The organism is Aquincola tertiaricarbonis (genome assembly GCF_000969605.1).
Taxonomy (GTDB): domain Bacteria; phylum Pseudomonadota; class Gammaproteobacteria; order Burkholderiales; family Burkholderiaceae_C; genus Aquincola; species Aquincola tertiaricarbonis.
The window spans coordinates 168,709-281,612 of record NZ_JZUE01000003.1 but is presented as its reverse complement, the minus strand read 5'-3'; the positions used below and the strand labels follow the sequence as shown (position 1 = coordinate 281,612).

At 69.5% G+C, this 112,904-nt stretch carries 100 protein-coding genes, 5 tRNA genes and 1 pseudogene (1 of these 106 running past the window's edge); 46 read left to right on the top strand and 60 right to left on the bottom strand.

Annotated features, from left to right (window positions below; translation table 11 throughout):
* A protein-coding gene (locus VO99_RS05425; protein WP_232315268.1) for a DUF4394 domain-containing protein crosses the window boundary here: on the top strand, window positions 1-360 show its 3' portion. It extends 489 nt beyond the left edge of the window; only the last 360 of its 849 coding nucleotides appear in the window; the start codon falls outside the window, past its left edge; the stop codon is at window positions 358-360.
* An 88-nt stretch (window positions 361-448) separates the two neighbouring features.
* On the opposite strand, the gene VO99_RS05420 is transcribed toward VO99_RS05425, so the two are convergent.
* From VO99_RS05420 to cysS, 6 genes and pseudogenes are all read right to left on the bottom strand, one after another.
* Window positions 449-539: transfer RNA gene (locus VO99_RS05420), tRNA-Ser, on the bottom strand.
* 26 nt (window positions 540-565) lie between these two features.
* A complete protein-coding gene (locus VO99_RS05415; protein WP_046111774.1) occupies window positions 566-1,840 on the bottom strand; it encodes an aspartate kinase in 1,275 nt (424 codons plus the stop codon).
* Window positions 1,841-1,938: 98 nt separating this feature from the next.
* Window positions 1,939-3,240, bottom strand: coding sequence for a tRNA lysidine(34) synthetase TilS (gene tilS, locus VO99_RS05410; protein ID WP_046111773.1), 1,302 nt, complete (start codon window positions 3,238-3,240; stop codon window positions 1,939-1,941).
* 21 nt (window positions 3,241-3,261) lie between these two features.
* Window positions 3,262-4,233: an acetyl-CoA carboxylase carboxyltransferase subunit alpha gene (locus VO99_RS05405; RefSeq protein ID WP_046111772.1), complete on the bottom strand. Its 972-nt coding sequence runs from the start codon at window positions 4,231-4,233 to the stop codon at window positions 3,262-3,264.
* 19 nt (window positions 4,234-4,252) lie between these two features.
* Window positions 4,253-5,287, bottom strand: coding sequence for a DNA-3-methyladenine glycosylase family protein (locus VO99_RS32100; RefSeq protein WP_502528726.1), 1,035 nt, complete (start codon window positions 5,285-5,287; stop codon window positions 4,253-4,255).
* Window positions 5,179-6,309 (bottom strand): annotated as a pseudogene (gene cysS, locus VO99_RS05395) (cysteine--tRNA ligase); the annotation flags it as partial. The gene VO99_RS32100 and the pseudogene cysS, both read right to left, overlap by 109 nt.
* A gap of 115 nt (window positions 6,310-6,424) precedes the next feature.
* On the opposite strand from cysS, the gene VO99_RS05390 reads away from it, so the two are divergent.
* From VO99_RS05390 to VO99_RS05375, 4 genes are read left to right on the top strand one after another with little or no spacing between them, the layout of a single operon-like run.
* Window positions 6,425-6,982, top strand: coding sequence for a peptidylprolyl isomerase (locus VO99_RS05390; RefSeq protein ID WP_310733647.1), 558 nt, complete (start codon window positions 6,425-6,427; stop codon window positions 6,980-6,982).
* A 1-nt stretch (window position 6,983) separates the two neighbouring features.
* On the top strand, window positions 6,984-7,484 hold the full coding sequence (locus VO99_RS05385; protein WP_046111768.1) for a peptidylprolyl isomerase: 501 nt from the start codon (window positions 6,984-6,986) through the stop codon (window positions 7,482-7,484).
* 13 nt (window positions 7,485-7,497) lie between these two features.
* Window positions 7,498-8,277, top strand: coding sequence for a UDP-2,3-diacylglucosamine diphosphatase (locus VO99_RS05380; protein WP_046111767.1), 780 nt, complete (start codon window positions 7,498-7,500; stop codon window positions 8,275-8,277).
* The gene (locus VO99_RS05375; protein ID WP_046111766.1) at window positions 8,274-9,047 is read left to right on the top strand and encodes a M90 family metallopeptidase; all 774 of its coding nucleotides are present in this window, start codon (window positions 8,274-8,276) and stop codon (window positions 9,045-9,047) included. Before VO99_RS05380 ends, VO99_RS05375 begins: the two co-directional genes overlap by 4 nt.
* Window positions 9,048-9,077: 30 nt before the next feature.
* On the opposite strand, the gene clpA is transcribed toward VO99_RS05375, so the two are convergent.
* Together clpA and clpS are read right to left on the bottom strand one after the other, a co-directional pair.
* Entirely contained in the window at window positions 9,078-11,381 is a 2,304-nt protein-coding gene (gene clpA / locus VO99_RS05370; RefSeq protein WP_046111765.1) for an ATP-dependent Clp protease ATP-binding subunit ClpA, read from the bottom strand.
* The gene (gene clpS / locus VO99_RS05365; protein WP_046111764.1) at window positions 11,378-11,734 is read right to left on the bottom strand and encodes an ATP-dependent Clp protease adapter ClpS; all 357 of its coding nucleotides are present in this window, start codon (window positions 11,732-11,734) and stop codon (window positions 11,378-11,380) included. Before clpS ends, clpA begins: the two co-directional genes overlap by 4 nt.
* A gap of 236 nt (window positions 11,735-11,970) precedes the next feature.
* Here clpS and VO99_RS05360 point away from each other — a divergent pair, with 236 nt between their 5' ends.
* Window positions 11,971-12,234 (top strand): cold-shock protein, encoded by a 264-nt coding sequence (locus VO99_RS05360; RefSeq protein ID WP_046111763.1) that lies wholly within the window; start codon window positions 11,971-11,973, stop codon window positions 12,232-12,234.
* Window positions 12,235-12,302: 68 nt separating this feature from the next.
* Here the strand turns inward: VO99_RS05360 and VO99_RS05355 are convergent, their stop codons facing one another.
* Window positions 12,303-13,235 (bottom strand): LysR family transcriptional regulator, encoded by a 933-nt coding sequence (locus tag VO99_RS05355; RefSeq protein WP_046111762.1) that lies wholly within the window; start codon window positions 13,233-13,235, stop codon window positions 12,303-12,305.
* A gap of 104 nt (window positions 13,236-13,339) precedes the next feature.
* On the opposite strand from VO99_RS05355, the gene VO99_RS05350 reads away from it, so the two are divergent.
* The 3 genes from VO99_RS05350 to VO99_RS05340 all read left to right on the top strand — a co-directional run bounded on the left by VO99_RS05350 (window position 13,340) and on the right by VO99_RS05340 (window position 21,165).
* Window positions 13,340-14,227, top strand: coding sequence for an MBL fold metallo-hydrolase (locus tag VO99_RS05350; RefSeq protein ID WP_052736100.1), 888 nt, complete (start codon window positions 13,340-13,342; stop codon window positions 14,225-14,227).
* A 4-nt stretch (window positions 14,228-14,231) separates the two neighbouring features.
* Window positions 14,232-14,936 carry a DsbA family protein gene (locus tag VO99_RS05345; RefSeq protein ID WP_046111761.1) on the top strand — a complete coding sequence of 235 codons (705 nt, stop codon included), beginning with the start codon at window positions 14,232-14,234 and terminating at the stop codon, window positions 14,934-14,936.
* Window positions 14,937-15,078: 142 nt separating this feature from the next.
* The gene (locus VO99_RS05340) at window positions 15,079-21,165 is read left to right on the top strand and encodes a trifunctional serine/threonine-protein kinase/ATP-binding protein/hybrid sensor histidine kinase/response regulator (protein ID WP_046111760.1); all 6,087 of its coding nucleotides are present in this window, start codon (window positions 15,079-15,081) and stop codon (window positions 21,163-21,165) included.
* On the opposite strand, the gene VO99_RS05335 is transcribed toward VO99_RS05340, so the two are convergent.
* From VO99_RS05335 to icd, 4 genes are all read right to left on the bottom strand, one after another.
* The gene (locus VO99_RS05335) at window positions 21,153-21,824 is read right to left on the bottom strand and encodes an OmpW/AlkL family protein (protein ID WP_083440372.1); all 672 of its coding nucleotides are present in this window, start codon (window positions 21,822-21,824) and stop codon (window positions 21,153-21,155) included. The genes VO99_RS05340 and VO99_RS05335 overlap by 13 nt on opposite strands.
* A 42-nt stretch (window positions 21,825-21,866) precedes the next feature.
* A complete protein-coding gene (locus VO99_RS05330) occupies window positions 21,867-23,045 on the bottom strand; it encodes a methyl-accepting chemotaxis protein (protein WP_052736098.1) in 1,179 nt (392 codons plus the stop codon).
* A 53-nt stretch (window positions 23,046-23,098) separates the two neighbouring features.
* A complete protein-coding gene (locus VO99_RS05325) occupies window positions 23,099-25,195 on the bottom strand; it encodes an EAL domain-containing protein (protein ID WP_198156874.1) in 2,097 nt (698 codons plus the stop codon).
* A gap of 270 nt (window positions 25,196-25,465) precedes the next feature.
* Window positions 25,466-26,719 carry an NADP-dependent isocitrate dehydrogenase gene (gene icd / locus VO99_RS05320; protein ID WP_046111758.1) on the bottom strand — a complete coding sequence of 418 codons (1,254 nt, stop codon included), beginning with the start codon at window positions 26,717-26,719 and terminating at the stop codon, window positions 25,466-25,468.
* 142 nt (window positions 26,720-26,861) lie between these two features.
* On the opposite strand from icd, the gene VO99_RS05315 reads away from it, so the two are divergent.
* On the top strand, window positions 26,862-27,317 hold the full coding sequence (locus tag VO99_RS05315; protein WP_046111757.1) for a DUF192 domain-containing protein: 456 nt from the start codon (window positions 26,862-26,864) through the stop codon (window positions 27,315-27,317).
* Between the two features lie 63 nt (window positions 27,318-27,380).
* On the opposite strand, the gene VO99_RS29370 is transcribed toward VO99_RS05315, so the two are convergent.
* The 3 genes from VO99_RS29370 to VO99_RS05305 form a co-directional block, all read right to left on the bottom strand.
* Complete coding sequence (locus VO99_RS29370) at window positions 27,381-27,590, bottom strand: hypothetical protein (protein WP_083440370.1); 210 nt, start codon at window positions 27,588-27,590, stop codon at window positions 27,381-27,383.
* A 133-nt stretch (window positions 27,591-27,723) separates the two neighbouring features.
* On the bottom strand, window positions 27,724-28,230 hold the full coding sequence (locus VO99_RS05310; protein ID WP_052736097.1) for a hypothetical protein: 507 nt from the start codon (window positions 28,228-28,230) through the stop codon (window positions 27,724-27,726).
* A 3-nt stretch (window positions 28,231-28,233) separates the two neighbouring features.
* Window positions 28,234-29,400: a JmjC domain-containing protein gene (locus VO99_RS05305; protein WP_046111756.1), complete on the bottom strand. Its 1,167-nt coding sequence runs from the start codon at window positions 29,398-29,400 to the stop codon at window positions 28,234-28,236.
* Between the two features lie 58 nt (window positions 29,401-29,458).
* On the opposite strand from VO99_RS05305, the gene VO99_RS05300 reads away from it, so the two are divergent.
* On the top strand, window positions 29,459-29,983 hold the full coding sequence (locus VO99_RS05300) for an FKBP-type peptidyl-prolyl cis-trans isomerase (RefSeq protein ID WP_046111755.1): 525 nt from the start codon (window positions 29,459-29,461) through the stop codon (window positions 29,981-29,983).
* A 15-nt stretch (window positions 29,984-29,998) separates the two neighbouring features.
* Here the strand turns inward: VO99_RS05300 and dut are convergent, their stop codons facing one another.
* Window positions 29,999-30,448, bottom strand: coding sequence for a dUTP diphosphatase (dut, locus tag VO99_RS05295; protein WP_046111754.1), 450 nt, complete (start codon window positions 30,446-30,448; stop codon window positions 29,999-30,001).
* The gene (gene coaBC, locus VO99_RS05290) at window positions 30,445-31,671 is read right to left on the bottom strand and encodes a bifunctional phosphopantothenoylcysteine decarboxylase/phosphopantothenate--cysteine ligase CoaBC (protein ID WP_046111873.1); all 1,227 of its coding nucleotides are present in this window, start codon (window positions 31,669-31,671) and stop codon (window positions 30,445-30,447) included. The genes dut and coaBC overlap by 4 nt, the downstream gene beginning before the upstream one ends.
* A gap of 143 nt (window positions 31,672-31,814) precedes the next feature.
* Between coaBC and VO99_RS05285 the strand changes: the two genes are divergently transcribed.
* The 7 genes from VO99_RS05285 to VO99_RS05260 are packed head-to-tail and all read left to right on the top strand — an operon-like array spanning window position 31,815 to window position 39,497.
* On the top strand, window positions 31,815-32,390 hold the full coding sequence (locus VO99_RS05285; protein ID WP_046111872.1) for a GbsR/MarR family transcriptional regulator: 576 nt from the start codon (window positions 31,815-31,817) through the stop codon (window positions 32,388-32,390).
* A gap of 6 nt (window positions 32,391-32,396) precedes the next feature.
* Window positions 32,397-34,073 carry a thiol reductant ABC exporter subunit CydD gene (gene cydD, locus VO99_RS05280; RefSeq protein WP_046111753.1) on the top strand — a complete coding sequence of 559 codons (1,677 nt, stop codon included), beginning with the start codon at window positions 32,397-32,399 and terminating at the stop codon, window positions 34,071-34,073.
* Window positions 34,070-35,770 carry an amino acid ABC transporter ATP-binding/permease protein gene (locus VO99_RS05275; RefSeq protein ID WP_046111752.1) on the top strand — a complete coding sequence of 567 codons (1,701 nt, stop codon included), beginning with the start codon at window positions 34,070-34,072 and terminating at the stop codon, window positions 35,768-35,770. Before cydD ends, VO99_RS05275 begins: the two co-directional genes overlap by 4 nt.
* Window positions 35,771-35,796: 26 nt before the next feature.
* Window positions 35,797-37,398 (top strand): cytochrome ubiquinol oxidase subunit I, encoded by a 1,602-nt coding sequence (locus VO99_RS05270; protein ID WP_046111751.1) that lies wholly within the window; start codon window positions 35,797-35,799, stop codon window positions 37,396-37,398.
* Window positions 37,395-38,552: a cytochrome d ubiquinol oxidase subunit II gene (gene cydB / locus VO99_RS05265; protein ID WP_046111750.1), complete on the top strand. Its 1,158-nt coding sequence runs from the start codon at window positions 37,395-37,397 to the stop codon at window positions 38,550-38,552. Before VO99_RS05270 ends, cydB begins: the two co-directional genes overlap by 4 nt.
* 29 nt (window positions 38,553-38,581) lie before the next feature.
* Window positions 38,582-38,707, top strand: a complete 126-nt coding sequence (gene cydX / locus VO99_RS28605; RefSeq protein ID WP_052736096.1) for a cytochrome bd-I oxidase subunit CydX — start codon at window positions 38,582-38,584, stop codon at window positions 38,705-38,707.
* 7 nt (window positions 38,708-38,714) lie between these two features.
* Window positions 38,715-39,497, top strand: coding sequence for an alpha/beta fold hydrolase (locus tag VO99_RS05260; protein WP_052736095.1), 783 nt, complete (start codon window positions 38,715-38,717; stop codon window positions 39,495-39,497).
* A 24-nt stretch (window positions 39,498-39,521) separates the two neighbouring features.
* Here VO99_RS05260 and alaS read toward each other — a convergent pair whose 3' ends face one another.
* Window positions 39,522-42,170 carry an alanine--tRNA ligase gene (gene alaS, locus VO99_RS05255; protein ID WP_046111749.1) on the bottom strand — a complete coding sequence of 883 codons (2,649 nt, stop codon included), beginning with the start codon at window positions 42,168-42,170 and terminating at the stop codon, window positions 39,522-39,524.
* An 18-nt stretch (window positions 42,171-42,188) separates the two neighbouring features.
* Window positions 42,189-43,610 carry an aminotransferase-like domain-containing protein gene (locus VO99_RS05250; protein ID WP_046111748.1) on the bottom strand — a complete coding sequence of 474 codons (1,422 nt, stop codon included), beginning with the start codon at window positions 43,608-43,610 and terminating at the stop codon, window positions 42,189-42,191.
* A 135-nt stretch (window positions 43,611-43,745) separates the two neighbouring features.
* Here VO99_RS05250 and gabT point away from each other — a divergent pair, with 135 nt between their 5' ends.
* From gabT to VO99_RS05215, 7 genes are read left to right on the top strand one after another with little or no spacing between them, the layout of a single operon-like run.
* Complete coding sequence (gabT, locus tag VO99_RS05245; protein ID WP_046111747.1) at window positions 43,746-45,065, top strand: 4-aminobutyrate--2-oxoglutarate transaminase; 1,320 nt, start codon at window positions 43,746-43,748, stop codon at window positions 45,063-45,065.
* Window positions 45,066-45,075: 10 nt separating this feature from the next.
* A complete protein-coding gene (locus VO99_RS05240; RefSeq protein WP_083440367.1) occupies window positions 45,076-46,230 on the top strand; it encodes an ABC transporter ATP-binding protein in 1,155 nt (384 codons plus the stop codon).
* A 52-nt stretch (window positions 46,231-46,282) separates the two neighbouring features.
* Window positions 46,283-47,308: an ABC transporter substrate-binding protein gene (locus VO99_RS05235; protein ID WP_046111869.1), complete on the top strand. Its 1,026-nt coding sequence runs from the start codon at window positions 46,283-46,285 to the stop codon at window positions 47,306-47,308.
* Between the two features lie 21 nt (window positions 47,309-47,329).
* Complete coding sequence (locus VO99_RS05230; protein ID WP_046111746.1) at window positions 47,330-48,580, top strand: ABC transporter permease; 1,251 nt, start codon at window positions 47,330-47,332, stop codon at window positions 48,578-48,580.
* Between the two features lie 4 nt (window positions 48,581-48,584).
* The gene (locus VO99_RS05225) at window positions 48,585-49,403 is read left to right on the top strand and encodes an ABC transporter permease (RefSeq protein WP_046111745.1); all 819 of its coding nucleotides are present in this window, start codon (window positions 48,585-48,587) and stop codon (window positions 49,401-49,403) included.
* 18 nt (window positions 49,404-49,421) lie between these two features.
* Complete coding sequence (locus VO99_RS05220; protein WP_046111744.1) at window positions 49,422-50,894, top strand: NAD-dependent succinate-semialdehyde dehydrogenase; 1,473 nt, start codon at window positions 49,422-49,424, stop codon at window positions 50,892-50,894.
* 33 nt (window positions 50,895-50,927) lie between these two features.
* Window positions 50,928-51,827 (top strand): aspartyl/asparaginyl beta-hydroxylase domain-containing protein, encoded by a 900-nt coding sequence (locus tag VO99_RS05215; RefSeq protein WP_046111743.1) that lies wholly within the window; start codon window positions 50,928-50,930, stop codon window positions 51,825-51,827.
* A 39-nt stretch (window positions 51,828-51,866) separates the two neighbouring features.
* Here VO99_RS05215 and VO99_RS05210 read toward each other — a convergent pair whose 3' ends face one another.
* A complete protein-coding gene (locus VO99_RS05210; RefSeq protein WP_083440366.1) occupies window positions 51,867-52,784 on the bottom strand; it encodes a GGDEF domain-containing protein in 918 nt (305 codons plus the stop codon).
* 50 nt (window positions 52,785-52,834) lie between these two features.
* Window positions 52,835-52,908: transfer RNA gene (locus tag VO99_RS05205), tRNA-Gly, on the bottom strand.
* Window positions 52,909-52,930: 22 nt separating this feature from the next.
* On the opposite strand from VO99_RS05205, the gene VO99_RS05200 reads away from it, so the two are divergent.
* From VO99_RS05200 to VO99_RS05185, 4 genes are all read left to right on the top strand, one after another.
* The gene (locus VO99_RS05200) at window positions 52,931-53,854 is read left to right on the top strand and encodes a LysR family transcriptional regulator (protein ID WP_046111742.1); all 924 of its coding nucleotides are present in this window, start codon (window positions 52,931-52,933) and stop codon (window positions 53,852-53,854) included.
* Window positions 53,855-53,945: 91 nt separating this feature from the next.
* A complete protein-coding gene (locus VO99_RS05195) occupies window positions 53,946-54,968 on the top strand; it encodes an ABC transporter substrate-binding protein (protein WP_046111741.1) in 1,023 nt (340 codons plus the stop codon).
* A gap of 4 nt (window positions 54,969-54,972) precedes the next feature.
* Window positions 54,973-55,458 (top strand): nucleoside deaminase, encoded by a 486-nt coding sequence (locus VO99_RS05190; RefSeq protein ID WP_046111740.1) that lies wholly within the window; start codon window positions 54,973-54,975, stop codon window positions 55,456-55,458.
* 12 nt (window positions 55,459-55,470) lie between these two features.
* A complete protein-coding gene (locus tag VO99_RS05185) occupies window positions 55,471-56,460 on the top strand; it encodes an isopenicillin N synthase family dioxygenase (protein ID WP_046111739.1) in 990 nt (329 codons plus the stop codon).
* A gap of 10 nt (window positions 56,461-56,470) precedes the next feature.
* On the opposite strand, the gene VO99_RS05180 is transcribed toward VO99_RS05185, so the two are convergent.
* Window positions 56,471-57,112: an NAD(P)-dependent oxidoreductase gene (locus VO99_RS05180; RefSeq protein WP_046111738.1), complete on the bottom strand. Its 642-nt coding sequence runs from the start codon at window positions 57,110-57,112 to the stop codon at window positions 56,471-56,473.
* A 94-nt stretch (window positions 57,113-57,206) separates the two neighbouring features.
* Entirely contained in the window at window positions 57,207-58,091 is an 885-nt protein-coding gene (locus VO99_RS05175) for a universal stress protein (protein ID WP_046111737.1), read from the bottom strand.
* 121 nt (window positions 58,092-58,212) lie between these two features.
* Here VO99_RS05175 and trmB point away from each other — a divergent pair, with 121 nt between their 5' ends.
* A complete protein-coding gene (trmB, locus tag VO99_RS05170) occupies window positions 58,213-58,905 on the top strand; it encodes a tRNA (guanosine(46)-N7)-methyltransferase TrmB (protein WP_046111736.1) in 693 nt (230 codons plus the stop codon).
* A 13-nt stretch (window positions 58,906-58,918) separates the two neighbouring features.
* On the opposite strand, the gene VO99_RS05165 is transcribed toward trmB, so the two are convergent.
* The 3 genes from VO99_RS05165 to VO99_RS05155 form a co-directional block, all read right to left on the bottom strand.
* Complete coding sequence (locus tag VO99_RS05165; RefSeq protein ID WP_046111735.1) at window positions 58,919-59,611, bottom strand: glutathione S-transferase family protein; 693 nt, start codon at window positions 59,609-59,611, stop codon at window positions 58,919-58,921.
* 111 nt (window positions 59,612-59,722) lie between these two features.
* Complete coding sequence (locus VO99_RS05160) at window positions 59,723-60,580, bottom strand: undecaprenyl-diphosphate phosphatase (RefSeq protein ID WP_046111734.1); 858 nt, start codon at window positions 60,578-60,580, stop codon at window positions 59,723-59,725.
* Between the two features lie 102 nt (window positions 60,581-60,682).
* Complete coding sequence (locus VO99_RS05155) at window positions 60,683-61,255, bottom strand: DUF1439 domain-containing protein (protein ID WP_083440364.1); 573 nt, start codon at window positions 61,253-61,255, stop codon at window positions 60,683-60,685.
* A gap of 94 nt (window positions 61,256-61,349) precedes the next feature.
* On the opposite strand from VO99_RS05155, the gene VO99_RS05150 reads away from it, so the two are divergent.
* The 5 genes from VO99_RS05150 (at window position 61,350) to VO99_RS05130 (ending at window position 67,117) form a co-directional block, all read left to right on the top strand.
* Window positions 61,350-62,015, top strand: a complete 666-nt coding sequence (locus tag VO99_RS05150) for a TetR/AcrR family transcriptional regulator (RefSeq protein WP_046111732.1) — start codon at window positions 61,350-61,352, stop codon at window positions 62,013-62,015.
* 61 nt (window positions 62,016-62,076) lie between these two features.
* Window positions 62,077-62,730: a protein-L-isoaspartate O-methyltransferase family protein gene (locus tag VO99_RS05145; protein WP_046111731.1), complete on the top strand. Its 654-nt coding sequence runs from the start codon at window positions 62,077-62,079 to the stop codon at window positions 62,728-62,730.
* 146 nt (window positions 62,731-62,876) lie between these two features.
* Window positions 62,877-64,208 (top strand): TolC family outer membrane protein, encoded by a 1,332-nt coding sequence (locus tag VO99_RS05140; RefSeq protein WP_046111730.1) that lies wholly within the window; start codon window positions 62,877-62,879, stop codon window positions 64,206-64,208.
* Window positions 64,209-64,271: 63 nt separating this feature from the next.
* Window positions 64,272-64,754 (top strand): (2Fe-2S)-binding protein, encoded by a 483-nt coding sequence (locus VO99_RS05135; protein WP_046111729.1) that lies wholly within the window; start codon window positions 64,272-64,274, stop codon window positions 64,752-64,754.
* Window positions 64,751-67,117: a xanthine dehydrogenase family protein molybdopterin-binding subunit gene (locus VO99_RS05130; protein ID WP_046111728.1), complete on the top strand. Its 2,367-nt coding sequence runs from the start codon at window positions 64,751-64,753 to the stop codon at window positions 67,115-67,117. Before VO99_RS05135 ends, VO99_RS05130 begins: the two co-directional genes overlap by 4 nt.
* Here VO99_RS05130 and VO99_RS05125 read toward each other — a convergent pair whose 3' ends face one another.
* Window positions 67,118-68,431, bottom strand: a complete 1,314-nt coding sequence (locus tag VO99_RS05125; RefSeq protein ID WP_046111727.1) for a 3-deoxy-D-manno-octulosonic acid transferase — start codon at window positions 68,429-68,431, stop codon at window positions 67,118-67,120.
* Between the two features lie 27 nt (window positions 68,432-68,458).
* On the bottom strand, window positions 68,459-69,847 hold the full coding sequence (locus tag VO99_RS05120) for a phosphomannomutase/phosphoglucomutase (RefSeq protein ID WP_046111726.1): 1,389 nt from the start codon (window positions 69,845-69,847) through the stop codon (window positions 68,459-68,461).
* Window positions 69,848-69,980: 133 nt separating this feature from the next.
* Here VO99_RS05120 and VO99_RS05115 point away from each other — a divergent pair, with 133 nt between their 5' ends.
* From VO99_RS05115 to VO99_RS05105, 3 genes are read left to right on the top strand one after another with little or no spacing between them, the layout of a single operon-like run.
* Window positions 69,981-71,525, top strand: coding sequence for an Ada metal-binding domain-containing protein (locus tag VO99_RS05115; RefSeq protein WP_046111867.1), 1,545 nt, complete (start codon window positions 69,981-69,983; stop codon window positions 71,523-71,525).
* The gene (locus tag VO99_RS05110; protein WP_046111725.1) at window positions 71,522-72,034 is read left to right on the top strand and encodes a methylated-DNA--[protein]-cysteine S-methyltransferase; all 513 of its coding nucleotides are present in this window, start codon (window positions 71,522-71,524) and stop codon (window positions 72,032-72,034) included. Before VO99_RS05115 ends, VO99_RS05110 begins: the two co-directional genes overlap by 4 nt.
* A complete protein-coding gene (locus VO99_RS05105) occupies window positions 72,031-72,939 on the top strand; it encodes a DMT family transporter (RefSeq protein WP_046111724.1) in 909 nt (302 codons plus the stop codon). Before VO99_RS05110 ends, VO99_RS05105 begins: the two co-directional genes overlap by 4 nt.
* A 514-nt stretch (window positions 72,940-73,453) precedes the next feature.
* On the opposite strand, the gene VO99_RS05100 is transcribed toward VO99_RS05105, so the two are convergent.
* From VO99_RS05100 to VO99_RS04970, 28 genes are all read right to left on the bottom strand, one after another.
* Window positions 73,454-73,530 (bottom strand) — tRNA-Asp (locus VO99_RS05100).
* 37 nt (window positions 73,531-73,567) lie between these two features.
* Window positions 73,568-73,643 (bottom strand) — tRNA-Glu (locus tag VO99_RS05095).
* A gap of 31 nt (window positions 73,644-73,674) precedes the next feature.
* Window positions 73,675-73,750 (bottom strand) — tRNA-Ala (locus tag VO99_RS05090).
* A 78-nt stretch (window positions 73,751-73,828) separates the two neighbouring features.
* A complete protein-coding gene (gltX, locus tag VO99_RS05085; RefSeq protein ID WP_046111723.1) occupies window positions 73,829-75,223 on the bottom strand; it encodes a glutamate--tRNA ligase in 1,395 nt (464 codons plus the stop codon).
* Window positions 75,224-75,234: 11 nt separating this feature from the next.
* Window positions 75,235-76,758, bottom strand: a complete 1,524-nt coding sequence (gene purF / locus VO99_RS05080) for an amidophosphoribosyltransferase (RefSeq protein ID WP_046111722.1) — start codon at window positions 76,756-76,758, stop codon at window positions 75,235-75,237.
* 10 nt (window positions 76,759-76,768) lie between these two features.
* Complete coding sequence (locus VO99_RS05075) at window positions 76,769-77,284, bottom strand: CvpA family protein (protein ID WP_052736094.1); 516 nt, start codon at window positions 77,282-77,284, stop codon at window positions 76,769-76,771.
* Between the two features lie 10 nt (window positions 77,285-77,294).
* The gene (locus VO99_RS05070; protein ID WP_046111721.1) at window positions 77,295-78,071 is read right to left on the bottom strand and encodes an SPOR domain-containing protein; all 777 of its coding nucleotides are present in this window, start codon (window positions 78,069-78,071) and stop codon (window positions 77,295-77,297) included.
* 108 nt (window positions 78,072-78,179) lie between these two features.
* Window positions 78,180-79,478, bottom strand: coding sequence for a bifunctional tetrahydrofolate synthase/dihydrofolate synthase (gene folC, locus VO99_RS05065; RefSeq protein ID WP_157039456.1), 1,299 nt, complete (start codon window positions 79,476-79,478; stop codon window positions 78,180-78,182).
* Between the two features lie 48 nt (window positions 79,479-79,526).
* Entirely contained in the window at window positions 79,527-80,399 is an 873-nt protein-coding gene (gene accD / locus VO99_RS05060; protein WP_046111719.1) for an acetyl-CoA carboxylase, carboxyltransferase subunit beta, read from the bottom strand.
* Window positions 80,396-81,205: a tryptophan synthase subunit alpha gene (gene trpA / locus VO99_RS05055; RefSeq protein ID WP_046111718.1), complete on the bottom strand. Its 810-nt coding sequence runs from the start codon at window positions 81,203-81,205 to the stop codon at window positions 80,396-80,398. Before trpA ends, accD begins: the two co-directional genes overlap by 4 nt.
* Window positions 81,202-82,431 (bottom strand): tryptophan synthase subunit beta, encoded by a 1,230-nt coding sequence (gene trpB / locus VO99_RS05050; RefSeq protein ID WP_046111717.1) that lies wholly within the window; start codon window positions 82,429-82,431, stop codon window positions 81,202-81,204. Before trpB ends, trpA begins: the two co-directional genes overlap by 4 nt.
* A gap of 5 nt (window positions 82,432-82,436) precedes the next feature.
* Window positions 82,437-83,105, bottom strand: coding sequence for a phosphoribosylanthranilate isomerase (locus tag VO99_RS05045; RefSeq protein WP_046111716.1), 669 nt, complete (start codon window positions 83,103-83,105; stop codon window positions 82,437-82,439).
* Window positions 83,106-83,912 (bottom strand): tRNA pseudouridine(38-40) synthase TruA, encoded by an 807-nt coding sequence (gene truA, locus VO99_RS05040; protein WP_232315266.1) that lies wholly within the window; start codon window positions 83,910-83,912, stop codon window positions 83,106-83,108.
* A complete protein-coding gene (locus tag VO99_RS05035; protein ID WP_083440363.1) occupies window positions 83,905-86,607 on the bottom strand; it encodes a motility hub landmark protein FimV in 2,703 nt (900 codons plus the stop codon). The genes truA and VO99_RS05035 overlap by 8 nt, the downstream gene beginning before the upstream one ends.
* A gap of 182 nt (window positions 86,608-86,789) precedes the next feature.
* A complete protein-coding gene (asd, locus tag VO99_RS05030) occupies window positions 86,790-87,917 on the bottom strand; it encodes an aspartate-semialdehyde dehydrogenase (protein ID WP_046111714.1) in 1,128 nt (375 codons plus the stop codon).
* Window positions 87,918-88,004: 87 nt separating this feature from the next.
* Window positions 88,005-89,102, bottom strand: a complete 1,098-nt coding sequence (gene leuB, locus VO99_RS05025; RefSeq protein ID WP_046111713.1) for a 3-isopropylmalate dehydrogenase — start codon at window positions 89,100-89,102, stop codon at window positions 88,005-88,007.
* Between the two features lie 22 nt (window positions 89,103-89,124).
* On the bottom strand, window positions 89,125-89,769 hold the full coding sequence (gene leuD, locus VO99_RS05020) for a 3-isopropylmalate dehydratase small subunit (RefSeq protein ID WP_046111712.1): 645 nt from the start codon (window positions 89,767-89,769) through the stop codon (window positions 89,125-89,127).
* A gap of 3 nt (window positions 89,770-89,772) precedes the next feature.
* Complete coding sequence (locus VO99_RS29365; protein ID WP_083440362.1) at window positions 89,773-89,901, bottom strand: entericidin A/B family lipoprotein; 129 nt, start codon at window positions 89,899-89,901, stop codon at window positions 89,773-89,775.
* A gap of 14 nt (window positions 89,902-89,915) precedes the next feature.
* Complete coding sequence (gene leuC, locus VO99_RS05015; RefSeq protein ID WP_046111711.1) at window positions 89,916-91,331, bottom strand: 3-isopropylmalate dehydratase large subunit; 1,416 nt, start codon at window positions 91,329-91,331, stop codon at window positions 89,916-89,918.
* 5 nt (window positions 91,332-91,336) lie between these two features.
* Window positions 91,337-92,266, bottom strand: a complete 930-nt coding sequence (locus tag VO99_RS05010; RefSeq protein WP_046111710.1) for a LysR substrate-binding domain-containing protein — start codon at window positions 92,264-92,266, stop codon at window positions 91,337-91,339.
* Between the two features lie 33 nt (window positions 92,267-92,299).
* A complete protein-coding gene (locus VO99_RS05005) occupies window positions 92,300-93,289 on the bottom strand; it encodes a Bug family tripartite tricarboxylate transporter substrate binding protein (RefSeq protein WP_046111709.1) in 990 nt (329 codons plus the stop codon).
* 182 nt (window positions 93,290-93,471) lie between these two features.
* Window positions 93,472-94,782, bottom strand: coding sequence for a citrate synthase (gene gltA, locus VO99_RS05000; protein WP_046111708.1), 1,311 nt, complete (start codon window positions 94,780-94,782; stop codon window positions 93,472-93,474).
* A 1-nt stretch (window position 94,783) separates the two neighbouring features.
* Window positions 94,784-95,071 carry an FAD assembly factor SdhE gene (locus tag VO99_RS04995; protein ID WP_046111864.1) on the bottom strand — a complete coding sequence of 96 codons (288 nt, stop codon included), beginning with the start codon at window positions 95,069-95,071 and terminating at the stop codon, window positions 94,784-94,786.
* A 41-nt stretch (window positions 95,072-95,112) separates the two neighbouring features.
* Window positions 95,113-95,817, bottom strand: a complete 705-nt coding sequence (locus tag VO99_RS04990) for a succinate dehydrogenase iron-sulfur subunit (protein ID WP_046111707.1) — start codon at window positions 95,815-95,817, stop codon at window positions 95,113-95,115.
* Between the two features lie 26 nt (window positions 95,818-95,843).
* Entirely contained in the window at window positions 95,844-97,652 is a 1,809-nt protein-coding gene (sdhA, locus tag VO99_RS04985; RefSeq protein ID WP_046111706.1) for a succinate dehydrogenase flavoprotein subunit, read from the bottom strand.
* 2 nt (window positions 97,653-97,654) lie between these two features.
* Entirely contained in the window at window positions 97,655-98,017 is a 363-nt protein-coding gene (gene sdhD, locus VO99_RS04980) for a succinate dehydrogenase, hydrophobic membrane anchor protein (protein ID WP_046111705.1), read from the bottom strand.
* A 32-nt stretch (window positions 98,018-98,049) separates the two neighbouring features.
* Window positions 98,050-98,478 (bottom strand): succinate dehydrogenase, cytochrome b556 subunit, encoded by a 429-nt coding sequence (gene sdhC, locus VO99_RS04975; RefSeq protein WP_046111704.1) that lies wholly within the window; start codon window positions 98,476-98,478, stop codon window positions 98,050-98,052.
* A 108-nt stretch (window positions 98,479-98,586) separates the two neighbouring features.
* On the bottom strand, window positions 98,587-99,354 hold the full coding sequence (locus VO99_RS04970) for a GntR family transcriptional regulator (protein ID WP_046111703.1): 768 nt from the start codon (window positions 99,352-99,354) through the stop codon (window positions 98,587-98,589).
* Window positions 99,355-99,503: 149 nt separating this feature from the next.
* Between VO99_RS04970 and VO99_RS04965 the strand changes: the two genes are divergently transcribed.
* The 7 genes from VO99_RS04965 to acnB all read left to right on the top strand — a co-directional run bounded on the left by VO99_RS04965 (window position 99,504) and on the right by acnB (window position 106,286).
* On the top strand, window positions 99,504-100,490 hold the full coding sequence (locus tag VO99_RS04965; protein WP_046111702.1) for a malate dehydrogenase: 987 nt from the start codon (window positions 99,504-99,506) through the stop codon (window positions 100,488-100,490).
* Window positions 100,491-100,546: 56 nt separating this feature from the next.
* Window positions 100,547-101,551: an HpcH/HpaI aldolase/citrate lyase family protein gene (locus VO99_RS04960; RefSeq protein ID WP_046111701.1), complete on the top strand. Its 1,005-nt coding sequence runs from the start codon at window positions 100,547-100,549 to the stop codon at window positions 101,549-101,551.
* Window positions 101,552-101,568: 17 nt separating this feature from the next.
* Window positions 101,569-102,150 carry a GNAT family N-acetyltransferase gene (locus VO99_RS04955; RefSeq protein WP_046111700.1) on the top strand — a complete coding sequence of 194 codons (582 nt, stop codon included), beginning with the start codon at window positions 101,569-101,571 and terminating at the stop codon, window positions 102,148-102,150.
* 69 nt (window positions 102,151-102,219) lie between these two features.
* Window positions 102,220-102,897, top strand: a complete 678-nt coding sequence (locus tag VO99_RS04950) for a hypothetical protein (RefSeq protein ID WP_046111699.1) — start codon at window positions 102,220-102,222, stop codon at window positions 102,895-102,897.
* A 102-nt stretch (window positions 102,898-102,999) separates the two neighbouring features.
* Entirely contained in the window at window positions 103,000-103,248 is a 249-nt protein-coding gene (locus VO99_RS04945) for an AbrB/MazE/SpoVT family DNA-binding domain-containing protein (RefSeq protein ID WP_046111698.1), read from the top strand.
* Window positions 103,245-103,649 (top strand): type II toxin-antitoxin system VapC family toxin, encoded by a 405-nt coding sequence (locus VO99_RS04940; RefSeq protein WP_046111697.1) that lies wholly within the window; start codon window positions 103,245-103,247, stop codon window positions 103,647-103,649. The genes VO99_RS04945 and VO99_RS04940 overlap by 4 nt, the downstream gene beginning before the upstream one ends.
* Before the next feature lie 45 nt (window positions 103,650-103,694).
* Window positions 103,695-106,286, top strand: a complete 2,592-nt coding sequence (gene acnB / locus VO99_RS04935; protein WP_046111696.1) for a bifunctional aconitate hydratase 2/2-methylisocitrate dehydratase — start codon at window positions 103,695-103,697, stop codon at window positions 106,284-106,286.
* A gap of 63 nt (window positions 106,287-106,349) precedes the next feature.
* Here acnB and sbcB read toward each other — a convergent pair whose 3' ends face one another.
* The 3 genes from sbcB to VO99_RS04920 are packed head-to-tail and all read right to left on the bottom strand — an operon-like array spanning window position 106,350 to window position 110,028.
* Entirely contained in the window at window positions 106,350-107,789 is a 1,440-nt protein-coding gene (sbcB, locus tag VO99_RS04930; RefSeq protein WP_046111695.1) for an exodeoxyribonuclease I, read from the bottom strand.
* Entirely contained in the window at window positions 107,786-109,150 is a 1,365-nt protein-coding gene (locus tag VO99_RS04925; RefSeq protein ID WP_046111694.1) for an amidase, read from the bottom strand. The genes sbcB and VO99_RS04925 overlap by 4 nt, the downstream gene beginning before the upstream one ends.
* 20 nt (window positions 109,151-109,170) lie before the next feature.
* Complete coding sequence (locus VO99_RS04920) at window positions 109,171-110,028, bottom strand: DNA ligase (RefSeq protein WP_052736092.1); 858 nt, start codon at window positions 110,026-110,028, stop codon at window positions 109,171-109,173.
* A gap of 129 nt (window positions 110,029-110,157) precedes the next feature.
* Here VO99_RS04920 and acnA point away from each other — a divergent pair, with 129 nt between their 5' ends.
* Complete coding sequence (gene acnA, locus VO99_RS04915) at window positions 110,158-112,893, top strand: aconitate hydratase AcnA (protein ID WP_046111862.1); 2,736 nt, start codon at window positions 110,158-110,160, stop codon at window positions 112,891-112,893.
* Window positions 112,894-112,904: the final 11 nt, after the last annotated feature.

Genomic DNA, 112,904 nt, shown 5'->3' with positions numbered 1-112,904 from the left:
CAGCCCGGCGTGCAGGCCGCCGGCTACACCTACAACAAGGACAACGAGAAGATCACCACCAACTACGCCATCGATGCGGTGGCCGGCACGTTGGTGCGCCAGGGCAGCCTGGAAGGCACGCAGCCGGTGGTCTCGCCCAACACGGGCAGACTGTTCACCGTCGGGCCGCTCAACGCCGGCCCGATCGCGCAGGTGCACTTCGACATCAGCGACCTGAACAACGCCGCCTATGCAGCCATCCAGGCGCCTGGCCATGCCGCCACGGTGCTGTATCGCGTGGATCTGAAGACGGGCGCGGCCAGCCGCATTGGCACCGTGCAGGGCGGCGAAAATCTGGTGGGCATCGCCATCGAGCCATGAGCTCAGGCCCTTGCGGCCAGACGCAAAAAAGCCCCGACTGGCGGGGCTTTCTTGCGGCGAATTCAACTTGCGTTGTCATCGCCTGCGTTGGCGGAGTCGGAGGGATTCGAACCCTCGATGCGCTTTTGGCACATACTCCCTTAGCAGGGGAGCACCTTCGGCCACTCGGTCACGACTCCAACATTCGAAGAAGCGGGATTCTAGCCTATGCCGAGGCGATTTCCTGCTCGAGATCGAAAGCTTTGTGCAGTGCACGCACAGCCAGCTCCATGTACTTCTCGTCGATGACGACGCTGGTCTTGATCTCGCTGGTGCTGATCATCTGGATGTTGATGCCCTCTTCGCTCAGCGTGCGGAACATCTTGGCCGCAATGCCCACGTGGCTCTTCATGCCGATGCCCACGATGCTCACCTTGCAGATCTTCGGGTCGCCCACCACCTCGGCCGCGCCCGTGGCCGGCACCACCTTCGACTTCAGCAGGTCCAGCGCGCGGCTGTAGTCCACGCCCTGCACGGTGAACGAGAAGTCCGTCTTGCCGTCGTGCGACACGTTCTGGATGATCACGTCCACGTCGATGTTGGCATCGGCCACGGCACCGAGGATCTGGTAGGCCAGGCCCGGCTTGTCGGGCACGCCCATCACGGTGATCTTGGCTTCGTCGCGATTGAACGCGATGCCCGAGACAACGGCTTGTTCCATGTTTTCGTCTTCCTCGAAGGTGATCAGGGTGCCCGACTTGGCTTCCTCGTCGATGTCGATGTCCCAGGGCGTGAAGCTCGACAGCACACGCAGCGGCACCCGGTACTTGCCGGCGAATTCCACCGAGCGGATCTGCAGCACCTTGCTGCCCAGGCTGGCCATCTCCAGCATCTCTTCGAAGCTGATGGTGTGCAGCCGGCGCGCCTCGGGAACGATGCGCGGGTCGGTGGTGTAGACGCCGTCCACGTCGGTGTAGATCAGGCACTCCGCGGCCTTCATCGCGGCCGCCACGGCCACGGCCGAGGTGTCGCTGCCGCCGCGGCCCAGCGTGGTGATGTGGCCCTCCGGGTCCACGCCCTGGAACCCGGTGATCACCACCACCTTGCCAGCGGCCAGGTCGGCGCGCACGCGGGCGTCGTCGATGGCCTGGATGCGGGCCTTGGTGAAGGACGAATCGGTCTGGATGGGCACCTGCCAGCCGGCGTAGCTCACGCATTCGAGGCCTTCAGCCTGCAGCGCAATGGACAGCAGGCCCACCGAGACCTGCTCGCCGGTGGAGGCGATCATGTCCAGTTCGCGCATCACGCTGCCGGTGATGCGTTCAGGCTGCAGTTCCTTGGCCAGCCCGAGCAGGCGATTGGTCTCGCCGCTCATTGCCGAAGGAACCACCACCATCTGGTGCCCGGCGCGGGCCCACTTGGCGACGCGCTTGGCGACATTGCGGATGCGCTCCGTGGAGCCCATCGACGTGCCGCCGTACTTGTGAACGATCAGTGCCATGAGGGGTGACGGCGAGCGCCGCGGCCCGCACGTTCTGCTTGAAAAAATCGGCCCGGGCGAGTCCGGGGAAGCCCGCGATTCTAGCGACCGTCGGCCGCTCACCCGTCGTTTGCAGAATCTGCGGCAAGAGGCAGCCACTCCAGGGTCACCCGCGGTCCGGCCTCCGCGGGGTTCACACTGCGTGCATCCAGGCCGAGTCCCGGCACGAACATCAGGCCGTGCGCGCTCCAGAGCAGCGGCGCCCCGCGCGCCCATGCCGGCACCGCTTGCTGCTGGAACATCTTCTTGAGGCTGCGCGGCGGGCGGTTGGCCGCGGACTGGAACTGCTCACCACCGCACCGGGGTCGCAATTCGCACGCGAGCAGCCACGCCAGCGGCACGCCGCTGTCCGAAAGCTTCACCCGCAACACGCCCTGCCATGCCGGCACCGCGACGTCGCCCGGCGCATCGATCTGCAAAGCCAAGGCCGCGGGCCAGCCGGCCGCCTGCTCGCCCGGCACGGCCTGCATCACAAGGCGGCCGCGGTAGTGGCGCAGCATGCGGCCGGGCCCCGCGGGCCACGAGGCGGACACGGCATCGGGCCACTCCTTCAGCAGGCGGTCGAGCAGGCGCTGCGGCGCACCTTGCCCCAGCTGCAGCGCCAGCCAGTGGCGCAGCACGATGGCCTGCTGCGCGGGCGTCAAGGCCTGCCAGGGCTCACGCAGCAGGGCGTGCCCGGCACTGCACCGTGCCAGCGCCTGGGTGGCCCAGTCCCGCAGGGCCTCATCGGCCTCGGCCATGCGGCGCGCGGAAGCGGCGAGCGCACTTTCCGCGTCGGCGAACGCGCTGCTCAGGCCAGGCATCACCTGCAGCCGCAAGCGGTTGCGGGCAAAGCGGGAATCCGCGTTGCTTGGGTCTTCGACGGCGGCGATGCGGTGGTGCGCCACATAGGCGTCGATGGCCTCGCGCGGCTGGTCCAGCCAGGGCCGGGCCCAGGTGATGCCGTCACGCACGATGCAGGAAGGCATGGCGGCCAGGCCGGCCGGGCCTGCCCCGCGCAGGGCCTGCAGCAGGAAGGTCTCGGCCTGGTCACGCCGGTGATGGGCCAGCAGCACCAGTTGCACATCGGCCTGCAGCGCCATGTCGGTCAAGGCCGCATAACGCTCACGCCGGGCCCAGGCCTCGATGCTGTCGCCGCGCGCGGGGCGGCAGCTCAGGCGGCGCAGTTGCAAGGGCACACCGCAGGCCTCGCACAGGCGGGCCACCTGCGCCTGCCAACCGTCGGCTTCGGGCATCAGGCCGTGGTGCACATGGAAGGCATGCACCTCGATGCCCAGTGGCCGTGCTGCCGCAACAGTGGCATGCAGCAGGGCCGCGGAATCACGGCCGCCGCTGACGGCCACCGCCAGGCGATGTGCCATCACGCGGCTGCCTGTGCAGGCTCAGCGGTCCTTGGTGTCGCTGAAGCGGCCGTAGGCCTGGAGGCGCTCGTAGCGGCGCTGCAGCAGCTCCTTCGGCTTCAGGTCGATGACCTGGCGAAGCGCATCGTTCAGCCCGCGCTTGAGCGACGCGGACATGGCCTTGGGATCGCGGTGCGCACCGCCCACCGGCTCGTTGATGATCTTGTCGACCAGGCCCAGCGCCTTCAGCCGATGGGCGGTGATGCCCAGCGCTTCGGCCGCATCGGCGGCGCGTTCGGCCGTCTTCCACAGGATGGAGGCGCAGCCTTCCGGCGAGATGACCGAGTACACCGAGAACTGCAGCATCAGCATCTGGTCGCCCACGCTGATGGCCAGCGCACCGCCCGAGCCGCCTTCGCCAATGATGGTGGCGATGATGGGCACCTCCAGCTGCGCCATCTCGAAGATGTTGCGGCCGATGGCTTCCGATTGGCCGCGCTCCTCGGCGCCGATGCCGGGATAGGCACCCGGCGTGTCCACGAAGGTGAACACCGGCAGGCCGAACTTCTCGGCCAGCTTCATCAGCCGCAGCGCCTTGCGGTAGCCCTCGGGCCGCGCCATGCCGAAGTTGCGAGCGGCACGCTCCTTGGTGTCGCGGCCCTTCTGGTGGCCCAGCACCATGCAGGCCATGCCGTTGAATCGCGCCAGACCGCCGACGATGGACTGGTCGTCGGCAAAGGCGCGGTCGCCGTGCAGCTCCTGGAAGTCGGTGAAGATGTCGTTGACGTAGTCCAGCGTGTAGGGCCGCTGCGGATGCCGCGCGATCTGCGTGACCTGCCAGGGCGTGAGCTGGGTGTAGATGTCCTTGGTGAGCTGCAGGCTCTTCTTGTCCAGCCGCTCGATCTCCTCGGAGATGTCGACCGCGGATTCGCTTTGAACGAAGCGCAGTTCTTCGATCTTGGCTTCGAGCTCGGCGATGGGGGCTTCGAAGTCCAGGAAGTGCTTCTTGCTCATGCGGAGGTTCCTCTTGTTCTCAGTACTCGACGGGCAGCGGATCAAGGCTGCGCCAAAGGTACCAGGTGGCGACCGACCGGTAAGGTGCCCAGGCATCGCCCACTTCGCGCGCCTCAGCCCGTGACACCGGCTCGCCGCTGAAGTAGTTGAGGCTGATGCCCTTGATCAGGCCCAGGTCGTCGAGCGGCAGCACGTTGGGCCGCATCAGGTGGAAGATGAGGAACATCTCGGCCGTCCACCGACCGATGCCGCGGATGGCGACCAGTTCCTCGATGATGGCCTCGTCGTCCATGTCCTGCCATTGCTGCACATGGACGGCACCGCTGTCGAAGTGCTGCGCCAGGTCGCGCAGGTACTCCACCTTGCGCGCGGAGAGGCCGGCCGCACGCATGGTGTCCACTTCCAGCGCCATGACGGAATCAGGCTTCAGGCGCGTGCTGGGGTCGGGCAGCAGGGCGGCGAACTTGTCCCACACCGACTGCGCGGCCTTCACCGAGATCTGCTGGCCGACGATGGAGCGGGCCAGCGTGGTGAAGGCGTCGCCCCGGCTCTGCAGCCGGCCTTCGCCGAACTTGGGGATGAGCTTCTTCATCACCCGGTCGCGCTTGCTGAGGTGGCGGCACGCGTCGTCCCAGTAGGACGGCGTGACGATCACGTTCGCCGCAGGCGTTACAACAGCACGCGGCACGATCAGGCTCTCACCCAGGTGGTGCCTTGCGCCGAGTCCTTCAGCACCACGCCCTGCTCCAGCAACTGTGCGCGGATGCGGTCGGCCTCGGCAAAGTTGCGGGCCTGCTTGGCCGCGGCACGGGCCTCGATGGCCGCCTGCAGCGCGGCCTCGTCCAGGCCTTGCCGGCCGCCCTGCAGGAAAGCCGTGGGCGGCTGCTGCAGCACGCCCAGCGTGGCGCCCAGCGCCTTCAGCAGGCCGGCCTGCGTGGCCGAGCCGCTGCGGTTGACTTCGCTGGCCAGCTCGAACAGCACGGCAATGGCGGCGGGCGTGTTCAGGTCGTCGTCCATGGCATCGCGGAAAGCGGCCGCGGCGGGTTGCTGCCAGTCGATGGGCGACGCCTGGGCGGGCACCTTCTCGAGCGCGGTGTAGAGCCGACGCAAGGCCGCACGCGCGTCGTCGATGTGGGCGTCGCTGAAGTTGAACGGGCTGCGGTAGTGCGTGCGCAGCAGGAAGAAGCGCAGCGTCTCGCCGTCGTAGCGCTGCAGCACTTCGCGGATGGTGAAGAAGTTGCCCAGCGACTTCGACATCTTCACGTCGTCGACGTTGAGGAAGCCGGTGTGCATCCAGTGACGTGCGAACAGCGCGCCGGTGGCGCCTTCCGTCTGCGCGATCTCGTTCTCATGGTGCGGGAACTGCAGGTCCATGCCGCCGCCATGCAGGTCGATCGGCTGGCCCAGCATGCTGCAGGCCATGGCCGAGCACTCGATGTGCCATCCGGGCCGGCCAGGACCATAGCGGCCGTCGAACTTGGCCTCCGGCGGCTCGTCGGCCTTGGCGGCCTTCCACAGCACGAAGTCCAGCGGATCGCCCTTGCCGCCTTCGCCTGCCTGCACGGCCACGCGCTCGCCGGCACGCAGGTCGTCCAGGCTCTTTCCGGACAACTTGCCGTAGCGAGGGAAACGACGCACCGCGAAGTTCACGTCGCCATCGTCGGCGCGGTAGGCCAGGCCCCTGGCTTCCAGCTGCCCGATCACGTCCAGCATCTGCGGCACGTAGTCGGTCGCGCGGGGCTCATGCGTCGGCGGCAGCAGCCCGATGGCCGCGAAGTCCTGCTGCATGCCCTGCGTGGTCTGCGAGGTCAGCTCACCGATGGTGATGCCCCGCTCCACCGCACGACGGATGATCTTGTCGTCAATGTCGGTGATGTTGCGGACGTAGGTGACCTCGTAACCCGACGTGACCAGCCAGCGGTACACCACGTCGAACGCCGTCATCGTGCGTGCATGGCCCATGTGGCACAGGTCGTACACGGTGATGCCGCACACATACATCCGCACCTTGCCGGCTTCCACGGGCGTGAAGTCTTCCAGGGTACGGGTGAGGGTGTTGTGCAGGCGAAGGGTCATCGCGAAGGCCGCAAAGACAGCGGCCTCATCGTGGGAGGCCGCTCGTTAGAATCAGTCGGTCAGTATAGCGGCGCCCTGCCCGTACCTCACCCCACGCAACCCCGGCTACATGAAGATGAAACAAGGCTTGGCATTGGCGCTTTCGCTCTCGATGTTCGTGGGCGCTCCGGCGCTTGCGCAGAAGGTGCGGCTCGATACCTCGATGGGTCCCATCGTGCTGGAACTGGATGCCGAGAAGGCACCGAAGAGCGTTGCGAACTTCGTCGACTACGTGAAGGCGGGCCACTACAACGGGACCGTGTTCCATCGCGTGATCGACGGCTTCATGATCCAAGGCGGCGGCATGGACGCGTCCATGAAGGAGAAGCCCACCCGCGCCCCCATTCCGCTGGAAAGCAGGAATGGGCTGGTCAACGCCCGCGGCACCGTGGCCATGGCCCGCACCATGGACCCCAACTCGGCCACGTCGCAGTTCTTCATCAACCTGAAGGACAACAGCTTCCTCGACCAGGCCAACTCGCGCGACGGCAACGGCTATGCGGTGTTCGGCAAGGTGGTGTCGGGCATGGACGTCGTCGACAAGATCAAGGCGGTGCCCACCGGCAACAACGGCCCGCATCAGAACGTACCGCTGCAACCCGTGGTGATCAAGCAAGCCACTCTGGAGAAATGACATGACCAAGACCGTAGAAATCACCACCAGCGCCGGCGTCATCCGCGCCGAACTCGACGACGCCAAGGCACCGGCCAGCGTCGAGAACTTCCTGTCGTATGCACGCAAGGGCCACTACGACAACACCGTGTTCCACCGCGTCATCAAGGGCTTCATGATCCAGGGCGGCGGCTTCGAGCCCGGCATGAAGCAGAAGAACACGGACGCGCCCATCGCCAACGAAGCCAACAACGGCCTGAAGAACGCGCACTACACGCTGGCCATGGCCCGCACGTCGGCGCCGCACTCGGCCACTGCGCAGTTCTTCATCAACACCGCGGACAACGGCTTCCTCGACTTCAAGTCGGAGTCGCCGCAGGGCTGGGGCTACGCCGTGTTCGGCAAGGTGGTGTCGGGCCAGGACGTGATCGACAGCATCGAGAAGGTGCGCACCGGCCGCAAGGGCATGCATGACGACGTGCCGGTGGACGACGTGGTGATCCAGAAGATCACCGAAGTCTGAGCACCGCCCCACGATGACGCTGCCCGCCTTCTCAGAGGTGCACGCACCTCCGGGCTGGCGGTGCATCGAGTTCATCTCCGACCTGCACCTGGGGCCCGACACGCCCCGCACCTTCGAGGCCTGGGCCCATCACCTCAACACCACCCGCGCCGATGCGGTCTACCTGCTCGGCGACGTGTTCGAGGTGTGGGTGGGCGACGATGCCGCGGCCGAGCCCGGCAGCTTCGAACGGCGCTGCGTGCAGGTGCTCCGGCAGGCCGCCCGCCAACGCCGCATCGGCTTCATGGCCGGCAATCGGGACTTCCTGCTGGGCCATGACCTGCTGGCCGGCCTGGGCATCGAAGCCCTGGCCGATCCGACCGTGCTCACCGCCTTCGGCCAGCGCCTGCTCATCACGCACGGCGATCTGCTGTGCACCGCCGACACCGGCTACCAGGCCTTCCGCCGCCAGGTGCGCAGCACCGACTGGCAAGCCGCCTTTCTCGCCCAGCCGCTGGCCGTCCGCCGGCAGCAGGCGCGGCAGATGCGTGATGCCAGTCAGGCCGCGCAGCGCCAGTTGTCGCCCGACCAGTGGAGCGACGTCGATGACGACGAGGCAGCCCAGTGGCTGCAGCAAGTCAGCGCCCCTGCCATGGTGCATGGCCACACGCACAAGCCGGCTTCCCATGCGCTGGCCATCGGCACGCGCCATGTGCTGGGCGACTGGGACCTGGAGGCGCCGATGCTGCGCGGCGACGTGCTGCGCTGGACGGCCGACGGCCTGACCCGCCACGCCATCTCGCCCGCGCCGTGATCGGCTCCCTGCTCAGGGCCTGGCGCCGCAGCCGCGACGAGCGTGCGCTCGCCCGCCGCAGCATCCCGGACGGCCTGTGGAAGCACACGATGGCGCGTTATCCCTTCCTGCAGCGCCTGCCTTCCGAAGATGAGGCCGAGCTGCGCCGCATGGCCAGCCTGTTCCTCGACAAGAAGGAATTCACCGGCTCGGGCGGCCTGTCGGTCACCGACGAGATGGCCGTGGCGGTGGCCGCACAGGCCTGCCTGCCGGTGCTGCGGCTGGGCATCGAGCAGTACGACGACTTCGTCGGCATCGTGATGCATCCGGATGAAGTGGTCGCACGCCGCGAGGTCACCGACGAGCACGGGGTGGTGCACCAGTATGACGAGCTGCTGTCCGGCGAGGCCATGGTCGGCGGCCCGGTGATGCTGAGCTGGCAGGACGCCGGCGAGCGTGCAGCCGACGCCCAAGGCGCCGCCTACAACGTGGTGATCCACGAGTTCGCGCATGTGCTCGACATGCGCGACGGCCTCGCCGACGGTGTGCCGCTGCTGCCCAGCGCCCAGGCGCAGGCCGAGTGGCACGACACCTTGATGGCCGAGTACGACCGCTTCAGCGAGCGCGTGGTGTGCGGCTACGAGTCGATCGTCGACCCGTACGGCGCCGAGGCGCCGGAGGAATTTTTCGCTGTTGCCAGCGAAGCATTCTTCGTCACACCCGAGGCCTTGAAAGAAGAACAGCCGGTGATGTACCGGCTGCTCGCTTCGTTCTACCGCCAGACGCCCTGAGCTTCAGGGCGCGGGCGCTCGGGGCACGGATCAGGCCGTGGCCGGCTCCGCCTTCGGCTTGTCGCTCTTGCGCGGCGGCTGGATGTCCAGCACCGCGTTGCCGTCCGCATCGATGTCCACCGTCAGGCGGCCACCGTCCACCAGGCGGCCGAACAGCAGTTCGTCGGCCAGCGCGCGGCGGATCACGTCCTGGATCAGGCGCTGCATCGGGCGGGCACCCATCAGCGGATCGAAACCCTTGGCGCCCAGGTGCTTGCGCAGCCCGTCGGTGAACGTGACCTCCACCTTCTTCTCGGCCAGCTGGCTTTCGAGCTGCAGCAGGAACTTGTCCACCACCCGCAGGATGATCTCCTGGTCCAGCGCACGGAAGCTAACGGTCGCATCCAGCCGGTTGCGGAACTCCGGCGTGAACAGGCGCTTGATGTCGGCCATCTCGTCGCCGCTTTCGCGGGAGTTGGTGAAGCCGATCGTCGACTTGCTCATGGTCTCGGCACCCGCGTTCGTCGTCATGATGATGATGACGTTGCGGAAGTCGGCCTTGCGCCCGTTGTTGTCGGTCAGCGTGCCGTGGTCCATCACCTGCAGCAGCACGTTGAAGACGTCCGGATGCGCCTTCTCGATTTCGTCGAGCAGCAGGACCGCATGCGGCTTCTTGGTGATCGCCTCGGTCAGCAGGCCACCCTGGTCGAAACCGACATAGCCCGGAGGCGCACCGATCAGGCGGCTCACCGCGTGACGCTCCATGTACTCCGACATGTCGAAGCGGATCAGCTCGATGCCCAGGATGTAGGCGAGCTGCTTGGCCACTTCGGTCTTGCCGACGCCCGTGGGGCCGCTGAACAGGAACGAGCCGATCGGCTTGTCCGGCTTGCCCAGGCCAGAACGCGCCATCTTGATGGCGGCCGACAGCGCGTCGATGGCCGGGTCCTGGCCGAACACCACGCTCTTCAGATCGCGGTCCAGCGTCTTCAGCTTGCTGCGGTCGTCGTTGGACACCGAGGCCGGCGGGATGCGGGCGATCTTCGAGACGATCTCTTCCACCTCGGCACGCGTGATGGTCTTCTTCTGCTTGTTCTTCGGCAGGATGCGCTGGGCGGCACCAGCCTCGTCGATCACGTCGATCGCCTTGTCGGGCAGATGGCGGTCGTTGATGAACTTGGCGGACAGCTCCGCCGCGGCCTGCAGCGCACCCAGCGCGTACTTCACGCTGTGGTGCTCTTCGAAGCGCGACTTCAGGCCCTTGAGGATCTCGATGGTCTGCTCGACCGAGGGCTCGACCACGTCCACCTTTTGGAAGCGCCGCGACAGCGCCGCGTCCTTCTCGAAGATGCCGCGGTACTCGCTGAACGTGGTGGCGCCCAGGCACTTCATTGCGCCCGAGCTCAACGCCGGCTTCAGCAGGTTGCTTGCGTCCAGGGTGCCGCCCGAGGCCGCGCCCGCACCGATCAGCGTGTGGATCTCATCGATGAACAGGATGGCGTTCGGCTGTTCCTTCAGCTGCTTCAGCACGCCCTTCAGGCGCTGCTCGAAATCGCCGCGGTACTTGGTGCCGGCCAGCAGCGCGCCCATGTCGAGCGCATAGACGGTCGACTCGGCCAGCACCTCGGGCACGTCGCCTTCGGTGATGCGCCAGGCCAGGCCCTCGGCAATCGCGGTCTTGCCCACGCCCGCTTCACCCACCAGCAGCGGGTTGTTCTTGCGGCGGCGGCACAGCACCTGGATCACGCGCTCGACCTCATGCTCGCGGCCGATCAGCGGATCGATCTTGCCGTCGCGGGCACTCTGGTTGAGGTTCTGCGTGAACTGGTCGAGCGGCGAGCCCTTGCCTTCAGCGGCATCTTCCTTCTCGCCCTCGGAGCCGGGGTTGTCGTTGGACTTCGACGGCTCGGGCGGATCGGACTTCTTGATGCCGTGGGCAATGAAGTTCACGACGTCCAGCCGTGTGACGCCCTGCTGGTGCAGGTAGTAGACGGCGTGCGAGTCCTTCTCGCCGAAGATGGCCACCAGCACGTTGGCTCCGGTCACCTCCTTCTTGCCGCTGCCCGTGCTTTGCACGTGCATGATGGCCCGCTGGATCACACGCTGGAAGCCCAGGGTAGGCTGCGTGTCGACCTCGTCGGTGCCTCCGACGGTCGGCGTGTTCTCCTTGATGAAGCTGGACAGGCTCTTCCGCAAGTCGTCGATGTTGGCGGCGCAGGCGCGCAGCACTTCGGCGGCGGAAGGGTTGTCCAGCAGCGCCATCAGGAGGTGCTCGACGGTGATGAATTCGTGGCGCTGCTGGCGTGCTTCCACGAACGCCATGTGCAGACTGACTTCAAGTTCTTGCGCGATCATGCGGCCTCCAAAATGCACTGCAGCGGGTGCCCTGCGCGACGTGCAGCAGCAAGCACCAGTTCAACCTTGGTCGCGGCGACGTCCTTCGTGTAGACGCCGCAGACGCCGCGACCCTCGTGATGGATCTTCAGCATGATCTGCGTCGCGGTGTCGAGATCACGCAGGAAGTATTCCTGCAACACCAACACCACGAACTCCATGGGGGTGTAGTCGTCATTGAGCAGCACCACCTGGTACATGCGCGGCGGCTCGGTTCGCTGCGCCTGGCGTTCGGCGACGACGGCGCCTTGACCGTCATCGACGCGCGGCGCTTCTGGCGGGTTCGGGGGCAGCGAGGGGGGATCCGCGGGCATGAAACGATTCTATAGACAGTGAATACCGGGGTGCGTCAATGCATATTGCATCGGCGCCCGCCGTCTCAAGGGGCGATGTGAGGCAAAAAGACAGCCCACACCTCCGCCAGTGTGCTACCTCAGCTTGCACCCTGGTGAAAAATGATGGTAATGAAACTCTATTGACATTAACGATACATGTGCCGGAGAATTCGCTTCCCTACGCAGGGCGCTGTTGCCCGTTTGTGGAGAGATTCATGGCAAATGGAACCGTCAAGTGGTTTAGTGACACCAAAGGGTTCGGCTTCATCGAACCTGAGGGTGGTGGGGCCGATGTGTTTGCGCACTTTTCCGCAATCCAGATGGAGGGCTTCCGCACTCTGAAGCCGGGCGCCCGCGTCACCTACGACCTGGTGCAAGGCCCGAAGGGCGATCTGGCACACAACATCCAGACCTCCGACAGCACCGGCGCACCGCGTCAGGCGCTGGCCGCGGGCAGCTTCGCAGCCGCCGCCGAGTGAGCGACCGAGGCACCCGTCCTCGGCACGCCAACCCGCCCCGGGAAAAGCCCGCCTCCGGCGGGCTTTTTTCATGCCTCGGTGGTGGCTGGATGCGACAGCGCCCGGTCCCATGGCGCGATGTCGTCCGCGAAGCGGCCAGCCAAAAAGTCGAGCATCGCCCGCAGCAACTGGGGCTGGTACTGGCGCGAAAGATAGGTGGCATGGATCTGCAACTGCTCGGGCTCATGGTCGGGCAGCAGACGCACCAGGTCCCCGCGAAGGATGGCGGCGCTGGCCAGATAGGTGGGCAGCAGCGCGATGCCGGCGCCTTCCATCGCCGCACGCATCAGCACCATGGGTTCATTGCTCTGCAGCGGGCCTTGCACCGGCACGCGCACCGGTCGAGTGCCCTGGTACAGCGTGTATTCGTTGCGACCGACATAGGCGTGAGTCAGGCAACGGTGGCCACGCAGGGCTTCGGGACCGTCGGGCGCGCCATGACGCTCGACATAGGCAGGAGAGGCACAAAGCACCGAGCGGCAGGTACCCAGACGGCGCGCCACCAGCGACTCGTCGAGCTTGTTGCTGATGCGCACGGCCAGGTCGATGCGGTCCTCCACCAGGTTCACCGCCCGCTCCATGACCACCAGTTCCACCTGTGTCTGCGGATGCAGCGCGAGGAATTCGGCGACGGCCTGCGCCAGATGCGCCTGCGCGAACGACGGGCTGGCAGTCATGCGCAGGCGGCCGCTGGGCGCGCTGCTGCGTGCGCCAGCCAGCGACTTCACGTCGGACGTCAGTTCCAGCACCTTGCGGCAGCGGTCCAGCGCCTCGCGGCCGGCGTCGGTCAGGCTCACGCGGCGGGTCGTCCGGTGGAGCAGCCGCACGCCCAGCCATTCCTCCAGGCTGGCCAGGTAGCGCGACACCATCGCACGCGACATGTCGAGCGCATCCGCGGTCTCCGTCAGGCTGCCCCGGTCGGCAATTTCAGCGAACACCTGCATCGCCGTGAATCTGTCCATGTGATTAGGCCGTTTGAGTAGACAAACATTCAACAGACCCGCAGTTTATTGCATCGTTTCTAGCAAATAAAGTTGCTGCACTTCTTCCACCCTTCGGACCCTCCATGAACAAGCTCCTGACACGCCTCCTTTCTTCCTTCGGCCTCACCCTGGGCGTCGTCGCCCAGGCCGCTGCCCAGGCCGCAGCGCCCGCGCCGCTCAGCCTGCAGGTCTACAACGCCGATGCCGGCAGCTTCCATGTCAATGCGGTCCTGGTGTCGGGCAAGACGGATGCTGTGCTGCTGGACACCGGCTTCACCAAGGCGGATGCGCATCGCATCGCGGCCATGGTGCTGGACAGCAAGAAGACGCTGAAGACCATCTACATCAGCCAGGCCGACCCCGACTACTACTTTGGCGCCGAGGTGCTCAAGCAGCTGTTCCCTGACGCCAAGCTGGTGACCACCGCCCCCACGCTGAAGAAGATCCAGGCCACGCTCGCCACCAAGCTGTCGGTGTGGAGCCCCCGCATGGGCGCCAACGCGCCAAAGAATGTGCCGCTGCCCGAGGTGCTGCAAGGCAACACCATCGCCCTGGAAGACCAGGTGCTCGAGGTGCGTGGCCTGGATGACTCGCTGCCGCACCGCAGTTACGTGTGGATTCCGTCGATCCAGGCGATTGCCGGCGGCGTGAACGTGTACGCCGGCCTGCATCTGTGGACCGCCGATGCGCAGACGGCGCAGGAGCGCGCCGACTGGGCCAAGAAGCTGGGTGTGATGGCCGCCCTGAAGCCGGCGGTGGTGATCCCCGGCCACTCGGCCCCCGGCACGCCGCGCGACGCCAGCCAGCTGGCCTGGAGCCAGGCCTACCTGGCGCGCTTCGAGTCCGAGCTGCCGAAGGCCGCCAACTCCGCCGCGCTGATCGAGGCGATGAAGAAGGCGTACCCAGAAGCAGGCCTGGGCATCGCGCTGGAGATCGGCGCCAAGGTCAACAAGGGCGAGATGAAGTGGTGATGGCATGACGTCGCACCAGCTTCACTACATCTACGACCCCTTGTGCGGCTGGTGCTACGGCGCCGCTCCGCTGGTGGCGGCGGCGCGCCAGGTGCTGCCGGTGCGGCTGCACGGCGGTGGCCTGATGGCCGGCGCCCAGCGACAGGTGGTGAGTGCCCGGCTGCGGGAGTACGTGATGCCGCACGACCGCCGGATTGCGCAACTCACCGGCCAGCCCTTCGGCGACGCCTACTTCGACGGCCTGCTGCACGACGGCGGCGCGGTGCTGGACTCCGAGCCGCCGATCACCGCGGTGCTGGCGGCCGAACAGCTGGCCGGCCGCGGCGCCGACTTGCTGGCCCGGGTGCAGGCGGCGCACTACCAGCAAGGCCGGCGCATCGCCGAGCCGGCGGTGCTGCGCGCGCTGGCCGCCGACATCGGGCTCGACAAAGCAGCCTTTTCCCAGGCCTTCGACGCCCTGTCCGGCGAAGCGACGCGGGCCCACATCGCCGACAGCCGGCAGCAGCTGGCCCAGGCCGGCGGCGGCGGCTTCCCGACGATGTTGCTGGAGGCGGACGGACGGCTGGAGCGCGTCGACGTCAGCGCCTGGCTGGGACGGCCCGAGGCGCTGGCCGCCTGGTTGATGAGCCGGGTGCCGGCGCCGACGACGCCGGTGGCGCAGGCGCCCCATGACCGCTTCGGCTGCGGTCCGCAAGCCTGCACGATCTGACCGTCGCCCCAGAAATATGGCTTTTTTGCAGAATTAGTCGTATCTTGCGTCTGACGCCTTGCCAATTCCGCCACATTGGCGGTCTTGTGCTTCGAGGCGTCGGGCAGTCGGCGCCGCAGCCGACGTCAAGTGAGATCGACCGATGACGCCTGTGCGACTGGAAGGCACCCTGCTCGGGGCGCGCCGGGTGGCCGAGCGGGGCGCCATCGCGGTGTTCGCCGGGCATTGGCGCAGCAGCTCCGAGCCCTGCCTGCTGAAGGCGGTACGCCAGGGCACGGGCGGAGCAGCACCGCTCGACCAGCTGCGGGCGGAAGCGGAAGTGCTGCGACGCCTGGCGGCGGTCAACGGCGTGCCGCATCTCATCGACTTCAACGCCAGCGAACGCACGCTGGCGTTTTCCTGCCCTCAGGGCGTTCCGCTGGCTTCACTGCCACCGCCGGCGCGGCCCGACCTCGCCGCCGTGCTGCGGCTGGCGCTGGACCTGCTGCAGGTGCTGCAGGAAGTGCATGCGGCCGGCGTGGTGCATGCCAACCTGAACCCCGACACCGTGCTGCTGGATGCGGACAGCGGTGCCGTCAGCCTGATCGACTTTTCCGAAGCGCAGGCGCGGCGGCGTTCCGACATCGCCACCGCCAACCTGGCAGCCACCGCGGCCAGCCGCCTGCACCCCTTCACCGCGCCGGAGCAGACCGGGCGACTGGCCTGCCCGGTCGACTACCGCACCGACTACTACGGCTTTGGCGCCACCCTCTACTGGCTCGTCACCGGGCAGCCGCCCTTCGCCCGCGTGGACATGCTGACCCAGCTGCATGCGGTGCTGGCGCACCAGCCGGAGCCAGCGGGTCGGCTCAATCCGCAGGTGCCGCAGGCGCTGTCGGCGCTGATCGCCCGACTGCTGGCCAAGCGGCCCGACGCCCGCTACCAGTCGGCGCAGGCGCTGCGCGACGACCTGCGCTGGTGCCTGGCGGTGCTGCAGGGCAGCGAGGCCGACGAGCCGCGGCGCATCGGCCGCAGCGACCAGCGCACCGTGCCCGCCCTGCCGTCACGCCTGGCGGGGCCGGACCTGGCGGCCCTCGGCCTGCTGCCGCTGCTGGATGCCCCGGCGGGGCCCCGGCGCGTGGTGTTCGTCACCGGCCGGGCGGGCATGGGCAAGTCGGCGCTGGTGCAGGCGCTGCAGGAGCCGCTGCAGGAGCGCAAGGGGCTGCTGGTGTCCGGCCGCTACGAGGCCAGCCGCGGCAGCCGGCCCTACGCCGGCCTGGCGGAAGCGCTGGGGCAACTGGCGGAGCACTGGCTGTCAGAGGCGCCCGCCAGCCTGGCGCGCCGGCGCGGCGAGCTGCAGGCGGCACTGGGCCGACAAGCACAGCTGCTGCTGGACATGGTGCCGGCCTTCGCGCCGCTGCTCCAGCCGGCCCCGCAGGAAACACCGCCAGCTCCAGCCGATGGGCTGCGCGGGGTGCTCAACCGCATCGCCCAGAGCGTGTCGGCGGTGCTGCGCCTGGCACGCCAGCAGGAAGGCCCCCTGCTGCTGTTCGTGGACGACCTGCAATGGGCGGACGCCGACTCGGTGGAGCTGCTGGGCCACATCGCGCGCGCGTTGAGCGACGGCAAGCTGCTGCTGGTCTGCGCCTGGCGGCCCGAGGACCTGCCGCATGACCATGCGCTGCATGCCCTGGCCAGCGAGCTGGCGAGGCCGGACAGCGGCGTGCAAGCGGTGCCGCTGGCGCTGGACGGCCTGCCACCCGCCGCGGTCGGCGAGATGCTGGCCGACGTGCTTGACGCGCCGGCCGACCAGGTCGCCGGACTGGCCGCGGTGCTGCACCAGCGCACCGGTGGCAACCCGTTCCAGGTGCTCCAGCAGGTGCAGCGGCTGTTCGACGACGGCGGGCTGCGCCGCAGCGGAGGTCGCTGGCAGTGGGACGTCGCCGCGCTGCAGGCGGCGCCCGGCACCGATCACCAGGTGGACTGGCTGCGGCGCCACTGGGCCACGCTGCCGGCGCCCTCCCGCGAGGCGGCCGAGGTATGTGCCTGCATGGGCAGCGAGATCGACGCCGACCTGCTGCCCGAGGTGCTGAACGAGCCGCCCGATCGGGTCGACGACCGACTGCAGCCGCTGCTGCAGTGCGACATGCTGCGCCTGGCGCCCCGCCCGGGCGACCCGAGCAGCCGGGTGTTGCGCTTCTGCCATCCGCGGGTGCAGGAAGATGCGCTGCGCACGCTGCCGGCGGCGGTGCGACAGGGCTGGCATCTTCGCCTGGCCCGCGCCATGGCTGCGCGTGCGCAGCACAGCGCCGCTGCGTTGTTCGCGTTGGCCGACCAGTACCTGGCCGCCGGCTCCCACCTGTCGGCCGAGGACGATGGGCACAGCGCGATCCAGGTGCTGCTGGATGCCGCCGATGCCGCCACCGCCAGCGCTGCGTTCGCCCATGCCCGACGCTTCGCACAGGCGGCCTTGGCGTTGGCCCCGCCGACCGCTGCCGCCCTGCCCTGGCGGCTGCGTGCGATGACGGTCCTGCATGCGGCCCTGTGCACGCTGGCCCGGTACGAGGAAGCCGATGCGGTCTATGCGCGGCTGCGCGCCGAGGGTGAACACCTGCCGCTGCAGACGAGCCGGGCCGCGACGCAGCAGGCCATGTCGCTCACCTTGCGCGGCGACGCGGCGCAGGGCCTGGCGCTGGCGCTGGCGCAGCTCGACCGGCTGGGCATTGCGGTGCCGGCGCCGGACCACTGGGATGCGGCCGTCGAGGCGGAGCTGTCCGCCCTCTACCAGCTGGAGGAAGTCCAGGCGCCGCAGCGGCTGGACGACCTGCCGGCAGCGCGCGACCCGCGCACCGAGGCCGCCATGCAGTTGCTGGTGCAGATGTCCATCACCACCGTGCTCAGCCAGACGGAGTTCTTCCATTGGTCGATGCCGCGCAGCCTGCGCATGGCCTGCCAGGCGGGCCGCACCCGCGAACTGCCCTTCGTGCTGTCGTCCATCCAGCCGGTGCTCACGGCGCGGCGTGGCGACTTCCGCACCGGTCGCGGCCTGTGCGACGCCGCCCTGCGCCTGCTGGCCCGCCAGCCCGACCCCTGGCAGCAGGCGCGCGTCGACCTGGGTGGGGCCTGCGGCACGCTGCCATGGCACCTGCCCATAGAGCACAGCGTGGACTGGGTGCGTCGCGGCTGTGCCCAGGCGCTGGAAAACGGCGACCCGGAATTTGCCGCCCTGGGTTACCTCGTGAGCCTGCCGCCGCTGCTGGACTGCGCCACCCACCTGGACGAAGTGCGCGCAGAGCTCGCCATCGCCTTCGAGCAGGCGGACAAGGCCCGCAGCCTGATTGCGCTGCAGATCTACGAGGTGTACCGGCAGTTCGTGCGCTGCATGGAAGGCCGCACGCTGGCGCCCGGCAGCCTGGCCGACGCCAGCTGGGACGACGAAGAGCAACTGGCGCTGCACGCCCGCAACGCCTGGGCGACGGTGTTCCTGCATGTCTACCGGCCGCTGGCAGCAGCGATGGCAGGCGACTGGTCCACCGTGCTGGCGCAATGCCGGGCCGGCGTGGCCACGATGCGGCCCGTCACCGGCTTCTATGTCGTCAGCGTGCACCGGTTCCTGCATGCCGTGGCCCTGGCCCAGGCGATGCGGCGCACGGACGCCGGCCAGCCGGCGCTGCGCGTCGCGCTGGCGGAAGAACTGCAGCCGCTGGTGGACTGGATGGCCGAGCGCGCCGAGGACGCGCCGCAGAACTTCGGCCACCTGCTGAAGCTGCTGCAGGCGATGCAGGCCTGGGCCGCGAACCGATGGCATGCCGCAGCCACCGCCTTCGAGGCGGCGATGGAAGGCGCACGCCGGCACTGCCGGCCGTGGCACCACGCGCTGGCCTGCGAGCTGGCCGCCGACTGCCACGCCGACGCCGGCCTGCCGCAAGCCGCCGAGCATTACCGCCTGCTGGCCGCCGACAGCTACCGCCTCTGGGGTCGGCGCCTGCCCGCCGCACCCACCCTGCAGCCAGAGCCGGCCGACGCCAGCGCCGAGCCCGGGCCGGCGCCGCCCGAGCGCCCGCTGGAGCTGGACGTGATCCTGATGGCCGGCCAGGCCCTGGCCCGTGGCCGCGACCCCGACGACGTGCTGCGCAGCCTGTTCGGGCTGCTGCGCAAGTACGCCGCCGCCGAGCAGGGCCTGGTGCTGTGGCGCCGCGATGGCGACTGGGCGCTGCAGGCCTGCTTCGACAGCACCCATCCCTGGCTGCCGCCCGAGCAGGCCGGTGCGCTGCACCGACCGCCCGACCCGGTGCTGCGCTATCTGAACGCCACCGGCAAGCCGCTGCATGTGTCGGACGTGCCGCGTCACGTGAGCTATGGCCGCCTGGATGACCTGCGCATGCGCGGCGTCAAGAGCCTGCTGGCCCTGCCCATCCACAACCGCGGCGAGCACTGCGGCGTGGTGTACCTGGAGAACTGCCAGGCCCCCACCTGCCTTACCGGCATGCAGCTGGACACGCTGAACCTGGTCGGCCAGCAGTTCGCCACCGCCTTCGAGAACGCGCACATCAACCGCCACCTGGAGCAGCTGGTCGACGAGCGCACCGAGGCGCTCCGCCGCGAGATCGTGGTGCGCCGGCAGGCCGAGGAGATGGCGGCCGCCGCCAACCAGGCCAAGTCCGACTTCCTGGCCACCATGAGCCACGAGATCCGCACGCCGATGAATGCGGTGATCGGCATGTCGGCACTGGCGCTGCAAAGCGGGCTGGAGCCCAGGCAGCGCAACTACGTCGAGACCATCCACCGCAGCGCCACGCTGCTGCTGGGCCTCATCGACGACGTGCTGGACTTCTCGAAGATCGAGGCCGGCAAGCTGGAGATCGAGTCGGTGGCCTTCGACCTGGGCGAGGTGCTGGACGACGTGGCCAGCACGCTGGGCCTGCGCGCCGAGCAGAAGGGCCTGGAGCTGCTGTTCGATGTGCCGGCCGAGCTGCCGCTGCGCCTGGTGGGCGACCCGCTGCGCATCAGCCAGGTGCTGCTGAACCTGTGCAACAACGCCATCAAGTTCACCGCGTCCGGCGAGGTGGTGGTGCGCCTGCGTGGCGAGGCGGCGGACGGCGGCAGCCTGCGGCTGCTCGTCAGCGTGCGCGACACCGGCCCCGGCATCGACCCGCAACAGCAGCAGCGGCTGTTCAAGCCCTTCATGCAGACCGACGCATCGGTGAGCCGCCTGCACGGCGGCAGCGGGCTGGGCCTGTCGATCTGCCTGCGGCTGGTCACCTTGATGGGCGGCCACATCGGCGTGGAAAGCCAGCCCGGGCTGGGCAGCCGCTTCCATTTCGAGCTGACGCTGCCGGTGCAGCCTGCGCTACCCGCGCCTGCGCCCTCAGCCGCACGCAGCGCTCGCGCCCTGGTGGTGGACGACAACACCAGCGCCCGCGAGCTGATGGCGCGCGATGCAGCCAGCCTTGGCCTGCAGCCCGACATGGCTGACGGCCCGGACGCCGCGCTGCGGCTGCTCGCCGCCGGCCAGGCGGAAGGGCGGCCCTATGACATCGTGTTCATCGACTGGAAGATGCCTGCCGGCGATGGCTGCGCGCTGCTGCAGGCCCTGCAGGGCGGCACGGCCAGCGAACCGCGCGTGGTGATGGTGTGTGCGGCCATCGTGCGCTCGGAACTGATCGAGCAGCTGGAAGCGCTGCAGCTGCAGGCCGACGCGCTGCTGGGCAAGCCCTACACGCCCAACAGCTTCCGCCAGGCCTGTGCCCAGGCCTGGCACCGCGCGACGGTCGGCCCGCCGCAGTCGCCCATACCCGCGATGGCGCCTGCGCCCAGCCTGCCGCCAGCGGACAACCTGCGCGGCGCCAAGGTGCTGGTGGTGGAAGACAACGAGATCAACCGCGAGCTGGCGCAGGAGCTGCTGAGGCCGCTGGCCCTGGACCTCACCTTCGCCGACAACGGTTGCAGCGCGCTGGCCATCCTCAGGCAGGAGAGCTTCGACGGCGTGTTGATGGACTGCCTGATGCCGCAGATGGATGGCTACGAGGCCACCCGCCGCCTGCGCAGCCAGCCCTCGCTGGCCGACCTGCCGGTGATCGCCATGACCGCCGGCGCGCATTCGGGCGACGAGGCCCGCGCGCTGGCCGCGGGCATGAACGACTACGTCAGCAAGCCCATCCGCATGGCCCATCTGCAGGCAGTGCTGGCGCGCTGGGTGGCACCGCGCCGGGCCGCCCGCCGGGCGGCCGCGCAGGCTCAGAACTTGTAGCCCACGCCCAGGTGCACCAGCAGCGGATCCAGCTTCAGGCTGGCGCGGGCCGGTGCGCCGCCCAGGGCGCCCACCACGCCGGTGGCGGTGGTCTTCACCCAGACCTTGCGCACGTCGACGAAGAAGGACCAACGCTCGCCCACCGGCACGTCGAAGCCGGCCTGCAGCACCGAGCCCCAGGCGCTCTTGGCCTCGAGCTGGTTCAGGTCGCCGTCGGGCGATTCCAGCACCACGGTGTAGTTGACGCCGGCACCGACGTAGGGCCGCACGGGGCCGCTGTCCAGCAGCCGGTAGGTGGCGCTCAGCACCGCCGGGCCGTATTTCACCTTGCCCAGCGTGCCGGTCAGCGGCGGCGCCAGCGCCGTGAGCGAGCCCGCGCCCTTGACCGTGGCCGTGGGCGGCACGCCCAGCGCCAGCCGTGCGGTCCAGCGGTCGGTCAGCGCGTAGCCGATCTCCACGCCCAGCGTGGTGTTGTTGGCCACCTTGGCCTTCGCACCCGGCACCGGCGCGCCGGCCACGCTTACCTTCAGGTCGGGCGAAAAGCCCACCACGGCCGGGCCGACCCGCAGGGACCAGGGCGATTCCTGCGCCTGCGCCGCAGCACCAAGGCCGCACAGGATTACACACAGGGACACGGGCATCAGACGGAGTTGTGGCATCAGGTTTCTCCAGGATGACGGATGGACGGAAGGTCGCGGTGTTCACACCGCGGCAGGGAGCCGGAAGACGGACACGGCACGGACCAGGCTTTCGGATTCATGGCTCAGCTCGGAGGCCGAGGCGCTGGCTTGTTCCACCAGGGCGGCATTGCGTTGGGTGGCGGTGTCCAGCTCGCTGACCGACTGGCTCACCGAGCTGATGCCCGCGGACTGGTCGTTCACCGCATGGCTGATCTCGTCCACATGGCGGGTGACGCTGGCCACGCTCTGCACCACGCGCTCCATCTCCTTGCCGGCCCGCTCGACCGACTCGGCGGTGGCACCGGCATCCGCGATGGCGCGGTTGATCAGCGCGCTGATTTCCTTGGCGGAAGCCGCCGAGCGCTGCGCCAGGGCGCGCACCTCGGAAGCCACCACGTTGAAGCCGCGGCCGTGCTCGCCGGCGCGGGCCGACTCCACCGCCGCGTTCAGCGCCAGGATGTTGGTCTGGAACGCGATGGCCTCGATGGTGCTGGTGATCTCGGCCATCTTGCGGGAGCTGGCCGTGAGCGCACCGATGGTGGCCACGCCCCGGGCGATCGCGTTGCCGCCGTCAGTGGCCACGCGGGCCGCGTCCGAGGCCAGGCCCGACACGGTGCGGGCGGAGCTGGCCGACTGCTGCGCCATGGCATGGATCTCTTCCATGGCGCTGGCCGTCTGCTGCAGGTGCGCGGCCGACAGCTCGGTGCGCTGGCTCAGGTCGAGGTTGCCGCTGGCCAGCTCGGACGAGGTGCGCGAGACCTTGTTGGCGCTGGCGAGGATCTCCGTCACCACGCGCACCACCGACTGCCGCATCGCCTCCAGCGAGCGCGTCATGCGGCCCACCTCGTCGTCCCATCGGATGTCCAGCGGCTTGCTCAGGTCGCCGTCGGCCATGGCCTGGGTGTTGATGCGCAACTCGTCGATCGGACCGACGATGGAGATCGTGATGCTCACGATCAGCAGCAGGCCGGCCATCGCCGTCAGCGCGACACCCCAGAACACCGTGCCCTGGAGCCCTGACACCGCCATGGCCAGCGCCGCACCGGTCGCCGCGCCCGACAAGGCCTGTGCCTGCAGGTCGGCGGCGCGCGATGCGAACACCGCCAGTCCGATGATCAGCGGCGTCAGCGTGATGCTGAAACCGACCAGCAGCCGCATGACCACCGGCATGCGCCGCCACAGATTCGACAGATCCGACATCCAAGCACTCCTTCAGAGCTTTAAATCCCTCTTGCTGGGGTGTTTTCGCCACTTCAAAGCTCGACTTGAACGGTTTGTGCGGGATTCAAGTGATGAACCGCGACATCCTGGGGCCGCACCAGGAAGCGGCGGCCCTCGGACAGCAGGGCCGAGAATTCAGGCGGTGGCAGGGCCTTGGAATACAGCCAGCCCTGGACCGTCAGGCGCTCCTGCAGCGGCAGCTGGCGCAGCTGCCAGGCCTGCTCCACGCCTTCCACCACCACCTCCAGCCGCAGCGTCTCGGCCAGCGAGCACACGCCACGGAACACCTGGCAGCCCAACTCGGAGCCCAGCGTGTCGGTGAAGCTCTTGTCGATCTTCACGCCGTCCACCGGGAAGCGATGCAGGTAGCTCAGCGACGAATAACCGGTGCCGAAGTCATCGATGTGGATGCTGGCGCCGGTGGCGCGGATGCGCTGGAAGGCCGCGGCCACGCCGGCCTCGTCGCCCAGGAAGGTGTGCTCGGTGATCTCCAGCACCAGCCGCTGCCGCAGCCGCGACGCGATGGCCACGATGCGCTCCAGCGCCCGTGGCTCGCTCAGGGTGCAGGGGCTGATGTTCACCGCCACGCGAAAGCCCACCGGCATCTGCGCCCGCCACTGCACCACCTGCTCGGCCACCCGGCTGAGCACCCACACGTCCACCTCCACCATGCGGCTGGCCTTCTCCAGCGCACCGAGGAACTCGCCAGGCAGCACCGTGCCGCCGTGGGCGTCCTGCATGCGCATCAGCGCCTCGCAGCCCACCAGCACGCCGCTCACCGGCTCCACCTGCGGCTGGAAATGCACCGCGAACTGCTGGCCTTCGAACAGTGCCAACCGGCGCATCAGCACCAGCCGGTCGATGTGCATGTCGCTGTAGCGTCCGATGGGGTCGGCCAGCCGCAGCGCGGTGTCCTCCAGCCGCTCGCTGAACAGCGTGCCCAGCGCCTGCGCATCGTCGGTGTCGGTCGGCTGCATGGCACGCTCCCAGCGGCGCAGGAAGGGCGCGTACACCGCGGCGCCCAGCAACAAGCCGCCCACCTGCATCAGCAAGGCCGCCGCCTGGCCGCCGCTGGCCAGCATCGCGTTGACGAACAGCGGGCTGTTGAACGGCAGGTCGGCTGTGAGCACCGGTACCAGCCCCAGGCGCGTGGCGGCATAGGCCAGCAGCAGGTTGGCCACCGGCACCAGCACGAAGGGCGGGGCCAGCCAGCGGTTGAAGATCAGCGGCAGGCCGAACAGCAGCAGCTCGTTCACGTTGATCAGTGCCGGCGCCACGCTGGCCAGCGCCAGGATGCGGTGGCGTCGCACGCGGGTGAAGAACACCAGCGCGATCACCAGCGACAGCGTCGCGCCGCTGCCGCCCATGAACACGAACAGGCCCATGAAGCTCTGGTTGACCACGCTGTCGACACCGGCAGTGGCCGCCGGGATCTGCTCCAGCAGCGGCAGCAGCGTGTAATAACCGTGCACGCCCAGCAGCCACAGCAGCGAGTTGCCCACCGCATACACCAAGCCGGACAGCAGCGGCATGTCCAGTGCCGCGGCCCGGGCCTGCAACCAGTCCGGGGCGGCGGGCAGGTCCAGCCGCACCGCCCCCAGCAGGGCCAGCAGCATCGCCACGCCGCCGACCGTGGCGGCCACGCCCAGCAGGCTGGGCACGATGAGATTGATCGACTCGCCGACGTTCTCGCCGGCGGCGGTGTCGGGGTCGGACAGGCGGGTCCAGCGCCAGGTGCTCAGCCACTTCAGCAGCGGCACCAGCTGCAGCGGCAGCAGCAGCGCCAGCGGGATGGAGAAGGCCTTGGCGGCCACGCCCGCCGCGTCCAGCAGCAGCTCGCACATCACGCCGCAGGCCACGCAGACGAAGGCCACCGCGGTGCGCGAGAGCTGCCACTGCAGCGCCCGCATGGCGCCGGTGGCACCCCACACCACCAGCGGCAGCGCGATGCGCAAGGCCGAGGCCGCCGCCTCGAAGTACCGCGTGACGGCGGCTGGCAGGCCCAGCACCGACGACACCTGCACCAGCAGCAGCAGCGTGGACAGGATCATCAGGTAGGGCGTGAGCCACACCATGCTGTCCCGCACTGCCCGGGCGGCCCCGGTGGCGCCCAGCCGCAGGATCTGCATCTCCAGCGAGTGGAGCGCCGCCCGCAACGGCCGACGCCCCGCAACCTGACCATGTTCCATGGGAATGCCCGGTGAAGGCCTGGTCTGCACTGCCACGCGCCGGCCGTGGCGCCCGGGAGACTGCGGCGCCGATACGCGCACGACATCGTAGTCCCAGGCCCACGGCAATGTGATGAATTTGACAGCCTGAAATGGAGAAACCCCCGGGCCCTTTTCAGGGCACCGGGGGCTTGTCAGAGCTGCTGCGGCCGCTGGCGGCCGCAGGACGCGTCACATGTGGTCGATCATCACCTGGCCAAAGCCCGAGCACGACACCTGCGTCGCGCCTTCCATCAGGCGGGCGAAGTCGTAGGTGACCTTCTTCGACGCGATGGACTTCTCCATCGAGCTGATGATGAGGTCGGCCGCTTCGGTCCAGCCCATGTGGCGCAGCATCATCTCGGCCGAGAGGATCTCGGAGCCGGGGTTGACGTAGTCCTTGCCGGCGTACTTGGGGGCGGTGCCGTGGGTGGCTTCGAACATGGCCACCGAGTCGCTCAGGTTCGCACCCGGGGCGATGCCGATGCCGCCGACTTGCGCGGCCAGCGCGTCGGACACGTAGTCGCCGTTCAGGTTCAGCGTGGCGATCACCGAGTACTCGGCCGGGCGCAGCAGGATCTGCTGCAGGAAGGCGTCGGCGATCGAATCCTTGACGACGATGTCCTTGCCCGTCTTCGGATTCTTGAACTTGCACCACGGGCCGCCGTCGATCAGCTCGGCGCCGAATTCCTTCTGCGCCAGCGCATAGGCCCAGTCACGGAAGCCACCTTCGGTGAACTTCATGATGTTGCCCTTGTGCACGATGGTCACGCTGGGCTTGTCGTTGTCGATCGCGTACTGGATGGCCTTGCGCACCAGACGCTCGGTGCCTTCGCGGGAGACGGGCTTGATGCCGATGCCCGAGGTGTTCGGGAAGCGGATCTTCTTGACGCCGAACTCCTCCTGCAGGAACTTGATCAGCTTCTTCGCCTTGTCGCTCTCGGCTTCGAACTCGATGCCGGCGTAGATGTCTTCCGAGTTCTCGCGGAAGATGACCATGTTGGTCTTCTCCGGTTCCTTCACCGGGCTGGGCACGCCCTTGAAGTACTGGATCGGCCGCAGGCACACGTACAGGTCGAGCTCCTGGCGCAGCGCCACGTTCAGGCTGCGGATGCCGCCGCCCACGGGCGTGGTCAGCGGGCCCTTGATCGAGACGACGTAGTCGCGCACGGCATGCAGCGTTTCCTCGGGCAGCCACACGTCGGGGCCGTACACCTTGGTCGACTTCTCGCCGGCGTACACCTCCATCCAGTGGATCTTCTTCTTGCCGCCGTAGGCCTTGGCCACCGCAGCGTCCACCACCTTGAGCATCACGGGCGTGATGTCGAGGCCCGTACCGTCGCCCTCGATGTAGGGAATGATCGGTTCGTCGGGCACGTTGAGCGAGAAGTCCGCGTTCACGGAAATCTTCTGGCCACCCGTGGGCACTTGGATGTGCTGGTACATGGAAAGGGGCTCCGGGGTTGAAAACAGGGGAGAGGATCGCGAACGATTCTAGTTCAGCAGGGCTGTCAACCAGGGTTCGCGGGGCGGGCAGCGCCATCGCTACCATCGGCGCATCCGATTGCACCGCCATGGACTTTCACCGATGAACCTGACACGAAGGGCAGCGGCGCTGCTGCTGCTGGCCGCCAGCGGCTGGGCCGGCGCGCAGGACAGCGCGCAGCGCCTGCGCACCATCCCGCTGAACGCGGGCATGCACAACATCAAGGCCGAGGTGGCCATGACCGAGGAACAGCGCCAGATCGGCCTGATGCACCGCAAGGAGATGCCGACCAACGACGGCATGCTGTTCATCTTCGAGCAGAAGGCGCCGCGCTGCTTCTGGATGAAGAACACGCTGCTGCCTCTGTCCATCGCATTCCTGGCCGACGACGGCACCGTGGTGAATATCGAGGACATGCAGCCCCAGCAACTGGACAGCCATTGCTCCACCCAGCCGGTGCGTTATGCGCTGGAAATGAACCAGGGCTGGTTTGCCAAGCGCGGCATCAAGGCAGGATCGAAGATCTCCGGCGCGCCATTCAATACCGGCGCGCGCTGAAGAAACTGCGGGCAAAGAAAAAGCCGCCCGAGGGCGGCTTTTTGCGCAACGGATCGAGAACGATCAGTTGCTGGCGGCCGAAGCAGCGCCCATGGCGGCCGAAGCGGCATCGGCAGCAGCCGAAGCAGCCGGGTCAGCGGCGGGAGCCGGCGCGGGGGCGGGAGCCGGGGCTTCCACGGGAGCGGGAGCCGGCGCGGGCGCCTCTTCCTTCTTGCCGCAAGCGGTCAGGGCAACGCCAGCAAACAGGGCAGCCAACAGGAGCGATTTGTTCATTTGTGTCCTCGAATCGGTATATCGAACAATTACTGGTCATGGGGCGGACATGAACTGCCCGCCGCACAAGACAAGGAACGCTCGAGCTGTCCCTTTGTCTAGCCCGCGAGTATACGGTTAGTAAGGGAGTTCCCTAAAGACCCAGCGGGTGCGCAGGAAACGCAGCTTCCGATCGTTGCGTAATCGCCTCAACGACACCCCGCCATGTGCGGCGATCAGCGTCCTCGTCCAGCCATCGTCCGGCAAAGCGTGGGCCTGCACCCGCCTGCAGGCCGACATCGCCCGCCAGCAGCAGCGTCGGAAATTCGGACCGGTCCAACTCCGAGGCGGCCCGGCACTCCACCGCATGCGCGAACTGTCGCCTCCAGACGGCGAAACGGGGATGACGTCGGGCAACGTCGTCAAACTCGCGCGCCAGCATGAACAAGCGCCGCTGCGGGCCGCGCGCCCAGGCAGTGAGCGACCTCAGCAGCCGCGCATCGTCCAGTGGCCAGGCAGCGAAGTCGGCATCGATGCACTCGATGCGCGGCACGCCGGCCTCGGTCGCCTGCAGCAGCGCGCCCAGCAGTGCGTCGCGCAGCGCCACCGGCCCGCTGAAGCGGCGCGGCGCGTCGGTGGGCGCAGCAGAGGCGGTGTCCATGGACTAGGCCCGGCCGCGCACCCAACCGGCACGTGCCCATTCCGACAGCAAGCCGAGGGCATCCGCGCTCAAGCGGCCGACATCGGCGGCGTCCAGCGCGCCTTCGTCGGCCAGGCGGCGCATCAGCTTCGCATCGCGGCCACCGGCGCGGAAGGATTCGCCGTTGATGAACACATGGCGGTCGTCGTACATCATCCTGGTGCGGGCATCGAGCTGCACGGCACCAGCGCCAGCAAGCGCCGCGCCTGGCTCGAACCACACCGATGCCTTGGGCTCGCTGAGCACCTCGCCCACCGCGCAGGCCACGGCCTCGTCGTCGGCCAGCAGGCGCTGCACCGCCTCCACCGCAAAGGTGCCAAGCGCCGCGGGCACGCGGCCGGGCTCTGCGGTGGCCGGCTGCGAGGGGTCGCGGTACAGCGGACCGGCGGCGCCGGGCGTGTCGTCGTCCATCGCATCGGCGGCGATGTCGGCCAGGCGCTGCAGCAGGTCGCGCGCCAGTTCGCCACGGCTGGGCGCGCGAAAGCCGATGGAGCAGGTCATGCACTCGCCGCCTTCGGCCACGCCGTCATGGCCCCACATCGGCGGCAGGTACAGCATGTCGCCCGGCTCCAGCAGCCATTCCTGCTGCGGCTGGAAGTTGGCCAGGATCTTCAGCGGCACGCCGTCCACCAGCGTGCGGTCGGCCACCGGGCCGATGCGCCAGCGCCGGCGGCCCTGCACCTGCAGCAGGAACACGTCGTACGAATCGAGGTGCGGGCCCACGCCGCCGCCTTCGGTGGCGTAGGAGATCATCAGGTCGTCCAGCCGCGCCTGCGGCACGAAGCGGAACTGCTGCAGCAGTGCACGCGCCGCCGGCACATGCAGGTCCAGGCCCTGCACCAGCAGCGTCCAGCCGGGCTGGCGCAGCGGCGGCAAGGCGGTGCGGGCAATGGGCCCCTGGCGCAGCTTCCAGGCAGGCTTGCGGGCCGTGGCCGGCGCGGCGGCATGGACGATCAGGCGTGATTCCACACCCTCCTGCGCCGCCAGTTCGAAGGCCTGCGCGCGGGTGACAGGCGGCACGATGCCGGGGAACGCCTGGCGGATCAGCAGCGGCTTCTTCTGCCAGTGGCGGCGCATGAACTGCGCGGGAGACAGCCCGCCGAGCAGCGGCAGGCATTGGTCGATTTGCATCGGCGGATTGTCGCCGTGGCCCGGCAGCGCCTCAGCCGGCTTGTGACATCATCCTGCGATGCTGATCAATGCCCCTTGCGTCGTCTCCCTGACCTGGAGACTCGCCGACACCCAAGGCCAGGCCATCGACGAACTGACCGAGCCGGTGGAGTTCTTCTTCGGTGGCGACGACCTGCTGCCCAAGGTGGAAGAAGCCCTCGCCGGCCAGACCGAAGGCTACGAGGTGCACCTGCACCTGGAACCGGAACATGCGTTCGGCGACTACGACGCCGACCTGGTGTGCTTCGAGGACCGCGCGCTGTTCCCCGAGCAGGTGGAGCCGGGCATGCAGTTCGAAGGCCTGCCCGAAGGCGCCACCACGCCCGAGATGCCGGAAGACGCGATCTACACCGTGACCGAGGTCTATCCGTCGCAGGTGGTGCTGGACGCCAACCATCCGCTGGCCGGCATCGCGCTGCGGCTGCACCTGACGGTGCGCGGCGTGCGCGAAGCCACCGAGGAAGAGATCGAGGCCGGCAGCGTCAATGATTCGGCCGCCTTCAGCGTGCTGAACACCGTGCCGCCGGCGCCCGGCGTGCACTGACGGCGCCGCGCCGCCTCAGGCGCTGCCGGTAGAGCCGAAGCCGCCGCTGCCGCGTTCGCTGGCGTCGAACGATTCCACCCGCCGGAACGCCGCCTGCACCACCGGCACGATCACCATCTGCGCGATGCGCTCCAGCGGCTGCACGGTGTAGGCCTGCGTGCCACGGTTCCAGCAGCTCACCATCAGCGGGCCCTGGTAGTCGCTGTCGATCAGCCCCACCAGGTTGCCCAGCACGATGCCGTGCTTGTGGCCCAGGCCCGAGCGCGGCAGCAGCATTGCCGCCAGACCGGGGTCGCCGATGTGGATCGACAGGCCGGTGGGAATCAGGGCCGACTGGCCGGGCTGCAGTGCCAGCGGTTCGTCCAGGCAGGCACGCAGGTCGAGGCCGGCGCTGCCCGGCGTGGCGTAGGCGGGCATCTGCTCGGCCATGCGGGCGTCGAGCACTTTCACATCGATGACGGTCATGGTCGCGGGGTCGGGGTGCCGAGCCGGCCGGCGATGTTGCGCACCAGGGCGCGGGCCAGCGTGAGCTTGTCGGCGTTGGGAATCTCGTGGTGGCCCTGGGCGTCCACCAGCAGCAGCGCATTGTCGTCGCGGCCGAAGGTGGCCGGCCCGAGGTTGCCGACGATCAGCGGGATGTTCTTGCGCACCCGTTTCTCGCTGGCGTGCTGCAGCAGCTGCTCGCTTTCGGCCGCGAAACCGACGCAGTAGGGCGGCTTCGGCAGCGCCGCCACGGCGGCCAGGATGTCGGGGTTCTCGGTGAGCGCCAGCGTGGGCACGCGGCGGTCGCCCTGCTTCTTGATCTTCTGGTCGGCGGTGGTGTCGGGCCGCCAGTCGGCCACCGCGGCGGTGGCGATGAAGACGTCGTGCTGTGCGGCCGCGGGCAGCACCGCATCGTGCATCTGGCGCGCGGTCTGCACATCCAGTCGGGCCACGCCGCGCGGCGTGGGCAGGTGCACCGGGCCGGCCACCAGCGTGACCTCCGCACCCGCTTCCTGCGCGGCGCGGGCGATGGCGAAGCCCATCTTGCCGCTGGAATGGTTGGTGATGCCGCGCACCGGGTCGATCGGCTCGAAGGTGGGGCCGGCGGTGATGAGCACCCGGCGGCCGGCCAGCAGCTTGGGCTGGAAGAAGGCCACCAGCGCCTCGCACAGCTCCACCGCCTCCAGCATGCGGCCGTCGCCGATCTCGCCGCAGGCCTGGTCGCCCGCGCCGGGGCCCAGCAGCGTGGCGCCGTCGGCCACCAGCTGCCGCACGTTGCGCTGGGTGGCGGGGTGGGCCCACATCTCGCGGTTCATGGCGGGGGCCACCAGCAACGGGCAGCGCTCGATCGGGCGCGCCAGGCAGGCCAGGCTCAGCAGGTCGTCGGCGCGCCCCTGCACCAGCTTGGCGATGAAGTCGGCGCTGGCCGGCGCGATGAGCACCGCATCCGCCTCGCGCGTGAGGTTGATGTGCGCCATGTTGTTGGGCTCGCGCGCGTCCCACTGGCTGGTGGCGACCGGGCGGTTGGACAGCGCCTGCATCGTCACCGCGGTGATGAAGTGCTCGGCGGCTTCGGTCATCACCACCTGCACGGTGGCGCCGGCGCGCGACAGCTCGCGCACCAGCTCGGCCGACTTGTAGCAGGCGATGCCGCCGGACAGCCCCAGCAGGATGTGGCGGCCGGCGAGGTCTTGGCGTTCAGGCATGGCCGCACTGTAGCCGCAGGCCAACGGACTGCTATTGCGACGCCAAACCCGCAAATATGATGCCCACACCAAGTTACAGGACATCCTGATTTTTCAGTAATTTCTGAAAGTTCAGGCTAGAGTTCCGACCTATGGAGGCGCCCATGCAAACCCTTTCCCCCCTGGTCAAGAGCTTCGTGTCCCATTTCGGCGAGATGGGCAGCCGCTGGGGCATCAACCGCACCGTCGGCCAGATCTATGCGCTGATCTTCGTGTCGGAGCAGCCGCTGAATGCCGACGACATCGCGGAGCAGCTGTCCTTCAGCCGCTCCAACGTGAGCATGGGCCTGAAGGAGCTGCAGTCTTGGCGGCTGGTCACGTTGCGCCACCTGCCCGGCGACCGCCGCGAATACTTCGAGGCGCCCACCGATGCATGGGAGATCTTCCGCACCCTGGCGGAAGAACGCCGCCGCCGCGAGATCGAGCCCACGCTGTCGATGCTGCGCGCCGCGCTGCTGGAAACGCCCCACAGCGACGCCGACCGCATCGCCCAGGAGCGCATGCGCGGCATGCACGAGCTGATCGAGCTGATGACCACCTGGTTCGACGACGTGCAGCGCATGGACCGCCAGACGCTGTCGCAGCTGATGAAGATGGGCTCCAAGGTGCAGCGCCTGCTGGAGTTCACCGGCAAGGTGACGCTGGTGGCCGGCGGCAAGGGCGGCGGCAAGCCCGGCTGAACGCTCATGGAGACCCGCCCACCGCTCGCGCGCCGTGGCGCTGCGCTGCAGGCCGCCGCGGCCCTGCTGTGGCTGCCGCAGGCCGGGCTGATCGCCTGGGCGCTGCAGCGGCTGGCCGATGGCGGCGGCATGCAGGCCGTGCTGTGGCCGGCCGCCGGCCTGGCGGCGCTGGGCGTGCTGCGTGCGCTGATGGACACGCTCGGCGCACGCTGGTGCTTCCGCGGCGCGCGTGCGCAGCTGTCGGCGCTGCGTGCAGCGGCAGTGGCGGCGCTGGCCGCGCGCTCGCCGCTGGATGCCGACCGCGCGGCTTCCGGCCTGGCCGCCAGCGTCATGGCCGAGCAGGCGGAAAGCCTGGTGCCTTACCTCAGCCGCTTCGAGCCGACGCGGCTGCGGGTGATGGTGATGCCCGCGGCCATCCTGCTGGCGGTGGCGCCGCTGTCGTGGGTGGCGGCGCTGGCGCTGCTGCTGGCCGCGCCGTTGATCCCGCTGTTCATGGCCTTGATCGGCTGGCGTGCGCAGGCCGCCAGCCAGGCGCAGCTGGTGGAGATGGGCGGCATGAACGCCTTCCTGCTGGACCGCCTGCGCGGGCTGGCCACCATCCGCTCCCTGGGCGCGGTCGACCTCACCGCCCGCCGGCTGCGCCAGTCGGCCGACGACCTGCGCCGCCGCACGATGAAGGTGCTGCGCATCGCCTTCCTGTCGTCGGCGGTGCTGGAGCTGTTCGCGGCGCTGGGCGTGGCCACGGTGGCCGTCTACGTGGGCCTGCACCTGCTGGGCCTGCTGGAGTTCGGCGCCTGGCGTGGCCGCCTCAGCCTGGGCCAAGGCCTGTTCCTGCTGCTGCTGGCGCCGGCGTTCTTCGAGCCGCTGCGCGACCTGTCGGCCGTGTGGCATGACCGCGCGGCCGGCCAGGCGGCGCTGGCCGCGCTGCAGCGGCTGGGCGAAGGCGGCCTGCCGCTGCCGGGGGGTGCGCAGGTCGAGCAGGCCAGCCGGACCACCCTCCCTGCACGCCGCCCGCCGGCCGTGGCGCTGCGTCGCGTGCGCTTCCACCACCCGGCGGCGCCGCAGGCACCGGTGCTGCACAACGCCGACCTGCAGGTGGCCGCCGGCGAGCATGTGGCCTTGGTGGGCGCCAGCGGCAGCGGCAAGACCACGCTGCTGTCGCTCATCGCCGGCCTGGCCCCGGCCAACGGCGGCCAGGTGCTGATCGACGGCGAGCCGCTGGCCGCCCACAACGCTGCGGCGTTGCGCGGGCGCATGGCCTGGATCGGCCAGACGCCGCATGTGTTCGCCGGCACGGTGCAGGCCAACGTGGCGCTGGGCCGGCCGGGCATCGGCGCCGCGCAGGTGGCGCAGGCGCTGCGCGTGGCGGCGCTGGACGGCGTGGCCCAGGCGCATGCCGGCCATGCGCTGGGCGAGGCGGGCGCCGGCCTGTCGGGCGGCGAGGCGCTGCGCCTGGCCATCGCCCGCGCGGCGGCCGATCCGCAGGCCGACCTGCTGCTGGTGGACGAGCCCACCGCCCACCTGGATGCCGCCACGGCGGCCGACGTGACCGAGCGGCTGCTGATGCTGGCCCAGGGCAAGACGCTGATCGTCGCCACCCACGATCCGGTGCTGGCCGCGCGGCTGGACCGCAGCCTGGCCCTGCCGCTGCAGCCGGCCGCCGCGCACAGGAGTACCGCATGAACCGCCACGCCGCGCTGCGCCAGGTGCTGGCGCTGTTCTTCGCCGAGCGCCGCCGCGGCCTGCTGGGCGGCGCCGGGCTGGCGGCGCTGACGGTGGCCGCGGGCATCGGGCTGCTGGGCCTATCGGGCTGGTTCGTCACCGCCACGGCGCTGGCCGGCGCCTCGGCCACCGCGGCCTGGGCCTTCGACATCTTCGCGCCAGGCGCCGGCGTGCGGCTGCTGGCGCTGGGCCGCACCGCCTCCCGCTACGGCGAGCGGCTGGTCACCCACGACGCCACGCTGGCGGTGCTGGCCGGCCTGCGCGAGCGGCTGTTCCGCGGCTGGGCCGCGCCGCAGGCCGCACGCCAGCTGCTGGCCCGGCCGGCCCGGCTGCTGTTCCGCCTGACGGCCGACATCGACGCGCTGGACAGCCTGTACCTGCGGGTGCTGGTGCCGGCCGTGGCCGGGCTGGCCTCCGCCACCGTCACCGGGCTGGCCGTCGGCCACTGGGTGCATCCCGCGCTGGGTGGCGCCCTGGCCGCGCTGCTGCTGGGCGTGGGGCTGGGGCTGCCCTGGTACATCGCCCGCCGCGCCGACCGGCCGGCACGCCGCCGTGCCCATGCCATCGAGGCGCTGCGCGCCCGCACGGTGGACCTGGTGGCCGGGCACACCACGCTGCTGATGGCCGGCCGGCTGCCGGCGCAGCAGGCCGCAGTGCGGGCCGCCGATGCCCGCCAGGCCGAGGCCGACGACCAGCTCAACCGGCTGGACGGGCATACCGGCCTGGCCCTGGGCATCACCGGCAGCCTGCTGCTGGCCGGCACCCTGGTGGCAGCGGCGGCGGCGGTGGAAGCCGGCCGCATCGGCCTGCCGCTGGCGGCCCTGGCGGTGCTGATGGTGCTGGGCGCCATCGAGCCCTTCGCCGCGCTGCGCCGCGGTGCGCTCGAACTGGGCCGCAGCGCGATGGCCGCCCGGCGCCTGGCGCCGCGGCTGGCGCAGGCCGATGCCGCCGAGCCGCCGCCGGTGCCTGCCCTGCCGCCCGGCCACCTGCTGCAGGCCGAGGCGCTGGTGCTGCGCCACCCGGGCGCCGCGCGGCCCGCGGTGCAGCTGGACCGGCTGGTGCTGCAGGCCGGCGAGCGCGTGGCCGTGATCGGCCCCAGCGGCAGCGGCAAGAGCACGCTGCTGGCTGCCATCGCCGGCGAGCTGGCACCGGCCGCCGGCCGCCTGCAGGTGGCCGCCCCGCTGGCCCTGCTCACCCAGCGCACCGAGCTGTTCCAGGACAGCCTTCGCGACAACCTGCGGCTGGCCGCGCCCCGGGCCACCGAGGCCGAGCTGCGCCAGGCGCTGCACGCCGCCGGACTGCTGGCCCACGTCGACACCCTGCCCGCCGGGCTGGACACGCCGCTGGGCGAAGGCGGCCTGGGCCTGTCGGGCGGGCAGCAGCGCCGGCTGGCGCTGGCCCGGCTGCTGCTGCGCCCGGCGCGGCTGTGGCTGCTGGACGAACCCACCGAAGGCGTGGACGCCGCCACCGCGGCCGACATCCTGCAGCGCCTGTCCGACGCCCCGGGTCGCCCCGCCTGGCTGATGGCCACCCACCTGCGGCGCGAAGCCGCCCATGCCGACCGATTGCTGGTGATGCACGCAGGCCGCATCACCGCCGACCTGCACCGTGGCCAGCCCGCGTTCCGCGCGGCGCTGGACACCCTGCGACCCGACTGACATTTCCCACGCGACAAGGCCACCCCATGGACCTCGACATCGTTGCGCTATCGCGATTGCAGTTCGCGCTGACGGCGCTGTACCACTTTCTCTTCGTGCCGCTGACCATCGGCCTGGCCGTCGTCATCGCCATCATGGAGACGGTCTACGTGATGACCGACCGCCCCATCTGGCGACAGATGACCAAGTTCTGGGGCACGCTGTTCGGCATCAACTTCGTGATGGGCGTGGCCACCGGCATCGTCATGGAGTTCCAGTTCGGGATGAACTGGAGCTACTACAGCCACTACGTGGGCGACGTGTTCGGCGCGCCGCTGGCCATCGAGGGGCTGATGGCCTTCTTCCTCGAAGCCACCTTCGTCGGCCTGTTCTTCTTCGGCTGGGACAAGCTGTCCAAGGTGGGCCACCTGATGGCGACCTGGGCCGTGGCCATCGGCTCGAACTTCTCGGCGCTGTGGATCCTGATCGCCAACGGCTGGATGCAGAACCCGGTGGGCGCGCAGTTCAACCCGCAGACCATGCGCATGGAAGTCACCGACTTCATGGCCGTCATCACCAACCCGGTGGCGCAGGCCAAGTTCGTGCACACGGTGTCGGCGGGCTACGTCACCGCGGCCATCTTCGTGCTGGGCGTGTCGGCCTGGTACGTGCTGAAGGGCCGGCACGTGCAGCTGGCCAAGCGCTCGATGACCATCGCCGCCTCGTTCGGCCTGGCCTCGGCGCTGTCGGTGGTGGTGCTGGGCGATGAATCGGGCTACCTCAGCACCGAGCACCAGAAGATGAAGCTCGCCGCGGTGGAAGCCATGTGGCATACCGAGCCGGCGCCGGCCGCCTTCACCGCCTTCGGCTTTCCCGACCAGCAAGCGCGCGAGACGCACTATGCGGTGCACATCCCCTTCGTGATGGGCCTGATCGGCACCCGCTCGCTCACCACCGAGATCCCGGGCATCCATGACCTGGTGGAACGCGCGAAGGAGCGCATCCACAACGGCATCAAGGCCTATGACGCGCTGCAGACGGTGCGCGCGGCCGGCCGCGACTCGGCCATTCCGCCGCAGGTGCGCGCCGTGTTCGAGGAGCACGGGCTGGAGCTGGGCTATGCCCTGCTGCTCAAGCGCTACGTGGACGACCCGCGCCAGGCCACGCCGGAGCAGATCGAGAAGGCCGCCTGGGACACCGTGCCCGCGGTGGCGCCGCTGTTCTGGTCGTTCCGGGTGATGGTGGGCCTGGGCATGTTCTTCATCCTGCTGACGGCCACGTTCTTCGTGCTCTCCACCCGCCGCGCGCTGGACAAGCACCGCTGGCTGCTGAAGGTGGCGGTGTTCTCCATCCCGCTGCCCTGGATCGCGGCCGAGTGCGGCTGGATCGTGGCGGAGGTGGGCCGCCAGCCCTGGGTGATCGAGGGCGTGCTGCCCACCGCCGCGGCCGTGTCCGACCTGGGCGTGGGCACCGTGCTGGCCACCATCGTGGGCTTCACGCTGCTGTACACGGTGCTGTTCGTGATCGAGGTGAAGCTGCTGCTGAAGGCCATCCGCAAGGGCCCGCAGCCCGACATCGGCGCACCGGCCGCGCTGCGCGGCCCGCTGGCGGCGCCGCAGCCCCCGCAAACCGTGGAGCACTCCGCATGATCCTGCATGAATTCATCCAATACGACACGCTGCGACTGATCTGGTGGGGCCTGCTCGGCGTGCTGCTGATCGGCTTCGGCGTGATGGGCGGCCTGGACCTGGGCGTGGGCATGCTGCTGCCCTTTGCCGGCCGCAGCGACGTGGAGCGCCGCGTCGTCATCAACAGCGTGGGCCCGACCTGGGAGGGCAACCAGGTGTGGCTGATCCTGGGCGGCGGCGCCATCTTCGCAGCCTGGCCGCCGCTCTATGCCGTGTCGTTCTCGGGCTTCTACCTGGCGATGTTCGCGGTGCTCCTGGCGCTGATCGTGCGGCCGGTGGGCTTCAAGTTCCGCAGCAAGCGTGACGAGCCCGCCTGGCGCAGCCGCTGGGACTGGACGCTGTTCCTGGGTGGCTTCGTGCCTTCGCTGATCTTCGGTGTGGCCGTGGGCAACGTGCTGCAGGGCGTGCCCTTCCGCCTGAGCGATGAACTGCGCATCACCTACGAAGGTGGCTTCCTCGACCTGCTGAATCCGTTTGCGCTGCTGTGCGGCCTGCTGTCGGTGGCCATGCTGGTGATGCACGGCGCCGGCTGGCTGCTGCTGAAGACGGCCGGCCCGGTGGCCGAGCGGGCGCGGCGCTATGGCGGGTTGGCGGCGCTGGCCACCATCGTGCTGTTCGTCGCCGGCGGCCTGTGGCTGGCCTTCGGCAGCGTGGACGCCTACCGCGTGACCAGCGAGCTGGACCGTCTGGGCCCCTCGAACCCGCTGCGCAAGGTGGCGGTGATGGCGCCCGGCGCCTGGCTGGACAACTACCGCGCGCATCCGCTGCTGTGGGCCGCACCGGCCCTCGGCGTGCTGGGTGCCGCGCTGGCCTGGCTGGGCCTGCGCGCACGGCGCGAGCTGACAGCGCTGGCCGGCAGCTCGGCCAGCGTGCTGGGCATCATCCTCACCGTGGGCGTGTCGATGTTCCCCTTCCTGCTGCCCTCGTCGGCCGACCCCCGGGCCAGCCTGACGGTGTGGGACGCGTCGTCCAGCCACCTCACGCTGTTCATCATGCTGGTGGCCACGGCCATCTTCATTCCGCTGATCGTGGCCTACACCACCTGGGTGTACCGGGTGCTGTGGGGCAAGGTGGACGAAGCCTCGCTGGCCGATCCGCAGGTGCACAGCTACTGATCCTTCAACCGCATACCAAGGACAACACCATGTGGTATTTCGCCTGGCTGCTCGGCCTGCCCCTGGCCGCCACCTTCGCGGTGCTCAACGCGATGTGGTTCGAGCTGATGGAAGACGACGCGGCGCGCCGCGAGTGCGGCGGCGCTGCGCGCTGAGCCGGCGGTGCGGCTGCCCCGGCAGACGGCGCTGGTCGATGGCCAGCGCATCGAGTTCGCAGTGCAGGGCCACGGCCGCATCGGCGTGGTGCTGGTCAACGGCGCGGGCGGGCCGCTGGAAGGCTGGCACCGGCTGTGGCAGCCGCTGGCCGAACGAACGCGGGTGCTGGCCTACAACCGCGCCGGCATCGGCCGCAGTGCGCGGCCGGTGGCCGCACAGGCAGGTCCCCGGCTGGTGGCCGAGCTGCGCGCCTTGATGGCGCTGGCCGAGCTGCCGCGGCCCTGCCTGCTGGTGGCCCATTCGCTGGGTGGGCTGATCGCCAACCTGTACGCCCGGCAGCACCCGGGGGAGGTGGCCGGCATGGTGCTGCTGGAGGCCACCGCACCGGAAGACCCGCCGCTGCTGGCCGCTCACGCCGGCCGGCTGCAGCGGCTGCTGCAGTCCACGCTGGACCGGGTCTGGCCGGCCGACCCGCTGGGCGAAGTGCGCCAGGTGCCGGCCACGCTCGCGGCGCTGGCGGCAGCACCGCCCTTCCCGGCCATCCCGCTGCGGGTGGTGACCGGCGCCGCGCCGGCCATGGCCTGGGCCACGCCAGCACAGGCGCGGGCGCTGCGGGCAGCCCATCAGCGCGGGCTCGCCACCTTGTCACCGCACGGGCAACAGGTGATGGCGCCGCGCAGCGGGCACTTTCCGCAATTCAGCGAGCCTGAGCTCGTGCTCCGGGAGGTGCTGGCGCTGCTGGACCTGCTGGAGGCGGCGGCGGGCACTCGGGAAGCGGCGCCCGGCTGACAGCCGGGGCGCCGCGTGTCGACCTCAGACCCGCTCGGCCACCCAGCCGCGCACCGACTGCAGCGCGCCCGCCAGCTTGCTGGCGTCGGTGCCGCCGGCCATGGCCATGTCGGGCTTGCCGCCGCCCTTGCCGCCCACCTGCTGGGCGACGAAGTTCACCAACTCGCCGGCCTTGAGCTTGCCGACACTGTCGGCGGTGATGCCGGCGGCCAGCTGCACCTTGTCGCCGTCCACCGCGGCCAGCACGATGGCGGCGGTCTTGAGCTTGCTCTTGAGCTTGTCCATGGTGTCGCGCAGCGTCTTGGCATCGGCGCCCTCCAGCCGCGCGGCCAGCACCTTCAGGCCGTTGATGTCCACCGCCTGGCTCATCAGCTCGTCGCCCTGGGCGGAGGCCAGCTTGCCCTTGAGCGCAGCCAGCTCCTTCTCCAGCGCACGCACCTGGTCGAGCACGCCGCCCACGCGATGGGCGACCTCGGCCGGCGTGACCTTCAGCGTCGAGGCCAGGCCATCGACCGTGCGCTCCAGCGACTGCAGGTAGGCCAGCGCGTTGTCGCCGGTCACAGCTTCCACGCGGCGGATGCCGGCGGCCACGCCGCTCTCGGCCACGATCTTGAACAGGCCGATGTCGCCGGTGCGGCGCACATGGGTGCCGCCGCACAGCTCGCGGCTGCCGCCGATGTCCAGCACGCGCACGGTGTCGCCGTACTTCTCGCCGAACAGCATCATCGCGCCCAGCTTCTGTGCCTCGTCGATGCTCATGCTGCGCGCCTGGGTGTCGGCATTGGCCAGGATCTCGGCATTGACCAGCGCCTCCACCTGCGCGATCTGCTCGGCCGTCATCGGCGCGTTGTGCGCGAAGTCGAAGCGGGTGCGGTCGGCCGTCACCAGCGAGCCCTTCTGCTGCACATGGCTGCCCAGCACCTCGCGCAGCGCCTTGTGCATCAGGTGGGTGGCGCTGTGGTTGCGGATGGTCTTGGCACGGCGCTCGGCATCGACCTTGGCGGCCAGTACGTCGCCCACCTTGATCTCGCCTTCCACGATGCGGCCATGGTGGCCGTACACGTCGGCCTGGATCTTCAGCGTGTCTTCCACCAGCACGCGGCTGGTGGCGTTGCGCAGCTCGCCGGTGTCGCCGTGCTGGCCGCCGCTCTCGGCATAGAACGGCGTGTGGTCGAGCACGATGACCGCGTCGTCGCCGGCGCGGGCGGCCGCCACCGGCGTGCCGTCCACGTACACCGCGGTGACCTTGGCGCCCTCGTGCACCAGTTCCTCGTAGCCGTGGAAGGTGGTGGGCGTGCCGCTGTACTCCAGGCCGGCCTGCATCTTGAACTTGCCGGCCGCGCGGGCCTGCTCGCGCTGGCGGTTCATTGCGGCGTCGAAGGCCGCGCCGTCCACGCTCAGGCCACGCTCGCGGCAGACGTCGGCGGTCAGGTCGAGCGGGAAGCCGAAGGTGTCGTGCAGCTTGAAGGCGAGTTCGCCGTCCAGCACGCCACCGCCGTTGGGGTTCTTCGCCTGTAGCTCGGCCAGCGCGCCTTCCAGGATCTCCATGCCGTGGGCGATGGTCTGGAAGAAGCGCTCCTCCTCCTGCTTCAGCACCTCGGTGATGCGGGCCTGCTGCTGGCGCAGCTCGGGGTAGGCCTCGCCCATCTGCTCGGCCAGCGCGGCCACCAGCGTGTAGAAGAAGGGCTTGCGCGCGCCCAGCTTGTAGCCGTGGCGGATGCCGCGGCGGGCGATGCGGCGCAGCACGTAGCCGCGGCCCTCGTTGCCGGGGATCACGCCGTCGGCCACGGTGAACGAGCATGCGCGGATGTGGTCGGCGATCACCTTCAGGCTCGGGCTGTCCTTGTCGCAGTCGCCGGCGCCGGCAACGTCGACGGCCTGCTTGGCCGCCGCCAGCAGGGCCACGAACAGGTCGATCTCGTAGTTGCTGTGCACATGCTGCAGCACCGCCGTCACCCGCTCCAGGCCCATGCCGGTGTCGACGCTGGGCTTGGGCAGCGGATGCATCACACCGTCCTCGGTGCGATTGAACTGCATGAACACGTTGTTCCAGATCTCGATGTAGCGGTCGCCGTCCTCATCGGGGCTGCCCGGGGGGCCGCCGGCGATCTCCGGGCCGTGGTCGAAGAAGATCTCGGTGCAGGGGCCGCAGGGGCCGGTGTCGCCCATCATCCAGAAGTTGTCGGACATGTAGCGGCCGCCCTTGTTGTCGCCGATGCGCACGATGCGCTCGGCGGGCACGCCCACCACCTTGTTCCAGATCTCGTAGGCCTCGTCGTCCTCCGAGTACACCGTGACCCACAGCTTGTCCTTGGGCAGCTTGAAGTGCTCGGTCAGCAGCTCCCAGGCGTAGCTGATCGCGTCCTTCTTGAAGTAGTCGCCGAAGCTGAAGTTGCCCAGCATCTCGAAGAAGGTGTGGTGCCGCGCGGTGTAGCCGACGTTTTCCAGGTCGTTGTGCTTGCCGCCGGCGCGGATGCACTTCTGCGCCGTGGTGGCGCGGTGGTACGGCCGCTTGTCGAAGCCCAGGAACACGTCCTTGAACTGGTTCATGCCCGCGTTGGTGAACAGCAGCGTCGGGTCGTCGCCCGGCACCACCGGGCTGGAGGCGACGATGGTGTGTCCCTTCGATTCGAAGAAGTTCAGGAACGTGGAGCGGATTTCGGAGGCTTTCATCTTGTAAATTTTATCCGTTCAGGCCGCGGCACCCGGGTGGTGCAGGCGGATCTGCAGGTCGAGGAAACGGTAGAGGCGCTCGTCGTCGCTGAAGGCCACGTTGAAGCGCAGCCAGCCGGTGGGGCGCGGCTCGACGAGGAACAGGTGGCCGGGGCCCAGCAGGATGCCCTCGCCCGCCGCCTGCTGCGAGAGGTCGATGCAGTCCGTCAGGTCGGGGTGGCGGGCCCACAGGTACATGCCGGCCTTGGGCTCGCTGAACAGCTCGAAGCCCAGCTCCGTCAGCCGCCGGGCCACCACCTCGTGGGCCTGCGCCAGCCGGTCGCGCAGGCTCTTCAGGTGCTTGCGCCAGCGGCCTTCGCACAGCGCGCCGAAGGCCAGCCGCTCGGTGATGTCCGACGAGGTCAGGCCCGAGACCATCTTCAGCTGCGCCAGGTCTTCCAGCAGCTCGCCGCGGGCGGCCAGGTAGCCCACGCGGATGTTGGGCGAGATGGTCTTGGAGTAGCTGCCCACGTACACCACCCGCCGCAGCTGGTCCAGGCTGGCCAGCGAGGGGCGCTGCTCGGGGTCCAGGTCGGCGTAGATGTCGTTCTCCACCACCGTCAGGTCGTGCTGGTCGGCCAGCTTCAGCAGCTGGAACAGCTGCGCCACCGGCGCGACCGAGTTGGTCGGGCTCTGCAGCCGCGGCTGGGTGAAGAACACCTTCGGCCGGTGGGCCCGCAGCAGGTCCTCGAAGGCCGCCAGGTCGTAGCCGCCCGGCGCACGCGGCACGCCGACCAGCTTCGCGCCCAGGAAGCGCAGCATGAACATGAGGTTCGGATAGCCGGGCTCGTCCACCATCACCGTGTCGCCGGGGCGCACCAGGCCCCGCGCCACCAGGTCGAAGGCCTGGCTGGAACCCTGGGTCAGCAGCACCTCGCCCGCGCTGGCGTTGACCTGCCGCTCGGCCAGCGATTCGGCGATCAGCACCCGCAACGCCATGTGGCCGTGCGGCAGGCCGTAGCCGCCCAGCTCCACGCCCTCGCTGGCCAGCTGGCGCAGGCTGCGGCGCACGCCTTCCTCGAACAGCCAGCCGTTGGGCAGCCAGCCGCAGCCGGGCTTCAGCTCGAGGTTGCGGCTCTCGAAGATGTGGCGCAGGTACCAGCGGGCGTCGAAGCGCAGGTCCGCCACATCGGTCTCCGCGGCGGCCGGCGCGGCCGCATCGGTGGCCCGGCGCTTGACGAAGAAGCCCGCGTTCGACCGCGACACCACCCAGCCCTGCGCCACCAGGCGGTCATACGCCTCCACCACGGTGAAGACGCTGATGGAATGCGCCGCCGCCAGCGCGCGGATGGACGGCAGCTTGGCGCCGCCGCGCAGGGTCTGGTCGGTGATCAGTTGTCGGAAGCCGTCGACGATCTGCGTCACCAGCGGCGTTCGCGATTCAGGATTCAGGGTGATCACGGTGCACCGTATTGGGGACAGTGTGTATGGGGTGCACCGCCAGCACAGTGCACTGCGGGCGGTGGCACGCTGTACATGGTATTCGCCACGCCGCGTGCCTAAAGTCACGGACGACCTCCCTGCCGCGAGAAGCACATGCCCGCCGAACTTGACCTGAAGACAACCCTGGTTCAGGGCCACGCCACCAATGCCGACCTGATGGCCCGCCGCCGGGCGGCCGTGCCCCGCGGCGTGGGCCAGGCGCACGAGATCTTCATCGCCCGCGCCGAGAACGCCGAGTTCTGGGACGTGGAAGGCAAGCGCTACATCGACTTCGCCGGCGGCATCGCGGTGCTGAACACCGGCCACTGCCACCCGCGGGTGATCGAGGCGGTGAAGGCCCAGCTCGACCTCTACACCCACACCTGCTTCCAGGTGGTGGCCTATGAACCCTACGTGGAGCTGGCCGAACGCCTGGCCGCACTGGCGCCCGGTGCCGCGCCCAAGAAGACGCTGTTCCTGTCCACCGGTGCCGAAGCCGTGGAAAACGCCGTGAAGATCGCCCGCGCCCATACCAGGCGCCCCGGCGTCATCGCCTTCACCGGCGGCTACCACGGCCGCACGATGATGACGCTGGGCCTGACCGGCAAGGTCGCCCCCTACAAGACCGGCTTCGGCCCCTTCCCGGGCGAGGTGTTCCATGCCCTGTTCCCCAACGCGCTGCACGGCGTGAGCGTCGAGGACGCACTGCATTCGGTGGAGCTGCTGTTCAAGAACGACATCGAGCCCGAGCGCGTGGCCGCCTTCATCGTGGAGCCGGTGCAGGGCGAGGGCGGCTTCTACGAGGCGCCCGCCGCCTTCGTGGCCGGGCTGAAGAAGCTGGCCGACCAGCACGGCATCCTGCTCATCGCCGACGAGGTACAGACCGGCGCCGGCCGCACCGGCACCTGGTTCGCCAGCGAGCAGTGGCCGGTGGCGCCCGACCTCATCACCAGCGCCAAGTCGATGGCGGGCGGCTTCCCCATCTCCGCCGTGATCGGCCGCGCCGACGTGATGGACGCACCCGGCCCCGGCGGCCTGGGCGGCACCTATGCCGGCAGCCCGATCGGCTGCGCCGCCGCGCTGGCGGTGCTGGAGGTGTTCGAGGACGAGCAGCTGCTGCAGCGCAGCCGTGCGCTGGGCGAGCAGCTGCGCGCCGGCCTGCGCGCCATCGCCACCGACGTGCCGGCAGTGGTGGACGTGCGCGGCCTGGGCGCCATGGTGGCGCTGGAGTTGGGCCGTGGCGGCGATGTGCACCAGCCCGACGCCGACCTCACCGGCCGGGTGGTGCGCGAAGCCGCGCGCCGCGGCCTGGTGCTGCTGTCCTGCGGCAGCTACGGCAACGTGATCCGCATCCTGGTGCCGCTCACGGCCTCCGAGGCGCTGGTGGACGAAGGCCTGCGCATCCTGGCCGACAGCTTCGCGGCCGTGGCCTGAGCAGGCGGCCATGAGCATCGCCCTGTCTGCCGAACGCCCTGCCGCCGCCGCTGCACCCGCTGCCGCCGCCGGCCAGCCGCTGGTCAGCTTCGTCGGCGTGCAGAAGACCTACGACGGCGTGAACCTGGTGGTGCGCAAGCTCGACCTGGACATCCGGCGGGGCGAGTTCCTCACGCTGCTGGGCCCCAGCGGCTCGGGCAAAACCACCACGCTGATGATGCTGGCCGGCTTCGAATCGCCCACCGCCGGCGAGATCCTGCTGGAGCGCAAGCCCATCACGCGCACCCCGCCGCACAAGCGCAACTTCGGCATGGTGTTCCAGAACTACGCGCTGTTCCCGCACATGACGGTGGGCGAGAACGTGGCCTACCCGCTGACGGTGCGGCGCGTGTCCAAGGCCGACCAGGCCACCCGCGTGGAACGGGCGCTGGCCATGGTGCGGCTGCAGGGCATGGCCGGGCGCTATCCCTCGCAGCTGTCCGGCGGCCAGCAGCAGCGCGTGGCACTGGCGCGTGCGCTGGTGTTCGAGCCGCAGCTGGTGCTGATGGACGAGCCACTGGGCGCACTCGACAAGCAGCTGCGCGAGCACATGCAGATCGAGCTCAAGGAGTTGCATAGACAACTCGGCGTCACCTTCGTCTTCGTCACCCACGACCAGGGCGAGGCGCTGACCATGAGCGACCGCGTGGCCGTGTTCAACAACGGCGTGATCCAGCAGATCGCGCCCGCCGACACCATGTACGAGCAGCCGGCCAACCGCTTCGTGGCCGGCTTCATCGGCGACGGCACCATGCTGCCCGCCACCGTGCAGGCCGCCCAGCTGTCCGGCCATCCGGCGCACTGCAGCGCGGTGCTGGCCGATGGCAGCGTGCTCACCGGCATCAACGTCAACGGGGCCGCCGCCGGCGCCCAGGTGATGGTGGGCATCCGCCCCGAACGCATTGCGGTGCAGGCCACGCCGCCGGCCGCGGGCGCCGCCAACACGCTGCGTGCGCAGGTGCACGGCATCGTGTACTTCGGCGACCACCTGCGGCTGCTGTGCGGCGTGGGCCCCACGCAGCTGGAAGCGGCCGTGAAGCTGCCGCTGTCGGCCCCCGCCATCCCGGCCGTGGGCGACACCGTGTGGCTGGCCTTCGCGCCCGAACTCACGCGGGTCTACGCCTGAGCCGCCTTCCTTCCGATCCCCGTCCCCGTCCATCGAGAACCGCACCATGCACATGAAGTCCCTCGTTCTTGCCCTGTCCACCCTGCTGGCCCTGCCCGCGCTGGCGCAGCAGCAGCTCACCGTCGTCAACTTCGGCGGCGCCAATGCCAATGCGCAGAAGAAGGCTTACTACGAGCCCTTCGAGAAGGCCACGGGCACCAAGGTGATGGCCGTGGAATACAACGGCGAGCAGGCCAAGATCAAGGCCATGGTCGAGACGAAGAAGGTCACCTGGGACGTGGTGGAGGTGGAGTCGCCCGACGCCGCCCGCGGCTGCGACGAAGGCCTGTTCGAGAAGATGGACTACGCCCGGCTCGGTGGCAAGGAAGCCTTCCTGCCCGCGGCCGTCACCGAGTGCGGCGTGGGCGTGTTCGTCTGGTCCACGGTCATGGCCTGGAATGCCGACAAGCTCAAGGAAGGCCCCAGGACCTGGGCCGATTTCTGGGACGTGAAGAAGATCCCCGGCAAGCGCGGCATGCGCAAGGGCGCGCGCTACAACCTGGAATTCGCGCTGATGGCCGATGGCGTGAAGCCGGCCGACGTGTACAAGGTGCTGGCCACCAAGGACGGCGCCGAGCGCGCGTTCAAGAAGCTCAGCGAGCTCAAGCCGCACATCCAGTGGTGGGAGGCCGGCGCCCAGCCGCCGCAGTTCCTGGTCGCCGGCGACGTGGCGGTGAGCACCGTGTTCAACGGCCGCATCGACGCTGCCAACCGCGAGGGCAAGAACCTGAAGATCGGCTGGACCGGCGGCATCTACGACCTGGACTACTGGGTCATTCCCAAGGGCGCGCCCAACAAGGAAGCGTCGATGAAGTTCATCGCCTTCGCCAGCACCGCCGATGCACAGGCCGAGTACGCGAAGCACATCGCCTACGGCCCCACCAACAACAAGGCGCTGGCCAAGCTGGACGCCGCGGTGCTGGCCAACCTGCCCACCTCGCCGGCCAACGCCCAGCAGGCGCTGCAGCTCGACCTGAAGTTCTGGGCCGACCAGGGCGAGGACCTGGAAAAGCGCTTCGCCGCCTGGTCCACCCGCTGATGCCCGCCGCGGCCCGTTGAGATGAGCACCGCCACCGCCCTGCCCTTGCCTGGCCCGGCCGATCCGCAATCGCTGCAGCGGCAACTGGCGCGGGCCGGCCGGCAGCGCAAGTGGCGCGCATTCGCGCTCACCTTGCCGCTGCTGGTGTTCCTGCTGCTCACCTTCCTGGTGCCCATCGCCGGCCTGCTGAAGCGGGCGGCCGAGAACCCCGAGGTGGCCAACGCGCTGCCGCGCACGGTGGCGGCGCTGGAGGACTGGAGCCGCGAGGGCCCGCCGCCGGAGGCGGCCTTCGCCGCGGTGGCGACCGACCTGGCCGCGCTGCCCGACCGTGCCGATGCCGGCGCGCTGGCCCGGCGGCTCAACAGCGCCGAGCCCGGTGCGCGCTCCCTGGTGATGAACACCTACCGCGCCATGCCGCTGCCGGCCGGCGGCGACGCCCGTGCCGCGCTGCTGGCCATCGACGAACGCTGGGGCGAAGCCAAGTACTGGCAGGCCATCGCCAAGAACGGCGCGCGCTGGACCCCCGACTACCTGCTGGCCTCGGTGGACCTGCAGCGCGACGCGGCCGGCCAGGTGGAACGCATGGCGCCCGAGCAGCGCGCCTTCGGCGGCATCCTGCTGCGCACCTTCCAGATCAGCTTCATCGTCACCCTGCTGTGCCTGGCGCTGGGCTATCCGCTGGCCTGGTGGCTGAGCACGCTCAGCGCCCGCCAGGCCAATGTGCTGATGATCCTGGTGCTGGTGCCCTTCTGGACGAGCATCCTGGTGCGCATGGCCGCCTGGATCGTGCTGCTGCAGTCCGAAGGGCTGGTCAACCATGCGCTGGCCGCGCTGCATGTGATCGACCAGCCGCTGCAGCTGCTGTTCAACCGCACCGGCGTGCTGGTGTCGATGACACACATCCTGCTGCCCTTCATGATCCTGCCGCTGTACAGCGTGATGAAGAGCGTGCCGCCCACCTACCAGCGGGCCGCAGTGTCGATGGGCAGCCCGCCGCTGGCCGCCTTCTTCCGGGTATACGTGCCGCAGACCTACCCGGGCATCGGCGCCGGCGCACTGCTGGTGTTCATCCTGGCCATCGGCTACTACGTGACGCCCGCGCTGCTGGGCGGCCCCGACGACCAGATGCTGAGCTACTACATCGCCCAGTACACCAACGTGAACGTGAACTGGGGCATGGCCTGCGCGCTGGGCGCGCTGCTGCTGGCCGCCACCCTGGTGCTGTACGCGGTGTACCGCCGCATCACCAGCACCGAACTGAGCCTGGGTTGATGCGATGAAGCTGCTGCCGGTGTTTCCTGCCTATGCCACCCCGCTCGACAAGGCGGGCTGGTGGGCCGTGCGCTTGTTCTGCGTGGCGGTGCTGGCGTACCTGCTGGCGCCCATCCTGGTCATCATGCCGCTGTCGTTCAGCGAGAGCTCGTTCCTCGTCTACCCCATCCACGGCTGGTCGCTCAAGTGGTACGAGAACCTGTTCGGATCCGAAGAGTGGGCCCGCGCCGCGAAGAACAGCTTCATCGTCGCGCCCGCGGCCACGCTGATCGCCACGGTGCTGGGCACCATCGCCGCGGTGGGCCTGGCGCGCACCAGCTTCCCGTTCAAGGGCCTGCTGATGAGCCTGCTCATCGCGCCGATGGTGGTGCCCATCGTGGTGGTGGGCGTCAGCACCTACCTGTTCTTCGCGCCGCTGGGCCTGGCCGACAGCTACACCGGGCTGATCGTGGTGCATGCGGCGCTGGGCGCGCCGTTCGTGCTCACCACGGTGCTGGCCACGCTGCAGGGCTTCGACCACAACCTGGTCAAGGCCAGCCTGGGGCTGGGCGAGACGCCGGTGCGCACCTTCTTCCGCATCACGCTGCCGGTGATCGCGCCGGGCGTGGTCTCGGGCGCGCTGTTCGCCTTCGCCACCTCGTTCGACGAGGTGGTAGTGGCCCTGTTCCTGGCCGGCCCGGAGCAGTTGACCTTGCCGCGGCAGATGTTCAACGGCATCCGCGAGAATATTTCCCCCACCATTGCCGCGGTGGCCACGCTGCTCATCCTGTTCACCACCAGCCTGCTGCTGGCGCTGGAATGGCTGCGTGGCCGGCGGCGCTGAAGAAATCGAAGGAACCTCATGGACATGAAGACCTCCCCGCTGGCGGCGCTGGCCGATGCCACGCTGCTCAAGACGGACGCGCTGATCGACGGGCAGTGGGTGGCCGGCAGCAGCCGCTTCGATGTCACCGACCCGGCCACCGGCGCCAAGCTGGCGGACGTGGCCGACCTGGGCGCCGAGGACACCGAAGCCGCCATCGCCGCCGCCAACAAGGCCTGGCCGGCCTGGCGCGCCAAGACCGCCAAGGAGCGCGCCGCCATCCTGCAGCGCTGGTACCAGCTCATCATCCAGCACACCGACGACCTGGGCCGCATCATGACGGCCGAGCAGGGCAAGCCGCTGGCCGAGGCCAAGGGCGAGGTGGCCTACGGCGCCAGCTTCATCGAGTGGTTTGCCGAAGAAGCCAAGCGGGTGTACGGCGAGACCATCCCCACCACCGACAACGGCAAGCGCTACCTGGTCATCAAGCAGCCGGTGGGCGTGTGCGCGGCCATCACGCCGTGGAACTTCCCCATCGCCATGATCACGCGCAAGGTGGCGCCGGCCCTGGCCGCAGGCTGCCCGGTGGTCATCAAGCCGGCGGAGCTCACGCCGCTGTCCGCGCTGGCGGTGGCCGAGCTGGCGCAGCGCGCCGGCATGCCGGCCGGCGTGCTCAACGTCGTCACCAGCACCCGTTCCTCCGAGGTGGGCCAGGTGCTGTGCAAGAGCGACCTGGTGCGCCACCTGTCGTTCACCGGCAGCACGCCGGTGGGCCGCATCCTGATGGCGCAATGCGCACCTACCATCAAGAAGCTGAGCCTGGAACTGGGCGGCAATGCGCCCTTCATCGTGTTCGACGATGCCGACCTGGACAGCGCGGTGGAAGGCGCCATCGCCAGCAAGTACCGCAATGCCGGCCAGACCTGCGTGTGCGCCAACCGCCTGTACGTGCAGGACACGGTGTACGACGCCTTCATCGCCAAGTTCACCGAGAAGGTCAAGGGCCTGAAGGTGGGCAACGGCTTCGAGGCCGGCGTGACCATCGGCCCGGTGATCGAGGACAAGGCCGTGACCAAGATCGAGGCCCACGTGGCCGACGCGCTGGCCAAGGGCGCGGCGGTGCTCACCGGCGGCAGGAAGACCGGCGACCGCTTCTACGAGCCCACGGTGCTGGCCCATGCCACGCAGGACATGCTGTGCGCCCGCGAGGAAACCTTCGGCCCGGTGGCGCCGGTGTTCACCTTCAAGACCGAGGCCGAGGCCATCGCGCTGGCCAACAACACCGAGTTCGGCCTGGCCAGCTACTTCTACAGCCGCGACGTGGGCCGCATCTTCCGCGTCGGCGAGGCGCTGGAGTACGGCATGGTGGGCATCAACACCGGCCTCATCTCCACCGCCGAGGTGCCCTTCGGCGGCGTGAAGCAGTCGGGCCTGGGCCGCGAGGGCTCGCACCACGGCATCGACGACTATGTGGAGGTGAAGTACCTCTGCCTGGGCGATATCCAGAAATAATCGCGGCCCCGCCATTCAGCAGTCCAGGCCGCCATGGAGTTCCGGCATGTCTTGTTCCTCGTCTTCCTGGCCGCCGCACTGCATGTGCACCTGCGCGGCAAGGTGCGCTTCAGCCTGAAGCGGGCGCTCGACTTCACCGTGCTGCTGGCGCCGCTGAACAGCCTGATGGTGCTGTTCTCGCGTGCGCCCACGCAGCCCTACCTCGACCCCAGGAGCTTCCCCGACCTCTCGCCCCTGGCCGCCAACTGGCAGCTCATCCGCGAGGAGGCCCTGCGGCTGAACGACGACGGCGCCATCCGCGCAGCGGCGGGCTACAACGACGTGGGCTTCAACTCCTTCTTCCGCACCGGCTGGAAGCGCTTCTACCTCAGCTGGTACGGCAAGGAGATGCCATCGGCCCTGGCGCACTGCCCGCAGACGGTGGCGCTGCTGCGGCAGATCCCGTCGATCAAGGCGGCGATGTTCGCCAGCCTGCCGCCAGGAGCCAAGCTGGTGCGCCACCGCGACCCCTATGCCGGCTCGCTGCGCTACCACCTGGGCCTGGCCACGCCCAACGACCCCGCCTGTTACATCGAGGTGGACGGCCAGCGCTACCACTGGCGCGACGGCGAGGCGGTGATGTTCGACGAGACCTACATCCACCATGCCGAGAACGCCACGCAGCAGCAGCGCGTGATCCTGTTCTGCGACGTGGAGCGGCCGCTGCACTTCGCGCCGCTGCGCTGGTTCAACCGCTTCTTCGCCAAGCACGTGATGGCGGCGGCTTCCAGCCAGAACGTGGAGGGCGAGCAGGTGGGCGGGCTGAACCGGCTGTTCGCCGGCGTGTACCGGTTGCGGCTGAAGGCCAAGGCACTCAAGGCCAGCCACCGCGGCGTGTACTACGCCGGCAAGTGGCTGCTGATCGCGGCCCTGCTGTGGCTGCTGTTCTGGTGAACGGCCGCCGGCGCTGAGCCGGCGCCGCGCGCCGGTGGCTCACTCGCCCGGCGCGTCCTCGTCGTTGGCGGCCGCCGACGGGCCGCGCTCCACCCGGTTGGCGAAGCCGGCGCGTCCCACCGGCGCCATGCTGGCGGCCTGGCCCATCGCCCGGCGCATCAGCGCGCCCGCATCCTTGCCATGCTCCGGATAGTGGCCCACGCCGGCGCTCACGGCCACCGCCACGTCGCCGCCGGCCACGCTGAAGGGCCGCTGAAGGCTGGCCACCAGCTTGTTCACCACGCCGGGCACGTCCTCGGCGTTGTCCACCCAGGCCAGCAGCACCGCGAACACATCGTGGCCCACCGAGGCCACCACGTCGCTGGCGCGCAGGCCGGCCCGCAGCCGCACCGCCACCTTGCGCCGCAGCACGTTGGCGGCCTCGCCACCCATGCGCGCGGCCGCGGTGGCAAAGCCCTCGATGCGCAGCACCACCAGGGCCATCGGCGCCGGCTCACGCTCGCGCAGCGCCAGCAAATGGGTCATGTGTTCCTGCAGCTGCGCATGGTTGGGCAGGCCGGTGGCCAGGTCGGTGGCGTGGGCCTTGCGGGCGGTGCGGTCCAGCTGCTTGCGCTCGATGCCCAGGCGCACGCGGCGCGGCAGGGTCTCATTCTCGTTGGGCGACAGCACGTCCTGCACGCCGGCCTGCAGCAGCCGCATGGCCACCAGCGGCGACACCTGCGGCGTGACCACCAGCACCGCTGCATCCAGCACCGCATGCGAAAGCGCCGGCCACAGCGGTAGCTGCTGCATCTCGTCCTCGTCCAGCGTCATCAGCACCGCGTCGAAGGGCTGGCGGTGCAGCACGCCGTTGGCTTCTTCGAAGGTGGTGGCGGTGACCACGAAGGGCCCCCACGCCGAGCCCGCCAGATCGGCCGGCACCGGCCCGATCGCCAGCAGTTGGTAGGTCGTGCTCATGCTGTTCCCTGCACCAAAGAAAAAGGCCGCACGTGGCGACCTTGCAGCATTGGAGCGGGTGAAGGGAATCGAACCCTCGTATGAAGCTTGGGAAGCTGCCGTTCTACCATTGAACTACACCCGCGTGTCTGCGCGCAGTTTACGCCATGCAAGATGCCCTGCTCTCGCTCAACCTGAACGACCTTCGCCTGCTGTCGCTGCTGCTGCAGGAGTGCAGCATCACGCGGGTGGCCGACAGCGCCGGGCAGGCCCAGCCGGCGGTCAGCCGCAAGCTGCAGCGGCTGCGCGAGGTGCTGGCCGACCCGCTGCTGGTGCGCAGCGGCGGCCGCATGGTGCTCACCGAGCGGGCCGCCGCGCTGAAGGCGCCGCTGCGCGAGATCCTGGGCCAGGTGGCACGGCTGGAAGGCATCTCCACCTTCGACCCGGCGGCCGCCGACAAGGCCTTCAACATCGTCTGCGCCGACTGCCTGCCGCCCACCTTCCTGCCCCAGGTGATCGCGAGGCTGACCGGCGCGGGCAGCCGCATCGGCGCGCACATCCGGCCATCGAACCCGGCCTTCGATGTGGCGCAGGCGCTGGATGAGGGCGGCGTGGACCTGGTCATCAGCAACGACCCGCGCCCGCGGGAAGACCTGCGCACCGGCATGCTCTACACCGACGAGGTGGTGTGCATGATGCGGCGCGGCCACCCCTTCGAGCAGGAGCGGCGGCTGCCGCTGGCGCGCTACCTGCGCATGCGCCACCTGGCGCCCGCGGCCAGCAGCACGCCGCGCACCGGCCCGATCGACGGCGAGCTGGCCAAAACCGGCTACCAGCGGCAGATCGCCGCCACGGTGCCGGAGTTCAACCTCGTGCCCGAGGTGCTGATGGCCACCGACCTGGTGTTCACCACCGCGCGCCGCTTCGCCGAGCACTATGCGGCCAGCTGGCCGATCACCGTGGTGCGGGCGCCGAGCGAGATTCCGCCGATGCGCTTCTACCAGCTCTGGCACGAGCGCAACCACACCAGCGCCGCCAGCCGCTGGCTGCGCCAGCAGGTGGGCGCCGTGGCCGAAGGACTGCCGGCATAACAGATCCGTTATGCCAGGTATGGCCTGCAGCGGCCTATTGCCATGATCCCCTGCTTCCTAGACTGGCCTCATCGGTCACCAGGAGCACCCCATGCAACGCCGCCACTTCCTGCAATTCGGCACCGCCAGCGTCGCGGGGCTCGCCGCCCCGGTGCTGCGTGCGCAGCCGCTCACCAAGCTCAAGTTCACGCTGGACTTCCGCATCAGCGGCCAGGTGGCGCCCTTCTTCGTCGCCTTGTACAGGGGCTACTACGAGGCCGAGGGCCTGGAGCCCAGCTTCGACGTGGGCAGCGGCTCGGTGGCGGCCATCACCCGTGTGGCCAGCGGGGCCTACGACATGGGCTTCGGCGACATCAGCGCGCTGATCGAGTTCAATGCCTCGCAGCCCGGCGCGCCGCTGCTGCAGGCCGTCTACCAGTACTACAACCGCGCGCCGTTCGTGATCATCGGCCGCAAGGACCGCGGCATCACGCAGGACTTCAAGAGCCTGCAGGGCAAGCGCATCGCCGCTGCGGCGGTGGAAAGCACCCGCCGCGCCTGGCCGATGGCGGCCCGGCATGCCGGCATGAAGGCCGAGGCCATCGAGTGGGTGACCACCGATTTCTCGCAGCGCGACAACGTGATCATCCGCGGCGACGTGGACGGCGCCACCTACTTCCACGACTCGGCGCTGTCGCTGTTCCAGCGCATCGATCCGGCGCAGCTCAGCGTGCTGTCGTATGCCGAGGCGGGCCTCAACCTGTACGGCAATGCGATCCTGGCCTCCACCAAGTTGATGGCCGACAAGCCGCAGGCGGTGCGCGGCTTCCTCAAGGCCACCAACCGCGCGCTGCTGGAATGCCTGGCCGACCCGGTGGCCGCGATGCAGTACGTCAAGCGCCGTGAGCCGATGGTCGACGAGAAGGTGGAGGCCGAGCGCTTCAGGATCACCGCTGGCTACGTCGCCAATGCCGACACCCGCAGCCATGTCCTGGGCGACGTGCGGCCCGAGCTGGTGCGCCAGCAGGTCGCCGAGGTCAGCCAGACCTTCGCCCTGAAGCAGGTGCCGAATGCGGATGCGCTGTACAACCTGTCGTTCCTGCCGCCGAAGGCGGAACGCACGATGAAGGCCTGACGCGATGGACGACCTGAACGAACACGACGCGCTGTACCTGCGGCGCGCCATCGAACTCTCGGCCATCACGTCGAAGGCCGGCAACCGGCCCTTCGGCGCGGTGATCGTCTCGGCCGACGGCCAGGTGCTGGCCGAGGCCGCCAACGACAACGCGGTGACCGGCGACTGCACCGCGCATGCCGAGACCAACGCGCTGCGGCTGGCCACGCCGGCCCACCACCGCGACGTGATGGCCGGCGCCACGATGTACGCCTCGGGCGAGCCCTGCGTGATGTGCGCCGGAGCCATCTTCTGGTCGAACATCCGCCGCGTGGTCTTCGGCATCGACGCGGTGAGCCTGCGTGAATTCCGCGTGGCGCAGGCCGGCGCGGGCGACATCGTGATGTCGTGCCGCGAGGTCTTTGCCGCCGCGCCGCACGCCATCGAAGTAGTCGGGCCCTCGCTGCTCGACGAAGCCGCGGCACCGCACCGCGCCTACTGGAAGATCTGAAGGAACACGACGATGAGCACCCCCTACACGATGCAGGAGCTGGCCAAGGAAAGCCGCATGGGCTCGATGGGCTCGGAGACGCACCAGCGCGAGATCCGCCGCATCGACCTGAGCAACTTCGACGAGCGCCGCGCCGAGATCACCGAGCAGCTCTGGCCCGCGTCAATCGACATCGGCTTCTTCCAGCTGACGAACCACGGCATTCCGCTGGCCGACATCCAGCGCGCGTTCGCGATGACGCAGGCCTTCTTCGCGCTGCCGGAGGAGGTGAAGGCCCGCCACCCGCTGAAGAAGGCCTTCAACGCCGGCTGGGAAAGCCGTGCCCAGGTTCGCCCTTCCGCCGGTACGCCGGACCAGAAGGAGAGCTACCAGATCACCCGGCCGCACATGGACGGCCTGTGGCCCGGCGAAGAAGCGCTGCCCGGCTTTCAACAAACGATGCTGGGCTTCGAGGCGCAATGCTGGTCGGTGGCGATGAAGATCCTGTCCTGCTTCGCCGACAAGCTTGCCTTTGGCAACCAGTTCTTCACCCAGGCGCATGATCCGTCGGTGCCGGCCTACCAGAGCACGCTGCGGCTGCTGCACTACTTCGCGATTCCGCCCGAGCGGCGCGACAACCTGGGCCTGTGGCGCGCCGGTGCCCACACCGACTTCGACTGCCTGACGCTGCTGTTCCAGCAGGCGGGACAGGGCGGGCTGCAGGTGCTGCCGGGCAAGGAGCACGAGAAGCAGGAGTGGACGCCAATCGAGCCGGCCGACGACGTGATCACCTGCAACATCGGCGACATGCTGATGCGCTGGAGCGACGACCAGCTCAAGAGCAATTTCCACCGGGTGAAGAACCCGCGCCCCGACGAATACCAGGGCGCGCGCTACAGCCTGGCCTTCTTCGCCCAGGCCAACCGCGACGTGGTGATCCAGGGCCCGGGCAGGAAGTACGAGCCGATCACGGCGGAGGACTACCTGTACCGCCGCGTGAACGCCAACTTCGCCAAATATTGATGGGGCGGGTTCAGCTGTAGACGGTGAAGCGCTTCTGCACGTGCTTCGGCGTCTCGATCTCGTCGACGATCGCCACGGCCAGGTCGGCCACGCTGATGCCGGCGGGTTCGCCAGCCACCATCGGCACCTCGTCGCCGCCCACGCGGTAGGCGCCGGTGCGCTCGCCGGGCGCCAGGTGCACCGGCGGCGACAGGAAGGTCCAGTCGAGCGCGTTGCGGCCGCGGATGCGGTTCAGCGCCTCGCGGGCGGCCAGCGCGCCCTGCTTCCACTCGGCCGGGAACTCCGGCGTATCGATCAACTGCAGCCCCGGCGCGATGAACAGGCTGCCGGCGCCGCCGACCACCAGCACGCGCTTCAGGCCCGCGGCCTGCACGCCGTCGAGGATGGCTTCGGTGCCCTTGAGGAACAGGTCGTGGATGTCGGGCAGGCCCCAGCCGGGGTTGTAGGCGTCGATCACGGCGTCGTGGCCGGCGACGGCGGCGGCCACCTGCTGCGCGTCCAGCGCATCGGCCTTCACGGCGGTCACGCCGTCGCGGCCGGCGTACTTGCCGGTGTCGCGGGCCAGCGCGGTCACGGCATGGCCGCGGCGCAGCAGTTCATCGAGCACGGCCTTGCCGACGAAGCCGGTGCCGCCGATCAGGGCGATCTTCATGGTGCGGTTCCAAGAGGTTGCGATGGCCTCATCTTCGGCCGCGCCGTGCGCCGCCGCCAGTCAGCGGAAGCTTTCTTCACCGTGAAGCCACGCTTCACACCGGCCGCACCAGCAGCACGTCGTTCTCGATCATGTCCAGCAGCCGCTCGGCCACGCTGCCCAGCAGCATCGCGGCCAGGCCGCTGCGGCCGGCGGTGCCCAGCACCACCAGGTCCTCAGGATGCCGCCAGCCGTGCTGCTGCAGCAACAGGCCGGGGTCGCCCGAGTCCAGCCACAGCCGCAGCCGCAGCCGCACCGGCTCGGGCAGGGTGCACCCGGCGATGAAGGCGGCGGCCGCGCGGGTGGCCTGCTCCCCACCCGCGTCGCGGGCCGAGGCCAGGTCCACCCCGGCGCGCGCGGGATAGGCGGCGCCGAAGGCATGGAACAAGGTGATCGGTGCCTCTGGCCAGCCGGTGGCCGCCACTTCCAGCGCATGGCGCGAGGGCGGCGACCAGTCGCTGGCCACGATCAGCCGCGGATAGGCCCGGCGGCCGCGCTGGCGCACCACCAGCACCGGCACCGGCGAGCGCCGCACCAGCAGGTCGACCGTGGAGCCCAGCACCAGCCGGCCCAGGCCATGGGCGCGCGCGGTGCCGGTGACGATGAGGTCGCAGCGCTGCTCGTCCGCCACCTTCAGCAGCGCCGCGCCCACCGGACCATGCGCCACCTGCACGTCATAGGGCACGCCGGCTTCGCCCAGCTCGGCCTGCAGCCGGCGGCGGGCCTGTGCCTGCAGCAGCTCGGCTTCCTCGCCGGTGAGGGCCAGCGGCCCTTGCGCCTGCAGCTGGCCCAGCTGCGCACGCTCCGGCACCGTGACCACCACCAGCCGGGCGCCCCATTCGCGCGCCAGCAGCACCGCGCGGTCGATGGCACGGTCGCAGCGGCTGCTGAGGTCGGTGGCCACCAGCAGGCTGCGGGGGCGGGTGAGCGGCGGTTTCATGCCTGCGATTCTGGGGTGGGTGGCGGCAGCCGGCTTGATGGCGGTCAAGCCGCGGCGCCCACCGGGCCGCCGGCCCGCTCGGCGACAATGCCGCCCCTTTGCACCTGCCCCGCCGCACGCCATGACCGACGACCAACGCCCCCGCCGACCCATCCGCAGCTTCGTGCTGCGCGCCGGGCGCATGGGCACGGGCCAGCAACGGGCGCTGGCCGAACTGGGCCCCCGGTTCCTGCTGCCCTACCAGCCCGCGCCGCTGGACTACGCGGCCGCCTTCGGCCGCAGCGCGCCGGTGGTGCTGGAGATCGGCTTCGGCATGGGCGGCGCCACCGCGCAGATCGCCGCGGCGCGGCCCGACACCGACTTCATCGGCGTGGAAGTGCACGAGCCCGGCGTGGGCGCGCTGCTCAAGCGCATCGGCGAGGAAGACCTGACCAACCTGCGGCTGGTGCAGCACGATGCGGTGGAGGTGCTGCGCGACATGATCCCGCCCGGCTCGCTGGCCGGCGTGCACATCTTCTTTCCCGACCCCTGGCACAAGAAGAAGCACCACAAGCGCCGGCTGCTGCAGCCGGCCTTCGTGGCCCGGCTGGTCCAGCACATCGCGCCGGGCGGTTACCTGCATTGCGCCACCGACTGGCAGGACTACGCGGTGCAGATGCTGGAGGTGCTGGGCGCCGAGCCGCAGCTGCGCAACACCGCAGAAGGCTACGCGCCGCGGCCCGACTACCGGCCGCTGACCAAGTTCGAGCAGCGCGGCCTGAACCTGGGCCACGGCGTGTGGGACCTGGTGTTCACCCGCGTGGCGGCGGCCTGAAGCCGCCGGCCCTTCAGCCTGCGTCCGAAGCGGACTTGCGATAGGGCTCCTCGAAGTCGATGAAGTCCTTTTCCTGCTTCGCGTCGGCCACCCAGGCGGCCACGCCGGGCGAGGCCCACAGCCGGTCCACGTAGGCGGTCAGCTCCGCCGGCAGCGGCACGCCATAGGTGATGAGGCGGCCGGCCAGGGGTGCATAGAAGGCATCGGCCGCGCTGAACTCGCCGAACAGGAAAGGCCCGCCGCTGTCGTTCAGCGCCGCGGTCCACATGCCGACGATGCGGTCGAGGTTGCGCCGCACGTCGGGCTGCTCGGCCAGGATGCGCTTGCCGACCGAGGGCAGCGAGGCCTCGATGTTCTGCGGCATGTGCTGGCGCAGCGCGCCGAAGCCCGAGTGCATCTCCGCCACCAGGCTGCGCGCGCGGGCGCGGGCCTGCCGCTCACGCGGCCACACCGCATGCTGCGGAAACAGCTCGGCCACGTATTCCACGATGGCGAGCGTGTCCCACACCGCGAAGCCCTCGTCCAGCAGCACCGGCACCAGGCCCACCGGCGTGATGGGCGCCAGCTCGGTGTGGAAGGCGGCGGCCGGGTCCTGGCTGAAGCGCAGCTTCCGCTCGGTGAACGGGATGCCGAAGTGCTTGAGCAGCACCCAGGGCCGCATGGACCACGACGAATAGTTCTTGTTGCCGATGATGAGCGTGAGCATGGCGTTCCTCTCCTGTGAGGAAGCATGCTAGCGGCGGCAGGCGGGCCGCCGCGCGGGCTCAGGCATGAAATGTCCGCATCACAGTGATGCGGCCGACGCGGGCCCCGACCGTCAGGCCGACCACTCCACCCAGCCGGTGTAGGCCGTGAGCAGCACGATGGCGCCGAACACGATGCGGTACCAGGCGAAGACGGTGAAGTCGTGGCTGGACACATAGCGGATCAGCCAGCGGATGCAGATCAGCGCGCTGATGAAGGCGAAGGCCAGGCCCACGGCGAACATCGGTGCGTCGGCCATGCTCAGCGCCGCACGCTCCTTCCACACCGAGTAGGCGCCGGCGCCCATCAGCGTGGGGATGCCCAGGAAGAAGCTGAACTCGGCCGCGGCCTTGCGCGAGAAGCCGAACAGCATCGCGCCGATGATGGTGGAGCCCGAGCGGCTGGTGCCGGGAATCAGCGCCAGGCACTGGATCAGGCCCACCTTCAGCGCGTCCAGGGCCGTCATGTCGTCCACCGTTTCCACCCGTGCGAGCCGGCCGCCTTCCAGGTCGCGCTCGCCGAACTGCCGGCGATGGCGCCGCTCCACCCACAGGATGATCAGGCCGCCGACGATGAAGGCCATGGCCACCGGCACCGGATGGAACAGCCGCGCCTTGATGGCGCTGCCCAGCGCCAGGCCCAGCACCACGGCCGGGATGAAGGCGATGATCACGTTGCGCGCAAAGCGCTGCGCGACGGGGTCGTGCGTGATGCCGGCCACGGTGCGGCCGAGGCGCTGCCGGTATTCCCAGATCACCGCGAACATCGCGCCGGTCTGGATGGCGATCTCGAAGACCTTGGCACCGTTGCCAGTGAAGTCGAGCAGCGAGGCGGCGAGGATCAGATGGCCGGTCGACGAGATTGGCAGGAATTCGGTGAAGCCTTCCACCAGGCCCATCACCGCAGCCTTCACCAGCAACATCACATCCACGTAGAAGCCTCCCGCCCAGGGCGTTGGTCAAAAAAGAGCCGGCGATGATACCGGCGGGGTGATGACGGTCCGGAGGCACGCGCCGCGCGGCGCCGCCCGCCGTCAGCGGGGCGTGCTGCCCAGCGCCAGCTCGATGCCGGCCTCGGTGATGCGCACGTCGACCTGCTGCACGCCGGCCTGGCGCAGCCGCTCGGCCTGGCGTGTGGAGGCACGCCACACCACCTGGCCTTCAAGCAATTGTTCGGCCACCACCGCGGCGGCCTGCTGCACCGGCTGCGGCCACGGCCCGCCGGCATCGGCCAGCTGCAGCGAGGCCACCCGCACCTGCGCCAGCCGCAGCGTCATGTCGCCGGCATCGAAGCGCAGCATGCTGTCGGCATCCAGCAGGCCGGCGGCGGCCTTGCGGGTCAGGCGCTCGGTGGCCTGCAGCGGCCACTGCACCGCCACGCGGTTTTGCGCCGGCTGCAGGCGCAGCACCGGCTGCTGGAGGGTGAGGTCCACCAGCGACAGCACCCGCCGCTGCTGCGGAAAGTCCGACACCAGCCGTTCCTGCAGCTGGGCCTCGGTGATGACGATGCGGTCGGGCAGGCCCAGCGTGCCGCAGCCCGCCAGCCCGGCCAGCGCGCCAGCGGCCATGAGTGCCGCCACCGCGCGCAAGGAGGTTCTTCTGTGCATGGCGGGCAGCTTAACCAAGCCGCCCTGCCGCGGTTGACCCTCCCTGTTCAGGGGGCTACATTAATGACTGACCAGTCAGTAACAACCGCCCTGGATGTCCTCCCCCGCCCACGAGCCCCAGCGCGCCACGCGCCAGCGTCGCAAGGAAGCCCGGCCGCACGAGTTGCTGGCCGCGGCGCTGGAGGTGTTCGTGGAGAAGGGCTTCGCCAACAGCAGGTCGGAGGAAGTGGCGGCCCGGGCCGGCGTGTCCAAGGGCACGCTCTACCTCTATTACCCGAGCAAGGAAGAGCTGCTGAAGGCGGTGATCCGCCACTACCTGGGCGAGGAGGTGCGGGCCGGCGCGGCCGAGGTGGCGCGCCATGCCGAGGCCGATCCGGAGGTGCTGTTCGGCGTGCTGGCGCAGTGGTGGCAGCGCGTGTACCAGAGCCCGGCCTGCGGCGTGTTCAAGCTGATCGTCACCGAGGCGCGCAACTTCCCCGACGTGGCGGCTTTTTATGTCAGCGAGGTGATCGAGCCCGGCTCGCGCCTGATCGGCCAGATGTTCGAGCAGGGCGTGCGCCGCGGCCAGCTGCGGCCGATGGACGTCGAGAGCGTGACGCACTCGGTCATCCTGCCCATGGTGATGCTGTGCCTGCACAAGCATGCGGTGGGCGCCTGCATGGTGCAGTCGTCGATGTCGCTCGACCCGCTTCGCTTCATCGAGCAGCACATCGACCTGGTGCTGCGCTCCGTCAGGCTGGCGACGGCGCCGCCGAAATAAACTCCCGGGCCTTCCGTCCCTCCGTTCCACCGCCCTTACGCCGACCTTCGCGCACAACGCCATGAACATCGAACTAGCCCGCTTCAACATGATCGAGCAGCAGATCCGCCCCTGGGACGTACTCGACCAGGACGTGCTGACCTTGCTCACGCAGGTCAAGCGCGAGGCGTTCGTGCCCGAAGCCCACCGCGCGCTGGCCTTCATCGATACCCAGGTGCCGCTGCCCGCCGGCCAGAGCATGCTGGAGCCCAAGATCGAGGCCCGGCTGCTGCAGGAGCTGGAAGTCACCCGCGACGACCGCGTGCTGGAAGTCGGCGCCGGCTCGGGCTACATGGCGGCACTGCTGGCCAGCCGCGCCCAGCGCGTGACCACGCTGGAGATCGAGCCGGCGCTGGCCGCGCTGGCGCGCGAGAACCTGCGCCGCGCCGGCGTGGTGAATGCCAAGGTGGTGGAAGCCGATGGCGCCAAGGGCCTGCCTTCCGAGGCACCGTTCGACGTGATCGTGCTCTCGGGCTCGGTGGCCGAGGTGCCACAGGTGCTGCTGGACCAGCTGAAGGAAGGCGGCCGCCTGGTGGCCATCGTCGGCCAGCAGCCGGTGATGCGGGCGGTGCTGGTCACCCGCAACGGCGCCGGCGCCTTCCAGCGCGAGGAGCTGTTCGACACCGTGGCGCCGCGGCTGTCCGGCTTCGGCGAGCCCACCCGCTTCACCTTCTGATCCAGCTGCCCGCCGTTCATGGCCAGCGACGTGCAGGTTGTCGCATGGCGGATGCCAGCCGCAGGAGCCTCGGGTGCAATCGCGCACCCGGCGTTCAGCGCGGCCGGTTGTCGTCGATAACAAACGTCTTCCCAGAGAGGAGCTCCATGCACATCCCCTTCCCGCGCCTGCGCCTGTCCCAGCTCATGCAGGTGGCCGCGCTGGCGCTTGGTGCCACGGCGGCGCAAGCGGAATCGCTGGTCGAGCTGTACAACGCCGCGCGCCCTTACGACGCCACCTACCTGGCCGCCCGCTCGCTGGCCGACAGCAACCAGTTCCGCGCCGCCCAGGCCGACGCCCTGCGGCTGCCGAGCATCGGCGTGGGCGCCAGCCACACCAATGCCCGCACCGACTGGCGCACCCGCGACCTCGACCTGAAGTCGCGCACCACGGTGGTGGGACTGAGCGGCCGCCAGACGCTGTACAACCGCGCCGACAGCGCCACCATCGCCCAGGCCCGGGTACTGCTGGACGCCAGCGGCGCCGAGCTGGAAACCGCCGAGCAGGACCTGGTGGTGCGGGTGGCCCAGGCGTACTTCGACGTGCTGGCCGCGCAGGACACCCTGGGCACCGCGCAGGCCAACAGGAAGGCCATCAGCGAGCAGCTGGCCTCGGCCAAGCGCAACTTCGAGGTCGGCACCGCCACCATCACCGACACGCGTGAGGCGCAGGCGCGCTTCGACCTGGCCACCGCCCAGGAACTGGCCGCCGACAACGACCTGCGCACCCGCCGCGTGGTGCTCGACCAGCTGGTGGGCCGCGCCAATGTGCAACCCAACCCGCTGCGCCAGCCGGTGATGCTGCCCTCGCTGGAACCGGCCGATGCCGAGGCCTGGGTCACCAGCGCATGGGACAACCACCCTGGCATCCGCCTTGCGCTGGCCGGCCTGGAAACCGCCCGCCTGGAAACCGAGAAGGCCCGCGCCGGCCACCTGCCGACGGTGGAGCTCACCGCCCAGCTGGGCGGCCAGCGCCAGCGCGGCAATGCCGCCGAGCTGGCGGGCAACAGCGTGCCGGCCAGCGTGGGTGTGGAGATGAACCTGCCGCTGTTCGCCGGCTTCGCCATCCAGAACCGCGTGAAGGAAACGCTGGCGCTGGAAGAGCGCGCCCGCAACGAGCTGGACGCCGCCCGCCGCAACGTGGCCACGGCCACCCGCACGGCCTACTTCCAGGTGCAGTCGGGCCTGGCGCAGGTGCGTGCGCTGGAGGCCGCCGAAGCCTCCAGCAAGCTGGCGCTGGAAGCCACGCAGCTGGGCTACCGCGTGGGCGTGCGGGTGAACCTGGACGTGCTGAATGCGCAGACGCAGCTGTTCACCACCCAGCGCGACCTGGCCTTCGCCCGCTACAACGTGCTGCTGGGCACGCTGCGGCTTCGCCAGGCCGCCGGCCAGCTGCGCGGCGAGGACCTGCTCGCCATCAACAGCCTGCTGACGCCCTGACCCTGGCCGCCGCCACCCCGGCGGCAGCGCTTAGCATGGGGTTCCCCGTCCGGAAGGAACCCCATGCCCCAGCTGCAACTCAGCGTCAACGGCCGGCCCGTGTCGGTCGAGGTTGAACCCCACACCCTGCTCGTGGACCTGCTGCGCGGCCCGCTGGGCCTGACCGGCACCCATATCGGCTGCGACACCAGCCAGTGCGGCGCCTGCACCGTGCTGCTGGATGGCGAGGCGGTCAAGAGCTGCACCATGCTGGCGCTGCAGGCCGAGGGCTGCGGCGTCACCACCATCGAAGGCCTGTCGCCCGAAGGCGGCCCGCTGCACCCGGTGCAGGACGCCTTCGTCGCCTGCCACGGCCTGCAATGCGGCTTCTGCACCCCCGGCATGGTGATGACGGCGGTGTGCCTGCTCCAGCAGGAGCCGCAGCCCGATGCCGAACGCATCGCCCATGCGCTGGAAGGCAACCTGTGCCGCTGCACCGGCTACGTGAACATCGTCGAATCGGTGCAGACCGCCGCGCGCACGATGGCCGAAGGAGCGGCCCGATGAGCACCGCGCTGGAATCGGGCCGCTACGGCAGCGGCCACACGGTGCGCCGCATCGAGGACCCGGCGCTGGTCACCGGCCGCGGCCGCTTCACCGACGACGTGGCGCCGCAAGGCCAGGTGCACCTGGCCTTCGCCCGCTCCACCTACGCGCATGCCCGCATCCTGTCCATCGACGTGGACAGCGCGCTGGCGCTGCCCGGCGTGCTGGCGGTGTACACCGGCGCCGACCTCGTGGCTGCGGGCGTGAAACCGTTGCCCGGCGGCGGCTTCAAGCGGCCCGATGGCAGCCCCGGCGCCACCGCGCCGCGGCGGGCGCTGGCGCACGAGGTGGTGCGCTTCGTCGGCGAAGCGGTGGCCGCCGTGGTGGCCGAGAGCCGCGAGGCCGCGCGCGAAGCCGCCGCCGCCCTGTGGATCGACTACGAGGAACTGCCCGCCGTCACCGACGCGGTGCAGGCGGTGACACCCGGCGCGCCGGTGCTGTGCGAGGCCGCGCCCGACAACATCGCCGCCGAGATGCGCCATGGCGACGCCGCCGCCACCGAAGCCGCCTTTGCCGCCGCGGCCCATGTGGTGTCGGTCGACATCCGCAACCAGCGCCTGGCCGCCAGCCCGATGGAGCCGCGCTGCACCCAGGCCGAGCTGGACGTGGCCAGCGGCCGGCTGACGGTGCGCCTGAGCAGCCAGATGCCCACCGGCGTGCGCAACGGCATCGCGGGCCTGATCCCCGGCCGCACGCCGGAGAACGTGCGGGTGAAGGTGGATGACGTGGGCGGCGGCTTCGGCATGAAGACCGGCCTGTACCCCGAAGACGTGGCCGTGGCCCATGCCGCGCTGCAGCTGCAGCGGCCGGTGAGCTGGCGGGCCGAGCGCATCGAGGAATTTCTCGCCTCCACCCACGGCCGTGACGTGGTCACCCATGCCGAGATGGCGCTGGACGCCGATGGTCGGGCCTTGGCGCTGCGGGTGCGCTCGCTCGCCAACGTGGGCGCCTATGCCACCGCCGCGGGGCTGGCCATCCAGCTGCTGATCGGGCCCTGGGTGTCCACCAGCATCTACGACCTGCAGACCATCGACCTGCGCTTTTCCGGCGTGCTGACGAACTGCGCGCCCACCGGCGCCTACCGCGGCGCCGGCCGGCCCGAGGCCATCTACGCGACCGAGCGGCTGATGGACGCCGCTGCCCGCAAGCTGGGCATGGACCCGGCCGAGCTGCGCCGGCGCAACATGATCCGCCCCGAGCAGATGCCCTACCGCAACCCGATGGGCCAGACCTACGACAGCGGCCAGTTCGGCCGCATCCTCGACCAGGGCCTGGCGCTGGCCGACTGGGGCGGCTTCGCCGCGCGGCGTGCCGGGAGCGAGGCCCGCGGCAGGCTGCGCGGCCGCGGCATCGCCACCTTCCTGGAATGGACCGGCGGCAACGCGCTGGAGGAACGCGTGGTGGTGGACGTGACGGCCGACGGTTTCATCGAGCTGACCTCGGCCACGCAGGCCATGGGCCAGGGCATCGCCACCAGCTATGCGCAGCTGGCGGTGGACGTGTTCGGCGTGCCGATCGAGCGCATCCGTGTGCTGCAGGGCGACACCGACCGCGCCAACGGCTTCGGCAGCGCGGGCTCGCGCTCGCTGTTCACCGGTGGCTCGGCGGTGCAGGTGGCTTCCGAGCGCACGGTGGACACCGCCCGGCAGCTCGCGTCCGAAGCGCTGGAAGCTCCGGCCGCCGACATCGAATACCGCCAGGGCCGCCTCACCGTGGCCGGCACCGACCTGGGCATTGGCCTGTTCGAGCTGGCCGGCCGCCAGCCCACGCAGCGCATCACGGTGGACGTGACCAACGCGGTAAGCGCCCCCAGCTGGCCCAACGGCTGCCACATCTGCGAGGTGGAGATCGACCCGGCCACCGGGCAGCTGGCCATCGTGGCCTACGCCTCGGTCAACGACATCGGCCGCGTGGTGAGCCCGGCCATCGTGCGCGGCCAGATCGAAGGCGGCGCGGTGCAGGGCATCGGCCAGGCGCTGCTGGAGCAGGTGGTGTACGACGGCGACAGTGGCCAGCTGCTCACCGCCAGCTTCCTGGACTATGCGATGCCGCATGCCGACGGCTTCGTCGGCTTCAAGACGCAGTTCGACACCTCCATCCCCTGCCTGACCAATCCGCTGGGCGTGAAGGGCGTGGGCGAGCTGGGGACCATCGGCGCCACGCCGGCGGTGGTCAATGCGGTGATCGACGCCTTGGACCATGCCGGCCAGGGCGCCGCGGCCGAGCGCATCCAGATGCCGGTGACCTCGGAGCGCGTGTGGCGCGCCCTGGCGGGCGACTACGACCCCGCGCCGCTGGCGGCGCTGCCCGAGGCGCTGCGCTAGTCAGCGCGGGCGGTCGGACGGCCGCCCGCGGATCACCACCTCGACGATGCGCCGCGCCATGCGCTCGGTGGCCCCGCGGTGGGCGGCCGAGAAGCTGAAGGCGTTCTGCACCCAGGTGTTGCGCTGCGGGTCCACCGCCAGCGCGGCCGCGCGGCGCACGCCGTCGACCATGTCGGCCACACGCACCGAGGCGCCGGCCTTCAGCGACAGCTCCGCCGCATCGTCGAAATTGAAGGTGTGCGGGCCCATCACCACCGGGCAGCCGCAGGCCGCGGCCTCGATCAGGTTCTGCCCGCCCAGCGGCGCGAAGCTGCCGCCCAGCAAGGCCACGTCGGCCAGCGCGTAGTACAGCGGCATCTCGCCCATCGAATCGCCCAGCCAGATGTCGGCGCGGGCGGCCTCGGGCGGCGGGGCGTCGCCCCAGGCGCTGCGCCGCGCCAGCGTGAAGCCGCTGTTGTCCACCAGCAGCGCCACCTCGTTGAAGCGCTGCGGATGGCGCGGCACGATCAGCAGCAGCGGCCGCGGCGCCGGCAGCGCCCGCCAGGCCGACAGCAGCGGCTGTTCCTCGCCTTCGCGGGTGCTGGCGGCCAGCACCACCGCGCGCGGCGGATCGTTCAGCGAGGCACGCCATTGCAGGCCGCGCGCCAGCAGCTTGGGCGGTGGCTCGATGTCGTACTTCAGGTTGCCGCAGACCTCCACCTGCGTGGCGCCGGCCGCATGCAGGCGCTGCGCATCGGCAGCGGTCTGCGCCAGCACCCAGCTCAGGCTGCGCACCGCCGGATGCAGCAACGCGGCCATGCGCTGGCCCTTGCGTTGGCTGCGCTCCGACAGGCGTGCATTGGCCAGCACCACCGGCACCCGCGCCTGCTCGGCCGCATGCAGCAGGTTGGGCCAGATCTCGGTTTCCATCAGCACGCCCGCCAGCGGCTTGTAGCGGTGCAGGAAGCGGCGCGCCGCGCCCGGCGTGTCATAGGGCAGCCAGGCCTGGATGTCGTCTTCCTGCAGCAGCGCACGGCCGGCTTCCAGCCCGGTGGCGGTGCTGCAGGTCAGCACCAGCCGCAGCCCCGGCATGTGCGCCCGCAAGGCCTTGACCAGCGGCTCGGCCGCCCGCGTCTCGCCCAGCGACACCGCATGCAGCCAGATCACCCGGCCCTTGATGGCCCGCCGCCGCGTGCGGTAGAAGCCCAGCCGCTCGCGCACCCGGCGGCGGTAGGCCGGCTCCGCCCGGCCGCGCCACCACAGGCGCAGCAGGTACAGCGGCGTGAGCGCGATCAGCAGCGCGCTGTACAGGAAGCGCGCGAGCCGGGGGGTCATCAGCAGCGGGCGGCGCGCATCGGCGGGTCAGTGGGCCGCGGTGGCCACTTCGGCATCGGGCTTCACCACCTTCAGGCGCTTCATGAAGTCGTCCTGGATGCGGTGCAGCGCCTCGTCGGTGTGGCCTTCGAAGCGCAGCACCAGCACCGGCGTGGTGTTGCTGGCGCGGATCAGGCCGAAGCCGTCGGCATAGTCCACCCGCAGGCCGTCGGTGGTGACGATCTCGCCGCCAGGAAAGTCGGCGTCGGCCAGCAGCTTGTCGATCACCTCGCGCGGCTCGCCTTCGGCGCAGGCCACGTTCAGCTCGGGCGTGCTGAAGCTGGTGGGCAGGCCGTTGAGCACCGCGCTCGGGTCGTCGTGGCGGCTGAGGATCTCCAGCAGCCGCGCGGCGGTGTAGGAGGCGTCGTCGAAGCCGTACCAGCGCTCGCCGAAGAACACATGGCCGCTCATCTCGCCGGCGATCGGCGCGTTGACTTCCTTCATCTTGGCCTTGACCAGCGAATGGCCGGTCTTCCACATCAGCGGCACGCCGCCGGCGGCCTTGATGGCCGGCGCCAGGCGCTGCGTGCACTTGACGTCGAAGATGATGGTGCCGCCCTTCACGCGGGTGAGGATGTCCTGCGCGAACAGCATCAGCTGGCGGTCGGGGTAGATGATCTGGCCGTCCTTCGTCACCACGCCCAGGCGGTCGCCGTCGCCGTCGAAGGCCAGGCCGAGGTCGGCCTCGGTGGCATGCACGGTGCGGATCAGGTCCTGCAGGTTCTCGGGCTTGGAGGGGTCGGGATGGTGGTTGGGGAAGTCGCCGTCCACCCGGCTGTACAGCGCGATCACCTCGCAGCCCAGCGCCTGCAGCAGCTGCGGTGCGGAGGCACCGGGAATGCCGTTGCCGGAATCGACCACCACCTTCAGCGGCCGCGCCAGCTTGCAGTCACCGACGATGCGGGCGATGTACTCGGGCACGATGTCCATCGGCGCCGAGCGGCCCTTGCCCACGGTGTAGTCCTCGGCCTCCATCCGGCGGCGCAAGCCCTGGATCTCGTCGCCATAGATGGCGCGGCCCGACAGCACCATCTTGAAGCCGTTGTAGTCCTTGGGGTTGTGGCTGCCCGTGACCTGGATGCCGCTGTTGCAGCCGTGCCGGCCGCGGGTGGCGGCCACGTAATAGAGCATTGGCGTGGTGACGGCGCCCAGGTCCACGACGTCCAGCCCGGTGGAGGCCAGCCCTCGGATCAGCGCGGCGGCCAGGCCGGGCCCGGACACGCGGCCGTCACGGCCCACGGCCACGGCCTTCTCACCGGCGGCAACCGCCTCGGTGCCGAACGCCTTGCCCAGGTGCTCGGCAAAGGCCTCGTCGATGGTTTGCCCGACGATGCCGCGGATGTCGTAGGCCTTGAAGGCCGAAGCTGCAACTTTCATTCATTTCCTCCTGCGAACGATTGTAGGCAGGCTCCGTGGAAACCCCGGGGCGACGCCGCCCCACCCAAAGCCCCGGCAGGCACAGGTCCGAATCCGGCGAGTGCGCTCACGGCCGACGGCCACAATGGCCGCCATGGACAGCGCAGCCGTCATCGCCGGACCGACCCCCGCCACCGTGGCCGCCGGCACGCCGGACGACGCGCGTTATGCCGCCCTGGCGGCCCGTGACCCCCGCTTCGACGGCCGCTTCTTCGTCGGCGTGACCTCCACCGGCATCTACTGCCGGCCGGTATGTCGCGTGCGGCTGCCGCAGCAGCGCAACTGCCGCTTCTTCCACCATGCGGCGGCCGCCGAGCAGGCGGGCTTCCGCCCCTGCCTGCGCTGCCGCCCCGAGCTGGCGCCGGGGCTGTCGCTCACCGACAGCTCGCAGGTGCTGGCGCGCCATGCCGCGCAGATGCTGAGCCAGGCCGTGGCCGAGGGCCGCCCCGTGGCGCTGCCCGAGGTGGCCGCCCGGCTGGGCGTGACCGACCGCCACCTGCGCCGCATCTTCCAGGAGGCGCATGGCGTGGCGCCGATGGACTTCATCACCACGCAGCGCCTGCTGCTCGCCAAGCAGCTGCTGACCGACACGCCGCTGCCGGTGACGCAGGTGGCCCTGGCCAGCGGCTATGCCAGCGTGCGCCGCTTCAACGCGGCCTTTGCCGAGCGCTACCGGCTGAGCCCCAGCGCGCTGCGCCGCGAGCGGTCGGGCGATGCGCCGCCCGACGCGGCCGCCGCGCCGGTGCTGCGCCTGGCCTATCGGCCGCCCTATGACGTCGACGGCGTGCTGCGCTTCTTCGCCCAGCGCGCGGTGCCCGGCGTCGAGGCGGTGGACCTGCCGACGCTGACGCTGCGCCGTACGCTGGCCATGCAGCGCGGCACACCGGCCGACGGCGCGCCGGCCATGGCGACCGGCTGGATCAGCCTGCGCTTCGTGCCCGACCGGCATGAATTGCAGCTCACGCTGGCCCCGGCGCTGATGCCGGTGGCCGGCGCCGTGCTGCAGCGGGTGCGGCAGGCGATGGACACCGACGCCGACCCGTCGCTGATCGACCCGGTGATGGCGCTGCTGCCGATGCCGCCGGTGCCGGGCATCCGCCTCGTCGGCAGCTTCGACGGCTTCGAGACCGCGATGCGCGTGGTGCTGGGCCAGCAGGTCACCGTGGCCGCGGCGCGCACCCTGACCCGCCGCTTGACCGAGCGGTACGGCGAGCCGATCGACACGCCGTTTGCCGACCTCACGCGCCTGGCGCCTACCGCCCAGGCCATTGCCGAGGCCGACCCCGAGACGCTGGGCAAGCTGGGCATCGTGCGCCAGCGGGTGCGGGCGTTGCAGGCGCTGGCGGCCGAAGTGCATGCCGGGCGCATCCAGCTGCACCGCGGCGCGCCGCTCGCCGCCACGCTGGACGCACTGCGCGCCCTGCCCGGCATCGGCGACTGGACGGCGCAGCTCATCGCGATGCGTGCGCTGGCCTGGCCCGACGCCTTTCCTTCCACCGACATCGGCCTGCTCAACGCCCTGGGCACCCGCGACGTGGCGGCCGTGCTGGCGCAGGCCGAAGCCTGGCGGCCCTGGCGCGGCTACGCCGTCATCCGCTTGTGGCAGGGCATGCCGCACGCTGCTGGAGAACCCACATGACTCACGCCAAGCTTCCCTTGATCACCGCGCAATCACGCCTCGACACGCCGCTGGGGCGTCTCACCGTGGCCGCCACCGACCATGGCCTGGCCGGGCTCTGGTTCGACGACCAGGCCCACCATCCGGGCACGATCGACGCCCCCACCGACGACGCGCATCCCTTCATTGCCCAGGCGCGCGAGGAGCTGCAGCGCTACTGGTCCGCCGCCGCGCTGGGTCCGTTCAGCGTGCCGCTGGACCTGCTGGGCACGCCCTTCCAGCGCGCGGTGTGGCAGGCGCTGCTGCAGATCACGCCGGGCCGCACCGCCACCTATGCCGAGATCGCAGCGCGCGCCGGGGCCCCGGCCGCGGTGCGGGCCGCGGGCGCCGCCATCGGCCGCAACCCGGTGAGCGTCATCGTGCCCTGCCACCGCGTGATCGGCCGTGCCGGCGGGCTGACCGGTTATGCCGGCGGGCTGCCGCGCAAGCGGGCGCTGCTGCAGCTCGAAGGCGTGGCGGTGGTGGCATGAAGGCCCGCGACGGGATCGACCTGGTGATGCTGGCCGCACTGTGGGGCGCGGCCTTCCTGTTCATGCGCATGGGCGCGGCGGCCTTCGGCCCGGTGGCCTTGGCCGCCGTGCGCGTGACCGGCGCCGCCTGCTTCCTGGTGCCGCTGCTGGTGTGGCGGCGCGAGGTGCCGGCGCTGCGCGCCCACTGGAAGCCGCTGCTGGTGGTGGGCGTGATGAACAGCGCCCTGCCCTTCCTGCTGTTCAGCTACGCGGCGCTGGCCATCAATGCCGGCCTGTCGTCCATCTTCAACGCCACCACGCCGCTGTGGGGCGCGGTCATCGCATGGCTGTGGCTGAAGGACAGGCTGTCTGCCTCGCGTGTGCTGGGCCTGGTGATCGGCTTTGCCGGCGTCGCCTGGCTGGCCTGGGACAAGGCCAGCTTCAAGCCCGGCGATCATGGCGTGAGCGCGGCCTCGGCCATCGCAGCCTGCATGCTGGCGGCCTTCTTCTACGGCCTGTCGGCCAGCTTCACCAAGCGATGGCTCACCGGCGTACCGCCGATGGCGGTGGCCGCCGGAAGCCAGCTGAGCGCCACGCTGGTGCTGGCCGTGCCGGCCTTCTTCTTCTGGCCCGAGCGGATGCCCGCGCCCGCCGACTGGGCCGCTGCCGCGATGCTGGCGCTGCTGTGCACCGGCGTGGCCTACGTGCTGTTCTTCAGGCTCATCGCCAACGTCGGCCCGGCCAACGCCATCACCGTGACCTTCATGATCCCGGCTTTCGCGGTGCTGTGGGGCGCGCTCTTCCTCGGCGAGCCGATCACCGGCGCGATGGTGATCGGCTGCGCGGTCATCCTGCTGGGCACCAGCCTGGCCACCGGTGTGCTCAAGCTGCCGGTTGCGGCGAAACCAAGCGTGGCGCGGCGCTGAAGCGCCCGGCGCGCCGGTGCGCGGTGCGCGGTGCGCGGTGCGCGCTCCAGCTCGCCAGGTCAACGAGCGACGCCAGGTCCCGCGTCCTGCGCTGGCTTGGCGAACATCTGCTCAGCCGCGGCCAGCACCTCCGACGACGCCAGCGCGCCGTTTTTGCGCATCACCGGGTCGCACGATCGCGACCGACAGCAGCGGCGGTCCGCACCATCGCTCCACTGCCTGCCGTGCGTGCTGGAAGTGGTAGGAAGCGGGGCCGCCGGACGACACTCGAAGTCTTCGGCATCGCATACCGCAACCCGGGCCGATGCCAAGCACCGTCAACGCGACCTGCATCAGGCACAAACGCCGACTGCTGCAGTGGACCAGTGGGTCACGACGACCTCCCTCCGTCGAGTCGTCAAAGCCTGGGGCGATGGTCACCGCGCCGCTCATCAAGGCGGAGGTCGCTCTGAATGAATGAGACCACCAAAGCAAAAAAGGTCAGCTCCTTGCGAAGCTGACCTCGATGCGTTGTTGGCGGAGTGGACGGGGCTCGAACCCGCGACCCCCGGCGTGACAGGCCGGTATTCTAACCAACTGAACTACCACTCCATGTAGCTTCCGCATCGCTGCGCAAGTGCTACGAACTTGGCGTCCCCTAGGGGATTCGAACCCCTGTAATCACCGTGAAAGGGTGGTGTCCTAGGCCTCTAGACGAAGGGGACTGATTCTTCGTACCTCTTGAACACGCTTACTTGGTGGAGGTAAGCGGGATCGAACCGCTGACCTCTTGCATGCCATGCAAGCGCTCTCCCAGCTGAGCTATACCCCCTTAAGTCGTTCCGCATTTTGTGCGGTTCGTCTTGAAGAAGAAGCGTGTTCAAGCGAGAAATGGAGTATAGAGTGATTTTTAAAGTTTGCGCAAGCGGTCGACCACGATAGCCTGAGTGAACAACTCAAGTACTGCATCGACCGAGGGCGTCTGCGCGCGGCCGCAAACGGCCACCCGCACCGGCATGGCCAGTTGGGGCATCTTCAAGCCGTGCGCCTGCAGCGTCTGCTTCAACGCGGCACTGATGGAGGCCTTGTCCCACGCGGGCAGCGCAGCCAGCGCGTCGGCCAGCGCCTGCAGCGCGGGCTTGATGGCATCGGTGAGCTGCGCCGCATCGGCTTCGCTTGGCTGCGGCTCGGAGAAATACATCGCCACCCAGTCGGCCAGCTCGACCGTGGTAGCGCAACGGTCCTTGAACAGCGCCACGCGGCGCAGCATCGGCTCGTCGGCCGTGGCCTCGATGCCGCGGCGTGCCAGCTGCTGCACCACCAGCGCGGCCAGGCGATCGTTGTCGGCCTGCTTGATGTAGTGCGCATTGACCCAGCTCAGCTTGGCCGGGTCCCATTGCGCGGGGCTCCTGGACAGGTGCTCGCCGTCGAACCACTCGACCAGCTGGCGGCGCGAGAACAGCTCTTCGTCGCCATGACTCCAGCCGAGTCGGGCCAGGTAGTTGAGCATCGCCTCGGGCAGGTAGCCGCCCTCCTCGTAGGCCGTGACGCTCACCGCGCCGCGGCGCTTGGAGAGCTTCTGCCCGTCGTCGCCCAGGATCACCGGCACATGGCCGAACTGCGGCAGCGGCGCACCCAGCGCGTGGAAGATGTTGATCTGCCACGGCGTGTTGTTCACATGCTCGTCGCCGCGGAACACGTGGGTGATGTTCATGTCCCAGTCGTCCACCACCACCGCGAAGTTGTAGGTGGGCACACCGTCGGGCCGCACGATGATCAGGTCGTCGATCTCGCGGTTGGCGATGCTGATCGGGCCCTTCACCACGTCGTCCCAGGTGACCACGCCGTCCACCGGATTGGCGAAGCGGATGGCCGGCGCCACGCCTTCGGGCGGTGGCGGCAGCACCTTGCCCGGCTCGGGCCGCCAGCGGCGGTCATAGTGCGTCTTTTCGCCGCGGGCACGCTGGGCCTCGCGCATCTCGTCCAGTTCCGCCGGCGTGGCGTAGCAGCGGTAGGCGGTGCCGGCTTCCAGCATCTGCGCGATCACCGCGTTGTAGCGCTCCAGCCGGCGCATCTGGTAGATCGGGCCCTCGTCGTAGTCCAGGCCCAGCCAGCGCATGGCCTGCAGGATCTGGTCGACCGAGTCCTGCGTGGAGCGGGCGACGTCGGTGTCCTCGATGCGCAGCACGAACTCGCCGCCATAGTGGCGGGCGTAGGCCCAGGAAAACAGCGCAGTGCGCGCGGTACCCAGGTGCAGGAAGCCGGTGGGAGACGGCGCGATGCGGGTGCGGACGGTCTTCTTCATGCGCGTCGGGGTCAGGCTTGTTCGGTGGCGTTCTGCAGCGCCAGGCGGCTGCGGTTGGCTTCTTCTTCCTCGCCGCCCTGCGAGCGGCGCTGCGCCTCCATGGCGCTGAAGTCGGCCTGCGTCACCTCGCCGGTGATGTAGTGGCCGTCGAAGCACGAGGCCTCAAAGGTGCTGATCTGGTTGTTCAGCGTGCCCACCACGCGCTTCATCGCGTCCACGTCCTGGTAGATCAGCGCATCGGCGCCGATGTACTCGCGGATCTGCTCGATGGTGCGGTCGTGGGCGATCAACTCCTCGCGCGTGGGCATGTCGATGCCGTACACGTTCGGAAAGCGCACCGGCGGCGCCGCCGAGGCCAGGTACACCTTGCGCGCACCGGCTTCGCGGGCCATCTGCACGATCTCCTTGCTGGTGTTGCCGCGCACGATGGAGTCGTCCACCAGCAGAACGTTGCGGCCCTTGAACTCCACGCCGATCGCGTTGAGCTTCTGGCGCACCGACTTCTTGCGCACGCCCTGCCCCGGCATGATGAAGGTGCGGCCCACGTAGCGGTTCTTGACGAAGCCTTCGCGGTACGGCTTGCCCAGCTTCTGCGCCAGCTGCATGGCCGAAGGCCGGCTGGATTCGGGGATGGGAATCACCACGTCGATCTCGTTGGGCGGCATGGTGGAGATGACACGCTGCGCCAGCGTCTCGCCCATGTTCAGCCGCGCCTGGTAGACGGAGATACCGTCGATGACCGAATCGGGCCGGGCCAGGTAGACGAACTCGAACATGCAGGGATTGAGCGTGGGCGACTCGGCGCACTGCTTGGTGTGCACCGTGCCTTGCATATCGATGAAGATGGCTTCGCCGGGCGCCACGTCGCGGGTGACGGTGTGGCCGGTGCCTTCGATGGCGACGGTCTCGCTGCCGACCATCACGGTGCGGCCTTCCGGCGTCACCGCCTCGCCGTACACCAGCGGCCGGATGCCGAACGGATCGCGGAAGGCCAGCAGGCCGTAGCCGGCGATCAGCGCCACCACCGCATACGAGCCCTTGATGCGCTTGTGCACCGCCGCCACCGCATCGAAGATCACTTCGGGGTTCAGCGTCTTGTCGCGCGCGGCGCGGGCCAGCTCGTGCGCCAGCACGTTGATCAGCACCTCGGTGTCGCTCTCGGTGTTGATGTGGCGGCGGTCCACGTCCACCAGCTCCTGCTTCAGGGCCAGCGCATTGGTGAGGTTGCCGTTGTGCACCAGCACGATGCCGAAGGGCGCGTTCACGTAGAAGGGCTGCGCCTCTTCCTCGCTGTAGGCGTTGCCTGCGGTCGGGTAGCGCACCTGGCCCAGGCCGACGTCACCCGGCAGGCCACGCATATTGCGGGTGCGGAACACGTCGCGCACCATGCCACGCGCCTTGTGCATGAAGCACTTGGTGCCCTGCATCGTGACGATGCCGGCGGCGTCCTGGCCGCGGTGCTGCAGCAGCAGCAGCGCGTCGTAGATCAACTGGTTGACGGGCGCATGAGAGATGACGCCGACGATGCCACACATGATGTTTCCTTCAGCCCGGTAGATGCCGGGCCACGTTCACCGGCAACACCGGCTTCAGCTCTTGCAGCATGGCACCCAGCCATGCCGCCCCAACAGATTCCTGCCACTGCGGCGAACGCGCCGCAGGGGTCAATGCCACCACCGTGGCCAGCGCCAGCAACAGCACGCCACCACGCATCAAGCCAAAACCGGCGCCCAGCACCCGGTCGACGAAGGCCAGCGGCGTGGCCTTCACCAAGAGGCTGACGAGGCGGGCCACCAGGCTCCACACCATCAACGCCAGCACGAAGGTGATGGCAAACGCCGCCCCTGAATTGACCGCGCTGTCCGGCGTGCCGATGGGCAGCCAGGGCGCCACCGTCGGCGACAGCACCTGCGCCGCCACATAGGCCGCCACCCAACCAATGAGGGACAACACCTCGAAAATCAAGCCCCGCCACAAGCCCACCACGACCGACACCGCGAGCACCGCCAGCAGCGCCCAGTCGACCCAGCTCAGCGTGAAGGCAGGATCGACACCCGTCATCCCGCCACCTTCACAAGGTGAGCACGGCCGGCGCCAGGCCGGCGGAGCGCATGCGGGCCGAGGCCTTGTCCGCTTCCTCGCGGCTGCCGAACGGCCCCACCCGCACCCGGGTGCGCTTGCCCGAAGCGGTGTCGACCACCTGGGTATAGGTCTTGAGGCCCAGTTTCTCCACCTTGGCCCGCGCATCACGCACGGCGCCAGCGTCGGCAAAGGCGCCCACCTGCACGACGAAGCGGCCGGCCGCCGGCTCGGAGGCCTTGCCTTCGAGCAAGGCGCGGGCGCGCTGGGCATCCTCGCGCGGCGCCGGAGCAGGCGGCGGTACCGCCGGCTTGGCCGCAGCAGGGGGAGGTGCCTCGGCGGCCGGCTTGCGCTCCGTCTCGGCCGGGCGTGGAGCGGGCGGCGTGGGCGCGGGCGCAGCGGCTGGCGCCGGGCTCGTGGCAGCCGGCGGGGCCACTTCGCGGCCGGCCTCGGCGGCGCGCTCGGTCACCATCGTGTCGGGCGCCGGCTCGGCCGGCGTCGGCACCGCACGCGCAGCGGAACGTGCCGGGGGCACCTCCAGCGGGGCGGCGCCTTCCTTGCGTGGGATGTCGATCGGGATGTCCACCGGGATCGGCCGCGGCTGGGTTTCGAACAGCAGCGGAAAGCCGATGACGCCGACGCCCAGCAGCACCACGGCGCCGATGAGCCGCCGCCGAGCGGTGGTGCGGGCCCGCTGCACGGCCTCGGCCGGATCGGCGGGCTCGCGGGCAGCGGAAGGTTGGCGCTTGAAGAAGGACAGCAGGCCCATGCGTGGGGAAGGAGTCGGGGCGGAACGGAGGAGCTGGCCGGTGCGCTGGGCCCGCCGGGGCGGGAAGTCCACCGGGCCCGGCGGTTGGCAGCCGCGCCGGCCGCCGGGTCAAGCCGTGTGCTTGGCGCTCAGCCTCGGCAAGCCGTCCTTCAGCACGCCGCCTACGGTGTAGAAAGAACCGAAGACCACGATTCTATCAGCCGGGTCCGCGGCGGCCACGGCGGCGGCCAATGCCGCGGCCGGGTCGGCATGGGTGTGGACCGTCACCGGCTGCTGGGTGGGCAGGGCCTGCACCGCGGCCGCCAGCTCGTCGGCGGTGGCGGCGCGGGCGGTGTCCAGGTTGCACAGGTGCCAGTGGTCCACCAGCGGCGACAGCTTGGCCAGCAGCGCCGGCAGGTCCTTGTCGCGCATGGCGCCGAACACGGCATGCGTGCGCGGGAAGAAGCCCATCTGGTCCAGGTTGAGCGCCAGCGCGGCCACCGATTGCGCGTTGTGCGCCACGTCCAGCACCAGCGTCGGCTGGCCCGGCACGATCTGGAAGCGGCCCGGCAGGTCGACCAGCGCCAGTCCCTGGCGCACTGCCTGCGCGGTGATCGGCAGCCGGTGGTACATGGCCTCGAACACCGCCAGCGCACCGGCTGCATTCAGCAACTGGTTGGCGCCGCGCAGCGCGGGATAGGCCAGCGCGCTGAAGCGCCGCTGGCGGCCGGCCCACTGCCACTGCTGGCGGTCGCCGCCGTGGCGGAAATCGCGACCGGCCAGCCACAGGTCGGCGCCGATCGCGTCGGCATGGTCGATCACGCTCTGCGGCGGCATCGGGTCGCTGACGATCGCCGGCTTGCCCGGCCGCATGATGTGCGCCTTCTCGCGACCGATGTCTTCGCGGGTAGGCCCCAGCCACTCGGTGTGGTCGAGGTCGATGCTGGTGAGCACCGCGCAGTCGGTGTCGATGATGTTGACCGCGTCCAGCCGGCCGCCCAGACCCACTTCCAGGATCACCACGTCCAGCGGCGCATGCATGAAGGTACGCAGGATCGCGAGCATCGTGAACTCGAAGTAGCTCAGCGTGGTGTCGCCGCGGGCGGCTTCCACCGCCTCGAAGTGCGGCAGCAGCGTGGCCTCGTCGGCCATGCGGCCGTTGATGCGGCAGCGCTCCTCGAAGTGCACCAGGTGCGGCTTGATGTACAGCCCCACGCGATAGCCGGCGGACTGGGCGATGGCTTCCAGCATCGCGCAGGTGGAGCCCTTGCCGTTGGTGCCGGCGACGGTGATCACGGGCACGTCGAAACGGATGCCCAGGAGCTGGGCGACCGCGCGCACGCGGTCCAGCGTCATGTCGATGTTCTTGGGGTGCAGTCGCTCGCAGTGGGCCAGCCAGTCGGCGAGCGAGCGGGGGGGCGTCGTCAGCATGGGCGCGCATGGTAGCGCGCTGGCCGGCGACGCCCGGCAGCAGGGTCAGGCGACCGCGTCTGCGCTCTGGCGCTGCAGCATGCTGAGCGCACTGGCGATGGTGGCGCGCAGCTGGCGGCGGTCGACGATCATGTCGATCGCGCCCTTCTGCACCAGGAACTCCGAGCGCTGGAAGCCTTCGGGCAGCTTCTCGCGCACGGTGTTCTCGATCACGCGCGGGCCGGCGAAGCCGATCAGCGCCTTCGGCTCGGCGATGACCACGTCGCCCACGAAGGCGAAGCTGGCCGACACGCCGCCCATCGTCGGGTCGGTCAGCACGCTGATGTAGGGCAGCTTCGCCTTGGCCAGGTGCGTGAGCGCGGCATTGGTCTTGGCCATCTGCATCAGGCTGAGCAGGCCTTCCTGCATGCGCGCGCCGCCGGTGGCGGTGAAGCAGACGAAGGGCACGCGCTGCTCGATCGCGGCTTCCACGCCACGCACGAAGCGCTCACCCACCACCGAGCCCATCGAGCCGCCCATGAAGTCGAACTCGAAGCAGGCGGCCACCAGCGGCACCGTGTGCACCGCGCCGCCCACCACCACCAGCGCATCGGTCTCGCCGGTGGTTTCCAGCGCGTCCTTCAGCCGCTCGGGGTACTTCTTGCTGTCCTTGAACTTCAGCGCGTCGACCGGCAGCACCTCGTGGCCGATCTCGAAGCGGCCTTCTGCGTCGAGAAAGGCATCCAGCCGTTGGCGGGCGCCGATGCGGTGGTGGTGGCTGCACTTGGGGCAGACGTTGACGTTCTGCTCCAGGTCGGTCTTGTACAGCACCGTCTCGCACGAAGGGCACTTGATCCACAGGCCTTCCGGCACCGTGCGGCGTTCGCTCGGGTCGGTCGGCTGGATCTTGGGCGGCAGCAGCTTTTCAAGCCAACTCATGTGAAAACTCCTTCATCTAGCGCGGCGCGGATCTCGGCGATGAACGCCGCCGCCGCCGGTGCGACCTGGTTGCGGGGCTGGGTTTGCAGGATCTGGACGAGTCGCGAGCCGATGACCACCGCATCCGACACCCGCGCCACCGCCTTGGCGGTGGCCGCGTCGCGGATGCCGAAGCCCACGCCCACCGGCACGTTCACATGGGCCTTGATGCGCGGCACCATGTCGGCCACGGCGGTGGTGTCGAGGTGGCCGGCGCCGGTCACGCCCTTGAGCGACACGTAGTACACGTAGCCGCTGGCGATGCGGCCCACGGCCTTCATGCGTGACTCGGTGGAGGTGGGAGCCAGCAGGAAGATCGGGTCGAGGTCGGCCTTGCGCAGCAGCGCGGCGAAGGCCTCGCACTCCTCGGGCGGGTAGTCGACGATCAGCACGCCGTCCACGCCGGCTTGGCCGGCATCGGCGACGAAGCGCTCGACGCCGTAGCGCTCCACCGGGTTGGCATAGCCCATCAGCACGACCGGTGTCTTGGCGTTGCCTTCACGGAAAGCGCGCACGGCGGCCAGCACTTGCGGCAGGCCGATGCCCTTGGCCAGCGCCCGCTCGGAGGCCTGCTGGATCACCGGGCCGTCGGCCATCGGGTCGGAGAACGGCACCCCCAGCTCGATCACGTCGGCGCCGGCGTCGGCCAGCGCCGCCATCAGCTCGGGCGTGACGTCGGCATACGGGTCGCCCGTGGTGACGTAGGGGATCAGCGCCTTGCGGCCCTGCGCCTTCAGCGCGGCGAAGGTGTCGGCAATGCGGCTCATGACAGCGAACCCTTCATCAGCGACACGCCGGCCAGCTCGGCCACGGTGTTGATGTCCTTGTCGCCGCGGCCGGAGAGGTTGACCAGCAGGCTCTGGTCCGGCCGCATCGTCGGCGCCATCTTGATGGCGTGGGCGATGGCGTGGCTGGATTCCAGCGCGGGAATGATGCCCTCGATGCGGCACAGCCGGTGGAAGGCAGCCAGCGCCTCGTCGTCGGTGATGCCGACGTACTCCGCGCGGTTGAGGTCCTTCAGGTAGGCATGCTCGGGGCCGACGCCAGGATAGTCGAGGCCGGCCGAGACCGAATGCGTCTCGATGATCTGGCCGTTGGCGTCCTGCAGCAGGTAGGTGCGGTTGCCGTGCAGCACGCCAGGCGTGCCCGCGGACAGGCTGGCCGCGTGCTTGCCGGTGTCCAGGCCGTGGCCCGCGGCTTCCACGCCGATCAGCCGCGTGCCCTCGTACGGGATGTACGGGTAGAAGATGCCCATCGCATTGCTGCCGCCGCCCACGCAGGCGATGACGGCATCGGGCTGGCGCTGAGGGCCCAGCATCTCGGGCATCTGCACCAGGCACTCGTCGCCGATCACGCGCTGGAAGTCGCGCACCATCATCGGGTAGGGGTGCGGGCCGGCCACGGTGCCGATGATGTAGAAGGTGTTCTCGACGTTGGTGACCCAGTCGCGCAGGGCCTCGTTCAGCGCGTCCTTCAGCGTCTTGCTGCCCGACTCCACCGGCACCACCTTGGCGCCCAGCAGGTGCATGCGGAAGACGTTGGGCGACTGGCGTTTGACGTCCTCGCTGCCCATGTACACCACGCATTCCATGCCGTAGCGGGCGCAGATGGTGGCGGTGGCCACGCCATGCTGGCCGGCGCCGGTCTCGGCGATCACGCGGGGCTTGCCCATGCGCCTGGCCAGCAGCGCCTGGCCGATGGTGTTGTTGACCTTGTGCGCGCCGGTATGGTTCAAGTCCTCGCGCTTCAGGTAGATCTGCGCGCCGCCCAGGTCGCGCGACAGCCGCGCGGCGTGGTAGATCGGGCTCGGGCGGCCGACGAAGTGCTTCAGCTCGTATTCGAATTCGCGGCGGAATTCGGGATCCTTGCTGTAGTGGGCGTAAGCCTCCTTCAGCTCGTCGAGCGCGTGGATCAGCGTCTCGGCGACGAAGGTGCCGCCGTAGGGTCCGAAGTGCCCTTGGGCATCGGGTTGTGCGTAGCTGCTGTTGGTCATGGCAATCAGGAATCAGGGTTGGCTGCTGCGGCGGCGTCGGCCTGCGCCAGTTGCGCATCGGCCTGCCTTACCGCATCGCAGAACCGGCGGATCAGCAAGGCATCCTTGATGCCCTTGCCGGCCTCGACGCCGGAACTCACATCAACGGCCCAGGGCCGGATGCGCAGCACCCCATCGATCACGTTTGCAGGACTCAACCCACCAGACAAAACGACCGGAGCGGGTACGTCGGCGGGAATGAGCGACCAATCGAAAACCTTTCCACCACCGCCATAACCGTCGACAAAAGCGTCGAGCAGGATGGCCTGTGCTGCCGGGAAGCGGGAGGCGAAGTCTAGCAAATCGAACCCCGGGCCGATCCGTGCGGCCTTGAGGAACGGCCGGGCGGGCGCGGCGCAGGCTTCGGGCGTCTCGTCGCCGTGGAACTGCAGCGTGGCGTTGGGCACCGCCTCCACCGCGCGCTGTACCTCGTCGGGCGTGGCATTGACGAACAGGCACACCGGCGTGATGAAGGGCGGCAGGCGCTGGGCCAGTTCCCGCGCGCGCTGCGGGGTGATGTAGCGCGGGCTGGGCTTGTACAGCACCAGGCCGATGGCGTCGGCGCCGGCTTCGACCGCGGCATCGACGTCCTCCTCGCGTGTCAGCCCGCAGATCTTGATGCGGGTGCGGCTCATTCAGGGCAGCCAGTCTTGCGCCGGCGTGTGGTCTGGGATCTCATGCCGTGCATCGTAGTACGGCCCCACGAAGTACAACCCATCCGCCGGAAAGGTCGGCGCGGCGGCCTGGCGGCTGCGGGCGGCCAGTACTTCGGCCATCCAGGCGGCCGGCTTGTGGCCCTGCCCCACCTGCACCAGGCAGCCCATGATGTTGCGCACCATGTGATAGACGAAGGCGCTGGCGTCGAAATCGAAGCGCCAGTAGGCGCCGCGGCGCTCGATGCCGATGGCGCGCATCGTCTTCACCGGCGACAGCGCCTGGCAGTCGGCCGCGCGGAAGCTGCTGAAGTCGTGCTCACCGACGAGGTGCGCCGCCGCCTCGCGCATCGCGTCGCCGTCCAGCGGGCGGAACACCCAGCCGCACTGGCCCGCCTCGATCGCCGGCCGCACGGGCGACTCCAGCAGCACGTAGCGGTAGCGGCGGCCGCGCGCGCTGGCGCGGGCATGGAAGTCGTCGGCCACCGGCCTGCACCACTGCACCGCCACGTCCAGCGGCAGGAAGCGGTTGGTGCCGCGCACCCAGGAGAACGGCTCGCGCTCCACCGGCGCGTCCAGGTGCACCACCTGGTTCAGGCCGTGCACGCCGGCGTCGGTGCGGCCGGCGCACAGCGTGTGGATGGGCTGCGCGGCGAAGCTGCTCAGCGCCTGCTCCAGGTGGTCCTGCACCGTGCGCCCATCGGGCTGGCTCTGCCAGCCGTGGTACGCGGTGCCGCGGTAGGCCACGCCGAGCGCGATGCGGCGCCCGGCGCCGCGCAGTTCACTCAAGGTTGTCGAGCAGGTTCTGCGCGCGGGCCTTCAGCGGGCCGCTGGCCTTGGCGACCACTTCTTCCAGCAGGTCGCGCGCGCCTTCCACGTCGCCGATCTGGCGGAACTCGTCGGCCAGCTCGAACTTGCGCTGCAGCGGGTCGTCGCCGCCGTCGCGCAGGTCGGCGGTGGCGGTGTCGGCCACGCCGGCGCCGCCGAAGTCCTCCAGGTCGCCGAGGTCGAACTCCAGGTCGGCCGGCGTGGTGCTGCGGCGGTCGACCGCGGGTGGCTCGGGTGGCAGATCGAGGTCGAGCGACAGCGAATCCAGGTCCAGGTCCATCGGCGCGGTGTTCACCGAGGCCGACGGATCGGCGTATTCGGAGCGCGGCGCCGTCGTCGGCAGGTCGAAGTCCAGGCTGTTGTCGTCGCGGCCGGCCGAAGGCACCAGGCCGATGGGGCGGGTGGCCTCCATCGACATCGGCGACAGGTCGCCCGGCTGCGTCGGCTGGTCGAGGTCGAGATCGAGTTCCAGCGAGGAAATCGGCGGCAGGTCGGCGTCCAGGCTGGGGCTGGTGGTGGCGAAGCCCATGGCCGGCAGCACCGACTGCGGCATGGTGCTGGCGCCCAGTGGCTCGTTCATCGTGCTGCTGCTGGCATTGGCCGGCGACGGCGAGCCGCCCGGCTGGTACAGCGGGTTCTCGGGGTCGATCTGCTGGCCGAGCTGCTGCGCCTTCTGCCAGTCCTCGCCCTCGCCGCGGGTCATCGAGTACAGCTGGGTGGCCAGCAGCTCGTAGCCCTTGGTGTCGCGCCGCTTGGCATACACCTCGAGCAGCTTGGTGCGCACGGCCAGGCGGCCGGGGTCGCTGCGCATCGCCTCCTTCAGGATTTCCTCGGCCTGCAGGTCTCGGCCGTAGGCCAGGTAGACATCGGCCTCGGCCACGGGGTCCACGTCGCCAATGGCGTCGAGCTGGCTCAGCGAATAGGTCATCGACGACGACGAGTTGCCGGTGGCCTCGCGGGTGTCGATGCGCTGGCCGCCGGTCGCGCCGAAGAAGGAATCGGGCTGAAGCCGGCTTTCCAGGAACGAGGTCTCGCCGCTGTCGGCCTGCTTCTTCTGCTTCCAGCGGTAGTAGCCCAGGCCGGCCAGCAGCAACACCAGCAGGCCGGCGCCAGGGAGCAGCAGCGGGTTGTCGGCCAGCAGGCCCGGCTCCTCGTCGGCAGCGGCCGGCGTGGTCGCCGGAGCGGCGGGTGCGGAGGCCGGCCGGGCAGGCGCGGAAGGCGCCACGGCCACCGGGGCGGCCGGCACCACCGGCGCGGAGGCCGACGGGAGGCCCGGCGCCACCGCCGGCGCCGGTGTGGATGCCGGTGCGGTTGCGGTTGGCGGCACCAGGGGCGCCGAGGCACCCGCGGGCGGCACAGGCGAGGGAACGGCCACGCCCGGCACGGCGCCAGGCGCGGCGGGACCCGAGGCCGGCGACGCGGCGCCGACGCCGGCGCCCGTACCAGTACCGGCTTGCAGCCGCTTGAGGTCTTCCACGTTGCGCGCCAGTTCGGCCACGCGGGCAGCCTCGTCGCGGCGCTGGGCTTCGCCGGAGGCGCGTGCCTCGGGCGCCGACGCCTGCACCGAGCCTTGCGACAGGCGCAGCCGGTCCGGCGTGGGGGCGGCGGCCTGCTTGCGGTCGTCCACCTGCGCCTGCACCTGGCCGCGCGCCTGGCGCGCCGGCTCGTCGGGACGCACGCTGGGCACCACGCCGGCCAGGCGCTGGCGGTAGGCGCTGAAATCGGCGCTCTGCGCCTGGATCACCTGGCGGGCTTCGCCGCCGCTGATCTGCCGCACCTGCTCGGGCGTGGGCACGGTGAGCACGGCCCCGGCACGCATGCGGTTCATGTTGTCGTCCATGAACGCCTGCGGATTGCTGCGGTACAGCGCCACCAGCATCTGGTCGAGCGACACGCCCGGGTGCTGGGTGTTGGTGGCGATGCGGTACAGGGTCTCGCCCTGCCGCACCGCGTATTGGTCGCCACCCGCTGCACCCGGGGCACGCGGCGCGGGACGCGGCGTACCGCCCCCGTTCGACGGGGCGGCGGGCGACGCCGGCACCGGCTGGGCGGCCGCGGGCGGCTGCACCGGCACCTGCGCCACCGGCGGCAGCGCTGGCGCGGGGGCCACCGGTGGCGCGGGCGGCTGGGGCGCGGGCCGCGGGCTGGCCGGGCGCTGCACCGGCGGAGGCAGCGGCGCGGCGGAGATGGACGGCGGCACCGGGGCGGCGGCCACCGCCGGCGGCGGCGGCACACGGCCCGGCGGGTCGAACAGCATCGTGTATTCGCGCACCAGGCGGCCGCTGGCCCACGAGATGTCGAGGATGACGTCGACGAAGGGCTCCTGCACCGCGCGGTCGCTGGTCAGGCGCACGTAGGGCCGGCCGTCGGGGCGGCGCAGCAACTGCACCGAGGTGCCGGGCAGCACCGGGTTGTAGTCCACGCCGGCGGCGCGGTAGGCCTCGGGCGAGGCCACCCGCAGACGCAGCGTGGAGGCTTCCTCGGGCGAGATGCTGGTGACGTCGATCTCCGCCCTCAGCGATTCACCCAGCGACGACTGCACCGCCACGCGGCCCAGGCCCAGGGCCCAGGCGGCCGGCGCGGTGGCGCACAGCAAGGCCGCCACAGCGACGGCCGACAAGGCGGGGCCGTGCGCGGCCAATGAGCGTTTCTTCAAGGTGTCTCCCGGCAGCACATCGCGGCCCGCCCGAGGGCAGGACCGGCGCCAACGTTGTCTTGTAGGGGCTGGCGCCGGGCCTTGCACGGCAGCCTGCAAACGGTCGAATTCACAATATCAGCAAGCATATAGCCTGACGAGCTCATGCAACTTCTGATGATCGTGCCGACCGGTTTGCGGCGTCAGGCGTCCAGCAGGATGCGCAGCATGCGGCGCAACGGCTCGGCCGCGCCCCACAGCAGCTGGTCGCCGATGGTGAAGGCGCCCACGTATTCCGGGCCCATCGCCATCTTGCGCAGTCGGCCGACCGGAATGGTCAGCGTGCCGGTGGTGGCCACCGGCGTCAGGTCGCGCAGCGTGGCTTCGCGGGTATTCGGAACAAGCTTGACCCATGGGTTGTCGTTGGCGATCAGGCCCTCAAGATCGGCCAGCGGCACGTCCTTCTTGAGCTTGAAAGTGAGCGCTTGGCTATGGCAGCGCATCGCGCCGATGCGCACGCAGAAGCCGTCGACCGGCACCGCGGGCGTGCCGAAGCCCTCGCCCTGGCCCATGATCTTGTTGGTCTCGGCCATGCCCTTCCACTCTTCCTTGGACATGCCGTTGCCCAGGTCCTTGTCGATCCAGGGGATCAAGGAGCCACCCAGCGGCACGCCGAAGTGCTGCGTCTCGTCGGCCGACAGGCTGCGCTGCTGGGCCACCAGCAGGCGGTCGATCTCGAGGATGGCGCTCTTCGGGTCGTCCAGCAGCGGGCGCACCGCGGCGTTCAGGGTGCCGAACTGGGTGAGCAGCTCGCGCATGTGCTGCGCGCCGCCGCCGGAGGCCGCCTGGTAGGTCTGGGTGCTCATCCACTCGACCAGGCCCGCCTTGTACAGCGCACCCACGCCCATGAGCATGCAGCTGACGGTGCAGTTGCCGCCGATCCAGTTGCGGCCGCCCTTGCTCAGCGCGTTCTTGATGACGGGCAGGTTCACCGGGTCCAGCACGATGACCGCGTCGTCCTTCATCCGCAGCGTGGAGGCGGCGTCGATCCAGTGGCCGTTCCAGCCGGCGGCGCGCAGCTTGGGGTACACCTCGGAGGTGTAGTCGCCGCCCTGGGCGGTGAGGATGATGTCGCAGCGCTTGAGCGCCTCGATGTCGAAGGCGTCGTGCAGCCTGGTTTCGTTCTTGGCCATCGCGGGGGCTGCGCCGCCCGCATTGCTGGTGCTGAAGAACACCGGCTCGATGTGATCGAAGTCGCCCTCGGCGACCATGCGGTCCATCAGCACGGAGCCGACCATGCCGCGCCATCCAACCAGACCTGTGAGTGCCATTTCAGTTCGCCCTTTCGTGTTGAGAAACCTGGTTCCCCGGCTCGCTTCGCCGGGGTCCAGGGTTGGGGCGAGACGAACCGGAGCTTGCTAGCTCTTGGTAATGCCCTTGGTGGTCTTGACGATCGCGTCGACCACGGCGTCGCCCATCTCGCGGGTGCCCACCTTGTGCGTGCCCTCGCTCCAGATGTCCGGCGTGCGCAACCCTGCCGACAGCACGGCGCTGACGGCCGACTCGATGCGGTCGGCAGCCTGGGGCTGGTTGAGGGAGAAGCGGAGCATCATGGCAGCAGACAAGATTGTAGCCAGCGGGTTGGCGATGCCCTTGCCGGCGATGTCCGGCGCGCTGCCATGGCTGGGCTCGTACAGCCCCTTGTTGTTTTTGTCCAACGAAGCCGAGGGCAGCATGCCGATGGAGCCGGTCAGCATCGCCGCCGCGTCCGACAGGATGTCGCCGAACATGTTGCCGGTGACGATGACGTCGAACTTCTTCGGCGCCTTCACCAACTGCATGGCGGCGTTGTCCACGTACATGTGGTCGAGCTGCACGTCCGGGTACTGCGCATGCACCTCGGTGACCACGTCCTTCCAGAACTGGAAGGTCTCCAGCACGTTGGCCTTGTCCACGCTGGTGACGCGCCCGCCGCGCTTGCGCGCCGCCTGGAAGGCCACGTGCGCGATGCGCTCGATCTCCGGCCGGCTGTAGCGCATGGTGTCGAACGCTTCCTCGGTGCCGGGGAAGTGCCCGTCCACCGCGGTGCGGCGGCCGCGCGGCTGGCCGAAGTAGATGTCGCCGGTCAGCTCGCGGATGATGAGGATGTCCAGCCCCGCCACCAGTTCGGGCTTCAGGCTGGAGGCATGGGTCAGCTGCTCGTAGCAGATCGCCGGGCGGAAGTTGGCGAACAGGCCCAGGTGCTTGCGCAGCCCCAGGATGGCCTGCTCGGGCCGCAGCGGGCGGTCCAGCTTGTCGTACTTCCAGTCGCCGACGGCGCCGAACAGCACCGCATCGGCGGCCTTGGCCAGGTCGAGCGTGGCCTCGGGCAGCGGATGGCCGCTGGCCTCGTAGGCGGCGCCGCCCACCGGGGCGCTTTCCAGCTCGAAGCTCAGGTCGAGCACCTTCAACACCTTGACCGCCTCGTCGACGATCTCCGGGCCGATGCCGTCACCCGGCAGCACTGCAATCTTCATGTGTCTTGTCCTCTTGGCGTGATTACAGCGTGCGGCCCAGCCAGGGCTTCTGCAGCAGGCGCTCGGCCTCGAAGGCGCGGATCTTGTCGGCATGGCGCAGCGTCAGGCCGATGTCGTCGAAGCCGTTGACCAGGCAGTACTTGCGGAAGGGTTCGATGTCGAAGGCCAGCTCCGTGCCGTCCGGCTTGATGACGACCTGCCGCTGCAGGTCGATGGTGAGCCGGTAGCCGACGAAGGCCGCCACCTCGTCGAACAGCTGCGCCACCTGCGACTCGGGCAGGCGGATCGGCAGCAGGCCGTTCTTGAAGCAGTTGTTGAAGAAGATGTCGGCGAAGCTCGGCGCGATGAGGGCGCGGAAGCCGTACTGGTCCAGCGCCCAGGGCGCGTGCTCGCGGCTGGAGCCGCAGCCGAAGTTCTGCCGCGCCAGCAGCACCGAGGCGCCCTGGTAGCGCGGCTGGTTGAGCACGAAGTCCGGGTTCGGCTTGCGGCTGGCCGGGTCCTGCCCCGGCTCGCCATGGTCGAGGTAGCGCCATTCGTCGAACAGGTTCGGGCCGAAGCCCGAGCGCTTGATCGACTTTAGGAACTGCTTGGGGATGATCGCGTCGGTGTCGACGTTCTCGCGGTCCATGGGGGCGACGAGGCCCTGGTGCACGGTGAAGGCTTGCATGGCTTATTTCTTTCGAGCGGCGTCTTCGATGGTCTGGCCGGCCTTGGACACGTCCTTGCCGATGCCCTGGATGGTGTTGCAGCCGGCCAGCAGGCCGAGCATCAGCAACCCCAGGGCGAGCTTGTTGCGCATGGTGCGGCCCTCCGTCAGGCGATGCGGCGCACGTCGACGAAGTGGCCCTCCAGCGCGGCCGCGGCGGCCATCGCCGGGCTCACGAGGTGGGTGCGGCCGCCGGCGCCCTGGCGGCCTTCGAAGTTGCGGTTGCTGGTGGAGGCGCAGCGCTCGCCCGGCTCCAGCCGGTCGGCGTTCATCGCCAGGCACATGCTGCAGCCCGGCTCGCGCCACTCGAATCCGGCGGCCTTGAAGATCTGGTCCAGGCCTTCCTTCTCGGCCTGCGCCTTCACGAGGCCGGAGCCCGGCACCACCATCGCCAGCTTGACGTTAGAGGCCACGCGGCCGCCCAGGCGGCGCACGACGGCGGCGGCTTCGCGCATGTCCTCGATGCGCGAGTTGGTGCAGGAGCCGATGAACACCTTGTCGATGCGGATGTCGCTGATGGCCTGGTTGGGCTGCAGCGCCATGTACTGCAGCGCACGCTCCATCGCGCCGCGCTTGTTGGCGTCCTTCTCGCGGTCGGGGTCGGGCACGCGGTCTTCGATGGACAGCACCATCTCGGGCGAGGTGCCCCAGGTGACCTGCGGGCGGATGCTGCTCGCGTCCAGCTCGACCACGGCGTCCCAGTGCGCGTCGGCATCGGAGTGCAGCGTGCGCCAGTAGGCCACCGCCTGGTCCCACTCCACCCCGGGCTTGGGCGCCAGCGGCCGGTTCTTCACGTAGTTGATCGTGGTCTCGTCCACCGCCACCAGGCCGGCGCGGGCGCCGCCTTCGATGGCCATGTTGCACACCGTCATGCGGCCTTCCATGCTCAGCGCGCGGATGGCCGAGCCGGCGAACTCGATGGTGTAGCCGGTGCCGCCGGCGGTGCCGATCTTGCCAATGATGGCCAGCACGATGTCCTTGGCGCCGCAGCCGGCAGGCAGCTTGCCTTCCACCTTGATCAGCATGTTCCTGGCCTTCTTGGCCAGCAGCGTCTGCGTGGCCAGCACATGCTCCACCTCGCTGGTGCCGATGCCGTGCGCCAGCGCGCCGAAGGCGCCGTGGGTGGAGGTGTGCGAGTCGCCGCACACCACCGTCATGCCGGGCAGCGTGGCGCCCTGCTCCGGGCCGATGACGTGCACGATGCCCTGGCGCAGGTCGTTCATCTTGAATTGCGTGATGCCGAAGCGGTCGCAGTTCTTGTCCAGCGTGTCGACCTGCAGCTTCGACACCGGGTCGGTGATGCCGCCCGAGCGGTCGGTGGTGGGCACGTTGTGGTCGCTCACGGCCAGGTTGGCCGAAATGCGCCAGGTCTTGCGCGAGGCGATGTCCAGCCCTTCGAAGGCCTGCGGGCTGGTCACCTCGTGCAGCAGATGGCGGTCGATGTAGAGCACCGCGGTGCCGTCTTCCTCGGAGTGGACGACGTGCTCGTCCCAGATCTTGTCGTAAAGCGTGCGGCCGGTCATGGTGGCTACTCCAGGTCAGGGTTCGAAGGAGACGACGGGCCGGGCGCGGCGGCCGCGCCCAGGGCGTCGATGAAGCGCTGCACCGCGGTGGGCAGCACGGGTTGGGTTCGCACGGCCAGGCGGTACTGCCGCCGGGCCCAGGGTTCGGTGAAGCCGAGCACCTTCACGTCGAACACGCGCTGCAGCCGGTCGGCCACGCCCGCGGGCAGCAGCGCCACGCCCAGGCCGGCCTCCACCAGCTGCGCCACGGCGTCGAAGCCACGCACCTGCACGCGCACGTTCAGCACGCGGCCCGAGCGCTGCGCATGTTCCAGCATCGTCTGGTGCAACGAGCTGCCGATGGGCAGGCCGACGATCTCGTGATCGAGCAGCGCATCGAAGTCCACCGACTTGCGCCGCGCCAGCGCATGGCCGCGCGGCACCACGGCACGCAGCAGCGCCTCGCGGTACGCGTGCGTGCTCAGGCCTTCTTCCAGGTGCTGCGGCGGCACGTACACGCCCACGTCCGCGCGGCCGTCGGCCACCGCGGCCAGCACCTGCGCGCTGCCCAGGTCTTCCAGGCTGATGCGGATGCCCGGGTGCGCCTGCGAAAACGCCGCCAGGTCGGCCGGCAACGATTCGGCGATGGCGCCGGCGTTGGCCGCAATGCGAAGGTGGCCGCGGATGCCGCGGGAGAACTCCATCACCTCGCTCTCCAGCGCGTTGAGCGAGGCATTCAGGCTGCGGATGTGGCGCACCAGCGCATGGCCGGCTTCGGTCAGTTCCACGCCACGCGCGCGACGGTCGAAAAGCTTCACGCCCAGCCGCGTCTCCACATCCGACAGCCGCCGGCTGGCGGCCGCCAGCGCCAGGTGCTCCCGCTGGGCACCGGCGGTGATGCTGCGGGTTTCGGCGATGGCCAGCACGAGGTTCAGCGTGGTGAGGTCGAAGCGCATGGGCGGCGGCGGCGCGGCGGGCGTGCGGCGCGCCTATTCGGGCGCGATGCCCGCGCTGTTCACGGCCTTGGCCCACTTCACCGTTTCCTTCGCGGCGAACAGGCCCAGCTCGGCCGGCGTGCTGGGCGTGAGGGTGAAGCCCGAAACGGCCATCTTCTGCTGCACCGCCGGGTCGGTCAGCGCGGCGCGCACCAGCTGGTTCATCCTGCGCAGCACCGGCTCGGGCGTCCCAGCCGGGGCATACATGGCGAACCAGGCCGTCATCTCGAAGGCCGGCACCACGGTCGACATCGGCGGCACGCCGGGCAGCATCGAATGCTCCGACGCCGAGGTGACGGCCAGCGCGCGCAGCTTGCCGGCCTTGATCTGCGGCACCGCGGTGGCCAGGTCGGCGAACACCAGCTGGATCTGCCCGCCAATCGCATCGGTGACCGCCGGCTGCACGCCCTTGTAGGGCACATGCACCATCTGCAGCTTGTTGGCCGCCACCAGCGCATGGCCCGGGATCAGGCTGCCGCTGGAGCCGGAACCCCACGCCAGCTTCTCGGGCTGGGACCGCGCATGGGCCACGAACTTCTGCGCACTGTCCGCCGGCACCTGGGGGTTCACCAGCATCACGAACGGAATCTCGCCCAGGCGCGAGACCGGCGTGAAGTCCTTGATCGGGTCATACGGCAACTTGCGGTACAGCGAGGCATTGGCCGCATGCGTGGTGCTGGTGGCGATCAGGAAGCTGTAGCCGTCGGCCGGCGCCTTGGCCGCCGCGGCGGTGCCGATGCCGCCGTTCGCGCCCGGGCGGTTCTCGACGATCACCGCCTGGCCGACCGCGCGGCCGACATGCTCGCCGAGCACCCGGGCCAGCTGGTCGGTGGCGCTGCCGGCGGGGAACGGCACCATGAAGGTGACCGGCCGCTGCGGATAGGCGGCCGCGGACTGGGCCAGCGCAGCGGGGGCGGCGGCCACCAGCAGGCCGGCAGCAGCGGCCGCCAGGCACAGGCTGCGGCGCAGCGGGGATGCATTCATCTCGTGTCTCCTTCTGGGCTCACGCGGCGGCCGCGCGGCAGGTTCAAAAGCATAGCCCCCGGCGGAAGGGCCGGAGTGCGGCATTGGTGTATCGAGCCTTCGCGTGCTGCGAAAGCTCCCATCGACGTCCCAATGCAAAACGCCCCGGGGGACCGGGGCGTTCTCAGGGGGCGAAAGCCCGATCAGCGTTGCTCGATCGGCTTCACGTCGCGGGCGGTGGCGCCCGAGAACAGCTGGCGCGGACGGCCGATCTTGTACTCCGGGTCGCCGATCATCTCGTTGAGCTGGGCGATCCAGCCGACCGTGCGGGCCAGCGCAAAGATCGCGGTGAACAGGCTCACCGGGATGCCGATGGCGCGCTGCACGATGCCCGAGTAGAAGTCGACGTTCGGGTACAGCTTGCGCGACACGAAGTAGTCGTCTTCCAGGGCGATCTTCTCCAGCGACATCGCCAGCTTGAACATCGGGTCGTCATGCAGGCCCAGCGCGTCCAGCACCTCGTGGCAGGTCTCGCGCATCAGCTTGGCGCGCGGGTCGTAGTTCTTGTACACGCGGTGGCCGAAGCCCATCAGCTTGACGCTGCTGTTCTTGTCCTTCACCTGCTTGATGAACTCGCCAATCTTCTCGGCGCCGCCCTGGCGCTGGATGTCTTCCAGCATGTTGAGCGCCGCCTCGTTGGCGCCGCCGTGCGCCGGGCCCCACAGGCAGGCCACGCCGGCTGCGATCGCCGCGAACGGGTTGGTGCCCGACGAGCCGCACAGCCGCACCGTGGAGGTGGAGGCGTTCTGCTCATGGTCGGCATGCAGGATGAAGATGCGGTCCATCGCGCGCACCAGCACGTCGTTGGGTACGTATTCCTCGCACGGCGTGGCGAACATCATCCGCATGAAGTTGGCCGTGTAGGACAGCTCGTTCTTCGGATAGATGTAGGGCTGGCCAATGCCGTACTTGTAGGCCATGGCCACCAGCGTGGGCATCTTGGCGATCAGGCGGATGGCCGAGATCTCGCGGTGCTGCGGGTTCGTTATGTCGGTGCTGTCGTGATAGAAAGCCGACAGGCCACCCACCAGGCCGGTCATCACCGCCATCGGGTGCGCATCACGACGGAAGCCACGCAGGAAGAACTGCATCTGCTCGTTGACCATCGTGTGGTTGGTCACCAGCTTGACGAAGTCTTCCTTCTGCTGCACGCCGGGCAGTTCGCCGTTCAGCAGCAGGTAGCAGGTCTCGAGGAAGTCGCACTTGGTGGCCAGCTGCTCGATGGGGTAGCCGCGGTACAGCAGCTCGCCCTTGTCGCCGTCGATGTAGGTGATCGTGGAGTTGCACGAGGCGGTCGACAGGAAGCCGGGGTCGTAGGTGAACTTGCCGGTCTGCGCGTACAGCTTGCGGATGTCGATGACGTCCGGGCCCACCGTGCCCTTGTAGATCGGCAGGTCCATGCTGGGGCTGCCGTCAGTGAACGACAGGGTGGCTTTCACGTCGGAGGGGGTCATCTCACTTCCCTTTCTGGAGGATGGTTCCGGGGGTTCTCATCATCGCGAGCAGTTCGTGGACCTCTGGCCGGTCCATCTCTTCACTCGGTTCAGTGCGCATCAACAGCAGATCCAGCAGATCGTTGTCCGCCAGATCCATCAATGCCAGCAAGGCCTGGGCCTGCGATTCGGTCAGGTGGCTCTCATGCCGCTGGAAGAAGCGCTCGATGAACAGGTCGTTCTCGAGCAGCCCCCGTCGGCAACGCCATTTGAGGCGGTTGATTGCATTAGCGTCGAGCACAGTGTCCATCGTCACCCTTGCATCGTCCTGACCTGCGTGCATCCCCGCACTCAAACCGCGCGGCGAACCATCAGTTCCTTGATCTTGCCGATCGCCTTCGTCGGGTTCAGGCCCTTGGGGCAGACGTCGACGCAGTTCATGATCGTGTGGCAGCGGAACAGGCGGTACGGATCCTCGAGGTTGTCCAGCCGCTCCGCCGTGCCGTGGTCGCGGCTGTCGGCGATGAAGCGGTAGGCCTGCAGCAGGCCGGCCGGGCCCACGAACTTGTCGGGGTTCCACCAGAAGCTGGGGCAGCTGGTGGAGCAGCTGGCGCACAGGATGCACTCGTACAGGCCGTTCAGCTCGTCACGCTCCTCCGGCGACTGCAGACGCTCCTTGTCGGGCGGCGGCTCGTCGTTCATCAGGTACGGCGTGATCGAGTTGTACTGCTTGAAGAACTGCGTCATGTCCACGATCAGGTCGCGGATGACCGGCAGGCCGGGCAGCGGCTTCAGCACGATCGGGTCCTTCAACGCGCGCATGTTGGTCAGGCACGCCAGGCCGTTCTTGCCGTTGATGTTCATCGCGTCCGAGCCGCACACGCCTTCGCGGCAGGAGCGGCGGAACGAGATGGTGGGATCCACCGCCTTGAGCTTGTTCAGGGCGTCGAGCAGCATGCGCTCGTGGCCGTCGAGTTCGATCTCGACGACCTGCATATAGGGCTTGGCATCCTTGTCCGGGTCGTAGCGGTAGATGTGGAACGTGCGCTTCGTCATGGCTGGGTAATCCTTGCAGACCGGGTTCAGAACGTACGGACCTTGGGCGGCACCGATTCGACGGTCAGCGGCTTCAGGTTGACGGGCTTGTACTCGAGCCGGTTGTCTTCGCTGAAGAACAGCGTGTGCTTCATCCACTCGGCGTCATTGCGGCCGAGCGGGAACTGCGGGTCGTCCGCGGGACGCTCATAGTCCTCGACGGTGTGCGCGCCACGGCATTCGGTGCGTGCCGCGGCCGAGATCATCGTCGCCTTCGCGGCTTCGATGAGGTTCTCCACCTCCAAGGCCTCGACGCGGGCAGTGTTGAAGACCTTGGACTTGTCCTTCAGCGTGATGCCCGGCACCCGCGCGGCCACTTCCTGGATCTTGCGCACGCCCTCGTTCATCGACGCCTGGGTGCGGAACACCGCGGCATGCTGCTGCATCACCGAGCGGATGTCGTTGGCCACGTCCTGCGCGTATTCGCCGCTGGTGCTGTTGTCCAGGCGGGCGACACGTTCCAGCGTGCGGTCCACCGCGTCGGCCGGCAGCGGCTTGTGGTTCTTGTTCTTGTTGTTGAACTCGACGATGTGGTTGCCGGCCGCGCGGCCGAACACCACCAGGTCGAGCAGCGAATTGGTGCCCAGCCGGTTGGCGCCGTGCACCGACACGCAGGAGCACTCGCCCACGGCATACAGGCCGTTGACGATCGCGTTGGGGATCTGCCCGTTGGGCGTGACCACCTGGCCGTGGATGTTCGTCGGGATGCCGCCCATCTGGTAATGGATGGTGGGCACCACCGGGATCGGCTCCTTGGTGATGTCGACGTTGGCGAAGTTGTGGCCGATCTCGAACACGCTGGGCAGGCGCTTCATGATGGTGTCGGCGCCCAGGTGGGTCATGTCCAGCACCACGTAGTCCTTGTTCGGACCACAGCCACGGCCTTGCTTGATCTCCTGGTCCATGCAGCGCGAGACGAAGTCGCGCGGCGCCAGGTCCTTCAGCGTGGGCGCATAGCGCTCCATGAAGCGCTCGCCATCGCTGTTGCGCAGGATGGCGCCTTCGCCGCGGCAGCCTTCGGTCAGCAGCACGCCTGCGCCGGCCACGCCGGTGGGGTGGAACTGCCAGAACTCCATGTCCTGCAGCGGGATGCCGGCACGCGCGGCCATGCCCAGGCCGTCGCCGGTGTTGATGAAGGCGTTGGTGCTGGCCGCGAAGATGCGGCCGGCGCCACCGGTGGCCAGCAGCGTGGTCTTGGCTTCCAGGATGTGGATGTCGCCGGTTTCCATCTCCAGCGCGGTCACGCCCACCACGTCGCCTTCGGCGTCGCGGATCAGGTCGAGCGCCATCCACTCGACGAAGAAGTTGGTGCGCGCCTTGACGTTCTGCTGGTAGAGCGTGTGCAGCATCGCGTGGCCGGTGCGGTCGGCCGCGGCGCAGGCACGCTGCACCGGCTTTTCACCGTAGTTGGCGGTGTGGCCGCCGAACGGACGCTGGTAGATGGTGCCGTCGGGGTTGCGGTCGAACGGCATGCCGAAGTGCTCGAGCTCGTAGACCACCTTCGGTGCCTCGCGGCACATGAATTCGATGGCGTCCTGGTCGCCCAGCCAGTCGCTGCCCTTGATGGTGTCGTAGAAGTGGTAGTGCCAGTTGTCCTCGCTCATGTTGCCGAGCGAGGCACCGATGCCGCCCTGCGCCGCCACGGTGTGCGAACGGGTGGGAAACACCTTGCTGAGCACCGCCACGTTGAGGCCGGCGCGTGCCAGCTGCAGCGAGGCGCGCATGCCGGAACCGCCGGCACCGACGATGACGACGTCGAACTTGCGGCGTGCGATGGAAGAAGCAGTAACGGCCATTTTCAGAGTCTCCAGAGCACTTGCACCGCCCAGCCGGCACAGCCGACGAGCCACGCGATCGTCGCCACCTGCAGCCCCAGGCGCAGGCCGACCGGCTTGACGTAGTCCATCCACACGTCGCGGATGCCGACCCACACGTGGTAGAGCAGCGAGACGATGACGACGAAGGTGAGCGCCTTCATCCACTGCTGGGCGAAGATGCCCGACCAGCGGTCGTAGCCCAGCTCGCCGGGCATCAGCACCTGCACCAGCAGGATGACGGTGAACAGGCCCATCAGGACCGCGGTGACGCGCTGGCTGAGCCAGTCGCGGAGGCCGTAGTGCGCGCCTACGACGATGCGCTTGGAACCGTAGTTGGTGGACATCTTGAGCGTGGGTTCTTCTTGTGGATTCGGATTCAGTACAGGCCGAACAGCTTGGCGCCGAGCAGCACCGTCAGCACGCTGCTGGAAGCCAGCGTGAACACGGCGGAGTGGTGGCCGGCACCCTTGGTGACGCTGTGGGTGGCGTCCATCCACAGGTGGCGCACGCCGGCGATGAAGTGCAGCAGGTAGGCCCAGATCAGGGCCAGCGCCACCAGCTTGAGGAACCAGCCGGGCACGAAGCCGATGCCGGCCGAGAAGGCGCTGGCGAAGCCGTCATACGAGATCTCGGACGTCACGCTGGCATCGAACATCCAGATCACGAAGGGCAGCAGCAGGAACATCACCACGCCGCTGATGCGGTGCAGGATCGACACGATGCCCGCGGGCGGCAGGCGGTACTTGACGATCTGCGTGACGTGGATGTTCCGGTAGACGGGACGGGTTTTGAGGGTGTCTGCCATATGCATCCTTGGACCGGCTGGGAAGGGGAGTTTGTAATCGCAGTGAAACCGCACGAGTTTATTGCAACGCAGCACACGGGGCCTGTGGTTCGCCACACGCCCGACTGCTCAACTGAGTTCGTTGCGATAGAAGTGGGCGCTGGTGTCGTAGAGGCCGCGGCGCCATTCCACGGGTTTGCCGCCGTAGGTGTAGGACAGCCGCTCCACCGACAGCAGCGGCGTGCCCTCGGCCACCTCGAGCAACTGCGCCGAGGCGCCGCTGGCCGCCACCGCGCGGATCTTTTCCTCGGCGCGGATCATGCGCACGCCGAATTCGCTTTCGAAAAGGCGGTACAGCGGCGCGCGCAGCTCCGACAGCCGCTCGGCCGTCAGGCCCTTGAACTGCGCGCCGACCAGCCAAATGTCGTCCAGCACCACTGGCCGCTCGCGGAAGTACAGCAGCCGGCGCACCTGCACCACGGCCTCGCCGCTCTTGAGCTCCAGCGCCTTGGCCACGTCGGCCGGCGCGCGCAGGCGGCGGCAGTCCAGGAAGCGGCGCGGCATGTTGCCGGCGTCGCCCTCGTCGGGAATCAGCCGCAGAAAGCGGAACTGCACCTTCTCCTCGGCGTGGGTGGCCACGAAGGTGCCCTTGCCCTGGCGGCGCACCAGCAGGTTCTCGGTGGCCAGCTCGTCGATGGCCTTGCGCACCGTGCCCTGGCTCACCTTGTAGCGGGCGGCCAGCTCGGTCTCGCTGGGGATGGGTTCGCCCGGCTTCCACTCGCCGCCCTGCAGGCTGCGGGTGATCAGCGACTTGATCTGCTGGTACAGCGGGCTGAACGACGGTGCCACGGCGGTGGATGCGCCGGCCGGCTCGGGCGATGGCAACGCGGAAATCATGCCGCCATTGCATCACAAAAGCGATGTCTTACATAAGACATAAGATCTGCGACCGGTTCGTCAATCGCCCTGACGGGGGCTAAACTGGCGGGCTAGTCGGACCTCCGCGCCCCCTTCCTCCTCATCCTCATCCCCATCAGGAGTTCTTCATGAGCAAGTCGCCCGTTCGCGTCGCCGTCACCGGTGCCGCCGGCCAAATCGGTTATGCACTGCTGTTCCGCATCGCCTCGGGCGAAATGCTCGGCAAGGACCAGCCGGTCATCCTGCAGTTGCTGGAGATCCCTGACGAGAAGGCCCAGAACGCGCTGAAGGGCGTGATCATGGAACTGGACGACTGCGCCTTCCCGCTCGTGGCCGGCATCGTCGCCACCGGCGACCCGGAAGTGGCCTTCAAGGACGCCGACTACGCCCTGCTGGTGGGCGCCCGCCCGCGCGGCCCCGGCATGGAGCGCAAGGACCTGCTGTCGGCCAACGCGCAGATCTTCACTGCGCAGGGCAAGGCGCTGAACAAGGTGGCCTCGCGCAACGTCAAGGTGCTGGTGGTGGGCAACCCGGCCAACACCAACGCCTACATCGCGATGAAGTCGGCGCCCGACCTGCCGGCCAAGAACTTCACCGCCATGCTGCGCCTGGACCACAACCGCGCCGCCTCGCAGATCGCCGCCAAGACCGGCAAGCCGGTGGACGCCATCGAGAAGCTGGCCGTGTGGGGCAACCACTCGCCCACCATGTACGCCGACTACCGCTTCGCCACCATCGGCGGCGAGTCGGTCAAGCAGCTGATCAACGACGACGTGTGGAACAAGGACGTGTTCCTGCCCACGGTGGGCAAGCGCGGCGCGGCCATCATCGCCGCGCGCGGCCTGTCGTCGGCCGCCTCCGCCGCCAACGCCGCCATCGACCACATGCGCGACTGGGCCCTGGGCACCAACGGCAAGTGGGTGACGATGGGCGTGCCCAGCAACGGTGAATACGGCATCCCGAAGGACGTGATCTTCGGCTACCCCGTCACCACCGAGAACGGCGAGTACAAGATCGTCGAAGGCCTGGACATCGACGCCTTCTCGCAGGAGCGCATCGACTTCACGCTCAAGGAGCTGATGGAAGAGCAGGACGGCGTCAAGCACCTGCTGTAAAGCGCCCCTGAAAGGCCGGCCGATGTGCCGGCCTTGTTGTTTGGAGACTCCCTTCCATGACTGACAAGGTTCATCCGCGCGAGGCGCTGTTCGAAGCCGGCGAGGCGGTGGACGCGCTGCCGGTGTGCGACCACTACTCCGGCGTCGAGGAGCGCATGCGCAAGAGCCTCGAGCTGCAGGGCCGCATGGGCCCGGTGTTCGACGTCACGCTCGATTGCGAGGACGGCGCGCCGGTGGGCGGCGAGCGCGAGCATGCGGCGCTGATCGGCGAGATGGCCGATTCACCCGCCAACCGCTTCGACCGCGTCGGCGCGCGGCTGGTCACGGTGGACCACGCGGCCTTCGGCGACGTCACCGACACCATCGTGCGCCGCGCCGGTGCCCGGCTGGCCTACCTCATGCTGCCCAAGGTGCGCGGCCTGGCCGAGTTGCAGCGCGGCATCGACGCCATCGACGCCGCCTGCGACGCCGCCGGCCTGCAGCGGCGCATCCCGGTGCATGCACTGGTGGAAACCCACGGCGCGCTGCGCGAGGTGTTCGAGCTGGCGGCGCATCCGCGCATCCAGTCGCTGTCGTTCGGGCTGATGGACTTCGTCTCAGCCCATCGCGGCGCCATCCCGGCCAGCGGCATGAGCGTCAAGGGCCAGTTCGAGCATCCGCTGGTGGTGCGCGCCAAGCTGGAGATCGCCGCAGCCTGCCACGCGCACGGCAAGACGCCTTCGCACTGCGTGGTGACCGAGTTCAAGCACCCGGCCGCGCTGCAGGAAGCGGCCACCAAGGCCTGCCGGCAGTTTGGCTACACCCGCATGTGGAGCATCCACCCGGCGCAGATCGAGCCCATCGTCGACGCCTTCACGCCCAGCACCGCCGAAGTGGACTTGGCCATCGACATCATCCTGGCGGCGCAGGCCGCCGACTGGGCGCCCATCCGCCACAACGACACCCTCCACGACCGCGCCAGCTTCCGCTATTTCTGGCACGTGCTGGAGCGTGCGCACCGCACCTCGTATGCCGGCGACCCGCAGCTGCCGGCCGAGATCCGCGCCGCCTTCTTCGACTGAAGCCCGCCCACCCGCGCATGGCCGACGACCGCCTGCTGGTGCTGAAGACCTGGCCTGCGCCGCTGGAGCTGCGCACTGCGCGCACGCTGCTGCGGCAGTGGAAGGACAGCGACCTGCCTGCCTGGTGCGCCCTGAATGCCGACGCCCGCGTGCGCCGCTACTTCCCATCCACGCTCACCTTCGAGCAGGCGACCCAGGAAGCGCAGCGCATCCGCGGCGCCATCGCCCAGCGCGGCTGGGGCATGTGGGCGCTGGAGCTGCCCGGCAGCCTGCCGTTCGCGGGCACGGTGGGCCTGCACGTCACGACCATCGACGCGCCGTTCGTGCCGACGGTGGAACTGGGCTGGCGGCTCGCGCCCGAGGCCTGGGGCCGTGGCCTGGCCACGGAAGCCGCGCGGGCGGCCGTGCGCTTTGCCTTCGAGCACCTGGGCCTGGACGAGGTGACGGCCTACACCGCCGCGGACAACCTGCCCTCCCAGGCTGTGATGCAGCGACTGGGCATGCACCACACCACCGCCGACGACTTCGACCATCCGCTGGTCGAGGCCGGCCACCCCTTGCGGCCGCACCGGCTCTTCCGGCTGCGCTGCGCAACATGACTTCACGCTGCCCCGTGCAGCCGGCGCGACAATGAAGCACGTCGTGCTGTATTCCCCCGGAGATCCTTGATGACCTTTCGTTTTTCCCAGCTGGCCGCCCCGCTGATCTGCGCCGCGCTGGTGGCCCCCGCCTTCGCCCAGACGCCCGCCAAGCCGGCCAAGCCCACCGCCGCCAAGCCGGCCGCCAAGCCCGCTGCCAAGCGCCCGGTGGCCAAGAAGGCGGTGCCGCCGCCTGCGCCGGTGGAAGCCCCGCTGCCCGAGCCGTCGGCCGAGCAGATCGCCGCCGCCGAGCAGACCTACTTCGGCACCTATGCCTGCGAGTTCGACCAGACGCTGTCGATCGCGATGAACCCGAAGACCGCCGGCTACGTGGACGTCGACTTCAAGAAGCAGGTCTACGTGATGAAGCCCGTGCTCTCCAGCACCGGCGCGCTGCGCCTGGAAGACGTCAAGGGCCGTGCGCTGATGATCCAGATCGCCAACAAATCGATGCTGATGGACGTCAAGGCCGGCCAGCGCATGGTCGATGAATGCCTGCACGAGCGACAGCGCGACGCCCGCCTGGCGATGCAGGCCAACCCGCCTGCCTCCAGCCTGGGCATCGACCCGGCCAAGGCCGCCGCGGTGGCGGCGCAAACGGCCGCCAGCGCGGCCGAAGCCGCTGCGGCCGCGGCCTCCGCAGCAGACACGGCCGCACGTGCCGCGAGCGCTGCGGCCAACGCGGCCTCGGCCGCCTCACCGCGCTGAGCGGCCACCGTGCGCTGTCAGAGCGCGCGTAACCGTACGCTTCCGTCGGAATGGTTCGGTATGTAGAATTCATGCATACCGAACCTTTCACACACAGCCGCCATGGAAGCCACCGTCGCCGAACGCGGACAGATCACCCTCCCCAAGGCGGTGCGTGATGCACTCGGCCTGGTCAAGGGCAGCGTGCTCAAGGTCGAACTCGACGGCGGGCGCATCGTGCTGCGCAAGGACGTGAGCGAGGCGCTGCGCAAGGTGCGCGGCAAGTTCAAGCTGGTGGACGGCCTGGCCTCCACCGACGACGCATTGCGCGCCATCCGCGGCCGCGCGCCGGGCGATCCGGCCGACCAATGATCGCCATCGACTCCTCGGTGCTGATCGACGTGCTGATCGGCGACGAACGTTATGCCGATGCGTCCGAGGCCTGCGTAGCCGAGGCGCTGGCCGCCGACGACGTGGTGGTCTCCGACGCCGTGGTGGCCGAGGTGCAGGCCATGCTCGACACCTCAGTCAGCCTGATGGACACGCTGGCCACGCTGGGCATACGCCACCTGCCCGGCACTGAGCAGGCCGCCATGCGCGCCGGCCACATGAACCGCCGCTTCCGCGCCCGCGGCGGCAAGCGAGAGCGCGTCGTAGCCGACTTCCTCATCGGGGCCCATGCCTTGCTTCAATGCAATGGCCTGATCACCCGCGACGACGGCTTCTTCCGCGAGTATTTCAAGGGTCTCAAGCTCATCGTGCCCAAGGCCTGAGCCCTGCAGTGAACCGATCCGCACGCCCCCATGGAGCCTGACCACATGCTGCAAGCCTACCGCCAACATGCCGCCGAACGCGCCGCGCTCGGCATTCCGCCTCTGCCGCTCGATGCCAAGCAGGTCGCCGACCTGATCGAGCTGATCAAGAACCCGCCCGCCGGCGAAGACGCGTTCCTGCTGGACCTGCTGACGCACCGCGTGCCTCCGGGCGTGGACGATGCGGCCAAGGTCAAGGCCAGCTTCCTGGCCGCCGTGGCGCACGGCGACATCGCGGTGCCGCTGGTCTCAAAGGCCAAGGCCACCGAGCTGCTGGGCACCATGGTGGGCGGCTACAACGTCAAGCCGCTGATTGACCTGCTGGACGACGCCGAGGTGGCCTCGGTCGCGGCCGAAGGCCTGAAGAAGACGCTGCTGATGTTCGACTTCTTCCACGACGTGACGGAGAAGGCCAAGGCCGGCAACGCCAAGGCGAAGGAAGTGATCCAGAGCTGGGCCGATGCCGAGTGGTTCACCTCGCGCCCTGAGGTGCCCAAGACCATCACCGTCAGCGTGTTCAAGGTGCCGGGCGAGACCAACACCGACGACCTGTCGCCGGCGCCCGATGCCTGGAGCCGCCCCGACATCCCGCTGCACTACCTGGCCATGCTCAAGAACACCCGCGAAGGCGCGGCGTTCAAGCCCGAGGAAGACGGCAAGCGCGGCCCGATGCAGTTCATCGAGGACCTGAAGAAGAAGGGCCACCTTGTGGCCTACGTCGGCGACGTGGTGGGCACCGGCTCCAGCCGCAAGAGCGCCACCAACAGCGTGATCTGGGCCACCGGCCAGGACATCCCGTTCGTGCCGAACAAGCGCTTCGGCGGCGTGACGCTGGGCGGCAAGATCGCGCCGATCTTCTTCAACACGCAGGAAGACTCGGGCTCGCTGCCGATCGAGGTGGACGTGAGCAAGCTCGAGATGGGCGACGTCGTCGACGTGATGCCCTACGACGGCAAGCTGGTGCGCAACGGCGAGACGGTGGGCGAATTCAAGCTCAAGAGCGACGTGCTGTTCGACGAGGTGCGTGCCGGCGGCCGCATCAACCTGATCATCGGCCGCAGCCTGACCGGCAAGGCCCGCGAGTTCCTGGGCCTGCCCGCCTCCACCACCTTCCGCCTGCCGCAGGCGCCGGTGGCTACCAATGCCGGCTTCACGCTGGCGCAGAAGATGGTGGGCCGCGCGGTCGGCCTGCCGGAAGGCCAGGGCGTGCGCCCCGGCACCTACTGCGAGCCGAAGATGACCACGGTGGGCAGCCAGGACACCACCGGCCCGATGACCCGCGACGAGCTGAAGGACCTGGCCTGCCTGGGCTTCTCGGCCGACCTGGTGATGCAGAGCTTCTGCCACACCGCGGCCTACCCGAAGCCGGTGGACGTCAAGACCCACCGCGAGCTGCCAGCCTTCATCAGCAACCGTGGCGGCGTCGCCCTGCGCCCGGGCGACGGCGTGATCCACAGCTGGCTGAACCGCCTGCTGCTGCCCGACACCGTGGGCACCGGCGGCGACAGCCACACCCGCTTCCCGATCGGCATCAGCTTCCCGGCCGGCTCGGGCCTGGTGGCTTTCGGCGCGGCCACCGGCGTGATGCCGCTGGACATGCCCGAATCGGTGCTGGTGCGCTTCAAGGGCCAGATGCAGCCGGGCGTGACGCTGCGCGACCTGGTGCATGCCATCCCGCTGTACGCCATCAAGGCCGGGCTGCTGACGGTGGCCAAGCAGGGCAAGAAGAACGTGTTCTCGGGCCGCATCCTCGAGATCGAGGGCCTGCCCGACTTGAAGGTGGAACAGGCCTTCGAGCTGAGCGATGCCTCGGCCGAGCGCTCGGCCGCCGGCTGCACCATCAAGCTCAACCCCGAGCCGATCAAGGAGTACCTCACCAGCAACGTCGTGCTGATGAAGAACATGATCGCCAACGGCTACGAGGACAAGCGCACGCTGGAGCGCCGCATCAAGAACGTGGAAGCCTGGCTGGCCGACCCGCAGCTGCTGGAAGCCGACAAGGACGCCGAGTACGCGGCCGTGATCGAGATCGACCTGGCCGACATCAAGGAGCCGATCGTCTGCTGCCCGAACGACCCGGACGACGCCAAGTTCATGTCCGAGGTGGCTGGCACCAAGATCGACGAAGCCTTCATCGGCTCGTGCATGACCAACATCGGCCACTTCCGCGCGGCGGCCAAGCTGCTGGGCGGCCAGCGCGACATCCCGGTCAAGCTGTGGGTGGCCCCGCCCACCAAGATGGACCAGGACGAGCTGATCAAGGAAGGCCACTACGCCAGCTTCGGCACCGCCGGTGCACGCACCGAGATGCCGGGCTGCAGCCTGTGCATGGGCAACCAGGCGCAGGTGCGTGAGGGCGCCACCGTCGTCAGCACCAGCACCCGCAACTTCCCGAACCGCCTGGGCAAGAACACCAACGTGTTCCTGGCCTCCGCCGAGATGGCCGCGATCGCCTCCAAGCTGGGCCGCATCCCGACGGTGGCCGAGTACCACGAGGCGATGGGCATCATCAACAGCGACTCGTCCAGCGTGTACCGCTACCTCAACTTCGACCAGATCGAGGAGTACGCGGACACCGCCAAGGGCGTGACGGTCTGACCACCGGCGCTCCATAAAAACGGCCCGCACTGTGCGGGCCGTTTTTTTATGGGCGAAGGGCTTTCACAGCTCCGGCGCGATCTGCTCCGCGTAGTCGTACAGCGCACCCAGGATGTCCTGGCCGCGTTCGTCGGCGTTCTCGCCCAGCGTGTCGATCTGCTCCAGGAAGGCCGAGACGGTGAGCGCGCCGCCGGCGCCTTCGTGCAGCCGGGCCACGCGGTGCGCTTCCCAGCGGGCCTGCTCCTCGGCGTCCAGCGTGTGGGGGAAGTTGCGGGCGCGGAAGCGGAAGAACAGCTCCTCCAGCCGCTCGTCGGCAAAGGCCGGGCGCTTCGCGGCCATCGCGTCGGGCGACAGCGCGCGCAGGCGCTGCAGCGTGCGCCGGTCTTCGTTGCCGACGAAGCCGCCGTAGAGGTCTTCGTCCACGTCGGGCGCCTCGGCCGGCGGCGCGCGGTCGAACACCTCGGCCCACAGGCCGGCCACGCTGGCCAGGCCGCGGGCGGCCGTGTCGCCGTGGCGCAGGGCCTGGTCCACGTCCACGCCCCAGCGCTGGATCACGGCGGGCGTCAGCGTCTTCAGGTTGCCGATGACCACCGGCGACTTGTTCAGGTGGATGGTCTTGATCGGCAGCCGCTCGACACCTTCGGGCAGCACCTCGGCGCGGCTGAACATGCGCTCGCGGATGGTGGCTGCGTCCAGCGAGAACAGCGGCTGCGGGTCCTGCGCGAGGTCCCACACGATGACCTCGTTCTTGTTCTTCGGATGCGGCGCCAGCGGCCACACCAGCGCCATGCAGCCGCGCTCGGGGCCGTACATGCCGCTCAGGTGCAGGAAGGGCCGGCCCTGGCGCTGCGCGCTTTCCATCTCGGCGATCACCGCGTCCTTCTTGCGCAGCTTGAGGCAGAAGTCCCACAGGCGCGGCTGCTTCTCGCGGATCAGCCGGGCCAGCGCGATGGTGGCGCGCACGTCGCTCAGCGCGTCGTGCGCGGCCTCGTGCGCCAGGCCGTTGGCGGCGGTCAGGTGCTCCAGCTTGAAGGAGGCGCGGCCATCCGGGTGCAGCGGCCATTCGAGGCCCTCGGGCCGCAGGCTCCAGCAGGTGCGCACCACGTCCAGCAGGTCCCAACGGCCGCAGCCGTTCTGCCACTCGCGGCCGTAAGGGTCGATCAGGTTGCGCCAGAACAGGTGGCGCGTCACCTCGTCGTCGAAGCGGATGGAGTTGTAGCCCACGCCGATGGTGTCGGGCCGGGCGAGCTGCTGCTCGATGGCGTCGGCGAAGGCATGCTCGGGGATGCCGCGCTCCAGGCAGGTCTGCGGCAGGATGCCGGTGAGCAGGCAGCTCTCGGGGCTGGGCAGGTAGTCGGGCGCCGGCTGGCAGTACAGCATCACCGGGTCGTCGATCTCGTTGAGCGCATCGTCGGTGCGGATGCCGGCGAACTGCGAAGGCCGGTCCCGCCGCGGCGAGATGCCGAAGGTCTCGTAGTCGTGCCAGAAGAAGTTGCAGCTCATGCGCCCTCTCCTTCGAGCACCGCTTCCACGGCCAGGGCCACCGCAGCCAGCCGCGCGTCGTCGCCGCGCACCGAGGACAGCATCAACCCCACCGGCAGCTCGTCCGGCGCCTGGCACGGCAGGCTGAAGGCGCAGCCGTCCAGGTAGTTGATGGCGAAGGTGTTGCGCAGCAGCAGGCCGTTGGCGCGGAAGAAGGCCTCGTCCGACGCCGCCAGTTCCGCGATGGGCGGCGCCACCATCGGCACCGTGGGACACAGCAGCGCATCGAAGCCCTGCAGCCGGGTTTCCACCCGCGCGATCCAGTCGCGGCGGCGGTCGTGCAGGCCGATGTAGTCGGCCGCACTCACCGGCTCGCCCAGGGCGATGCGGGCGGCCACGCGGGGGTCGAATTCGGCCCGTCGGGTGGCCAGCCGCTGGCGGTGCACCGCGAAAGCCTCCACCGACGAGAAGCCGCCGGGCGCATTGAGCCGGCCGATCTCGGCCAGCTCGGTGAGCGGGATGGACTCGACCAGCACACCGGCGCGCGACAGCCGCTGCAGCGCCCGATCGAAGGCATGGGCCACGGTGGCGTCCAGGCCGTCGAGCACCAGCGTCTGCGGCACCGCCAGTCGCAGGCCGGCGGCCGGTCGGCGGCGCACCGCCAGCGGCGCATCGGCGATGGCGGCATCCACCAGCAGGCAGTCGTCCACGCAGCGGGCCATCGCACACACCGTGTCCAGCGTGCGGGAGAGCTCGAAGGCGCCCACCCGTGGCACGCGCGCCTGGGTGTTCTTGAAGCCCACCAGCCCGTTGAGCGCGGCCGGGATGCGGATGGAGCCGCCGGTGTCCGAGCCCAGGCCGGCCACCGCCAGGCCCAGGGCCACCGACACCGCCGCACCCGACGACGAGCCACCCGGGATGCGCGCCACCTGCGCATCGGCCGCATTGCGCGGCGTGCCGTGGTGCGGGTTGATGCCCACGCCGGAGAAGGCGAACTCGGTCATGTTGGTCTTGCCGACCAGCGCCGCGCTCTGCTGCCGCAGCCGCGCCACCACCGGCGCGTCGGCCGCGGCGGGCGGCTCGTCGCGGCAGGCGACGGAGCCGGCCAGCGTGGTCTCGCCGGCCACGTCGTACAGGTCCTTGATGCTCAGCGGCAGGCCCGCCAGCGGCGGCAGCTGCACCCCGGCCTTCAGCGCCGCATCGGCATGGCGGGCGGCGGCCAGCGCGGCGTCGGCATGCAGGCGCGTGAACACATGGCGCGCGGCCGGCAGCTCGGCACTGGCGAGGGCCCGGGACACCAGGGCTTCATGGGTGGTGTCGCCGCGGCGGATCTGCGCCCGCAGCACCTCGATGCGCGGCAGCGCCGTGTTCTTCATGCTCATGCCACCGAGTTTGCCGCACATCACGGCAGCACCCGCACCCGCAGGAAACTGGCGAACCGCGGCACGCCCCGGGCGGTGAAGCCGCGGTGGCGGTAGGTAACCCAGGCGCCCACCGGCGGCGGCGCATCGCGCTGCGCGTCGGTGAGGCCGGTGCCGATCTCGAACACGATGCCTTCGGGCGTGCGCACCTGCAGCGCCCCCAGCCGGCCCGCATGGCGGCCCTGGCCCGGGCGGTGGCCGATCACCTGCGCCTCGGCGTCCTGCTCGGGCTTGAGCTTGAGCAGCACGTCGGTGCGGCCGGTGACGTAGGGCGCATCGGCCCGGTGCAGCATCAGGCCTTCGCCACCGGCCCGCGTTACCTCGGCGAGCCGGCGCATCAGCGCGGCGGGCTCGGCGATGCGCTCATGCGGCACCGCCACCAGCTGCGGCCAGGCCACGGCGCGGGCCAGGCGGTCGATCTCGGCGGCCCGCTGCTCGAAGCTGCCGGCCCCGCCGGGCAGCTCGAACACCATGTAGCGCAAGGCCTGCCAGCCGGCATCGTCGGGCCGCGCCTGGCGCACCAGACCGGACAGCGCATCGAAGCGCCCGCGGCCCAGCCACAGCTCGCCGTCCAGCGGCACCGCGGGCAGGCGGGCGGTGAAGGCGGCGGGCGCGGCGACCAGCCCGCCACCGCGAAAGCGCAGCGCCTGGCCGTCCCACTGGGCGCGCACGCCGTCGTACTTCTCGCTGACGAGGTGGCCGGCGGGATGGTCGCCGGCGCGGAACTCCCGGGCCAGCACCATGCGCGGCGGCGGCGGCGCGGCCTGGCCGTGCGTGGCGATGAAGGCGATGCCCGCAGCCACCAAGCGGCGACGGGTCCTGCTTGGCGGGTGTGGCATGGCGGTGCCCTCCTGCCCTGCTTCTTCGGCAGGCCGGGCCGCAAGCGGATGTGAAGTATTGCGCGGAGGCACATCCTTTGCGGCCATCCGTCGGCACAATCAAACGATCACCCGCAGCGGAGTTTGTTCATGCCGAAAGCCCACGCCTTCTCCAAGACGTTGAAGTCCTTCACCACCGCCTCCGGCAAGACGGGCCAGTTCTTCTCGCTGCCACAGCTTGCGAAGACCTACCCCAACGTGAACCGGTTGCCGGTGTCGATGCGCATCGTGCTGGAGTCGGTACTGCGCAACTGCGACGGCCAGAAGGTGACGCCCGAGCATGTGCAGCAGCTGGCCAGCTGGCAGCCGGTGGCCGAGCGCACCGACGAGATCCCCTTCGTGGTGGCCCGCGTGGTGCTGCAGGACTTCACCGGCGTGCCGCTGCTGGCCGACCTGGCCGCCATGCGCTCGGTGGCCGCCAGCCTGGGCAAGAACCCCAAGGCCATCGAGCCGCTGGTGCCGGTGGACCTGGTGGTCGACCACTCCATCATGGTCGACTACTACGGCACCAAGAAGGCGCTGGACCTGAACATGAAGCTGGAATTCCAGCGCAACCAGGAGCGCTACCAGTTCATGAAGTGGGGCATGCAGGCCTTCGACACCTTCGGCGTCGTGCCCCCGGGCTTCGGCATCGTGCACCAGGTGAACCTGGAGTACCTGGCGCGCGGCGTGCACAAGACGAAGGACGGCGTGTACTACCCCGACAGCCTGGTGGGCACCGACAGCCACACCACGATGATCAACGGCATCGGCGTGGTGGGCTGGGGCGTGGGCGGCATCGAGGCCGAGGCCGGCATGCTGGGCCAGCCGGTGTACTTCCTCACGCCCGACGTGGTGGGCTTCGAGATGACCGGATCGCTGCGCGAAGGCGTCACCGCCACCGACTTGGTGCTGACGGTGACCGAGCTGCTGCGCAAGGAGAAGGTGGTCGGCAAGTTCGTCGAGTTCTTCGGCCCCGGCGTGGCCACGCTGCCGCTGCCCGACCGCGCCACCATCGGCAACATGGCGCCCGAGTACGGCGCCACCATGGGTTTCTTCCCGGTGGACGACAAGACCATCGACTACTTCCGCGGCACCGGCCGCACCAAGGCCGAGATCGAGGCCTTCGAGGCCTACTTCCGCGCGCAGGGCATGTACGGCGTGCCGGGCGCGGCGGGCGCCTCGAAGGAGCTGGCCGACATCCAGTACAGCAAGGTGGTCACGCTCGACCTCACCAGCGTGGCGCCCAGCCTGGCCGGCCCCAAGCGCCCACAGGACCGCATCGAGATCACGCACCTGTCGGAGCAGTTCAAGGCGCTGTACAGCGCGCCGGTGTCGGCCAACGGCTTCAACCAGCCGGCCGAGAAGCTGGATGAAGTGTTCAAGACGGAAAGCGGCCTGGAGATCCGCAACGGCGACGTGCTGATCGCGGCCATCACCTCCTGCACCAACACCAGCAACCCCAGCGTGCTGCTGGCCGCCGGCCTGCTGGCCAAGAAGGCGGTGGAAGCGGGGCTGACGGTCAAGCCGCACGTCAAGACCTCGCTGGCGCCCGGCTCCCGCGTGGTCACCGAATACCTGGAGCGCGCCGGCCTGCTGCCCTACCTGGAGAAGCTCAACTTCAACCTGGCGGGCTACGGCTGCACCACCTGCATCGGCAATGCCGGCGACCTGACGGCCGAGCTGAACGAGGTGATCTGGCGCAACGACCTGGTGTGCGCGGCGGTGCTCTCCGGCAACCGCAACTTCGAGGCGCGCATCCACCCCAACCTGAAGGCCAACTTCCTGGCCAGCCCGCCACTGGTGGTGGCCTATGCCATCGCCGGCAACGTGCGCCGCGACCTGATGACCGAGCCGGTGGGCTACGGCAAGCGCGGCAAGCCGGTGTACCTGGGCGACATCTGGCCCACCAGCGACGAGATCGCCGCGCTGATGAAGTACGCGATGAACGCCAAGGTGTTCAAGGCCAACTACGAGAAGGTGAAGACCGAGCCCGGCAAGCTGTGGGGCAACATCAAGGGCACCACCGGCCAGGTGTACGACTGGCCCGCTTCCACCTACATCGCCGAGCCGCCGTTCTTCCAGGGCTTCGAGATGCAGCCGCCGGTGGCCGGCGACGTGGGCGTCAAGGGCGCACGCATCATGGCGCTGTTCGGCGACTCGATCACCACCGACCACATCTCGCCGGCCGGCTCGATCAAGGAAACCTCCCCGGCCGGCCTGTGGCTGAAGGAAAACGGCGTGCTCAAGGCCGACTTCAACAGCTACGGCTCGCGCCGCGGCAACCACGACGTGATGATGCGCGGCACCTTCGCCAACGTGCGCATCAAGAACCTGATGATCCCGCCCGGTGAGGACGGCTCGCGCGAGGAAGGTGGCGTCACGCTGTACCAGCCAGGCGGCGAGAAGATGTTCATCTACGACGCGGCGATGAAGTACATCGCCGAGGGCGTGCCCACCGTGATCTTCGCCGGCGAGGAATACGGCACTGGCTCCAGCCGCGACTGGGCCGCCAAGGGCACCCAGCTGCTGGGCATCAAGGCCGTGGTGGCCCGCAGCTTCGAGCGCATCCACCGCAGCAACCTGGTGGGCATGGGCGTGCTGCCGCTGCAGTTCAAGGCGGGCGACAGCTGGGAATCGCTGGGCCTGAAGGGCGACGAGCAGATCGACGTGCGCATCGAAGGGGCGCTGCGGCCGCAGGCCGACGCCACGCTGGTCATCCAGCGCGGCGACGGCAGCCGGCAGGAGGTGACGGTGGTGCTGCGCATCGACACGCCGATCGAGGTCGACTACTACCAGCACGGCGGCATCCTGCCCTTCGTGCTGCGGCAGCTGCTGGCGGCTTGAGCATCATTTGA

Bases quoted from the DNA above. Each gene is read 5' to 3' on its own strand.
- sbcB (WP_046111695.1), bottom strand. From the start codon at position 107,789: ATGAGCTGCAACTTCTTCTGGCACGACTACGAGACCTTCGGCATCTCG.
- sdhD (WP_046111705.1), bottom strand. From the start codon at position 98,017: ATGTCCACCAACTACGGTTCCAAGCGCATCGTCGTAGGCGCGCACTAC.
- coaBC (WP_046111873.1), bottom strand. From the start codon at position 31,671: ATGCCTGAACGCCAAGACCTCGCCGGCCGCCACATCCTGCTGGGGCTG.
- VO99_RS05355 (WP_046111762.1), bottom strand. From the start codon at position 13,235: ATGGACAGATTCACGGCGATGCAGGTGTTCGCTGAAATTGCCGACCGG.
- VO99_RS05135 (WP_046111729.1), top strand. From the start codon at position 64,272: ATGCCCCAGCTGCAACTCAGCGTCAACGGCCGGCCCGTGTCGGTCGAG.
- gabT (WP_046111747.1), top strand. From the start codon at position 43,746: ATGCCCGCCGAACTTGACCTGAAGACAACCCTGGTTCAGGGCCACGCC.
- VO99_RS05380 (WP_046111767.1), top strand. From the start codon at position 7,498: ATGACGCTGCCCGCCTTCTCAGAGGTGCACGCACCTCCGGGCTGGCGG.
- leuD (WP_046111712.1), bottom strand. From the start codon at position 89,769: ATGCAAGCCTTCACCGTGCACCAGGGCCTCGTCGCCCCCATGGACCGC.
- VO99_RS05200 (WP_046111742.1), top strand. From the start codon at position 52,931: ATGCAAGATGCCCTGCTCTCGCTCAACCTGAACGACCTTCGCCTGCTG.
- VO99_RS04970 (WP_046111703.1), bottom strand. From the start codon at position 99,354: ATGATTTCCGCGTTGCCATCGCCCGAGCCGGCCGGCGCATCCACCGCC.
- VO99_RS05165 (WP_046111735.1), bottom strand. From the start codon at position 59,611: ATGCTCACGCTCATCATCGGCAACAAGAACTATTCGTCGTGGTCCATG.
- VO99_RS05130 (WP_046111728.1), top strand. From the start codon at position 64,751: ATGAGCACCGCGCTGGAATCGGGCCGCTACGGCAGCGGCCACACGGTG.
- VO99_RS05115 (WP_046111867.1), top strand. From the start codon at position 69,981: ATGGACAGCGCAGCCGTCATCGCCGGACCGACCCCCGCCACCGTGGCC.
- VO99_RS05415 (WP_046111774.1), bottom strand. From the start codon at position 1,840: ATGGCACTGATCGTTCACAAGTACGGCGGCACGTCGATGGGCTCCACG.
- VO99_RS05325 (WP_198156874.1), bottom strand. From the start codon at position 25,195: ATGCAGATCCTGCGGCTGGGCGCCACCGGGGCCGCCCGGGCAGTGCGG.
- VO99_RS05240 (WP_083440367.1), top strand. From the start codon at position 45,076: ATGAGCATCGCCCTGTCTGCCGAACGCCCTGCCGCCGCCGCTGCACCC.
- VO99_RS05385 (WP_046111768.1), top strand. From the start codon at position 6,984: ATGACCAAGACCGTAGAAATCACCACCAGCGCCGGCGTCATCCGCGCC.
- VO99_RS05300 (WP_046111755.1), top strand. From the start codon at position 29,459: ATGCTGATCAATGCCCCTTGCGTCGTCTCCCTGACCTGGAGACTCGCC.
- VO99_RS05405 (WP_046111772.1), bottom strand. From the start codon at position 4,233: ATGAGCAAGAAGCACTTCCTGGACTTCGAAGCCCCCATCGCCGAGCTC.
- VO99_RS04955 (WP_046111700.1), top strand. From the start codon at position 101,569: ATGGCCGACGACCGCCTGCTGGTGCTGAAGACCTGGCCTGCGCCGCTG.
- VO99_RS05220 (WP_046111744.1), top strand. From the start codon at position 49,422: ATGGACATGAAGACCTCCCCGCTGGCGGCGCTGGCCGATGCCACGCTG.
- VO99_RS05315 (WP_046111757.1), top strand. From the start codon at position 26,862: ATGAACCTGACACGAAGGGCAGCGGCGCTGCTGCTGCTGGCCGCCAGC.
- VO99_RS05185 (WP_046111739.1), top strand. From the start codon at position 55,471: ATGAGCACCCCCTACACGATGCAGGAGCTGGCCAAGGAAAGCCGCATG.
- VO99_RS05075 (WP_052736094.1), bottom strand. From the start codon at position 77,284: ATGACGGGTGTCGATCCTGCCTTCACGCTGAGCTGGGTCGACTGGGCG.
- trpA (WP_046111718.1), bottom strand. From the start codon at position 81,205: ATGAGCCGCATTGCCGACACCTTCGCCGCGCTGAAGGCGCAGGGCCGC.
- VO99_RS05330 (WP_052736098.1), bottom strand. From the start codon at position 23,045: ATGTCGGATCTGTCGAATCTGTGGCGGCGCATGCCGGTGGTCATGCGG.
- VO99_RS05125 (WP_046111727.1), bottom strand. From the start codon at position 68,431: ATGACCCCCCGGCTCGCGCGCTTCCTGTACAGCGCGCTGCTGATCGCG.
- VO99_RS05150 (WP_046111732.1), top strand. From the start codon at position 61,350: ATGTCCTCCCCCGCCCACGAGCCCCAGCGCGCCACGCGCCAGCGTCGC.
- alaS (WP_046111749.1), bottom strand. From the start codon at position 42,170: ATGAAAGCCTCCGAAATCCGCTCCACGTTCCTGAACTTCTTCGAATCG.
- asd (WP_046111714.1), bottom strand. From the start codon at position 87,917: ATGGCACTCACAGGTCTGGTTGGATGGCGCGGCATGGTCGGCTCCGTG.
- VO99_RS05145 (WP_046111731.1), top strand. From the start codon at position 62,077: ATGAACATCGAACTAGCCCGCTTCAACATGATCGAGCAGCAGATCCGC.
- clpS (WP_046111764.1), bottom strand. From the start codon at position 11,734: ATGCCCGCGGATCCCCCCTCGCTGCCCCCGAACCCGCCAGAAGCGCCG.
- VO99_RS05360 (WP_046111763.1), top strand. From the start codon at position 11,971: ATGGCAAATGGAACCGTCAAGTGGTTTAGTGACACCAAAGGGTTCGGC.
- VO99_RS05310 (WP_052736097.1), bottom strand. From the start codon at position 28,230: ATGGACACCGCCTCTGCTGCGCCCACCGACGCGCCGCGCCGCTTCAGC.
- VO99_RS04920 (WP_052736092.1), bottom strand. From the start codon at position 110,028: ATGCCACACCCGCCAAGCAGGACCCGTCGCCGCTTGGTGGCTGCGGGC.
- sdhA (WP_046111706.1), bottom strand. From the start codon at position 97,652: ATGGCCGTTACTGCTTCTTCCATCGCACGCCGCAAGTTCGACGTCGTC.
- VO99_RS29365 (WP_083440362.1), bottom strand. From the start codon at position 89,901: ATGCGCAACAAGCTCGCCCTGGGGTTGCTGATGCTCGGCCTGCTGGCC.
- VO99_RS04925 (WP_046111694.1), bottom strand. From the start codon at position 109,150: ATGAGCATGAAGAACACGGCGCTGCCGCGCATCGAGGTGCTGCGGGCG.
- gltA (WP_046111708.1), bottom strand. From the start codon at position 94,782: ATGACCCCCTCCGACGTGAAAGCCACCCTGTCGTTCACTGACGGCAGC.
- VO99_RS05340 (WP_046111760.1), top strand. From the start codon at position 15,079: ATGACGCCTGTGCGACTGGAAGGCACCCTGCTCGGGGCGCGCCGGGTG.
- trmB (WP_046111736.1), top strand. From the start codon at position 58,213: ATGACCGACGACCAACGCCCCCGCCGACCCATCCGCAGCTTCGTGCTG.
- cydB (WP_046111750.1), top strand. From the start codon at position 37,395: ATGATCCTGCATGAATTCATCCAATACGACACGCTGCGACTGATCTGG.
- VO99_RS05010 (WP_046111710.1), bottom strand. From the start codon at position 92,266: ATGCGCTTCGACCTCACCACGCTGAACCTCGTGCTGGCCATCGCCGAA.
- VO99_RS05045 (WP_046111716.1), bottom strand. From the start codon at position 83,105: ATGAGCCGCACCCGCATCAAGATCTGCGGGCTGACACGCGAGGAGGAC.
- VO99_RS05270 (WP_046111751.1), top strand. From the start codon at position 35,797: ATGGACCTCGACATCGTTGCGCTATCGCGATTGCAGTTCGCGCTGACG.
- gltX (WP_046111723.1), bottom strand. From the start codon at position 75,223: ATGAAGAAGACCGTCCGCACCCGCATCGCGCCGTCTCCCACCGGCTTC.
- VO99_RS05390 (WP_310733647.1), top strand. From the start codon at position 6,425: ATGAAACAAGGCTTGGCATTGGCGCTTTCGCTCTCGATGTTCGTGGGC.
- VO99_RS04950 (WP_046111699.1), top strand. From the start codon at position 102,220: ATGACCTTTCGTTTTTCCCAGCTGGCCGCCCCGCTGATCTGCGCCGCG.
- VO99_RS05105 (WP_046111724.1), top strand. From the start codon at position 72,031: ATGAAGGCCCGCGACGGGATCGACCTGGTGATGCTGGCCGCACTGTGG.
- VO99_RS04945 (WP_046111698.1), top strand. From the start codon at position 103,000: ATGGAAGCCACCGTCGCCGAACGCGGACAGATCACCCTCCCCAAGGCG.
- icd (WP_046111758.1), bottom strand. From the start codon at position 26,719: ATGTACCAGCACATCCAAGTGCCCACGGGTGGCCAGAAGATTTCCGTG.
- VO99_RS29370 (WP_083440370.1), bottom strand. From the start codon at position 27,590: ATGAACAAATCGCTCCTGTTGGCTGCCCTGTTTGCTGGCGTTGCCCTG.
- VO99_RS05275 (WP_046111752.1), top strand. From the start codon at position 34,070: ATGAACCGCCACGCCGCGCTGCGCCAGGTGCTGGCGCTGTTCTTCGCC.
- VO99_RS04995 (WP_046111864.1), bottom strand. From the start codon at position 95,071: ATGGACACTGTGCTCGACGCTAATGCAATCAACCGCCTCAAATGGCGT.
- tilS (WP_046111773.1), bottom strand. From the start codon at position 3,240: ATGGCACATCGCCTGGCGGTGGCCGTCAGCGGCGGCCGTGATTCCGCG.
- VO99_RS05305 (WP_046111756.1), bottom strand. From the start codon at position 29,400: ATGCAAATCGACCAATGCCTGCCGCTGCTCGGCGGGCTGTCTCCCGCG.
- VO99_RS04965 (WP_046111702.1), top strand. From the start codon at position 99,504: ATGAGCAAGTCGCCCGTTCGCGTCGCCGTCACCGGTGCCGCCGGCCAA.
- VO99_RS05005 (WP_046111709.1), bottom strand. From the start codon at position 93,289: ATGAATGCATCCCCGCTGCGCCGCAGCCTGTGCCTGGCGGCCGCTGCT.
- leuC (WP_046111711.1), bottom strand. From the start codon at position 91,331: ATGACCGGCCGCACGCTTTACGACAAGATCTGGGACGAGCACGTCGTC.
- acnA (WP_046111862.1), top strand. From the start codon at position 110,158: ATGCCGAAAGCCCACGCCTTCTCCAAGACGTTGAAGTCCTTCACCACC.
- VO99_RS05175 (WP_046111737.1), bottom strand. From the start codon at position 58,091: ATGAAACCGCCGCTCACCCGCCCCCGCAGCCTGCTGGTGGCCACCGAC.
- VO99_RS05120 (WP_046111726.1), bottom strand. From the start codon at position 69,847: ATGAAAGTTGCAGCTTCGGCCTTCAAGGCCTACGACATCCGCGGCATC.
- purF (WP_046111722.1), bottom strand. From the start codon at position 76,758: ATGTGTGGCATCGTCGGCGTCATCTCTCATGCGCCCGTCAACCAGTTG.
- VO99_RS05155 (WP_083440364.1), bottom strand. From the start codon at position 61,255: ATGCACAGAAGAACCTCCTTGCGCGCGGTGGCGGCACTCATGGCCGCT.
- cydX (WP_052736096.1), top strand. From the start codon at position 38,582: ATGTGGTATTTCGCCTGGCTGCTCGGCCTGCCCCTGGCCGCCACCTTC.
- VO99_RS05070 (WP_046111721.1), bottom strand. From the start codon at position 78,071: ATGGGCCTGCTGTCCTTCTTCAAGCGCCAACCTTCCGCTGCCCGCGAG.
- sdhC (WP_046111704.1), bottom strand. From the start codon at position 98,478: ATGGCAGACACCCTCAAAACCCGTCCCGTCTACCGGAACATCCACGTC.
- VO99_RS05285 (WP_046111872.1), top strand. From the start codon at position 31,815: ATGCAAACCCTTTCCCCCCTGGTCAAGAGCTTCGTGTCCCATTTCGGC.
- VO99_RS05140 (WP_046111730.1), top strand. From the start codon at position 62,877: ATGCACATCCCCTTCCCGCGCCTGCGCCTGTCCCAGCTCATGCAGGTG.
- VO99_RS05215 (WP_046111743.1), top strand. From the start codon at position 50,928: ATGGAGTTCCGGCATGTCTTGTTCCTCGTCTTCCTGGCCGCCGCACTG.
- cydD (WP_046111753.1), top strand. From the start codon at position 32,397: ATGGAGACCCGCCCACCGCTCGCGCGCCGTGGCGCTGCGCTGCAGGCC.
- acnB (WP_046111696.1), top strand. From the start codon at position 103,695: ATGCTGCAAGCCTACCGCCAACATGCCGCCGAACGCGCCGCGCTCGGC.
- leuB (WP_046111713.1), bottom strand. From the start codon at position 89,102: ATGAAGATTGCAGTGCTGCCGGGTGACGGCATCGGCCCGGAGATCGTC.
- VO99_RS05110 (WP_046111725.1), top strand. From the start codon at position 71,522: ATGACTCACGCCAAGCTTCCCTTGATCACCGCGCAATCACGCCTCGAC.
- VO99_RS05190 (WP_046111740.1), top strand. From the start codon at position 54,973: ATGGACGACCTGAACGAACACGACGCGCTGTACCTGCGGCGCGCCATC.
- VO99_RS05350 (WP_052736100.1), top strand. From the start codon at position 13,340: ATGAACAAGCTCCTGACACGCCTCCTTTCTTCCTTCGGCCTCACCCTG.
- VO99_RS05180 (WP_046111738.1), bottom strand. From the start codon at position 57,112: ATGAAGATCGCCCTGATCGGCGGCACCGGCTTCGTCGGCAAGGCCGTG.
- VO99_RS05235 (WP_046111869.1), top strand. From the start codon at position 46,283: ATGAAGTCCCTCGTTCTTGCCCTGTCCACCCTGCTGGCCCTGCCCGCG.
- VO99_RS04960 (WP_046111701.1), top strand. From the start codon at position 100,547: ATGACTGACAAGGTTCATCCGCGCGAGGCGCTGTTCGAAGCCGGCGAG.
- VO99_RS05230 (WP_046111746.1), top strand. From the start codon at position 47,330: ATGAGCACCGCCACCGCCCTGCCCTTGCCTGGCCCGGCCGATCCGCAA.
- trpB (WP_046111717.1), bottom strand. From the start codon at position 82,431: ATGACCAACAGCAGCTACGCACAACCCGATGCCCAAGGGCACTTCGGA.
- clpA (WP_046111765.1), bottom strand. From the start codon at position 11,381: ATGATCGCGCAAGAACTTGAAGTCAGTCTGCACATGGCGTTCGTGGAA.
- VO99_RS05195 (WP_046111741.1), top strand. From the start codon at position 53,946: ATGCAACGCCGCCACTTCCTGCAATTCGGCACCGCCAGCGTCGCGGGG.
- VO99_RS05210 (WP_083440366.1), bottom strand. From the start codon at position 52,784: ATGAGCACGACCTACCAACTGCTGGCGATCGGGCCGGTGCCGGCCGAT.
- VO99_RS04940 (WP_046111697.1), top strand. From the start codon at position 103,245: ATGATCGCCATCGACTCCTCGGTGCTGATCGACGTGCTGATCGGCGAC.
- VO99_RS04990 (WP_046111707.1), bottom strand. From the start codon at position 95,817: ATGACGAAGCGCACGTTCCACATCTACCGCTACGACCCGGACAAGGAT.
- VO99_RS05335 (WP_083440372.1), bottom strand. From the start codon at position 21,824: ATGCCACAACTCCGTCTGATGCCCGTGTCCCTGTGTGTAATCCTGTGC.
- VO99_RS05345 (WP_046111761.1), top strand. From the start codon at position 14,232: ATGACGTCGCACCAGCTTCACTACATCTACGACCCCTTGTGCGGCTGG.
- dut (WP_046111754.1), bottom strand. From the start codon at position 30,448: ATGACCGTCATCGATGTGAAAGTGCTCGACGCCCGCATGGCCGAGCAG.
- accD (WP_046111719.1), bottom strand. From the start codon at position 80,399: ATGAGTTGGCTTGAAAAGCTGCTGCCGCCCAAGATCCAGCCGACCGAC.
- VO99_RS05225 (WP_046111745.1), top strand. From the start codon at position 48,585: ATGAAGCTGCTGCCGGTGTTTCCTGCCTATGCCACCCCGCTCGACAAG.